The 112761-nt window shown below is 72.3% G+C and carries 105 protein-coding genes, 1 tRNA gene, 5 pseudogenes and 1 riboswitch; of the genes and pseudogenes, 52 read left to right on the top strand and 59 right to left on the bottom strand.

The genetic code is table 11. From position 1 onward, the window contains the following. The first annotated feature begins 27 nt into the window (after positions 1–27). Positions 28–252, top strand: a complete 225-nt coding sequence (locus tag JL475_RS15440; RefSeq protein WP_109383225.1) for a hypothetical protein — start codon at positions 28–30, stop codon at positions 250–252. A gap of 45 nt (positions 253–297) precedes the next feature. On the opposite strand, the gene moaA is transcribed toward JL475_RS15440, so the two are convergent. The 3 genes from moaA to JL475_RS15425 form a co-directional block, all read right to left on the bottom strand. Then, positions 298–1287 (bottom strand): GTP 3',8-cyclase MoaA, encoded by a 990-nt coding sequence (gene moaA / locus JL475_RS15435; protein WP_202278276.1) that lies wholly within the window; start codon positions 1285–1287, stop codon positions 298–300. 172 nt (positions 1288–1459) lie between these two features. After that, positions 1460–3088 (bottom strand): cation acetate symporter, encoded by a 1629-nt coding sequence (locus JL475_RS15430; protein ID WP_202278275.1) that lies wholly within the window; start codon positions 3086–3088, stop codon positions 1460–1462. After that, positions 3085–3441 carry a DUF485 domain-containing protein gene (locus tag JL475_RS15425; protein ID WP_202278274.1) on the bottom strand — a complete coding sequence of 119 codons (357 nt, stop codon included), beginning with the start codon at positions 3439–3441 and terminating at the stop codon, positions 3085–3087. The genes JL475_RS15430 and JL475_RS15425 overlap by 4 nt, the downstream gene beginning before the upstream one ends. 273 nt (positions 3442–3714) lie before the next feature. On the opposite strand from JL475_RS15425, the gene JL475_RS15420 reads away from it, so the two are divergent. The 8 genes from JL475_RS15420 (at position 3715) to JL475_RS15385 (ending at position 12974) form a co-directional block, all read left to right on the top strand. Then, a complete protein-coding gene (locus JL475_RS15420) occupies positions 3715–5250 on the top strand; it encodes a S8 family serine peptidase (RefSeq protein ID WP_202278273.1) in 1536 nt (511 codons plus the stop codon). A gap of 203 nt (positions 5251–5453) precedes the next feature. Continuing rightward, positions 5454–6917 carry a CoA transferase gene (locus tag JL475_RS15415; protein ID WP_202278272.1) on the top strand — a complete coding sequence of 488 codons (1464 nt, stop codon included), beginning with the start codon at positions 5454–5456 and terminating at the stop codon, positions 6915–6917. A gap of 129 nt (positions 6918–7046) precedes the next feature. Beyond that, positions 7047–8054, top strand: a complete 1008-nt coding sequence (locus JL475_RS15410; RefSeq protein ID WP_202278271.1) for a CopD family protein — start codon at positions 7047–7049, stop codon at positions 8052–8054. A gap of 71 nt (positions 8055–8125) precedes the next feature. After that, positions 8126–9112, top strand: coding sequence for a DEDDh family exonuclease (locus JL475_RS15405; RefSeq protein ID WP_202278270.1), 987 nt, complete (start codon positions 8126–8128; stop codon positions 9110–9112). 137 nt (positions 9113–9249) lie between these two features. Further along, complete coding sequence (locus JL475_RS15400; protein ID WP_109379926.1) at positions 9250–9483, top strand: hypothetical protein; 234 nt, start codon at positions 9250–9252, stop codon at positions 9481–9483. Positions 9484–9533: 50 nt separating this feature from the next. After that, entirely contained in the window at positions 9534–10334 is an 801-nt protein-coding gene (locus tag JL475_RS15395; RefSeq protein ID WP_202278269.1) for an SURF1 family protein, read from the top strand. A gap of 98 nt (positions 10335–10432) precedes the next feature. Continuing rightward, the gene (locus JL475_RS15390; RefSeq protein WP_202278268.1) at positions 10433–12214 is read left to right on the top strand and encodes a glycoside hydrolase family 15 protein; all 1782 of its coding nucleotides are present in this window, start codon (positions 10433–10435) and stop codon (positions 12212–12214) included. A 4-nt stretch (positions 12215–12218) separates the two neighbouring features. After that, on the top strand, positions 12219–12974 hold the full coding sequence (locus tag JL475_RS15385) for an SDR family oxidoreductase (RefSeq protein WP_202278267.1): 756 nt from the start codon (positions 12219–12221) through the stop codon (positions 12972–12974). 249 nt (positions 12975–13223) lie between these two features. Here the strand turns inward: JL475_RS15385 and amaP are convergent, their stop codons facing one another. From amaP to JL475_RS15360, 5 genes are all read right to left on the bottom strand, one after another. Continuing rightward, entirely contained in the window at positions 13224–13811 is a 588-nt protein-coding gene (gene amaP, locus JL475_RS15380) for an alkaline shock response membrane anchor protein AmaP (RefSeq protein ID WP_202278266.1), read from the bottom strand. Continuing rightward, a complete protein-coding gene (locus tag JL475_RS15375; protein WP_202278265.1) occupies positions 13808–14437 on the bottom strand; it encodes a DUF6286 domain-containing protein in 630 nt (209 codons plus the stop codon). Before JL475_RS15375 ends, amaP begins: the two co-directional genes overlap by 4 nt. Then, positions 14434–14811 carry a hypothetical protein gene (locus JL475_RS15370; protein ID WP_202278264.1) on the bottom strand — a complete coding sequence of 126 codons (378 nt, stop codon included), beginning with the start codon at positions 14809–14811 and terminating at the stop codon, positions 14434–14436. The genes JL475_RS15375 and JL475_RS15370 overlap by 4 nt, the downstream gene beginning before the upstream one ends. A 5-nt stretch (positions 14812–14816) precedes the next feature. Continuing rightward, a complete protein-coding gene (locus JL475_RS15365; protein ID WP_202278263.1) occupies positions 14817–15002 on the bottom strand; it encodes a hypothetical protein in 186 nt (61 codons plus the stop codon). A gap of 62 nt (positions 15003–15064) precedes the next feature. After that, positions 15065–15559 (bottom strand): Asp23/Gls24 family envelope stress response protein, encoded by a 495-nt coding sequence (locus JL475_RS15360; protein ID WP_202278306.1) that lies wholly within the window; start codon positions 15557–15559, stop codon positions 15065–15067. Between the two features lie 88 nt (positions 15560–15647). Here JL475_RS15360 and JL475_RS15355 point away from each other — a divergent pair, with 88 nt between their 5' ends. Then, the gene (locus JL475_RS15355) at positions 15648–16421 is read left to right on the top strand and encodes a nucleopolyhedrovirus P10 family protein (protein ID WP_202278262.1); all 774 of its coding nucleotides are present in this window, start codon (positions 15648–15650) and stop codon (positions 16419–16421) included. 59 nt (positions 16422–16480) lie between these two features. Here the strand turns inward: JL475_RS15355 and JL475_RS15350 are convergent, their stop codons facing one another. From JL475_RS15350 to abc-f, 3 genes are all read right to left on the bottom strand, one after another. After that, the gene (locus JL475_RS15350; protein WP_202278261.1) at positions 16481–17284 is read right to left on the bottom strand and encodes an enoyl-CoA hydratase/isomerase family protein; all 804 of its coding nucleotides are present in this window, start codon (positions 17282–17284) and stop codon (positions 16481–16483) included. Between the two features lie 150 nt (positions 17285–17434). Then, positions 17435–17656 carry a helix-turn-helix domain-containing protein gene (locus JL475_RS15345; RefSeq protein WP_029385158.1) on the bottom strand — a complete coding sequence of 74 codons (222 nt, stop codon included), beginning with the start codon at positions 17654–17656 and terminating at the stop codon, positions 17435–17437. Between the two features lie 398 nt (positions 17657–18054). Further along, a complete protein-coding gene (gene abc-f, locus JL475_RS15340; protein ID WP_202278260.1) occupies positions 18055–19653 on the bottom strand; it encodes a ribosomal protection-like ABC-F family protein in 1599 nt (532 codons plus the stop codon). 295 nt (positions 19654–19948) lie between these two features. Here abc-f and JL475_RS15335 point away from each other — a divergent pair, with 295 nt between their 5' ends. Then, positions 19949–20362: a VOC family protein gene (locus tag JL475_RS15335; protein ID WP_202278259.1), complete on the top strand. Its 414-nt coding sequence runs from the start codon at positions 19949–19951 to the stop codon at positions 20360–20362. Between the two features lie 53 nt (positions 20363–20415). On the opposite strand, the gene JL475_RS15330 is transcribed toward JL475_RS15335, so the two are convergent. The 3 genes from JL475_RS15330 to JL475_RS15320 form a co-directional block, all read right to left on the bottom strand. After that, complete coding sequence (locus JL475_RS15330) at positions 20416–21867, bottom strand: hypothetical protein (RefSeq protein ID WP_202278258.1); 1452 nt, start codon at positions 21865–21867, stop codon at positions 20416–20418. A 214-nt stretch (positions 21868–22081) separates the two neighbouring features. Then, the gene (locus JL475_RS15325) at positions 22082–23209 is read right to left on the bottom strand and encodes an alpha/beta hydrolase (RefSeq protein ID WP_202278257.1); all 1128 of its coding nucleotides are present in this window, start codon (positions 23207–23209) and stop codon (positions 22082–22084) included. Positions 23210–23270: 61 nt separating this feature from the next. Beyond that, positions 23271–23939 (bottom strand): class II aldolase/adducin family protein, encoded by a 669-nt coding sequence (locus JL475_RS15320; protein WP_202278256.1) that lies wholly within the window; start codon positions 23937–23939, stop codon positions 23271–23273. A gap of 242 nt (positions 23940–24181) precedes the next feature. On the opposite strand from JL475_RS15320, the gene JL475_RS15315 reads away from it, so the two are divergent. From JL475_RS15315 to cobC, 15 genes are all read left to right on the top strand, one after another. Continuing rightward, positions 24182–25444: an inorganic phosphate transporter gene (locus JL475_RS15315; RefSeq protein ID WP_202278255.1), complete on the top strand. Its 1263-nt coding sequence runs from the start codon at positions 24182–24184 to the stop codon at positions 25442–25444. A gap of 43 nt (positions 25445–25487) precedes the next feature. Further along, positions 25488–25709 carry a hypothetical protein gene (locus JL475_RS15310; RefSeq protein ID WP_202278254.1) on the top strand — a complete coding sequence of 74 codons (222 nt, stop codon included), beginning with the start codon at positions 25488–25490 and terminating at the stop codon, positions 25707–25709. 152 nt (positions 25710–25861) lie between these two features. Further along, a riboswitch (cobalamin riboswitch) is annotated at positions 25862–26002 on the top strand. 122 nt (positions 26003–26124) lie between these two features. After that, the gene (locus tag JL475_RS15305; protein ID WP_202278253.1) at positions 26125–27090 is read left to right on the top strand and encodes a cobalamin biosynthesis protein; all 966 of its coding nucleotides are present in this window, start codon (positions 26125–26127) and stop codon (positions 27088–27090) included. Continuing rightward, positions 27087–28622 carry a cobyric acid synthase gene (locus JL475_RS15300; RefSeq protein WP_202278252.1) on the top strand — a complete coding sequence of 512 codons (1536 nt, stop codon included), beginning with the start codon at positions 27087–27089 and terminating at the stop codon, positions 28620–28622. The genes JL475_RS15305 and JL475_RS15300 overlap by 4 nt, the downstream gene beginning before the upstream one ends. Beyond that, the gene (gene cobN / locus JL475_RS15295; RefSeq protein ID WP_202278251.1) at positions 28619–32275 is read left to right on the top strand and encodes a cobaltochelatase subunit CobN; all 3657 of its coding nucleotides are present in this window, start codon (positions 28619–28621) and stop codon (positions 32273–32275) included. The genes JL475_RS15300 and cobN overlap by 4 nt, the downstream gene beginning before the upstream one ends. Further along, a complete protein-coding gene (locus JL475_RS15290; protein ID WP_202278250.1) occupies positions 32272–34332 on the top strand; it encodes a putative cobaltochelatase in 2061 nt (686 codons plus the stop codon). The genes cobN and JL475_RS15290 overlap by 4 nt, the downstream gene beginning before the upstream one ends. Then, the gene (cobO, locus tag JL475_RS15285; protein WP_202278249.1) at positions 34332–34931 is read left to right on the top strand and encodes a cob(I)yrinic acid a,c-diamide adenosyltransferase; all 600 of its coding nucleotides are present in this window, start codon (positions 34332–34334) and stop codon (positions 34929–34931) included. The genes JL475_RS15290 and cobO overlap by 1 nt, the downstream gene beginning before the upstream one ends. Further along, positions 34925–36301, top strand: coding sequence for a cobyrinate a,c-diamide synthase (locus tag JL475_RS15280; RefSeq protein WP_202278248.1), 1377 nt, complete (start codon positions 34925–34927; stop codon positions 36299–36301). Before cobO ends, JL475_RS15280 begins: the two co-directional genes overlap by 7 nt. Next, entirely contained in the window at positions 36298–37029 is a 732-nt protein-coding gene (gene cobI, locus JL475_RS15275) for a precorrin-2 C(20)-methyltransferase (protein ID WP_202278247.1), read from the top strand. The genes JL475_RS15280 and cobI overlap by 4 nt, the downstream gene beginning before the upstream one ends. A 125-nt stretch (positions 37030–37154) precedes the next feature. Beyond that, positions 37155–37973: a precorrin-4 C(11)-methyltransferase gene (gene cobM, locus JL475_RS15270; RefSeq protein WP_202278246.1), complete on the top strand. Its 819-nt coding sequence runs from the start codon at positions 37155–37157 to the stop codon at positions 37971–37973. Beyond that, the gene (cbiE, locus tag JL475_RS15265; RefSeq protein WP_202278245.1) at positions 37970–39217 is read left to right on the top strand and encodes a precorrin-6y C5,15-methyltransferase (decarboxylating) subunit CbiE; all 1248 of its coding nucleotides are present in this window, start codon (positions 37970–37972) and stop codon (positions 39215–39217) included. Before cobM ends, cbiE begins: the two co-directional genes overlap by 4 nt. Beyond that, positions 39214–40905, top strand: coding sequence for a precorrin-3B C(17)-methyltransferase (cobJ, locus tag JL475_RS15260; protein WP_202278244.1), 1692 nt, complete (start codon positions 39214–39216; stop codon positions 40903–40905). Before cbiE ends, cobJ begins: the two co-directional genes overlap by 4 nt. Next, the gene (locus tag JL475_RS15255) at positions 40902–41489 is read left to right on the top strand and encodes a precorrin-8X methylmutase (protein ID WP_202278242.1); all 588 of its coding nucleotides are present in this window, start codon (positions 40902–40904) and stop codon (positions 41487–41489) included. The genes cobJ and JL475_RS15255 overlap by 4 nt, the downstream gene beginning before the upstream one ends. Beyond that, entirely contained in the window at positions 41486–42400 is a 915-nt protein-coding gene (locus JL475_RS15250; protein WP_202278241.1) for a sirohydrochlorin chelatase, read from the top strand. The genes JL475_RS15255 and JL475_RS15250 overlap by 4 nt, the downstream gene beginning before the upstream one ends. Then, on the top strand, positions 42390–43457 hold the full coding sequence (cobC, locus tag JL475_RS15245; protein WP_202278239.1) for an Rv2231c family pyridoxal phosphate-dependent protein CobC: 1068 nt from the start codon (positions 42390–42392) through the stop codon (positions 43455–43457). Before JL475_RS15250 ends, cobC begins: the two co-directional genes overlap by 11 nt. A 120-nt stretch (positions 43458–43577) precedes the next feature. Here the strand turns inward: cobC and JL475_RS15240 are convergent, their stop codons facing one another. Together JL475_RS15240 and JL475_RS15235 are read right to left on the bottom strand one after the other, a co-directional pair. Further along, positions 43578–44558: an SCO1860 family LAETG-anchored protein gene (locus tag JL475_RS15240; protein ID WP_202278237.1), complete on the bottom strand. Its 981-nt coding sequence runs from the start codon at positions 44556–44558 to the stop codon at positions 43578–43580. A gap of 196 nt (positions 44559–44754) precedes the next feature. Then, positions 44755–45852, bottom strand: a complete 1098-nt coding sequence (locus JL475_RS15235; RefSeq protein ID WP_202278235.1) for an amidohydrolase family protein — start codon at positions 45850–45852, stop codon at positions 44755–44757. A 174-nt stretch (positions 45853–46026) separates the two neighbouring features. On the opposite strand from JL475_RS15235, the gene JL475_RS15230 reads away from it, so the two are divergent. From JL475_RS15230 to thpD, 5 genes are all read left to right on the top strand, one after another. Beyond that, positions 46027–47130 (top strand): aminotransferase class V-fold PLP-dependent enzyme, encoded by a 1104-nt coding sequence (locus JL475_RS15230; RefSeq protein ID WP_307825059.1) that lies wholly within the window; start codon positions 46027–46029, stop codon positions 47128–47130. 442 nt (positions 47131–47572) lie between these two features. After that, on the top strand, positions 47573–48079 hold the full coding sequence (ectA, locus tag JL475_RS15225; RefSeq protein ID WP_202278232.1) for a diaminobutyrate acetyltransferase: 507 nt from the start codon (positions 47573–47575) through the stop codon (positions 48077–48079). Between the two features lie 87 nt (positions 48080–48166). Continuing rightward, positions 48167–49438, top strand: a complete 1272-nt coding sequence (gene ectB, locus JL475_RS15220; RefSeq protein ID WP_202278231.1) for a diaminobutyrate--2-oxoglutarate transaminase — start codon at positions 48167–48169, stop codon at positions 49436–49438. Positions 49439–49552: 114 nt separating this feature from the next. Further along, the gene (locus tag JL475_RS15215; protein ID WP_055591917.1) at positions 49553–49951 is read left to right on the top strand and encodes an ectoine synthase; all 399 of its coding nucleotides are present in this window, start codon (positions 49553–49555) and stop codon (positions 49949–49951) included. A 6-nt stretch (positions 49952–49957) separates the two neighbouring features. Further along, complete coding sequence (gene thpD, locus JL475_RS15210; protein WP_202278230.1) at positions 49958–50869, top strand: ectoine hydroxylase; 912 nt, start codon at positions 49958–49960, stop codon at positions 50867–50869. A gap of 192 nt (positions 50870–51061) precedes the next feature. On the opposite strand, the gene JL475_RS15205 is transcribed toward thpD, so the two are convergent. The 4 genes from JL475_RS15205 to JL475_RS15190 all read right to left on the bottom strand — a co-directional run bounded on the left by JL475_RS15205 (position 51062) and on the right by JL475_RS15190 (position 55056). Further along, entirely contained in the window at positions 51062–52114 is a 1053-nt protein-coding gene (locus JL475_RS15205) for an aminotransferase class V-fold PLP-dependent enzyme (protein WP_202278229.1), read from the bottom strand. A 61-nt stretch (positions 52115–52175) separates the two neighbouring features. After that, a complete protein-coding gene (locus JL475_RS15200; protein WP_202278228.1) occupies positions 52176–52886 on the bottom strand; it encodes a DsbA family oxidoreductase in 711 nt (236 codons plus the stop codon). Between the two features lie 75 nt (positions 52887–52961). Further along, positions 52962–53468, bottom strand: coding sequence for a GNAT family N-acetyltransferase (locus JL475_RS15195; protein WP_202278226.1), 507 nt, complete (start codon positions 53466–53468; stop codon positions 52962–52964). Between the two features lie 58 nt (positions 53469–53526). After that, entirely contained in the window at positions 53527–55056 is a 1530-nt protein-coding gene (locus JL475_RS15190) for an aldehyde dehydrogenase (NADP(+)) (RefSeq protein ID WP_202278224.1), read from the bottom strand. 150 nt (positions 55057–55206) lie between these two features. On the opposite strand from JL475_RS15190, the gene JL475_RS15185 reads away from it, so the two are divergent. From JL475_RS15185 to JL475_RS15165, 5 genes are all read left to right on the top strand, one after another. Beyond that, positions 55207–55980, top strand: a complete 774-nt coding sequence (locus JL475_RS15185) for an IclR family transcriptional regulator (protein ID WP_202278222.1) — start codon at positions 55207–55209, stop codon at positions 55978–55980. A 3-nt stretch (positions 55981–55983) separates the two neighbouring features. Next, positions 55984–56466 (top strand): GNAT family N-acetyltransferase, encoded by a 483-nt coding sequence (locus JL475_RS15180; protein ID WP_202278220.1) that lies wholly within the window; start codon positions 55984–55986, stop codon positions 56464–56466. Between the two features lie 81 nt (positions 56467–56547). After that, entirely contained in the window at positions 56548–57555 is a 1008-nt protein-coding gene (locus JL475_RS15175; RefSeq protein ID WP_202278218.1) for a hypothetical protein, read from the top strand. Continuing rightward, a complete protein-coding gene (locus JL475_RS15170) occupies positions 57552–58814 on the top strand; it encodes a sensor histidine kinase (RefSeq protein WP_202278216.1) in 1263 nt (420 codons plus the stop codon). Before JL475_RS15175 ends, JL475_RS15170 begins: the two co-directional genes overlap by 4 nt. A gap of 85 nt (positions 58815–58899) precedes the next feature. Beyond that, positions 58900–59562, top strand: coding sequence for a response regulator transcription factor (locus JL475_RS15165; protein WP_202278214.1), 663 nt, complete (start codon positions 58900–58902; stop codon positions 59560–59562). A gap of 73 nt (positions 59563–59635) precedes the next feature. Here the strand turns inward: JL475_RS15165 and JL475_RS15160 are convergent. The 13 genes and pseudogenes from JL475_RS15160 to JL475_RS15100 all read right to left on the bottom strand — a co-directional run. Beyond that, positions 59636–59776 (bottom strand): annotated as a pseudogene (locus tag JL475_RS15160) (hydrolase); the annotation flags it as partial. A 186-nt stretch (positions 59777–59962) separates the two neighbouring features. After that, positions 59963–61303 carry a polysaccharide lyase family 1 protein gene (locus JL475_RS15155; protein ID WP_202278212.1) on the bottom strand — a complete coding sequence of 447 codons (1341 nt, stop codon included), beginning with the start codon at positions 61301–61303 and terminating at the stop codon, positions 59963–59965. A gap of 53 nt (positions 61304–61356) precedes the next feature. After that, positions 61357–62163, bottom strand: coding sequence for a rhamnogalacturonan acetylesterase (locus JL475_RS15150; protein WP_202278210.1), 807 nt, complete (start codon positions 62161–62163; stop codon positions 61357–61359). 162 nt (positions 62164–62325) lie between these two features. Continuing rightward, positions 62326–63687 (bottom strand): sugar ABC transporter substrate-binding protein, encoded by a 1362-nt coding sequence (locus JL475_RS15145; protein WP_202278208.1) that lies wholly within the window; start codon positions 63685–63687, stop codon positions 62326–62328. A gap of 177 nt (positions 63688–63864) precedes the next feature. Further along, positions 63865–65427: a glycoside hydrolase 43 family protein gene (locus JL475_RS15140; protein ID WP_202278206.1), complete on the bottom strand. Its 1563-nt coding sequence runs from the start codon at positions 65425–65427 to the stop codon at positions 63865–63867. Continuing rightward, positions 65424–66269 carry a PmoA family protein gene (locus tag JL475_RS15135; protein ID WP_202278204.1) on the bottom strand — a complete coding sequence of 282 codons (846 nt, stop codon included), beginning with the start codon at positions 66267–66269 and terminating at the stop codon, positions 65424–65426. Before JL475_RS15135 ends, JL475_RS15140 begins: the two co-directional genes overlap by 4 nt. Beyond that, the gene (locus tag JL475_RS15130) at positions 66266–67468 is read right to left on the bottom strand and encodes a Gfo/Idh/MocA family protein (protein ID WP_202278202.1); all 1203 of its coding nucleotides are present in this window, start codon (positions 67466–67468) and stop codon (positions 66266–66268) included. The genes JL475_RS15135 and JL475_RS15130 overlap by 4 nt, the downstream gene beginning before the upstream one ends. Beyond that, positions 67465–68367: a carbohydrate ABC transporter permease gene (locus tag JL475_RS15125; RefSeq protein ID WP_202278200.1), complete on the bottom strand. Its 903-nt coding sequence runs from the start codon at positions 68365–68367 to the stop codon at positions 67465–67467. Before JL475_RS15125 ends, JL475_RS15130 begins: the two co-directional genes overlap by 4 nt. Next, positions 68364–69299: a carbohydrate ABC transporter permease gene (locus tag JL475_RS15120; protein WP_202278198.1), complete on the bottom strand. Its 936-nt coding sequence runs from the start codon at positions 69297–69299 to the stop codon at positions 68364–68366. Before JL475_RS15120 ends, JL475_RS15125 begins: the two co-directional genes overlap by 4 nt. A 135-nt stretch (positions 69300–69434) precedes the next feature. Beyond that, positions 69435–71180 carry an L-arabinonate dehydratase gene (gene araD, locus JL475_RS15115; RefSeq protein WP_202278305.1) on the bottom strand — a complete coding sequence of 582 codons (1746 nt, stop codon included), beginning with the start codon at positions 71178–71180 and terminating at the stop codon, positions 69435–69437. Positions 71181–71188: 8 nt separating this feature from the next. Next, positions 71189–72097, bottom strand: a complete 909-nt coding sequence (locus JL475_RS15110) for a dihydrodipicolinate synthase family protein (RefSeq protein ID WP_202278196.1) — start codon at positions 72095–72097, stop codon at positions 71189–71191. Further along, on the bottom strand, positions 72094–72807 hold the full coding sequence (locus JL475_RS15105; protein ID WP_202278194.1) for a GntR family transcriptional regulator: 714 nt from the start codon (positions 72805–72807) through the stop codon (positions 72094–72096). The genes JL475_RS15110 and JL475_RS15105 overlap by 4 nt, the downstream gene beginning before the upstream one ends. A gap of 289 nt (positions 72808–73096) precedes the next feature. After that, entirely contained in the window at positions 73097–73696 is a 600-nt protein-coding gene (locus JL475_RS15100; RefSeq protein ID WP_202278192.1) for a TIGR03086 family metal-binding protein, read from the bottom strand. 143 nt (positions 73697–73839) lie between these two features. Here JL475_RS15100 and JL475_RS15095 point away from each other — a divergent pair. After that, a pseudogene (locus tag JL475_RS15095) lies at positions 73840–75106 on the top strand (MFS transporter). Here the strand turns inward: JL475_RS15095 and JL475_RS15090 are convergent. Together JL475_RS15090 and JL475_RS15085 are read right to left on the bottom strand one after the other, a co-directional pair. After that, entirely contained in the window at positions 75043–76209 is a 1167-nt protein-coding gene (locus JL475_RS15090) for a hypothetical protein (RefSeq protein WP_202278190.1), read from the bottom strand. The pseudogene JL475_RS15095 and the gene JL475_RS15090 sit on opposite strands and share 64 nt — an antisense overlap. Beyond that, positions 76206–77147 carry a 5-dehydro-4-deoxyglucarate dehydratase gene (locus JL475_RS15085; protein WP_202278187.1) on the bottom strand — a complete coding sequence of 314 codons (942 nt, stop codon included), beginning with the start codon at positions 77145–77147 and terminating at the stop codon, positions 76206–76208. The genes JL475_RS15090 and JL475_RS15085 overlap by 4 nt, the downstream gene beginning before the upstream one ends. A gap of 233 nt (positions 77148–77380) precedes the next feature. Here JL475_RS15085 and JL475_RS15080 point away from each other — a divergent pair, with 233 nt between their 5' ends. From JL475_RS15080 to JL475_RS15045, 8 genes are all read left to right on the top strand, one after another. Next, the gene (locus JL475_RS15080; RefSeq protein WP_202278185.1) at positions 77381–78190 is read left to right on the top strand and encodes an NAD(P)-dependent oxidoreductase; all 810 of its coding nucleotides are present in this window, start codon (positions 77381–77383) and stop codon (positions 78188–78190) included. A 376-nt stretch (positions 78191–78566) separates the two neighbouring features. After that, a complete protein-coding gene (locus JL475_RS15075) occupies positions 78567–79337 on the top strand; it encodes a DeoR/GlpR family DNA-binding transcription regulator (protein ID WP_202278183.1) in 771 nt (256 codons plus the stop codon). A gap of 172 nt (positions 79338–79509) precedes the next feature. After that, the gene (locus JL475_RS15070) at positions 79510–80883 is read left to right on the top strand and encodes a sugar ABC transporter substrate-binding protein (RefSeq protein ID WP_202278181.1); all 1374 of its coding nucleotides are present in this window, start codon (positions 79510–79512) and stop codon (positions 80881–80883) included. Then, positions 80880–81821 (top strand): carbohydrate ABC transporter permease, encoded by a 942-nt coding sequence (locus JL475_RS15065; RefSeq protein ID WP_202278179.1) that lies wholly within the window; start codon positions 80880–80882, stop codon positions 81819–81821. Before JL475_RS15070 ends, JL475_RS15065 begins: the two co-directional genes overlap by 4 nt. Next, positions 81818–82669 (top strand): carbohydrate ABC transporter permease, encoded by an 852-nt coding sequence (locus JL475_RS15060; protein ID WP_202278177.1) that lies wholly within the window; start codon positions 81818–81820, stop codon positions 82667–82669. The genes JL475_RS15065 and JL475_RS15060 overlap by 4 nt, the downstream gene beginning before the upstream one ends. Next, the gene (locus JL475_RS15055; protein ID WP_202278175.1) at positions 82666–83655 is read left to right on the top strand and encodes a zinc-dependent alcohol dehydrogenase family protein; all 990 of its coding nucleotides are present in this window, start codon (positions 82666–82668) and stop codon (positions 83653–83655) included. Before JL475_RS15060 ends, JL475_RS15055 begins: the two co-directional genes overlap by 4 nt. Positions 83656–83843: 188 nt before the next feature. Next, positions 83844–84065, top strand: a complete 222-nt coding sequence (locus tag JL475_RS15050) for a hypothetical protein (protein WP_202278173.1) — start codon at positions 83844–83846, stop codon at positions 84063–84065. A gap of 73 nt (positions 84066–84138) precedes the next feature. Further along, entirely contained in the window at positions 84139–85371 is a 1233-nt protein-coding gene (locus tag JL475_RS15045) for a TerD family protein (protein ID WP_202278171.1), read from the top strand. 69 nt (positions 85372–85440) lie between these two features. On the opposite strand, the gene JL475_RS15040 is transcribed toward JL475_RS15045, so the two are convergent. The 6 genes from JL475_RS15040 to JL475_RS15015 all read right to left on the bottom strand — a co-directional run bounded on the left by JL475_RS15040 (position 85441) and on the right by JL475_RS15015 (position 92396). Continuing rightward, the gene (locus tag JL475_RS15040; RefSeq protein ID WP_202278169.1) at positions 85441–86457 is read right to left on the bottom strand and encodes a 1-aminocyclopropane-1-carboxylate deaminase; all 1017 of its coding nucleotides are present in this window, start codon (positions 86455–86457) and stop codon (positions 85441–85443) included. Between the two features lie 14 nt (positions 86458–86471). Beyond that, on the bottom strand, positions 86472–87128 hold the full coding sequence (locus JL475_RS15035) for a GntR family transcriptional regulator (RefSeq protein WP_202278167.1): 657 nt from the start codon (positions 87126–87128) through the stop codon (positions 86472–86474). Between the two features lie 67 nt (positions 87129–87195). After that, complete coding sequence (locus tag JL475_RS15030; protein WP_202278165.1) at positions 87196–88779, bottom strand: TROVE domain-containing protein; 1584 nt, start codon at positions 88777–88779, stop codon at positions 87196–87198. Positions 88780–89146: 367 nt separating this feature from the next. Continuing rightward, positions 89147–89225, bottom strand: a tRNA-Lys gene (locus JL475_RS15025). 55 nt (positions 89226–89280) lie between these two features. After that, positions 89281–90738, bottom strand: a complete 1458-nt coding sequence (locus tag JL475_RS15020; RefSeq protein ID WP_202278163.1) for an alkaline phosphatase PhoX — start codon at positions 90736–90738, stop codon at positions 89281–89283. A gap of 185 nt (positions 90739–90923) precedes the next feature. Then, positions 90924–92396: a hypothetical protein gene (locus JL475_RS15015; protein ID WP_202278161.1), complete on the bottom strand. Its 1473-nt coding sequence runs from the start codon at positions 92394–92396 to the stop codon at positions 90924–90926. A 291-nt stretch (positions 92397–92687) separates the two neighbouring features. On the opposite strand from JL475_RS15015, the gene JL475_RS15010 reads away from it, so the two are divergent. Beyond that, on the top strand, positions 92688–94523 hold the full coding sequence (locus JL475_RS15010; protein ID WP_202278304.1) for an endonuclease/exonuclease/phosphatase: 1836 nt from the start codon (positions 92688–92690) through the stop codon (positions 94521–94523). Positions 94524–94610: 87 nt separating this feature from the next. Here JL475_RS15010 and JL475_RS15005 read toward each other — a convergent pair whose 3' ends face one another. Further along, positions 94611–95009 (bottom strand): DUF3618 domain-containing protein, encoded by a 399-nt coding sequence (locus JL475_RS15005; RefSeq protein ID WP_202278160.1) that lies wholly within the window; start codon positions 95007–95009, stop codon positions 94611–94613. Further along, complete coding sequence (locus JL475_RS15000) at positions 95006–95425, bottom strand: phage holin family protein (protein WP_202278158.1); 420 nt, start codon at positions 95423–95425, stop codon at positions 95006–95008. Before JL475_RS15000 ends, JL475_RS15005 begins: the two co-directional genes overlap by 4 nt. 147 nt (positions 95426–95572) lie before the next feature. Here JL475_RS15000 and dapA point away from each other — a divergent pair, with 147 nt between their 5' ends. Then, entirely contained in the window at positions 95573–96472 is a 900-nt protein-coding gene (gene dapA, locus JL475_RS14995; RefSeq protein ID WP_202278156.1) for a 4-hydroxy-tetrahydrodipicolinate synthase, read from the top strand. A gap of 32 nt (positions 96473–96504) precedes the next feature. Here the strand turns inward: dapA and JL475_RS14990 are convergent, their stop codons facing one another. Then, positions 96505–97242 carry a cyclopropane-fatty-acyl-phospholipid synthase family protein gene (locus tag JL475_RS14990; RefSeq protein ID WP_202278154.1) on the bottom strand — a complete coding sequence of 246 codons (738 nt, stop codon included), beginning with the start codon at positions 97240–97242 and terminating at the stop codon, positions 96505–96507. 107 nt (positions 97243–97349) lie between these two features. Continuing rightward, positions 97350–97718: pseudogene (locus tag JL475_RS14985) on the bottom strand (TetR/AcrR family transcriptional regulator C-terminal domain-containing protein); the annotation flags it as partial. Between the two features lie 147 nt (positions 97719–97865). Here JL475_RS14985 and JL475_RS14980 point away from each other — a divergent pair. After that, positions 97866–98204: a YciI family protein gene (locus JL475_RS14980; RefSeq protein ID WP_202278152.1), complete on the top strand. Its 339-nt coding sequence runs from the start codon at positions 97866–97868 to the stop codon at positions 98202–98204. 28 nt (positions 98205–98232) lie between these two features. On the opposite strand, the pseudogene JL475_RS39990 reads toward JL475_RS14980, so the two are convergent. Next, positions 98233–98505, bottom strand: a pseudogene (locus JL475_RS39990) (hypothetical protein); the annotation flags it as partial. A gap of 122 nt (positions 98506–98627) precedes the next feature. Further along, positions 98628–99515, bottom strand: a complete 888-nt coding sequence (locus tag JL475_RS14975; RefSeq protein ID WP_202278150.1) for a septum formation family protein — start codon at positions 99513–99515, stop codon at positions 98628–98630. Between the two features lie 262 nt (positions 99516–99777). On the opposite strand from JL475_RS14975, the gene JL475_RS14970 reads away from it, so the two are divergent. Next, complete coding sequence (locus JL475_RS14970) at positions 99778–100137, top strand: hypothetical protein (RefSeq protein ID WP_202278148.1); 360 nt, start codon at positions 99778–99780, stop codon at positions 100135–100137. Between the two features lie 156 nt (positions 100138–100293). On the opposite strand, the gene dapD is transcribed toward JL475_RS14970, so the two are convergent. The 11 genes from dapD to JL475_RS14915 all read right to left on the bottom strand — a co-directional run bounded on the left by dapD (position 100294) and on the right by JL475_RS14915 (position 108970). Then, positions 100294–101283 (bottom strand): 2,3,4,5-tetrahydropyridine-2,6-dicarboxylate N-succinyltransferase, encoded by a 990-nt coding sequence (dapD, locus tag JL475_RS14965; RefSeq protein ID WP_202278146.1) that lies wholly within the window; start codon positions 101281–101283, stop codon positions 100294–100296. A gap of 53 nt (positions 101284–101336) precedes the next feature. After that, positions 101337–101879, bottom strand: a complete 543-nt coding sequence (locus JL475_RS14960; RefSeq protein ID WP_202278144.1) for a TetR/AcrR family transcriptional regulator — start codon at positions 101877–101879, stop codon at positions 101337–101339. Beyond that, positions 101879–102199: a multidrug efflux SMR transporter gene (locus tag JL475_RS14955; protein ID WP_202278142.1), complete on the bottom strand. Its 321-nt coding sequence runs from the start codon at positions 102197–102199 to the stop codon at positions 101879–101881. The genes JL475_RS14960 and JL475_RS14955 overlap by 1 nt, the downstream gene beginning before the upstream one ends. Before the next feature lie 133 nt (positions 102200–102332). Continuing rightward, positions 102333–102665: a metal-sulfur cluster assembly factor gene (locus JL475_RS14950; RefSeq protein ID WP_109380001.1), complete on the bottom strand. Its 333-nt coding sequence runs from the start codon at positions 102663–102665 to the stop codon at positions 102333–102335. Beyond that, entirely contained in the window at positions 102662–103126 is a 465-nt protein-coding gene (sufU, locus tag JL475_RS14945) for a Fe-S cluster assembly sulfur transfer protein SufU (RefSeq protein WP_202278140.1), read from the bottom strand. The genes JL475_RS14950 and sufU overlap by 4 nt, the downstream gene beginning before the upstream one ends. A 19-nt stretch (positions 103127–103145) precedes the next feature. Then, positions 103146–104402, bottom strand: coding sequence for a cysteine desulfurase (locus JL475_RS14940; protein WP_202278138.1), 1257 nt, complete (start codon positions 104400–104402; stop codon positions 103146–103148). Next, positions 104399–105163 carry a Fe-S cluster assembly ATPase SufC gene (gene sufC / locus JL475_RS14935; RefSeq protein ID WP_202278136.1) on the bottom strand — a complete coding sequence of 255 codons (765 nt, stop codon included), beginning with the start codon at positions 105161–105163 and terminating at the stop codon, positions 104399–104401. Before sufC ends, JL475_RS14940 begins: the two co-directional genes overlap by 4 nt. Positions 105164–105170: 7 nt before the next feature. After that, positions 105171–105488, bottom strand: coding sequence for a non-heme iron oxygenase ferredoxin subunit (locus JL475_RS14930; protein WP_202278134.1), 318 nt, complete (start codon positions 105486–105488; stop codon positions 105171–105173). Then, entirely contained in the window at positions 105485–106669 is a 1185-nt protein-coding gene (gene sufD, locus JL475_RS14925; protein ID WP_202278132.1) for a Fe-S cluster assembly protein SufD, read from the bottom strand. The genes JL475_RS14930 and sufD overlap by 4 nt, the downstream gene beginning before the upstream one ends. A 58-nt stretch (positions 106670–106727) precedes the next feature. Next, complete coding sequence (gene sufB, locus JL475_RS14920; protein WP_202278130.1) at positions 106728–108149, bottom strand: Fe-S cluster assembly protein SufB; 1422 nt, start codon at positions 108147–108149, stop codon at positions 106728–106730. Beyond that, complete coding sequence (locus JL475_RS14915; protein WP_202278128.1) at positions 108146–108970, bottom strand: metalloregulator ArsR/SmtB family transcription factor; 825 nt, start codon at positions 108968–108970, stop codon at positions 108146–108148. The genes sufB and JL475_RS14915 overlap by 4 nt, the downstream gene beginning before the upstream one ends. 217 nt (positions 108971–109187) lie before the next feature. On the opposite strand from JL475_RS14915, the gene JL475_RS14910 reads away from it, so the two are divergent. The 3 genes from JL475_RS14910 (at position 109188) to JL475_RS14900 (ending at position 112011) form a co-directional block, all read left to right on the top strand. After that, positions 109188–110111, top strand: a complete 924-nt coding sequence (locus JL475_RS14910) for an ABC transporter ATP-binding protein (protein ID WP_202278126.1) — start codon at positions 109188–109190, stop codon at positions 110109–110111. Between the two features lie 98 nt (positions 110112–110209). Beyond that, positions 110210–110926: an ABC transporter permease gene (locus JL475_RS14905; RefSeq protein ID WP_237407176.1), complete on the top strand. Its 717-nt coding sequence runs from the start codon at positions 110210–110212 to the stop codon at positions 110924–110926. Between the two features lie 89 nt (positions 110927–111015). Continuing rightward, positions 111016–112011: a heme A synthase gene (locus JL475_RS14900; RefSeq protein ID WP_202278302.1), complete on the top strand. Its 996-nt coding sequence runs from the start codon at positions 111016–111018 to the stop codon at positions 112009–112011. Positions 112012–112127: 116 nt separating this feature from the next. Here JL475_RS14900 and JL475_RS14895 read toward each other — a convergent pair. After that, positions 112128–112761, bottom strand: a pseudogene (locus JL475_RS14895) (amidohydrolase family protein); the annotation flags it as partial.

The raw sequence follows: 112761 nt of genomic DNA, 5'->3' as shown, positions 1-112761 counted from the left end.
GCCGGCCGGGTTAGGGTCGGCGGTGTGATGGACCCTGATCCCGAGACGCCGATCTGCTCCGCCAAGGGCTGCCGTGCCGCTGCCGTGTGGGTGCTCGCCTGGAACAACCCGAAGATCCACACGCCGGAGCGCCGTAAGACCTGGCTCGCGTGCGAGGAGCACCGGGAGCACCTGTCGCAGTTCCTCGGGGTGCGCGGGTTCCTGAAGGACGTGGTGCGCTTCGAGGAGTGGCGGGCGCCCGAAGAGGCGTAGTCCCGAGCCCTGCCCCGGCCTCCCAGCCCCGGCCCCTTCGGCGCCTCAGCCGCCGATGGCGGACATCGGGCGGTCGGGCTGCACGAACGTCGGGTCGTCGAGGCCGGCGCCCGCCTTCTTGCCCCACATGGCCAGCCGCCAGATCCGGGCGATCTCCTCGTCGGGCGCGTCGGAGCGCAGGGCCGCGCGCAGGTCCGTCTCCTCTGTGGCGAACAGGCAGGTGCGGATCTGTCCGTCGGCGGTGAGCCGGGTGCGGTCGCAGGCCGCGCAGAACGGGCGGGTGACGGAGGCGATGACGCCGACGCGGTGCGGGCCGCCGTCGACCAGCCAGCGCTCGGCCGGGGCGGAGCCGCGGGCCTCGGCGCCCTCGGGGGTCAGCTCGAAGCGGGTGCGCAGGGAGGCGAGGATGTCGCCGGCGGTGATCATGCCGTCGCGCTTCCAGCCGTGCTGGGCGTCCAGGGGCATCTGCTCGATGAAGCGCAGCTCGTAGCCGTGGTCCACGGCCCAGGCCAGCAGGTCGGGGGCCTCGTCGTCGTTGAGCCCCGGCATCAGGACCGAGTTGACCTTCACCGGGGTCAGGCCGGCCTCGCGGGCCGCGTACAGGCCGTCGATGACGTCCTGGTGGCGGTTGCGACGGGTGAGGGTCTTGAAGACGTCCGGGCGGAGCGTGTCGAGGGAGACGTTGACCCGGTCCAGGCCCGCCCCCTTCAGGGCCGCCGCGGTGCGCCCGAGGCCGATGCCGTTGGTGGTGAGGGAGGTCCGGGGGCGGGGTTCCAGGGCCGCGACCCGCTCGACGATGCCGACCAGGCCGGGGCGGAGCAGGGGTTCACCGCCGGTGAAGCGGACCTCCTCGATGCCGAGGGAGGTGACGGCGATGTCGATGAGGCGGACGATCTCGTCGTCCGTGAGCAGGTCGGGCTTGGCCAGCCACTGCAGGCCCTCCTCGGGCATGCAGTAGGTGCACCGCAGATTGCACCGGTCGGTCAGTGACACCCTCAGGTCGTTTGCCACTCGGCCGTACGTGTCGATGAGCACGTGGCCCCCTCCCTCGACTCGGATCACTCGGATCACGCGTACTCCGGCTCTCTGCGAGCCTACGTGACGGCACCGACAAGCACAGCGGCCCGGAGGCGACGGGATGTGCGACGGCCGCGTCGTGCGGGCCTCCGGAGAGGTCCGCACGACGCGGCCGGGCCGCCGGTGCGGGTCAGTGGGCGCCGGTGCCGGTCAGCGACCTGACCTCCAGCTCCGCGTACTTCTTGGCGTCCGGTTCCTCCTTGGACAGGACGGTACCGAGCCAGCCCATCAGGAAGCCGAACGGGATGGAGATGAGTCCCGGGTTCTTCAGCGGGAACCAGGAGAAGTCGACGTCGGGGAACATCGCGGTCGGGTCGCCGGAGACGACGGGCGAGAACAGCACCAGGCCGACGGCGACGATGAGACCGCCGTAGATCGACCACAGGGCGCCCTGGGTGGTGAACCGCTTCCAGAACAGGCTGTAGAGGATCGTCGGCAGGTTGGCGGACGCGGCGACCGCGAAGGCCAGCGCGACCAGACCGGCCACGTTCAGGTCGCGGGCGAGGGCGCCGAGCGCGATGGAGACGACGCCGATGAGGACGGTCGCCCAGCGGGCCGCCCTCATCTCCTCCTTCTCCGTGGCCTTCCCCTTGCGGATGACGTTGGCGTAGATGTCGTGCGCGAAGGAGGAGGACGAGGCGAGGGTGAGACCGGCGACCACGGCGAGGATCGTGGCGAAGGCGACCGCCGAGATGGTGGCGAGCAGGATCGCGCCCCAGGTCGAGTCGACGCCGCCCAGGTGCAGGGCGAGCAGCGGCGCGGCCGTGTTGCCGGACGGGTTGGAGGCGATGATCTCGTCCCGCGAGATCAGCGCGGCGGCGCCGAAGCCGAGGGCGATGGTCATCAGGTAGAAGCCGCCGATGATGCCGATGGCCCAGTTCACGGACTTACGGGCGGCCTTGGCGTTGGGCACCGTGTAGAAGCGGATCAGGATGTGCGGCAGACCGGCGGTGCCGAGCACCAGGGCGATGCCGAGGGAGATGAAGTCCAGCTTGGTGGTGCCGTTCGCGCCGTACTGCAGGCCGGGCTCCAGGAAGGCCGCGCCCGCGCCGCTGTTGTCGGCGGCCTTGCCCAGCAGGTCGGAGATGTTGAAGTTGAACTTCAGCAGCACCAGGAAGGTGATCAGGATGGTGCCGCCGATGAGCAGCACGGCCTTGATCATCTGCACCCAGGTGGTGCCCTTCATGCCGCCGATGGAGACGTAGACGATCATCAGGACGCCGACGAGGGCGACGATGAGGATCTTGCCGGCGTCGGAGGTGATGCCGAGCAGCAGCGAGACCAGGACGCCGGCGCCCGCCATCTGGGCCAGCAGGTAGAAGATCGACACCACGATGGTGGAGGTGCCGGCCGCGGTGCGCACGGGCCGCTGGCGCATGCGGTAGGCGAGGACGTCGCCCATCGTGTAGCGGCCTGAGTTCCGCAGCGGCTCGGCGACCAGGAGAAGGGCGACCAGCCAGGCGACCAGGAAGCCGATGGAGTAGAGGAAGCCGTCGTAGCCGAAGAGGGCGATGGCGCCCGCGATGCCGAGGAAGGACGCGGCCGACATGTAGTCGCCGGAGACCGCGAGTCCGTTCTGGAAGGCGCTGAACTGCCGTCCGCCCGCGTAGAAGTCGGCGGCGTCCTTGGTCTGCCGGCCCGCCCAGACGGTGATGCCGAGGGTCGCGACGACGAACAGCGCGAACAGCGTGATGATCAGTGCGCGGTGTTCGCTCGCCTCGTTCGCGGCGAGGGTGACGTGGGTGATCGCGGGGCTCATGCGCCGCCCTCCATACGGGTCTTGATGGCCTCGGCCTTGGGGTCGAGGTTGGTGGCGGCGTGCCGGGAGTACCACCACGCGATGAGGAACGTGGTGACGAACTGCAGGATCCCGAAGACGAGGGCGACGTTGATGTTGCCGAACAGCTCCGTGCCCATGAAGCCGCCCGCGTAGTTCGAGAGCAGCACGTACAGCAGGTACCAGAGGATGAAGCCGACGGTCAGGGGGAAGGCGAAGGAGCGGTGGGAGCGGCGCAGTTCACCGAACTCAGCGCTCTCCTGCACCGCGGTGAACTCCTCGGGCGTGGGGAGTTTGTGTTCCTCTGCTGAGGGGGATGGCGCTTCGGCGGCCACGGGGTCTCCTCGCGTTGCGGGTGCGGTTACGACGGAACGACGGGAACGGGGGCGAGTGTCCTCGTGCTCCCTGCACAACGTCACGGCGCCACGCGAGCACCGGTTCAACGGTCCGTGCTTTCTTTTCGGGGGACGTTTTCCGAAGTCGTTACGGCAAAACGTTGTTGCCCGGAGAGGGCGCGGGATAACTTCACCCTGCACCACCCGTCATGTCCCTGCCCGAGCACCACCTGTGCCTCGGGCGGTTTTGTTTCCGGATGATGTGGAGATCCCATGGCTCAGCTGCGTTCCAGACGCCGTCTCGCCCTCGCCGTTCCTGTCGTGCTGTCCCTGACCGCCTCGCTCGGCTTCCTGCCGGTGGCGGCGTCGGCGGCTCCGCAGGCGGCGCCGGCGGCGAAGCAGGCTACGGACGCGCCCGCCTTGGCGTATGTCGTCAACACCGAGGCGGACCACCGCACCATCGCGTCGGTGAAGAAGGCGATCGCCGCGGCCGGCGGGACCGTCGTGGTCACGTACGACAAGATCGGTGTGATCGTCGTCCACTCGGCGAACCCGGACTTCGGCAAGGAGATCCGCGCCGCGCGGGGAGTGCAGTCCGCCGGGGCCACCCGTACCGCGCCGCTGGCCCCGGCCGGGACGACCGACGTGGGCGCCGCCGACTACGTGACGGCCGCCGAGGCCGCGAGGACGAAGGCCGCCTCGGACAAGGTCCCCGGCAGCGAGCCCCTCGAGGCCGACCAGTGGGACCTGCGGGCGATCGGCGCCGACAAGGCCGCGCGGATCAACCCCGGCAGCCAGAAGGTGACCGTCGCCGTGATCGACACCGGCGTCGACGACACCCACGACGACCTCAAGGCGAACTTCTCCGCCGCCCAGTCGGCCAACTGCGTCGGCGGCAAGGCGGACACCAGCGAGGGCGCCTGGCGTCCGTACACGGACGACGACTACCACGGCACCCACGTGGCCGGTGAGATCGCCGCGGCCCGCAACGGCATCGGCGTCGCCGGTGTCGCGCCCGGCGTGAAGGTGTCCAGCATCAAGGTGAGCGACCCGGACAACGGTCTCTTCTACCCGGAGAACGTCGTCTGCGCCTTCGTGTTCGCCGCCGACCACGGCGTCGAGATCACGAACAACAGCTACTACGTGGACCCGTGGCTGTACAACTGCAAGGACGACCCCGACCAGAAGGCGATCGTCGACGCGGTCAACCGGGCCCAGCTGTACGCGCAGAAGAAGGGCACCCTGCACGTCGCCTCGGCCGGCAACTCCAACCACGACCTGGCCTCGGACGCGATCGACGACGCCTCCAGCCCGAACGACACCACTCCGGTCGAGCGCACCATCGACCCCTCCGAGTGCCTGGACCTGCCGACCCAGCTGCCGGGTGTGGTCACGGTCAGCGCGACCGGTGTGCACGACGCCAAGTCGTTCTACTCCACGTACGGCAACCGCGTGGTGGACGTCGCGGCACCGGGCGGCGACAGCCGCTACCAGCTGCCGGACACGCCGTCGAAGAACGGCCGCATCCTGTCCACCATGCCGAACAACCAGTACGCCTTCCTCCAGGGCACCTCGATGGCCGCGCCGCACGCCGCCGGTGTGGCCGCGCTGCTGAAGTCCAAGCACCCGTGGGCCTCCCCGGCCGCGCTGCAGGCGCTGCTGAAGGCGCAGGCGGACAACCCGGGCTGCCCGGCCTCCTACGACCAGGACGGCGACGGAGTGCAGGACGCGACCTGCGAGGGCGGCAAGCGGATCAACGGCTTCTACGGCTTCGGCATCGTCGACGCGCTGGACGCGGTGAAGCGGTAGGCGAAGCAGTAGCAGTGCAGTGGCAGTAGCAGTACCGCGCGGCCGTACCGCGTGATCTGTGAGAGGGAAGGGCCGGGCGATCCGCCCGGCCCTTCCGGTGTCCCGGGGTTCCCCCGGGTGGATCGTGGGCGGGGCGTCGGCGGGTGCCCGAGTGTGATGATCGGCTCATGCCGCATGGGCGGCCGGTGCGGCACAGTGCACCCATGACCGACACCGAATCCCGCATCGGCCTCGCGGCCGCGTGGTCCTCGCTGGGCGGCGATCCCGCCCTCCTCACCCGTGTGTCGACCGTCGAGCGGCCTGAAGTTCTTCCCGCGCGGCTTCCGGTACGGGAGCTGGCGCGCGCCTGTGTGGGCGCGTGCGCGCTGGCCGCGGCCGAACTGGGCGCGCGGCGGGCGGCGCGTACGCCTTCGGGGCGCGCCCGCACGGGACGTGTTCCCGCGGGGCGTCCCGGAGTCTTGGGGACGCCCGCGGTGCGGGTGGACGACGGAGCGGTGGCCGCGGCGTTCGTCAGCGAGCGGCACCTGCTGGTCGACGGGCGGGCCCCGGTGGCCTTCGCTCCGCTGTCGCGTTTCTGGCGCACCGCCGACGGATGGGTGCGCACGCACGCCAACTACCCCCACCACCGGGCCCGGCTGCTCGCCGCGCTGGGGACGCCCGAGGACACTCAGGCGGTGGCGGCGGCGCTCGCCGAGCGGTCGGCCGTCGAGGTCGAGGAGGCCGTGTACGCCTCCGGGGGGCTCGCCGTCGCGCTGCGGACGCCCGCGCAGTGGGCGGCGCACGAACAGGCCGCGGCGGTGGCGGAGCGTCCGCTGGTGGAGCGCGGGCGGCTGGACGCCGCACCCGCACGCGTGCTCACCCCCGTGGGCCGCGATCCGCTGCTGCCCGCGGCGGGGCTGCGGGTGCTGGACCTGACCCGGGTCATCGCGGGGCCGGTCGCCACCCGCACGCTGGCCCTGCTCGGCGCGGACGTGCTGCGCCTGGACTCCCCGCGGCTGCCCGAACTCCCCGACCAGCACACCGACACGGGGTTCGGGAAGCGCTCGGCCCTGCTGGACCTGACGGCCGACCGGGATGCCTTCGAGGAGCTGCTCGCGGCCGCGGACGTGGTGGTCACCGGGTACCGGCCGGGGTCCTTGGACCGCCTCGGGCTGAGCGCCGAGGCACTGGCCGAGCGCCGGCCCGGGGTGGTCGTGGCGCAGCTGTCGGCGTGGGGCGCGTACGGGCCGTGGGGCGACCGGCGCGGCTTCGACAGCCTGGTGCAGGTGGCCACGGGGATCGCGACGAGCGAGGGTTCACCGGAGCGGCCGGGGGCGCTCCCGGCGCAGGCCCTCGACCACGGCACGGGATATCTGCTGGCGGCGGCGGTGCTGCGGGCGCTGACCGAGCAGGCGGACGAGGGGGGCAGCCGGTTCGTGCGGCTGGCGCTGGCGCGGACGGCGGGCTGGCTGCTGGAAGGAGCCGCACACACGGGTGCGCCGGCCGAAGGGGCGGCAGCCGCTTCCGCCCCGGCCGCCGGCGGGTCCGCCGACGCCTGGCTCACGGAGGCGGACGGTGCGCAGGGCAGGCTGCGGTACGTCCGGCCCGCGGTGTCGTTCGCCGGCGGGCCCCGTGACTGGGCCCGCCCGCCCGGACCGTGGGGGGCGGACACCGCGCGGTGGGGATGACGGACCGCGGCCGGTGCCGGCAGGCCGCACGAGCACGGCCGGGGCGTCACATCCGACCTTGGCGCGAACTGTCCCCCACCTCCCCACTCCGTGCTTGCCCGTCCTGTGAGCGCTTGTGAAGATCCTGGGGTGACTCTGACAAATCCCAGGTCCGGGGCGGCCGGTGCGCACAGGGGCGCACCGCGTTCCGGCACCGGCCCGGCCGTCTCCGTACTCGTGCTGGTGGCGCTGGCCGCGCTGATACCCCTCCTCGGCCCGTCCCCCGCCCTGCACGGAACCGGTGAGGCGCCGGCGCCCGGCACCGGCGGCATAGCCCTGCTGCGGACGGTGCTGTTCGCGGCTCTGGCGATACCCGTCGGCGAACTGTTCGTGAACCGGCTCCTGCGTTCCGTGCCCGACGCGCCCCCGGCCGTGCCCCGCAGCTGGTCCACCGTCGCGAACACCGTCGGCTTCGCGGCCGCCATCGGACTCGCCTCCGTCGTGGCCACCGGCAACCTGGTTCCCGAAAGCCTCGCCGCCGTCGACGTGGGTGGCCTGTACGACTCCCGGGACGGCAAGCTGGCCCTCCTGGAGGTCAACGCGTTCCTCCTCGCGGCCCTGTGCGCCGCCTCCGGCCGTCCGGGCACGCAGGCCTGGCCGCTGGCCGCGATCACCGTCGCCGAGGCCCTGCGCGCGCACCCGAAGACCGAGTACACCCCGCTGATCGGCTCCGGCCTGACGCTGATTCACCTGACCTGCGCCTCACTCTGGGTGGGCGGCCTGCTGTACGCGCTGCGCACCATGCGGGCGTGGCGGGGCTCGGAAGCGGGTGGCGTGCTGCTGGGTCTGTACGCGCGCGTGGCGGCCGTTCTGCTGGCCGCCATCACCGCGACCGGGGTGTGCAGTTCACTGCGCCGGATGCCGCCGGGGACGATCCTGGAGCAGTTGACGGACACCGCGTACGGGCGTGCCCTGCTCGCGAAGGTGATCCTGATGGCCGGTGTCGCGGCCCTCGCCCTGTGGGCCCGGGCCCGGTTGGCCCGCGCGGCCGATCCGCTGAGCGCTCGCGGCCCCGCGTGGGCGGAGGCGTACCTGCTGGCCCTGGTGGTGGCGGTGTCGGGCCTCCTGACGGCGCTTCCGGTACCGATCCGCTGGTGAGGCCGGGCGGCGGGGCGCGCACGGCACCTGACGGGCAGGGCTGTCAGTCGCGGCCCGTATCCTCATGAACCATGCTCGAAGACCTCACGACCGCAGCGTCCTCCGCCACCGCCTGGCCGGCCTCGTATCCGCAGGGGTACGCGGTCGTCGACGTGGAGACCACGGGACTCGCCCGGGACGACCGCATCGTCTCCGCGGGCGTCTACCAGCTGGACGCGCGCGGTGAGGTCGAGGACCACTGGTACACGACGGTCAATCCGGAGCGGGACCCCGGTCCGGTGTGGATCCACGGTCTGACGAGCGAGGCGCTCGAAGGGGCGCCCCTCTTCGGTGACATCGCCGAAGAGTTCGCCACCCGGCTGGAGGGGCGGGTGCTCGTCGCGCACAACGCCGTCTTCGACTGGCAGATGATCGCCCGCGAGTACGCCCGCGCCGGCGCGCAGGCGCCGGTGAAGCAGCGGTTGTGCACGATAGTCCTCTCCAAGGAGCTCCGGCTGCCGCTGCCCAACCACAAGCTGGAGTCGCTCGCCGCGCACTTCGGTGTGGTGCAGCGGCGCGCGCACCACGCGCTGGACGACGCGCGGGTGCTGGCGGAGGCGTTCCGGCCCAGCCTGCGGGCCGCGGCGGTGGGCGGGATGCGGCTGCCGCTGCACGAGTGCCTGCCGCTGACGGAGTGGACCGACCGGCCCCGGGTCGCCCAGCAGGCCGGGCACGGCGGCGGCCATCGGTCCACCGGTTGGCGCCCCTCCCGCAAGCGGCCCGCGTGCCCCTACCCCAACCCGGGACGGTACGAACCGGGCAAGCCGCTCAAGCAGGGCATGCGGGTCGCGTTCTCCGGTGACACCTCCGTGGAGCGGGACCTGCTGGAGGACCGGGCGACCGGGGCCGGGCTGCACGTCGCCACCAGCCTGTCCCGGCTGACCAGCCTCCTCGTCACCAACGATCCGGACTCGGGCACGTCCAAGGTGGTCAAGGCCCGGCAGTACGGCACCCCGGTCGTGGACGAGGCGGCCTTCGGCCAGCTGCTCGGCGACGTCGCACCCGCGTCGGAGGGCTGACCGCGCCGACGGCGAGCGGGGCGCCGACGGCACGGTCAGCCCGTCGGGGGCCAAGGACCGTGCGGACGGGTGATTGCCGGGCGACTCGCCCGCCGCCCGCTCGCCCGCACCGGACCGATGGGCCCACCCTGTGGCGCATGGCGACATGCGAAGTGTGCGGCAACAGTTACGGAATGACCTTCGAGGTGCACGCGCAGGGCGCGGTGCACGTCTTCGACTGCTTCTCCTGTGCGATCCACCGGATGGCCCCGATCTGCGAGCACTGCCGGGTGCAGATCATCGGCCAGGGTGTGGAGGCCGAGGGCCACTGGTACTGCGGCGCCCACTGCGCCCGCGCGGAGGGAAGGACGGGGATCGTCGACCGGGTGTGAGGACGTACCCGCCTGAATGCACCCCACGGCCCTGGTTGTACGGTCGTGGGGTGTACCGCTTCCTGTTGTCCCGCCAGTGGGTGATCCTCACCCTCCTGGCACTCGTGCTCATCCCGACGATGATCGAGCTGGGCTTCTGGCAGTTGCACCGTCACGAGCGCCGGGTCGCCCTGAACCAGGTGATCGCCAACTCCCTGGCGGCCGAGCCGGTGCCCGCCGGGTCCCTGACCTCGCCCGGAGCGAAGGTCGAGCACGAGCACCTGTACCGCAGGGTGACGGCGAAGGGGAGCTTCGACACCGCCGACGAGGTCGTCGTGCGCCGCCGCACCAACGCGGACGACGAGGTCGGCTACCACGTGCTGACCCCGTTCGTCCTCGAGGACGGCAGGATCCTGCTGGTCAACCGGGGCTGGGTGCCCGCGGACGGTCCGAGCCAGAGCGCGTTCCCCGAGATCCCGGCGCCGCCCGGGGGCGAGCTCACCATCACCGGGCGGCTGATGCAGGACCAGACGACCGAGGACAGCGGCATCAAGAACCTCGAGGGCCTGCCCGACCGGCAGATCATGCTGATCAACAGCGAGCTGGAGGCCGAGCGGCTCGGCAAGGAGGTCCTCGGCGGCTACGTCGACCTGACGGAGCCCGAGCCGAGCGGTGGCAGCCCGGAGCTGATCGCCGAGCCCGTGCACGACGAGATCGGCCCGCACATGGCGTACGCCGTCCAGTGGTGGCTGTTCACCGCGGGCGTCCCCATCGGCTGGGTGGTCCTGGTCCGCCGCGAGGCACGGGAGCGGGCGGAGCAGGCGGCTGCCGGGGCGGCGGGCGCGGAGGAGACCGAACCCGCGGCGGTCTAGGACCTGCGCGGTGACGGCCGTCACTCCTCGTCGTCGTCCTCTCACTCCCCCGGCGCCGCCCCTGATTGCCGCCCCCGGCGGCCGGGCATCCGCACCTCGTGCACCGTATCGAGGACTACGCGCTCATCGGCGACGAACAGACCGCCGCCCTGGTCGGCGCGGACGGGTCCGTCGACTGGCTCTGCCTGCCCCGCTTCGACTCCGGCGCCTGCTTCGCCCGCCTGCTCGGCGGTGAGGACAACGGTCACTGGCGCATCGCGCCGCTGGGCGCCGAGCGGTACACGCGCCGCTCCTACCGCCGGGACACCCTCGTCCTGGACACCGAGTGGGAGACCGACGAGGGCGCGGTGCGCGTCACCGACCTGATGCCGCAGCGCGACCGCGCCCCCGACCTGGTGCGCATCGTCGAGGGCGTACGCGGCGAGGTGACCGTCCGCAGCACGCTGCGGCTGCGTTTCGACTACGGCTCGGTGGTGCCCTGGGTGCGCAAGAGCGACGGCCACCGGGTGGCGATCGCGGGGCCGGACTCGGCGTGGCTGCGCAGTGTGCCGGAGGTGCCCACCTGGGGTGAGGACCGCGGCACGCACTCCGAGTTCACGGTCGGGCCGGGCGAGCGGGTCGCGTTCGTCCTCACCTGGCACCCCTCCCACGAGCCGCGCCCGCCGCTGGTCGACCCGTACTCCTCTCTGCGGCACAGCATCGCCGACTGGCGCGCGTGGGCGTCCCGGTGCCGTTACACCGGCCCGCACCGGGACGCGGTGGTGCGGTCCCTGATCACGCTCAAGGCGCTCACCTACTCCCCCACCGGCGGTATCGTCGCCGCGCCCACCACCTCGCTGCCGGAGGATCCGGGCGGGGTGCGCAACTGGGACTACCGCTTCTGCTGGCTGCGCGACTCCACGCTGACCCTGAACGCGCTGCTGGCGGCCGGGTACCAGGAGGAGGCGGAGGCCTGGCGCAACTGGCTGCTGCGCGCGGTCGCGGGCGATCCGGCGGATCTGCAGATCATGTACGGGCTGGCGGGCGAGCGGCGGCTGCCCGAGTCCGAGCTGCCGTGGCTGTCCGGCTTCGGCGGCGCCACCCCGGTACGGGTCGGCAACGACGCCGTCAACCAGCTCCAGCTGGACGTGTACGGCGAGGTCGTGGACTCGCTGACGCTGGCCCGGCGTTCGGGCCTGTCCCCGCACCCGGACGTGTGGGCCCTGCAGACCGTCCTGCTGGACTTCCTGCGCACGGCCTGGCGGCAGCCGGACGAGGGGCTGTGGGAGGTGCGTGGCGGCCGCCGCCACTTCGTGCACTCCAAGGTGATGGTGTGGGTGGCCGCGGACCGTGCGGTGCGCCTCCTGGAGGAGAGCCCGGACCTCGAGGGCGACCTCGACGGCTGGCGCGCGTTGCGCGACGAGGTGCACCGGGACGTGTGCGAGAAGGGCTACGACGAGGAGCGCAACACGTTCACGCAGTCCTACGGCTCGCGCGAACTGGACGCCGCGCTGCTGCTGATCCCCCGGGTGGGTTTTCTGCCGGCCGACGATCCCCGGGTGCTCGGCACGATCGACGCGATCCGCTCGGAGCTGGGCCAGGACGGGTTCGTACGCCGCTACACCCCGGACGCCGCACCCGTCGACGGGCTGCCCGGTGAGGAGGGCACGTTCCTGGTGTGCTCGTTCTGGCTCGCGGACGCCCTGCACATGGCGGGCCGGACGGATCAGGCGCGCGAGCTGTTCGAGCGGCTGTTGGGACTGGCCAACGACGTGGGTCTGCTGGCGGAGGAGTACGACACGAAGGGCGAGCGGATGCTGGGCAACTTCCCGCAGGCGTTCAGCCATATCGGCCTGGTGAACACCGCCCTCGCCCTGTTCGGGGGCGAGGAGGCAGGATAGGGCCATGGATCTTGGACTGAAGGACCGGGTGTACGTCGTCACCGGGGCGACCCGCGGACTGGGCAACGCCACCGCGCGCGAGCTGGTCGCGGACGGTGCGAAGGTGGTCGTCACGGGCCGGGAGGAGAAGAGCGTCGCCGAGACGGTCGCCGGCCTCGGGCCGAACGCGGTCGGCGTGGCGGTCGACAACGCCGACCCCCGGGCGCCGGAACGGCTGATCGCGACCGCGCGTGAGCGGTTCCACCGTTTCGACGGCCTCCTCGTCAGCGTGGGCGGACCACCGCCCGGGTTCGTCGCCGACACCACCGACGAGCAGTGGCAGTCGGCGTTCGAGTCGGTGTTCCTGGGCGCGGTACGACTGGCCCGTGCCGCCGCCGCGGAGCTGGGCGAGGGCGGGGTCATCGGCTTCGTGCTGTCCGGCTCGGTGTACGAGCCGCTCCCCGGCCTGACCATCTCCAACGGTCTGCGTCCCGGGCTCGCCGGCTTCGCCAAGTCCCTCGCGGACGAGCTGGGCCCGCGCGGCATCCGTGTCGTGGGTGTGCTCCCCGGGCGGATCGACACGGACCGGGTCCGTGAACTCGACACCCTCTCCGCCGACCCGGAGGCCACCCGTCAGGCGGCCCAGTCGCGCATCCCCCTGCGCCGCTACGGCACCCCGGCCGAGTTCGGCCGCGCCGCCGCCTTCCTCCTCTCCCCGGCCGCCTCCTACGTCACCGGCGTCATGGTCCCGGTGGACGGCGGGGTACGGCACGGGTTCTAGGGCCCGTCCAGCGGATCAAGTCGCAGGAAAGCGACGGCGCCCTCATCAGCTCCGGTGAGCGGGGGCTGGTGCGTGCAGCTGCAAGGCGGAGGAGGGAGTCGACGCGGAGCGTCGGCGAGTGACGACAACGCGGCTGGGGGTCCCCCCTGCTCGAAGAGCTTGGGGGAGTGCGTGCCAGCCCCCGCGTCTGCGGCATGAGCCGCCGGACGGGTTCTAGGGCCCGTCCGGTTCCGGGGCGGGGGGCCGTGCTCAGCTGACGCGTTCCGCGCGGTGTTTGACCGCTCGTAGACGGACCTCGGCCGGGAGGGTGGTCAGGCCCGCCGCCTCGCGGGCATGGGTGAGGGCTCCGGTGGTGAGGGTGTTCAGCGCGGTGCCGGGGTCGACGTGGGGCTCCAGGCGGAGGCTGACGTGGGTCCGCGGGGCACCGCGGCGGTCGGTCAGCCGGACGTGGGCCTGGTCGACGCCGTCCAACCGGCCTGCCTCCTCGGTGAGTACGGCCTCCAGGGCCCGGCCGCGCAGGCTCGCTCCGTCGCCGTCGCCGGTGTCGACGAACACCTCGGCCGGTCGGCGCCGGCGCATGACCGCGACCAGCCACCAGAGCAGGAGCAGGACGAGGACCGCGAGTGCGGCGATCACGACGGGCCACCACCAGCCCGCGTCCCGCCACCGGGTCCGCTCGGCGTCGCTCAGCAGTACGTCGTGCCGTCCCTGGTGCAGCCACCAGGAAGGCGCCGGCGCCCCCAGCCCGATGGCCAGCACGGACCCGCCGAGGGCCACCAGGAGCAGGCCCGTGATCCCGAGCAGTACACGGTTGACGACCCTGATCACCGGCCTCACTCCTTCCTGCCGGGACGTCGTACCCGTACCGCCAGGGCGGGCGGCCGGGACAGCCCCAGGCCCTCGACGGCGTCGGCGAGCGCCGCGTCCAGGTCGGCCCGCACGTCGTCCAGTTCACGGAAGTGCGACACCGCGCGGACGTCGGCCCGCTTGCGGGCCACCCGTACCCGCACCGTCTGCACTCCGGCGATCTCCATGGCCCGGTCCCGCAGCACCATCGCCGCCGCGTCCCGGTCGAGTCCGGCGCGTACGTCGGGGTGGGCGCGGCGCATCGGGAGCAGGGCCCGCAGCCCGGGGGTGAGGGCCAGCAGGAGCAGCCAGAGTCCGAGGGCGGCGGCGATCCCGGCGCCCAGCAGCACCCAGACGTCGTCCAGCGGACGTTCGGCCAGTTGGCGGGCCAGTTCCCGGCGCCAGCTCATCGCGGGCCGGCCGGCGCGCACCGCGGCGATGTCGTACAGGAACGCCACCGCGATCACCAGGAGCAGCAGTGCGAGCAGGCCCGCGGGGACCTTGCGCGCCGACCAGAAGCGCCGTGGGCCCGGGGCCGCGGCGCCGTCCGGCGCGGGCGGCGGTGTCTTCTCCAGGACGGTGCCCGCGGGCTGCTCGACGGCTCCGGGTCCGCTCATCGGGTCCTCCCCCGTGCCCCTCCCGGCGCCGCCGCCAGGTGCAGCCGTTCCACCTGGACGACGACCTCCGGCACCTGCATGCCCGCCAGCAGGGACACCCGTTCGACCACCTGGCGGCGTACCCGCCCGCACCGGCCGCCGATGTCGCTGGGGTAGCCGAGTTCGACGTGGACGCGGACCCGCGCGGTGTCGTCGCGGTGGACGACGACCGTGGCGTGCGGCGGCTCGGCGTCCGGGGGCAGCGGCCCGAGCGCCTCACGGGCCGCCTGGGAGGCGATCTTCGCGACCACCCGGTCGGCGATCCTGGTCGCACCGCGCTCGCGCGGCGGCACGACGACGCGGGCGCCCTCGGCCCCGCCTTCCCCCGTGCTCACCGGTTTCACCTCCGACGATCGTCACGGGGACGGAAGAAGTCACCGAGCTCCAGGTCCCCCTGGAGGAACCGCCCGGCGACGAAACCGATGGCACCCAGCGCGGCCACCAGCACGAAAGCCCCGAATCCGCCGAAGTATCCGGCGAAGCCCAGCGCCATGCCGGCGATCATGCCGACCACGGCCATGTTCATGGTGCGCTCCTCAACTCCTCAGCTCCTCGGCTCCTCGGCTCCTCGGCTCCTCGAGGGTTGCCTCACTGGAGACGGGTCTCCGACTCCTCTTCCTCCTCCTCCGGCAGTTTCACGTCGCTCACCGCGATGTTGACCTCGACCACCTCGAGGCCGGTCATCCGCTCGACCGCCGCGATGACGTTCTCCCGCACGTCCCTGGCGACATCGCTGATGGACACGCCGTATTCGACGACGATCTCCAGATCCAGCGCGGTCTGTACCTCGCCGACCTCGGCCTTCACTCCACGCGTCACGGCTTTCGACCCGCCCGGCACCCGGTCGCGCACGGCTCCGAAGGTCCGGGACAGGCCGCTGCCCATGGTGTGCACGCCGAGCACGTCCCGCGCGGCGAGACCGGCGATCTTCTCCACGACGCCGTCGGCGATCGTGGTGCGGCCACGGGTGGCGGGTTCGCCTCCGCCGCGCCGGGTGCCCGGCCCCTTGCGCGCGGAGGTGTCCGGCACGGTCTTCTCGATGTCGGTGGCCCTCGTCGAGCCGCCCTCCGTCATGTCGGTCATCGGCGCACGTCCCTTCCGGTCGTCGTCCACGTGCCCACCGTATGCGCGGTTGCGTGATAGCGCGCCGTGGATGCGGCAGGCTGGAGGAATGACGGCGGACCGGTGGACTCGGACAGTGCGACAGCAGTTGGGGCTGGGCAGACTTCTGCCTCTGGGTGGACCGCGGGACGGTGCGTGGATCTCCGAAGCGGCCGCCGGGGAGGCCCTGCGGCGCGCGGTGGAGCGGGACGAACCGGGCGTGCGCGTGGACGGACTGCGGATCGCGCTCGCCGACCCTCAGGACGCCGGTGAACCGGTGGTGCCGCCCCCGCCGAGCGCCCTGCCGCCGGGCGCGCTGCGGGTGACGGCCCGGTTCGCGGCCACGGCGGCGGAGCCGCTGCCGGTGACGGCGGACCGTCTGCGGTCGGTGCTGTCGCGGGCCGCGGCGGAGCGGATCGGGCTGGTGGTGGCGGAGGTGGACCTGCGGGTGACCGAACTGCTGGACCCGCAGGCCGGGCCGCCTCCGGGCCCGGCGTCAGGCGCGGGGGCGGCGGACGGTCCCATGGAGGGGGCGGACGGGTCGGCCGACGCCTCGCCGTTCGGCGCGCCGGAGCCCGGTGACTCCGACGGGAGCCGGGTGGCCGCCGCGGCGCTCGCCGTCCCGGGGGTGGCCCGGCTGACGGGCACCCTGGGCCGCCCGGTGCACCTGACGGCTCACCAGCAGCCCGGCGGGGCCTCCCTGGCCCGCCGCCACGCGCGCGTGGACCTCGCCGTCCTGGCGGACCACCGGGCGGTGGACGTGGCCCGGGCGGTCCGCTCGACGGTGTCGGCCGCCCTGCCGGATCATCCGACGGTGGCGGTACTGGTCACGGCACTCGACTGACACTCCCCCCGCGCCTCACCCGCGCCTCCCGGTTCCTCATCGGTGAGGCGCAGGTCCCCTCACTCGCCGAGACCGGCCAGATCCCGCAGCCTGCGGCCCTGGGCCGCGCGCTCGGCGACCCGCTGCTCCTCGTACGTACGCTCCCGGGCGCCGCCCAGGAGCGCCTTCGTCTCGATCACGGCGTCGCGGGGCGCGGCCAGCAGCGCGGCCGCGAGGTCGCGCACCGCCGAGTCCAGTTCGTCGCCCGGCACGGCGAGGTTGGCCAGCCCGGTGCTCACGGCCTCCTCGGCCGTGACGAACCGCCCGGTCACGCAGATCTCCAGCGCGCGGGCGTACCCGACGAGCCCGACCAGCGGATGCGTGCCGGTCAGGTCCGGTACCAGTCCCAGGCTGGTCTCGCGCATGGCGAACTGGGCGTCGTCCGCGACGATCCGCAGGTCACAGGCGAGGGCCAGCTGGAAACCGGCTCCGATGGCGTGTCCCTGCACGGCCGCGACGGACACGAGGTCGCTGCGCCGCCACCAGGTGAACGCCTCCTGGTACTCGGCGATGGTCGCGTCGAGCTCGGCCTCCCCGCTGCGCGCGAGGTCGACGAACGAGGACTCACCCTCGATTCCCTCGGGCGTGAGCATCTGCCGGTCGAGGCCGGCGGAGAAGGACTTGCCCTCACCCCGGAGCACCACGACCCGGACGGAGCCCGGCAGCAGCCGACCCGCCTCGGTCAGCGCGCGCCACAGAGCGGGGCTCTGCGCGTTGCGCTTGGCCGGGTTGGTCAGCGTCACCGTGGCGATCGCGTCGTCGACGGTGAGCCGTACGCCGTCCTTGTCGAGTACCGGACCGAGGTCCTGGGCGGACGAAGCCATGGGGCGCCTCCGATGGGTGCGGTCGTCTTCCGCGCCGCACGACGGCGTCGAGCCGTCCTGCGGCACAGCCAAGTGACTGCACAGTAACCACCCGGCCGGCCGGTCGGCCGACCGGGTGGCCACCATCGGGTCGAAAGGCGGCGCCCGGAATCAGGCCGAAGGGGCCTTCTTGCCTCGCGTCGCCCCGCCACGCCCTCGGAGCGTGACGCCCGACTCGCTGAGCATGCGGTGCACAAAGCCATACGAGCGGCCGGTTTCCTCGGCCAACGCCCGGATGCTCGCACCGGCGTCGTACTTCTTCTTCAGGTCTGCCGCGAGCTTGTCGCGCGCGGCGCCGGTCACCCGGCTGCCCTTCTTCAGAGTCTCGGCCACCCGTGCCTCCTCATGGGAAGTGCGCTCTGGTCTCCTCATGATCACCCCTCTCGGGCGCGATGGCCACCCATTCGGCAAGGTCCGTGCGACAAGGTTGTGACGACAGGAGTTCATCCCCACAAACGGAGCAATGGATTCCACCGGATGCCGACGGCGCCACCGAACGGGTTGTCCCGCGAATTCCCAGGTCAGAAAGGCGTCGCGGCCGAGCTCCGGTGGATCAGGGGCTCGGCCGCGAAACGCGTGGCGGACACACCTCGGTACGAGGAGATCTCACACGAATGATGGATCACCGATGGGCCGAATGATCCATACGCGGTGGATCACGCCGTCGATCATGTCAGCAGTCACTCCCGCGGTCGCACCTGCCGGCACGCGCGCGGGCGGCCCGCGGCCGCTCAGGCGAGGGCGACGAGGTCCGCGTAGTCGGCGCCCCACAGGTCCTCGACGCCGTCCGGCAGCAGGATGATCCGCTCCGGCTGGAGCGCCTCGACGGCTCCCTCGTCGTGGGTGACCAGGACGACCGCGCCCTTGTAGGTGCGCAGCGCGCCGAGGATCTCCTCGCGGCTGGCCGGGTCGAGGTTGTTGGTGGGCTCGTCGAGGAGGAGCACGTTCGCCGAGGAGACCACGAGGGTCGCGAGCGCGAGACGGGTCTTCTCGCCGCCGGAGAGGACACCGGCGGGCTTGTCGACGTCGTCGCCGGAGAACAGGAACGAGCCGAGCACCTTGCGGACCTCGACGAGGTCCATGTCGGGCGCGGCGGAGCGCATGTTCTCCAGCACCGTGCGGTCCTGGTCGAGGGTCTCGTGCTCCTGCGCGTAGTAGCCGACCTTGAGCCCGTGGCCGGGCACGACCATGCCGGTGTCGGGCTGTTCCACTCCGGCGAGGAGGCGCAGCAAGGTGGTCTTGCCCGCACCGTTGAGGCCGAGGATGACGACCCGGGAGCCCTTGTCGATGGCCAGGCCGACGTCGGTGAAGATCTCGAGGGAGCCGTACGACTTCGACAGGCCCTCGGCGGTCAGCGGGGTCTTGCCGCAGGGTGCCGGGGCGGGGAAGCGCAGCTTGGCGACCTTGTCCGACTGGCGGACGTCCTCGAGGCCGGACAGCAGGCGCTCCGCGCGGCGGGCCATGTTCTGCGCGGCGACCGTCTTGGTGGCCTTGGCACGCATCTTGTCGGCCTGGGCGTTGAGGGCCGCGGCCTTCTTCTCGGCGTTCTGCCGCTCGCGCCTGCGGCGCTTCTCGTCGGCCTCGCGCTGCTGCTGGTAGAGCTTCCAGCCCATGTTGTAGATGTCGATGGTGGAACGGTTGGCGTCCAGGTAGAACACCTTGTTGACGACCGTCTCGACCAGGTCGACGTCGTGGGAGATGACGATGAAGCCGCCGCGGTAGGTCTTGAGGTAGTCGCGCAGCCAGACGATCGAGTCGGCGTCGAGATGGTTGGTCGGCTCGTCGAGCAGCAGGGTGTCCGCGTCGGAGAACAGGATGCGGGCCAGTTCGACACGGCGGCGCTGACCGCCGGAGAGCGTGTGCAGCGGCTGGCCCAGGACCCGGTCGGGCAGGTTCAGCGCGGCGGCGATGGTGGCGGCCTCGGCCTCGGCGGCGTACCCGCCCTTGGTGAGGAACTCCGTCTCCTGGCGCTCGTACTGCCTGAGTGCCTTCTCGCGGGTGGCGCCCTGTCCGTTCGCGATGCGCTGCTCGTTCTCGCGCATCTTGCGGATCAGGACGTCCAGGCCGCGGGCGGAGAGGATGCGGTCGCGGGCGAGCACGTCGAGGTCGCCGGTGCGGGGGTCCTGGGGGAGGTAACCGACCTCGCCGGAACGGGTGACGTTGCCCGCGGCGGGGATGCCCTGGCCGGCGAGGACTTTGGTGAGCGTGGTCTTGCCGGCGCCGTTGCGGCCGACCAGGCCGATCCGGTCGCCCTTGGTGACGCGGAAGGTGGCGCTTTCGATGAGGACACGGGCACCGGCGCGCAGCTCGATGCCGGAAGCGGAGATCACGGGTCAGACTCCAGGCGTTGGGGTCCCCTGCTCGAACGGAGCCCGGGGAAGTCGGCGGTGGGCGGCTGAGGGCGTTCCCGCCGTCTAATGCACAAGGAGAATGGCCATGCGAGCCATTCTAACGGGGCCGCGCAACCACTTTTCCGGTGCGCAGGTGTGCGGTGCCCCGCGCCCGGCCGGGTCACGGGGCGTTGTCAGTGGTCGGTGTCACACTGGCGGAAAGTCGAGTTTCCGATGGTTTTCCCGTCACGGAGCATCCGGCTGCGGGAGGTGACGGGAGGTGAGGAGTGGGGCCGTGGCAGGTGCGGGCGGCGGGCGTCCGAGCATCTTTCCGACGCTGCTGTACGCGGACGCGAAGGCGGCGATCCGGCAGCTCACGGAAGCCTTCGGCTTCACGGAGCTGTCGGTGTACGAGGCCGAGGACGGCGCGGTGATGCACGCCGAGCTGGTGCAGGGCAACGGCGCGGTGATGCTGGGGTCCCAGGGCCGCGGCGGCGTGTTCGACACGGCGATGAAGGGTGCGGGGCCGAGCGGGGTGTACGTCGTCGTGGACGACGTCGACGCACACCACCGGCGGGCGGTGGAACAGGGCGCGGAGATCCTGATGCCCCCGACGGACCAGGACTACGGCTCGCGGGACTACACGGCCCGGGACCTCGAGGGCAACATCTGGAGCTTCGGTACGTACGCGCCCGGGACCGGGGCTTGAGCCCGGTCCCGGGCCGGTGGGACCTCGCGGGACTCTGCTGGACGGCGGCGGTGTCAGCCTCCGGTGTGCACCTGGAAGGCCGCCCGCCGGACGGCTTTGGCCAGGGCCGGGTCGGGGTGCGCGGCGGCGAGCGCGACCAGTACCTGCACGGTGCGCGGGTGTCCGACCGCGCGCACCTCGTTCAGCAGCGCGGGGACGGTCGGCTGGACCGCGGACTCCAGGTGTCGTACCAGCAGCGGGGCCTCACCGTGGTCGGCGACCGCGGCAGCGGTGTCCACCCACAGCCAGGTGGCCTCGTCCCGGGTGAGGACCTGGTGGGCGTCCTCGGGGTCGGCGCCCTCGTGCTCGGCCAGCCACAGCAGGGCGTAGGGCCGCAGCGTCGGCTCGTCGTGCACGGCGCGGACCTCGGGTTCGGCGGGGGCGCCGACCACGCGCAGCGCCTCGAAGGCCAGGCCGCGCAGCAGGGCGTCCTCGCCCCGGGCGGCGTCGAGCAGTTCGGTGACGGCGCCGGCGACCGGGCGGGCGGCGAGCCAGGCGCGGTACTCGGCGCGGGCCGCGTTGGGGCGCAGCTGGGCGCAGCCGCGGAGCATGTCCTCGGCGCTCTGCTCGATGTTCCCGGCGGGGCTCTGCGCGGCGACGCAGATCTGCTCCAGCTTGACCCAGACCGCCCAGCTGCCGAGCGGGGTGAGCGTGGCCTGTCCCTCGCCGTAGGTGAGGGCGCCCACCGCGGCGAGGGCGCGCAGGGCCCATTCGAGGAGCGGGGCGAGCGGGGCGTCGGCGGCGCCCGGCTCGACAGGCGCGGGCCGGGCGGAGCGGACGACGGGGCCGGGAGTGGACCCGGGGTGGGCGGTGTCGGCGGAGTGGGGCGCGTAGTCGACCTCGCAGCGCTCCGTGCGCAGTTCGGTGACCCGTTGCTGCAGGAGGTCGAGGAGCTGGGGCACGGGGACGGGCCCGGCCGAGAGCTGGAGGAAGGAGAGCACCTGCGGCATGGCCGAGACGACCTCGCCGACGGTGGCGGGTTCGTGGTCCTCGGGTTCCGGGTGGGCCAGCGACCAGGCGTCGAAGAGGGCGACCCAGCCCCGCAGCACGGCGCTGTCGTCGCGGTCCCAGGCGCGCAGCCGCCAGCCGGGACGGGCCGTGCCGCCGTGCACCTCGACCAGACCGGCGAGCCGGGCCGTGTCCCAGTCGGCCCGGACCTGAGCCGGGGTCAGGCCCAGGTCGTCGGCCGCCCAGTCGGCGGTCGCGTCGGAGAGGACGGCCTTGCCGGCGGCGGTGGCGCTGCTCCGGCCGGGGCCGAGGGCGGCGTCGGCCCAGCGGGCGACGCGGGCCGCGCCGGCCAGACCGGAGCGTGCCATCCTGGCCAGCTCCGCGGGGGCCGGTGTGCCTTCCGGAGGGCGCGGCGCAGGACGGCGCGAGCGCTGCTGGTTCATCGCCCTGGGGGCGGCGGCCAGGGGGCGCGGGCGGACAAGTCGAAGCCTGGAGTCGCGCGGGATACGGGACGTCACGGGTGCAGTCTTGCGGTTGACGGTCCGAAAACCCAAACGGAATGTCACGGGCGGCGACGGAGAGGGCCAACGCACCGGGTCGCGCGGGCGGTCGAAGGGCGGGAACAAGCCGGTGCCGCGGCCCGAGCGGAATCCCCGACGAGGACCCGCTCCGCCGGCCGCCCGGCGGAGCGGACGAGGCGGGCGCGGAGGGCACGTGCGGAAGGCGCGGAGGTCACACGAGGGGGGTGAGGAAACGGCGCAGGGCCTCTTCGTAGGCGTCCTGGTCGGCGTTCCACATGGCGCCGTGCGGAGCGTCCTCGACCGTGAGCAGGGTGACCATGTTGGGCTGGGCGGCGGCCAGGCGGCGGGAGAGCTGCCAGGGGGCCACCACGTCGCCGGGGCCGTGGACGATCAGGGTGGGGATGTCGACGCGTTCCGCCCCCGCGGTGCCGGGGCGGCGGTCGCCGTGGCGGCCGGTGCGGCCCTGGGCGGCGCGGACCGCCAGCGGCAGCAGCACGCCCGGGGTGTGGCGGGCGGCGGCGAGGGCGCGCAGGGTCGATTCCCAGCTGAGCACCGGGGAGTCGAGGACGAGCCCGGCGATGCGGTCGCGCAGGGTGGAACGGGCTGCGGCACGCAGCGCCATGGTCGCGCCGGTGGACCAGCCGAGCAGGACGACCTGCCGGGCACCGGCGTCCAGCGCGTGGCGGATCGCCGCGTCGAGGTCGCGCCACTCGGTCTCGCCGAAGTGGTTGAGGCCGTCGAGTGAGCGCGGCGCGCCCGGATCACCCCGATATGAGGGGGCGAGTATCGGGAAGTAGCGGCGGTGCAGGAACTCCATGACGTTCATGGGGTGTTCCCGGGTGGTGCCGAGGCCGTGCACCGCGAGCACCCAGGTGTCCCGGGCGCCCGGCAGGAACCAGGCGGGAAGGGGGCCGAGTTCGCCGAGGACGTCGACGTCGGTGTGCTCCAGGCCCAGCGCGGTGCCCGGGTCCCCCACGTACAGGTTCGGGGTGAACCACGCCCGGTCGCCGGGCTTCAGGTTGCCCCGCACGACGCGTTCGAGACGGCGCACGACGGTGTCGGCGGAGTCCGACAGGCCTTCCAGCACGGGGCCGACGACCGCGTGGGAATCGTCACCGGCGAGGCCGTAGCGGCCGGGGCGCAGCGCGGCGAGGTCCCGGGTGAGGCTGATCTGGCCGGCGGCGGTGGCGTGCACGGTGAGGCGGGGCTCAGTGGGCAGCGGTCTGCCCGGCGGCGCCTTGAGGGCCGCGTCGCTGGCGAGCCGGCCGGCCGCCACCGCGGCGGCTCCGGCACCTATCACGGCGGTGACGGCAGCGGCCGTCGCTCTGACAGTGCGCACGGAACCCAGTGTCCCGGCGGAGCAGCCACCCGGCCAGTGGACGTCCCGCCCGGGGTGAGACTCAGTCGCGCTGCCCGTAGCCCCGCAGGCGGTCCGCGACCTCCGCCAGCTGGTCGGCCGACAGGAGGGCCGGGGAGCGGCCCGGGACGGACGAGGCGGCCAGCCAGAGCCTGCACATCCACTCCAGCTGGGCGGTGCGGTCGTAGGCCTGGTCGAGGGTGGTGCCGTGGGTGAGGGTGCCGTGGTTCCTCAGGAGGCAGCCGGTGCGGCCGTCGAGGGCGCGCAGCATGTGCTCGGCCAACTCGTCGGTCCCGTACGTCGCGTACGGGGCGACCCGGACGGGCCCGCCGAGCGCGGCGGCCATGTAGTGGACGAGGGGGAGTTCGTCGACGAGCGTGGAGACCGCCGTCGCGTGCACGGCGTGCGTGTGCACCACGGCGCGGGCTCCGGTCGTGCGGTACACCGCGAGGTGCATGGGCAGCTCGCTGGTCGGGACCAGGGTGCCGAGGACCTGCCGGCCGGTGAGGTCGACACCGGTCACGTCGTGCGGGGTCAGCCGGTCGTAGGGCACCCCCGACGGTGTGACCAGCACGGTCAGGCCGACCCGCACCGAGACGTTTCCGGAGGTGCCGACGACCAGCCCGTCGGAGACGGTCCGGCGGGCGGCCTCGACGAGGCCGGTCCAGGCGCGCGTCTCCTCGTCACTCACGTCCCGTCGCTGCTCGGTCATGCCGTGATCCTGCCGGGTGACGAAGGTCTCTTCAACGGCTCCGCGGCCGGCCGCGGACGCCCGTCGACGGAGTCACAGCCCTTCAGCCGCACCGCCGCGGGCGGGCCAAGGTGGACATACCGCCGTCCGGCGGAGCTGTCGCACCCATCACGGTCATCCAGACGCCCGTTCCAGTTCATCTTCTGTTCACTCAGGTTACCTACGTTCAACGCGCCAATGACTTCGAACGATTGCCTGGGTAAATGGAAAGCTTCTCGCTGATCCTCGCGATTGTGGTGGTAACCGCACTCGCGTTCGATTTCACGAACGGTTTCCACGACACCGCGAACGCGATGGCGACAACCATTTCGACCGGTGCTCTCAAGCCCAAGGTCGCGGTGGCCATGTCCGCCGTGCTGAACCTGGTGGGCGCCTTCCTCTCCGTGGAGGTCGCCAACACGATCTCCAAAGGCCTCGTCGACGAGGCCGGCATCCGTCCCGAGGTCATCTTCGCCGCACTGGTCGGCGCGATCCTCTGGAACCTCCTGACCTGGCTGGTCGGTCTGCCGTCCAGTTCCTCGCACGCCCTGATGGGCGGCCTGATCGGCGCCACCGTCGCCTCGGCGGGCTTCGGCGCGGTGCACGGTGACGTCCTGGTCACCAAGGTGCTGATCCCCGCGATCGCCGCGCCGCTGGTCGCCGGCCTCGCCGCGATGTTCGCGACGCGGCTGACCTACCGTCTGGGCAAGAAGGCCGACGGCAAGGCGTCCGAGAAGGGCTACCGGGCGGGTCAGATCGCCTCCGCCGGCCTCGTCTCGCTGGCCCACGGCACCAACGACGCGCAGAAGACGATGGGCATCATCACCCTGGCCCTGGTCGCCGGCGGCACCCTCGCCCCGGACTCCGACCCGCCCCTGTGGGTCATCGTGTCCGCGGGCGTCGCCATCGCGCTCGGCACCTACCTCGGCGGCTGGCGCATCATCCGCACGATGGGCAAGGGTCTGACGGACCTCCAGCCGCAGCAGGGCTTCGCCGCCCAGACCAGCGCCGCGACGGTCATCCTGGCCTCCTCCCACCTCGGTTTCTCCCTCTCCACCACGCACTCGGTCTCCGGTGCCGTGATGGGTGCGGGCCTGGGCCGCAAGGGCGGTGTCGTCCGCTGGTCGACGGCCACCCGGATGTTCGTCGCCTGGGGCCTGACGCTGCCGGCGGCGGCCCTGGTCGGGGCCATCGCCGAACTGGTCTGCCGAGCCGGCAGCTGGGGCACCGCCGTCGTCGCCGTCTTCCTGGTCGCCTCCAGCGCGGCGATCTGGAAGATCTCCCGGCGGGAGATCGTCGACCACACCAACGTCAACGACCACGATGCCGCCGACGGTTCGGCCGCCACCGCCGAGGAGCCGGCCGGCGTGGTGACCGCCGCCATGGCCGCGGTGACCCCGCCCCCGGCCGGCAGCCCGGCCGAGGAGCTCTCGGCCACCATCCCGGCCCCGGCCCCCACCGACCCGGCCGCCAAGACCACCGTCTGACCGCGCCTCGGCACGAAGGAAGACACGAAGGAAGAAGAGCACCATGAAGATCGACTGGGCGGCCCTCGGTTCCGTCTTCGGCGTCAGCCTCGTGGTCACCGTGGCCCTGGTGGCCCTGTTCACCCTCGGCATCGTCGGCCTGTCCCGCCATGAGCGGGCCGTGGCCCAGGGCCGGTCCGCGGCCCTGGCGGTCGCCGGCGCCTACGCCTGCTTCGCGGCCTGCACGGCGGCGGTGGCGTACGGGATCTATCTGATCATGGCCTGATCATGGCTTGATCACGGCCTGATCAGGGTCGTCTCCGTCCGACGGGCGGTGCGGGGCTTCGCGCCCCGCACCGCCCGTTCGCGTTCCCCCACCGGAACCCCTCTGTGGGCCTCAGCACACTTCAGCCTCGCAGGTCAAAGGCAGGTTGACGGTTCTTCCGGACCGTGGTGGACTGCCGAATGCCAATGCGGCGGCAGGAGAGGAAGCCGGTGGAAGTCCGGCGCGGTCCCGCCACTGTCACCGGGGTGAACACCCCGGGAGCCAGGAACTCTCACCGCCGGTCTCGTCGAACCAGGGCGTGGACACCCTGAGTGAGGACATATCACCATGCCCGGCTGCCCGTCGAGGTCGACCAGCGACGCCCCACCCCGGCTCGGGGCGGACATCTCCACCGGATCCCCCACCGGCTGAACCCGTGGGTGCCGATCGCGAGTTCGCGTACGGCGCCGCCGCCGGCCTCCTCGGCGACCTGCTTCTCGGCGATCCCCGCCGGGGGCATCCGGTCGCCGCTTTCGGGCGGGCCGCGGCTGCCGTGGAACGGATGCTGTGGCGGGACGACCGCGGCCGGGGCGCGTTGCACACCGCCGTCTGCGTCGGTGGGGCCGTCGCTCTGGGGAGCCTTGCCACCCGGTGCGTACGCTCCTCCCCCGCCGCCTCGGTCGCCCTGACCGGCGCCGCCACCTGGGCCGTCGTCGGCGGGACGTCGCTGGCGGTCGAGGCCCGCACCATCGGGCGGGCCCTTCAGGCCGGGACCGCCGAGGGCATCGAGGCGGCGCGGGCACGGCTGCCGCACCTGTGCGGGCGGGATCCGCAGGCGCTGGACGCCGACGGGATCGCCCGCGCGGTGGTGGAGTCCGTCGCCGAGAACACCTCCGACGCCGTGGTGGGCGCCCTGGTGTGGGGCGCCGTCGCCGGGGTGCCGGGACTGCTCGGGTTCCGGGCCGTCAACACCCTGGACGCCATGGTCGGCCACAAGTCGCCCCGGTACCGGCGCTACGGCTGGGCCTCCGCCCGCCTCGACGACGTCGCCGGGTGGCCCGGGGCGCGGCTGACCGCCGTACTCGCCGCGGTCGCCGGGCCGGACCCGCGGGGCGCCCTCCGGGCGTGGCGCGCGGATGCCGCGAAGCACCCCAGCCCCAACGCCGGCCCCGTGGAGGCGTCCTTCGCGGGCGCGCTCGGCGTGCGGCTCGGCGGAACGCTGTCCTACGCCGGGCGGGTCGAACACCGGCCCGTCCTCAACGGCGCCGGCCGTCCCGTGGCCGTGGCGGACATCGACCGGGCGGTACGGCTCTCGCGGCGCGTCGGCTGGCTGGCGCTCGGCGTCGGTGCCGCAGCGCGGATCGTCGGTACGCGGATCGCCGGGAAGGGGCACAGGTCATGAGCGGTGGGGGTCTGCTGGTCGCCGGTACCACCTCGGACGCCGGCAAGAGCGTCGTGACCGCCGGGATCTGCCGGTGGCTGGTACGGCAGGGTGTCAAGGTCGCGCCGTTCAAGGCGCAGAACATGTCGCTGAACTCGTTCGTGACGCGCGAGGGCGCCGAGATCGGGCGGGCCCAGGCCATGCAGGCCCAGGCCTGCCGGGTCGAGCCGACCGCACTGATGAACCCCGTGCTGCTCAAGCCGGGCGGCGAGCGGAGCAGCCAGGTGGTGCTGCTGGGCAGGCCGGTCGGCGAACTGAGCGCGCGCGGCTACCACGGCGGACGGCAACAACAGTTGCTGGGCACGGTGCTGGACTGCCTCGCACAGTTGCGGGGCACGTATGACGCGGTGATCTGTGAGGGGGCCGGCAGCCCGGCCGAGATCAACCTGCGGCGCACCGACATCGTGAACATGGGGATCGCCAGGAACGCCGGGCTCCCCGTCCTCGTCGTCGGCGACATCGACCGCGGCGGGGTCTTCGCCTCCTTCTTCGGCACCGTCGCCCTGCTCTCCCCCGAGGACCAGGCGCTGGTCGCCGGGTTCCTGGTGAACAAGTTCCGGGGCGACGTGACGCTGCTGGAGCCGGGCCTCGACATGCTGCACGGTCTGACCGGGCGGCACACGTACGGCGTGCTGCCCTTCCGGCACGGGCTCGGCATCGACGAGGAGGACGGGCTGGCCGTGTCGTTGCGCGGTGCCGTGCGGGAGTCGGCCGTCGCCCCGCCGGTCGGCGAGGACGTGCTGCGGGTCGCCGTGTGCGCGGTGCCGCTGATGTCCAACTTCACGGACGTGGACGCGCTGGCCGCCGAACCGGGCGTCGTCGTGCGGTTCGTGGACCGGCCCGAGGAACTGGCCGACGCCGACCTCGTCGTCCTGCCGGGGACCCGCGGAACCGTGCGGGCCCTTCAGTGGCTGCGCGAGCGGGGGCTGGCGGACGCCCTGCGGCGGCGGGCGGCCGAGGGGCGGCCCGTGCTGGGGATCTGCGGGGGCTACCAGATCCTCGGCGAGCACATCGAGGACGAGGTCGAAAGCCGCGCCGGGCACGTCGACGGGCTCGGACTGCTGCCCGTGCGGGTGCGGTTCGCGCGGGAGAAGACGCTGACCCGCCCCGTCGGGGAAGCCCTCGGGGAGCCCGTCGAGGGGTACGAGATCCACCACGGAGTCGCCGACGTGCGGGGAGGCGCAGCGTTCATCTCCGATGACAGTGGACACAGCCTGGACGGCTGCCGGGTCGGGCAGACCTGGGGCACGCACTGGCACGGCTCGCTGGAGTCGGACGGTTTCCGGCGGGCCTTCCTGCGGGAGGTGGCCGCCGCCGCGGGGCGCCGTTTCGTGCCGGCCCCCGACACCTCGTTCGCCGCGCTGCGCGAGGAGCAGCTCGACCGGCTCGGCGACCTGATCGAACAGCACGCGGACACGGACGCGCTCTGGCGGCTCATCGAGTCGGGCGCGCCGCAAGGACTGCCTTTCATTCCACCGGGAGCGCCCGCATGAGCACAGTGTTGTTGTTGTCGACCGCCGACACGGACCTGCTGGCGGCCCGCGCCGCCACCGGCGTCTCCTACCGGATCGGCAACCCGACCCGCGTGGACGTGGCGGCCGAACTGCCCGCGCTGCTCGACGGCGCGGACCTCGCCGTCGTACGGCTGCTGGGCGGCAAACGCGCCTGGGAGGACGGGCTCGCGGCGCTCCGGGCGTCCGGGATCCCGACGGTGCTGCTCGGCGGCGAGGCGGTGCCGGACGCGGAGCTGATGGCCGAGTCGTCGGTGCCCGCGGGCGTCGTGGCGGAGGCACTGAAGTATCTGGTGGAGGGCGGCCCGGACAACCTGGCCGAGCTGGCCCGGTTCCTGTCCGACACCGTGCTGCTCACCGGCGAGGGCTTCGAGGAGCCGCGCCGGATGCCGGAGTACGGGGTGCACGGCTCCCGTACCGTGTCGCCGGACCGTCCGACCGTCGGCGTGCTCTTCTACCGCGCCCACGAACTGAGCGGCAACACCGCCTTCGTGGACACGCTCTGCGAGGCGATCGAGGCACACGGCGCCAACGCCCTGCCGGTGTACTGCGGTTCGCTGCGCGGCGCCGACCCCGGGCTGTACGAGATCCTCGGGCGGACGGACACCCTGGTCGCCACCGTGCTCGCGGCCGGCGGCACGCACGCCTCGCAGGCGTCGGCGGGCGGCGAGGACGAGGCCTGGGACATCGGGGCGCTCGCCGACCTGGACGTCCCGGTGCTGCAGGGGCTGTGCCTGACCTCGTCACGCGCCGCCTGGGAGGAGTCGGACGCCGCCCTCTCCCCCATGGACGCGGCGATGCAGGTCGCCATCCCGGAGTTCGACGGACGGCTGATCACGGTCCCGTTCTCCTTCAAGGAGCAGGGCCCCGACGAGGTCCCGGTCTACGTCGCCGACCCCGGGCGGGCCGCGCGCGTCGCCGGGATCGCCGTACGGCACGCCCGGCTGAAGCACCTGGACAACGCGGAGAAGAAGCTCGCGCTGGTCTTCACCGCCTACCCGACCAAGCACTCCCGCGTCGGCAACGCGGTGGGGCTCGACACCCCCGCCTCGGCGGTACGGGTGCTGGACGCGCTGCGGGACGCGGGGTACGGGGTGCACGGGTACCCGGACAACGGCGACGAGTTGATCCACCGGCTCATCGAGGCGGGCGGCCACGACGTGGAGTGGCTGACGGAGGACCAGCTGGCCGCCGCGCCCGCACGGGTGCCGCTCGCGGACTACCGGGCCTGGTTCGAGAAGCTGGACCCGGCGCTGCGGGACGCGATGACCGAGGCGTGGGGCGAGCCGCCGGGCTCGCTGTACGTCGACGGCGACGACATCGTGCTGGCCTCCCTCCAGTTCGGGAACGTCGTGGTCATGATCCAGCCGCCGCGCGGCTTCGGCGAGAACCCCATCGCCATCTACCACGACCCCGACATGCCGCCGTCGCACCACTACATGGCCGCCTACCGGTGGCTGGAGAACAGTTTCGGCGCCGACGCGATCGTGCACATGGGCAAGCACGGCACCATGGAGTGGCTGCCGGGCAAGGGCCTCGGGCTGAGCGCGGGCTGCGCTCCGGACGCCGTCCTCGGCGACCTCCCGCTGATCTACCCGTTCATCGTCAACGACCCCGGCGAGGGCACCCAGGCCAAGCGGCGCGGACACGCGACGGTGGTCGACCACCTCGTCCCGCCGATGGCCCGCGCCGACACCTACGGCGACCTGGCGAAGCTGGAGCAGCTCCTCGACGAGTACGCCCTGGTCTCCGACCTGGACCCGGACAAGGCCCCGGCGGTACGGGCGCAGATCTGGACCTTGGTCACCGCCGCGCAGCTGCACCACGACCTGCACGTCGACGAGCAGCCGGACGACGACGACTTCGACTCGTTCGTCATGCACATCGACGGCTACTTGTGCGAGATCAAGGACGTGCAGATCCGCGACGGACTGCACATCCTGGGCGGCGGCCCGGTCGGCGAGCCGCGCGTCAACCTGGTGCTCGCGGTGCTGCGCGCCTCGCAGGTGTGGGGCGGACAGGCGAACGCGCTGCCTGGCCTGCGGGCCTCGCTGGCCGAGCACTTCGGCCTGGTGGAGAAGGAACTGCTGGCCGAGCCGGGCGCCCCGCTGAAGGTGCCGGCCGAGCTGACGGACCTGGTGGACGGTCCGGCGCGGTCGGCCTCCGACGCGATCGACCTGCTGGAGCAGCTGTGCCGGCGGATCGCGGAGGGCATGGAGGAGCGCGGCTGGGCGGTCGAGCAGAGCGCGCCGCTGGTGCGCGAGGTGCTGGGCGCCGAACTCCCGGACGCGGTGGCCGTGGTGGAGTTCGCCTGCACCGAGGTCGTCCCCCGGCTCGCCCGGACCACGGACGAGATCGGGCACATCCTGCGGGCGCTGAACGGCGGTTACGTCCCGGCGGGCCCGTCGGGTTCACCGACGCGCGGACTGGTCAACGTCCTGCCGACCGGCCGGAACTTCTACTCCGTCGACCCCAAGGCGATTCCGTCCCGGCTGAGTTGGGAGGTCGGGCAGTCGCTGGCGGACTCCCTGGTGCAGCGGTACCTGCAGGACACGGGTGAGTATCCGAAGTCCGTCGGCCTGACGGTGTGGGGCACGTCCGCGATGCGCACCCAGGGCGACGACATCGCCGAGATCCTGGCACTGCTGGGCTGCCGTCCGGTGTGGGACGACGCCTCGCGCCGGGTGACCGGCTTCGAGGTGGTCGGGCTGGAGGAGCTGGGCCGGCCGCGCATCGACGTCACGGTCCGCATCTCCGGCTTCTTCCGGGACGCGTTCCCGCACGTCGTGGGACTGATCGACGACGCGGTACGGGCGGTGGCGGAGCTGGACGAACCCGCCGAGCAGAACTACGTCCGCGCCCACGCCGACGAGGACACCGCCGAGCACGGCGACCGGCGCCGGGCCACGGCCCGCATCTTCGGCTCCAAGCCGGGCGCGTACGGCGCCGGTCTGCTGCCGCTGATCGACGCGCGGAACTGGCGCAGCGACGCGGACCTCGCCGAGGTGTACGCGGTCTGGGGCGGCTATGCCTACGGGCGCGGGCTCGACGGGCGGGCGGCGCGCGGCGACATGGAGACGGCGTTCCGGCGGATCGCGGTGGCCGCGAAAAATGTCGACACGCGTGAGCACGACCTCGTCGACGCGGACGACTACTTCCAGTACCACGGCGGCATGGTCGCGATGGTGCGGCACCTGACGGGTGCGAGCCCGGAGGCGTACGTCGGGGACTCGGCGACACCGGACCAGGTGAAGACGCGCACGCTGGGCGAGGAGACGCACCGCGTTTTCCGGGCGCGAGTGGTCAACCCCCGCTGGATGAGCGCCATGAGAAGGCACGGCTACAAGGGTGCTTTCGAGATGGCGGCCACTGTGGACTACCTCTTCGGGTACGACGCCACGGCCGGGGTCGTGGACGACTGGATGTACGAGAAGCTCAGCGCCGAGTACGTCTTCGACGCCGAGAACCAGGACTTCATGCGGAAGTCCAATCCCTGGGCCCTGCGCGGCATCACGGAGAGGTTGCTGGAGGCGGCGGACCGCGGCCTGTGGGCGGAGCCGGACGCGGACACGCTCGAGCGGCTGCGTGCCACCTATCTGGAGCTCGAAGGCGACTTGGAGGGCGACGACAAGTGACCACCCCGTTCCCGTTCGCGGCCGTTGTCGGTCAGGACGACCTACGGCTCGCGCTGCTGCTCAACGCGGTGTCACCGCAGGTCGGTGGCGTACTGGTCCGCGGGGAGAAAGGCACCGCCAAGTCCACTGCCGTGCGCGCCCTTTCGGCGCTCCTGCCGACGGTGGACGTCGTCTCCGGATGCCGTTTCTCCTGCGACCCCGGCTCCCCCGACCCCGCATGCCCGGACGGGCCGCACGAGCCGGGGGCGTTCGAGTCGCGGTCGGCGCGGATGGTCGAGCTGCCCGTCGGTGCCTCCGAGGACCGGCTGGTGGGTGCGCTCGATATCGAGCGGGCGCTCTCCGAGGGCGTCAAGGCGTTCGAACCGGGCCTGCTGGCCGACGCGCACCGCGGGATCCTGTACGTCGACGAGGTCAACCTCCTCCATGACCATCTGGTCGACCTGTTGTTGGACGCGGCGGCGATGGGTGCCTCGTACGTCGAGCGCGAGGGTGTCTCCGTACGGCACGCCGCGCGCTTCCTGCTCGTCGGGACCATGAATCCGGAGGAAGGCGAGCTGCGGCCCCAGCTCCTCGACCGGTTCGGGCTGACCGTCGAGGTCGCCGCCTCGCGGGAGCCCGACCAGCGGGTGGAGGTCGTCCGGCGGCGGCTGGCGTACGACGACGACCCGACCGGCTTCGCCGCCCGCTGGGCTGACGAGGAGGCTGCCGTACGGGCGCGGATCGTGGCGGCGCGGGAGCTGCTGCCGTCGGTGCGCCTCGGCGACGCGGCCCTGCGGCAGATCGCGGCGACCTGTGCCGCTTTCGAGGTGGACGGCATGCGCGCCGACATCGTGATGGCGCGGACCGCGACCGCGCTGGCGGCCTGGGCCGGGCGCACCGACGTGCTCGCCGAGGACGTGCGGCAGGCCGCGCTGCTGGCGCTGCCGCACCGCAGGCGTCGTTCGCCGTTCGACGCGCCCGGACTCGACGAGGACAAGCTCGACGAGACGCTGGAGGAGTTCGGCGGACCTGGTGAGGACGGGGGCGACGACGATCCCGACCCGGGACCCGGCGGTGGCCCGGGCGGGCAGCCGGCGCCCGATGAGGGCCCTCAGGGCGATGGTGACACCGCTGCCCGGCCCGAGGCCGGTGAGGGCGGGGAGCCGCAGGCGGGACCCGGTGCCGGGGAGCAGTCCGCCGTACGGGCCGGGGAGCCGTTCCGGACGAAGGTGCTGAACGTCCCGGGCATCGGCCAGGGCGCCGCCGGGCGGCGTTCCCGTGCCCGGACCGAGCAGGGGCGGACCACCGGGGCCCGGCGGCCGCAGGGAGCGCTGACCAAGTTGCACCTCTCGGCGACCGTGCGGGCGGCGGCCCCGCATCAGCGGGCCCGGGGCCGGTCGGGGCCCGGGCTGGTGGTGCGGCGGGACGATCTGCGGCAGGCGACGCGGGAGGGGCGCGAGTCCAATCTCGTCCTTTTCGTCGTCGACGCCTCCGGGTCGATGGCCGCGCGGCAGCGGATGAGCGCCGTGAAGGGCGCCGTGCTGTCGTTGCTCCTGGACGCCTATCAGCGGCGGGACAAGGTGGGGCTGGTCACCTTCCGGGGGTCGGCGGCCGATGTCGCCCTGCCGCCCACGTCGTCGGTGGACGCGGCGGCGGCCCGGCTGGAGTCGCTGCCGACGGGTGGGCGTACGCCGCTGGCGGCCGGGCTGCTCAAGGCGCACGACGTGCTGCGGGTGGAGCGGTTGCGGGACCCGGCGCGGCGGGCGCTGGTGGTCGTGGTGACGGACGGGCGGGCCACAGACGGAGGGGCGGCGCGAAGCGCCTCCGGCCGGGGTGGTGGTCGGGCGACGGGTGGGACCGAGCCGGTCGCCCTCGCCGGGCGGGCGGCGCGGCTGTTCGCCGCCGACGGAACCGCGTCCGTGGTCGTGGACTGCGAGTCGGGGCCGGTGCGGCTGGGGCTCGCCGGACAGCTCGCGGGTGAGCTGGGCGGTACGGCGGTGACGCTGGACGAACTGCGGGCGGACTCCATCGCCGGGCTGGTCAGGGACGTACAGGGGACTTCGAGGAGGGCCGCGTAATGCCGAAGGGGCAGCCGAGTGTCGTACCGGACGACGGGCTGACGACGCGTCAGCGGCGCAACCGGCCGCTGGTCGTGGTGCACACGGGTATCGGCAAGGGCAAGTCGACCGCCGCGTTCGGGCTGGCGCTGCGGGCCTGGAACCAGAGGTGGCCGATCGGGGTGTTCCAGTTCGTCAAGTCGGCGAAGTGGAAGGTCGGCGAGGAGAACGCGCTGCGGGTGCTCGGCGCCTCCGGTGAGGGTGGCAGCGTCGACTGGCACAAGATGGGCGAGGGCTGGTCCTGGGTCCAGCGGGACGCGCAGATGGACAACGAGGAGAAGGCCCGCGAGGGCTGGGAACAGGTCAAGCGCGACCTGGCCGCCGAGACGTACAAGCTGTACGTGCTGGACGAGTTCGCGTACCCGATGCACTGGGGGTGGATCGACACCGACGAGGTCGTGTCGGTGCTGCGGGACCGGCCGGGGACGCAGCATGTGGTGATCACCGGGCGGAACGCGCCCGACGAGCTCGTGGAGTTCGCCGACCTGGTGACCGACATGTCCAAGGTCAAGCACCCCATGGACGCCGGGCAGAAGGGGCAGAGGGGCATCGAGTGGTGACCTCCGTACCCCGGTTGGTGATTGCCGCGCCCTCTTCGGGCAGCGGCAAGACCACCGTCGCCACGGGGTTGATGGCCGCGCTCACCGCGCGGGGGCTCGCGGTGTCCCCGCACAAGGTCGGGCCGGACTACATCGACCCCGGGTACCACGCGCTCGCCACGGGACGGGTGGGACGCAACCTCGACGCGTACCTGTGCGGTCCGGAGCTGGTCGGTCCGCTGTTCCTGCACGGGGCTCGCGGGTGCGACATCGCCGTCGTCGAGGGCGTGATGGGGCTGTACGACGGGGCTTCGGGGGAAGGCGAGTTGGCGTCCACGGCCCATGTGGCGAAGCTGCTGCGGGCACCGGTGGTGCTGGTCGTGGACGCGTCGTCGCAGTCGCGGTCGGTGGCGGCGTTGGTGCACGGGTTCGTGACGTGGGATCCGGAGGTGCGGGTCGGGGGCGTGATCCTGAACAAGGTCGCGTCGGCCCGGCACGAGGCGTTGCTGCGGGAGGCGCTGGACTCCGTCGGCGTGCCCGTGCTGGGTGTGCTGCGGCGGGCCGCCCAGGTCGAGACGCCGTCGCGGCATCTGGGGCTGGTGCCGGTCGCCGAGCGGGGGGCCGCGGCGGTCGGGGCGGTTGCGGCCATGGCCGCGCAGGTGGAGGCGGGGTGCGATCTGGAGGGGTTGGTCGCGCTGGCGCGGGGTGCGGGTGCGTTGTCGTGTGCTGCGTGGGAGGCGGCTGAGGTCTTGGGTTCCTCGCCCCAGGGGGCTGCGCCTGCGGACCCGCTGATTCGGGTCGCCGTCGCCGGTGGGGCCGCGTTCACGTTTTCCTACGCCGAGCACTCCGAGTTGCTCGCCGCCGCCGGAGCCGAGGTCGTCGTCTTCGATCCGCTACGGGACGAGGAACTGCCGGACGGGACCGGTGGGTTGGTGATCGGTGGCGGGTTTCCCGAGGTGTACGCCTCCGAGCTGTCCGCCAACGAGGCGTTGCGTAAGGCCGTTGCCGAACTGGCTTTGAGCGGTGCGCCGGTCGCCGCCGAGTGTGCGGGGCTGCTGTATCTGTGCCGGGAGTTGGACGGGCTGCCCATGTGCGGGGTGCTGGACGCCTCAGCGCGGATGAGCGAGCGGCTGACCCTGGGCTACCGGGACGCCGTCGCCGTGACCGACAGCGCGCTGGCCGCCGCCGGGACGCGGATCCGGGGGCACGAGTTCCACCGGACGGTCGTGGAGCCGGGGGCGGGGGCTGCCCCCGCGTGGGGGGTGCGTGCGCCCGAGCGGCGCGTCGAGGGTTTTGTACAGCGCGGTGTGCACGCGAGCTTCCTGCACACGCACTGGGCGTCCGAGCCCGGTGTCGCCCGTCGGTTCGTGGAGAGGTGCCGGACGTCATGAGCAGCAGGCTGATCGGAGTCGGGGTGGGCCCCGGGGACCCCGAGCTGGTGACCGTCAAGGGCGTCAACGCCCTGCGCGCCGCCGATGTCGTCGTCGTCCCCGTGATGGACAGCGGTGAGCGGGGGCGGGCCGAGGCGACCGTGCTGCACTACGTGTCCGAGGAGAAGGTCGTCCGGGTGGTGTTCGCGTTGAACGAGCGCACCGACCGGGCGCGGCGCGAGGCTGCCTGGGACGCGGCCGGTGAGCGGGTGGCCGGGTTGCTGCGGGAGCGGGGCCATGTCGCGTTCGCGACCATCGGCGACCCCAACGTGTACTCGACGTTCACGTATCTCGCCCAGACCGTCGCGGAGTCGGTGCCGGGGACGGTGGTCGAGACCGTGCCGGGGATCACCGCGATGCAGGATCTGGCGGCGCGTTCCGGGGCCGTACTCACCGAGGGGACCGAACCGCTCACCCTGGTGCCGGTGACCGCCGGGGCCGCCGTGCTCAAGGAGGCGCTGGCCGGGCCCGGCACGGTCGTCGCCTACAAGTTCGGGCGGCGGGCGGGCGAGGTGGCCGAGGCGCTGCGGGAGAGCGGGCGGCTCGGCGACGCCGTGTGGGGTTCGGCCCTCGGGCTGCCGGAGGAGTTCGTCCGGCCGGCCGCCGAGCTGGACGGGTCGCCCCTGCCCTATCTGTCGACGCTCATCGCGCCGCCCCGGCGTGACGGCGGGCGGGGCGGCAAGCTGTGAGCGGGCAGCCGGGCGGGGGCGGCCGGCCGCCCGGCCCCTTCGCAGGCGTCACACGAACCCCAGGAACCACAGAGCCCACAGAGCCCACAGAGCCAGCAGAACCCGTAGGAGAGGATCGTTTCCCCATGGCCGATGCCCCCACCGGCAAGGTGACCTTCGTCGGTGCCGGCCCCGGCGCCGCCGATCTGCTGACGTTGCGCGCCGCGCGCGCGATCGCCGAGGCCGACATCGTGATCTGGGCCGCCAGCCTGGTCCAGGCGGAGGTCCTCGAGCACGCTCGGGAGGGCGCCGAGATCCTCGACTCGGCGACGATGTCGCTGGAGGACGTCGTGGCCGTGTACGAGCGGGCCCGCGCTCAGGGGCTGAGGGTGGCCAGGATCCATTCCGGGGACCCTGCGCTCTGGGGCGGCACGCAGGAGCAGCTCGACCGGTGCGTGGAGCTCGGCATCGCGACCGAGATCGTGCCGGGTGTGTCGTCCTTCTCCGCCGTCGCGGCGCTGGCACAGCGGGAGTTGACCATTCCCGAGGTGGCGCAGTCCGTGGTGCTGACCCGGCTCGGCGGCGGCAAGACGCCGATGCCGCCCGGCGAGGAGGTCCGCGAGTTCGCGCGGCACGGCACCACCATGGCGATCTTCCTGTCGGCCGCGCGCAGCGGGCAGCTGGTGCGGGAGCTGCTGGAGGGCGGCTATCCGACGAGCACGCCGGTGGTGGTCGCGTACCAGGCGACCTGGCCGGAGGAACTGCTCGTGAAGTGCACGATCGGCACGCTGGAGGAGACGGTCAAGGAGCACAGGCTCTGGAAGCACACGCTGTTCCTGGTCGGCCCCGCCCTCGACGCGCACGGCACCCGCTCGCACCTGTACCACCCCGGTCACTTCCACGGCTACCGCAAGGCCGACCCTCAGGCCCGCAGGGCACTGCGCACCCGGGGTGCGAGCACGTGATCACGGTCGTCGGCACGGGGACCGGTGCGCCGGTCGAGGAGGCCGTGCTCGCCGGGGCGGAGCTCGTCGTGGGCGGGCGGCGGCACCTGGACGCCGTTCGGCTGCCCGAGGGAGCCGAACGGGTCGTCCTCGGGGCGCTGGCTCCCGCACTGGACACCGTCGGGAAGTACGTCGCCGAGGAGCGTCCGGTCGTCGTGCTGGCCTCCGGTGACCCGGGGTTCTTCGGGATCGTACGGGCGCTGGCCGAGCGGTTCGGGTCCGAGCGGCTGGACGTGCGGCCGGGTGTCTCCTCCGTCGCCACCGCCTTCGCGCGGGTCGGGTTGCCCTGGGACGACGCCGTGGTGGTCAGCGCGCACGGCCGGGATCCGCGGACGGCCGTCAACCTGTGCCGGGCCCACCCGAAGGTCGCCGTGCTGACGGGGCCGGGGGCCGGTCCGGCGGAGCTGGGGGCGGCGCTGGCCCGGCACTCCCCCGGCCGGGTCCTGGTCGTGGCCTCCGCGCTGGGCGATCCCGAGCGGGAGCGGGTGGAGCGGGTCACGCCCGCCGTCGCGGCGGCGCGGGACTGGGGTCCGGCGGTCAGCGTCGTGCTGTGCCTGGACGAGTCACGGGGTCTCGGCCCCGTACGGACCGTCGCGGGCTCCTGCGCGCCGCCCGCCGGTTGGGCGCTGGACGAGGCCGGGTTCGCCCACCGGGACTCGATGATCACCAAGTTCGAGGTGCGGGCGCTGGCCCTGGCCCGGCTCGGGCCGCGCCCCGGCGAACTGGTGTGGGACATCGGCGCGGGTTCGGGGTCCGTGGCCGTGGAGTGCGCCCGGCTGGGCGCCGCCGTGACCGCGGTGGAGAAGACCGCGGACGGGGTGGGACGGATCCGCGCCAACGCCCTCGCGCACGGGGTGGACGTACGCGTGGTGCACGGGGCGGCGCCGACCGTGCTGTCCGATCTCGACGACCCCGACGCCGTGTTCGTCGGCGGGGGCGGGCGGGAGCTGCCCGCCGTCGTCACCGCGTGCGCGCGGCGGGCGCGGCGCACGGTCGTCGTCGCCCTGGCCGCCCTGGACCGGGTGCCGGCCGCGCGCGAGGCGCTGGCCGGTGCCGGCTTCACCTGCGACGGGGTGCTGTTGCAGTCGTCGCGGCTGGCGCCGCTGCCCGGGGACGTGACCCGGCTGGCGGCGACCAATCCCGTTTTCCTGCTGTGGGGTTCCAGATCCCCGGCACGTACCGACACCGAAGGAGCCGCCCTGTGATCGGCCTCATCTCCGCCACCGCGGCGGGAGCCGCCGCGCGGGACCGACTGGCCGCCGCGTGGCCGGACCGTACGCGGGTGTACGAGGGTCCCGTCGGGGACGCCGTACGGGCCGCGTTCGCGCAGTGCGAGCAGCTCGTGTGCTTTCTGGCCACGGGTGCCGTGGTGCGGCTGGTGGCACCGCTGCTGGACGACAAGGCGAGCGACCCGGGCGTGGTCTGTGTCGACGAGGGCGGCCGGTTCGCGGTCTCCCTGGTGGGCGGGCACGGCGGCGGGGCGAACGAGCTCGCACGTGAGGTCGCCGAGGTGCTGGGCGCCGAACCGGTGGTGACCACGGCGACCGATGCGGCGGGGCTGCCCGGTCTGGACACGCTGGGCTTCCCGGTGGAGGGTGACGTGGCCGCCGTGTCGCGCGCCCTGCTGGACGGTGAGCCGGTGGCGCTGCGCACCGACGTGGCCTGGCCGCTGCCCCCGCTGCCGGTCGCGGACGAGGGTGCGTACACGATCCGTCTCACGGACCGGCTGGCCGAGGCGGGGCGGCGGGAGGCGATCCTCCGGCCGCCCACCCTGGTGGCCGGGGTGGGTGCCTCGAAGGGCGCCCCCGTCGAGGAGGTCCTCGCGCTGGTCGAGGGCACCCTGCGGGAGGCCGGTCTGTCGGCCGCGTCGCTCGCCGAACTGGCCACCGTGGACGCGAAGTCGGAGGAGCCCGGCATCGTGGAGGCGGCCCGGCGGCTGGGTGTGCCGCTGGTGGCGTACGCCGCCGGGGAGCTGGCGCGCGTCGAGGTGCCGAACCCCTCCGACGCGCCGCTCGCCGCCGTGGGGACCCCGTCGGTCGCGGAGGCCGCGGCGCTGGTGCGCGGCGGTGAACTCCTCGTGCCCAAGCGGAAGTCGGAACGTGCGGACGGGCAGCCGGCGATGGCGACCTGTGCCGTCGTACGGCGGCCGGGGCGCGGGCGGCTCGCGGTGGTCGGGCTCGGGCCGGGCGCCCGGGACCTGCTCACCCCGCGGGCGAAGGCGGAACTGCGGCGCGCCTCCGTGCTGGTGGGGCTCGACCAGTACGTCGACCAGATCCGCGATCTGCTGCGGCCCGGCACCCGGATCCTGGAGTCCGGGCTCGGTGCGGAGGAGGAGCGGGCGCGCACGGCCGTCGAGGAGGCCCGTCGGGGGCAGGCGGTCGCGCTGATCGGAAGCGGGGACGCGGGCGTGTACGCCATGGCCTCCCCGGCGCTCGCCGAGGCGTCCGACGACATCGACGTGGTCGGGGTGCCCGGGGTGACGGCGGCGCTGGCGGCCGGGGCGATCCTGGGCGCGCCGCTGGGCCACGACCACGTGTCGATCAGTCTGTCCGACCTGCACACGCCGTGGGAGGTCATCGAGCGGCGGGTGCGGGCGGCGGCCGAGGCGGACATCGTGGTGACGTTCTACAACCCGCGCAGCCGGGGCCGTGACTGGCAGCTGCCGAAGGCGCTGGCGATCCTCGCCGAGCACCGGGAGCCGACGACGCCGGTGGGTGTCGTGCGGAACGCGTCCCGTGCCGACGAGTCCAGTCGCCTGAGCACGCTCGCCGCGCTCGACCCGGCGACGGTCGACATGATGACGGTCGTGACCGTGGGCAACACGGCGACCCGTGAGATCGCGGGGCGCATGGTCACCCCGCGCGGCTACCGCTGGCAGGAGGAGTCCCGGTGAAGCGTGTGGTCCATCCCATCGAGCAGGAGTCCTTCCGCCGGTTGCGCGCCCGTCTGGACACCGGGCACTTCCCGCCGCTGACCCGGGCGGTCGTGGAGCGGGTCATCCACTCCTCGGCCGATCTGGCGTACGCGGACGATCTCGTCATGGACGAGGGCGAGCTGGCGAAGGCGCACGCGGTGCTGCACGCCGGGGCGCCCGTCGTGGTGGACGTGGAGATGGTCGCGGCCGGGATCACCCGGCGCGGGACCGTCTGCCGTCTCAAGGATGCCGAGGCCGGGCCCGAGCTCACGCGTTCGGCGCACGCGATGCGCCTGGCGTACGAGGAGGTCGGCCCCGGGGCCCTGTGGGTGATCGGCTGCGCGCCGACCGCCCTGGAGGAGCTGCTGACCCTGGACGCCTCCCCCGCGCTCGTCATCGGGCTGCCCGTCGGTTTCGTCGGAGCGGCCGAGTCCAAGGCCGCGTTGCGCGAGAGCGGGTTGCCCGCGGTGAGCAACGTGTCCGAGAAGGGCGGTTCGGCGGTCGCCGCGGCCGCGCTCAACGCCCTGCTCTACCACCCCACTTCGCTTGAGGAGACCTTGTGACCACCCCGCCCGCCCTGATCGTCGCCGGACACGGCACCCGGGACGACGCCGGAGCGCAGGCGTTCCGCGACTTCGTAGGGGAGTTGGGGCGCCGTCACCCCGAACTGCCCGTCGCGGGCGGCTTCATCGAGCTGTCCCCGCCGCCGCTGGGCGAGGCCGTCGCCGAGCTGGTCGGCCGGGGGGTGCGGCGGTTCGCCGCCGTGCCGCTGATGCTGGTGTCCGCCGGGCACGCCAAGGGCGACATCCCGGCGGCGCTGGCCCGTGAGAAGGAGCGCCACCCCGGGATCTCGTACACCTACGGCCGTCCGCTGGGCCCGCACCCCGCCCTGCTGAGCGTGCTGGAGCGGCGGCTCCGGCAGGCGGTGGATCCGTCCTGGGACCCCGCCGAGGTGACGGTGCTGCTGGTGGGGCGCGGTTCGACGGACCCGGACGCCAACGCCGAGGTGTGCAAGGCGGCGCGGCTGCTGTGGGAGGGGCGCGGCTACGGGGCCGTGGAGACGGCGTTCGTGTCGCTGGCGGCGCCGGACGTGCCGAGCGGGCTCGACCGGTGCGCGCGGCTCGGCGCCCGGCGGATCGTCGTCCTGCCGTACTTCCTGTTCACCGGCATCCTGCCGGACCGGGTACGGCACCAGACCGAGCAGTGGGCGGCGGCGCACCCGGAGACGGAGGTGCGGTCGGCGGACGTCATCGGGCCGGAGCCGGAACTGCTGGACCTGGTGATGGAGCGGTACGCGGAGGCCGTACAGGGCGATCTGCGGATGAACTGCGACAGCTGCGTGTACCGGATCGCGCTGCCGGGCTTCGAGGACAAGGTCGGGGCGCCGCAGCAGCCGCACTTCCACCCGGACGACGACGGCCACCACCATCACGGCCACCACGGGCACGGTCACGCGCCTTCCCATGCCCACTGATCCGGAGGCCTGCGCGCACGACCTGCGGCACCACGGGGACGCCGAGGTCCGTGACGACGGCGCCGCTCTGGTCGACCTCGCCGTGAACGTCCGCGCGGACACGCCCCCGGCGTGGCTGCGGGAGCACATCGCCGCGTCGCTCACCGGCCTCGCCGCCTACCCGGACGGGCGGGCGGCGCGGGCGGCGGTGGCGGCGCGGCACGGGCTGCCGGTGGAGCGGGTGCTGCTGACGGCGGGGGCGGCGGAGGCGTTCGTGCTGCTGGCGCGGGCGTTGCCGGTGCGCCGGCCGGTGGTGGTGCATCCGCAGTTCACGGAGCCGGAGGCGGCGCTGCGGGACGCGGGGCACACCGTCGAGCGGGTGCTGCTCCGCGCGGAGGACGGTTTCCGGCTGGATCCGGCGGCGGTCCCCGAGGACGCGGACCTGGTGGTGATCGGCAACCCGACGAACCCGACGTCGGTGCTGCACCCGGCCGCGGCGATCGCCCGACTCGCCCGCCCCGGGCGGACGGTGGTCGTGGACGAGGCGTTCCTGGACGCGGTGCCGGAGGAGCGCGAGGCGCTGGCCGGCCGGACGGACGTACCGGGCCTGGTGGTCCTGCGCAGCCTCACCAAGACGTGGGGGCTGGCGGGGCTGCGCATCGGATACGTCCTGGCCGCGCCGGAGACCGTCACGGCGCTGGAGCGGGCGCAGCCCCTGTGGCCGGTGTCCACACCCGCGCTGGCGGCGGCCGAGGCGTGCGTGGGGGCCGGGGCGCTGGCGGAGGCGGCCGGGGCGGCCCACCGCATCGCCGCGGACCGGTCCCATCTGCTCGCGGGGCTGGAGAAGTTCGCCGCGCGCGGTCTGAGTGTCGTGCGTCCCGCCGAGGCCCCGTTCGTGCTGCTCCGGCTGGAGCACGCGACCGCCGTACGCCACCGGCTCCGCGACCTCGGCTTCGCGGTGCGCCGCGGAGACACCTTCCCGGGGCTGGACGAGCGGTGGCTGCGCCTCGCGGTACGCGACCGGCAGACGACGGACGCGTTCCTGGGGGCTCTGGAGCGGGCGCTGGACGCGGACTGACCTGCCCTCCCCGCGGCCCGCGGGGAGGGACCGGCCGTCGGGGTCCCGGTGGCTACGGCGGGGGCCGGCGGTGGGAACGCCGGCCCCCGTCGGTGTACTCGGCGTACTCGGTGTACAGCGTCAGTTGCGGCGGCCCCGGCGGGAGAGGGCGACTCCCGCGCCGCCCGCCGCGAGGAGCGCAACGGCGGCGCCCGCGATGTACGGGGTCGTCGAGTCGCCGCCCGTCTCGGCCAGGTCCGCCCCGGCCGGCTGCTCGGCGGGGGCCGCCTGCTCGGCCCGCGCGCCCTGGGGCTGCACGTCGGCGGTCCTGGACTCCTCGGACTCCGCCGGGGCCGCCTGCTCCTCGGCCGGGGCGGCCGGGGCGGGCTGCTCGACCGGGGCGGCGGGGGCCTCGCACTTCGCTTCGGCCAGGGTGACGGTGCCGTTGACCTCGGTGACGTTCAGCTTCGCCGGGTCGACGGCGACCTCGAGCCGGAGCGCGGTGGCGGCGGCGGTGCGGGAGGTGGTCTCCGTCCTGGACAGGTCCAGGCGGACCTCGCCGACGCCCGGCACCGTGACCTCGGTGGTGCCGTCGGAGGTCAGCGTGACGCGTTTGCCGAGCACGGTCACCGAGCCGGGCAGGGTGGCCGAGGCGAGCGGGGTCCGGCCGGTCTCGCAGACGGCCTTGGAGGTGACCTTCTCGAGCTCGATCAGCGACAGCAGCGGCAGTCCGGGCACATGGACCCGGGCCTTGGCGAGGGTGGTGGAGGACTCGGCCCGCTTCCCCTCCACCGTCGCCTTCGCGTCGGCCACCTCCGCGCGCAGCACGCTGAAGGGTCGGCCCTTGTCGACGCCCTCCAGGTCCGCGGTGAGGAGGGTCTTCCGCGCGCTCTGCGGCGCGTGGACCTCGTTGAGGGTGACGGTGAGCGGGACGTTCGCGCTCTTGTCGAGCAGGGCCACGTCGAGCCCGGTGCGCAGGACGGCCGCGCTCGCGCTGCCGTGTTCCCCGGTGGCCTGCGCGGGGCCCGCTCCGGCCAGCGCCGCGGGACCTGCGGCGAGGACGGTGGCCGCGGCGACGGCGAACCAACGGCGTGCGGGCATGCGGAAGTTGGTGCTGTTCAAGGTGGTGGGACCCCCATGAGACGTGGGTGGGACCCGGAAAGAATGACCGTCCCGGGAGACGACCGTCAGCGATCCGAGGACACTTCACTCCTTCGTGGCAGGCCCGCCGACACATTCGAATCCCGGGGCACGACTGTTCCCCACCCCCGCCCACGCGTCACCCGGTGGACGGGTTTCGCCCGCCGAGCAGCGGGTCCTAGCCGACCACGCGCCCGTTCAGTACCACCCGGCGCGGGTCGGTGAGCACCCGTACGTCCGCACGCGGGTCGGACGCGTAGACCACGAGGTCGGCCGGGGCGCCCTCCTCCAGGCCCGGGCGGCCGAGCCAGGCGCGGGCGGCCCAGGTGCCGGCCGCCAGGGCGTCGACGGGCGGGATGCCGGCGGTGACCAGTTCGGCGACCTCGGCCGCCGCCAGACCGTGCGGGAGGGTGCCGCCCGCGTCCGTGCCGACGAAGACGGGGATGCCGGCGTCGTGGGCGGAGCGCACGGTGTCGTAGCGGCGTTCGTGGAGCCGGCGCATATGGGCCGACCAGCGCGGGAACCTGGACTCGCCGCCGTCGGCCAGTTCGGGGAAGGTGGCGATGTTGACGAGGGTCGGGACGATCGCCACGCCCCGTTCGGCGAACAGCGGGATGGTGTCGTCGGTCAGGCCCGTCGCGTGCTCGACGCAGTCGATGCCGGCCTCGACCAGATCCCGCAGGGAGTCCTCGGCGAAGCAGTGCGCGGTGACGCGGGCGCCCAGCCGGTGCGCCTCGGCGATCGCCGCCTCGACGGCGCCGCGCGGCCAGCAGGCCGACAGGTCGCCCAGGTCTCGGTCGATCCAGTCGCCGACGAGTTTGACCCAGCCGTCGCCCTGCCGGGCCTCCTGGGCGACGTAGGCGACGAGGTCGTCGGGTTCGACCTCCCAGGCGTAGTTGCGGATGTAGCGGCGGGTGCGGGCGATGTGCCGGCCGGCCCGGATGATCTTCGGGAGGTCGTCGCGGTCGTCGATCCAGCGGGTGTCGGAGGGCGAGCCCGCGTCCCGCAGCAGCAGGGCGCCGGCGTCGCGGTCGGTGAGCGCCTGCTTCTCCGCGACCTCGGCGGGGACCGCGCCGTGACGGTCGAGGCCCACGTGGCAGTGGGCGTCGACCAGGCCGGGCAGCACCCAGCCCTCGACGGTCCGGACGTCGCGGGCGGTGCCGGGGCGGTCGTAGGAGATCCGCCCGTCGACCACCCACAGCTCGTCGCGGACCTGGTCCTCGTCCGGTCCGACGAGGATCCGGCCCTTCACGTGCAGCACCGCGCGTTCGCTCATACACCGCACCCTAGTGAGCCGCCACCCGGACGGGCCCACCCGGTCCGGGTTCTCCGCCTCCCCGTCCGACCTGGGAATCCGGCGTCGGACGGGCTCCCGTACGCTCGCACTCGTACCCCCACGACCTCGTGCGGGCACGACCTCGTGAAGCCGCGATCTGGAGAGAGCACCGCCGTGAGCACCCACCCCTTCCTCGGTCTGGCCCCGCTGAGCGCCGCGCACTTCGCCTCGATCGAGGACCGCGTGGCACGGCTGCTGCGCACCACGCAGGACGTCGTGATCATGCAGGGTGAGGCGCTGCTGCCGCTGGAGGGCGCGATCCGCGCGGCCGCGGGTCCCGGCACGACCGCCCTGAACGTCGTCACGGGCCCCTACGGGCAGACCTTCGGGGACTGGCTGCGGGACTGCGGCGCCACGGTGATCGACCTGGCGGTGCCGTTCCACACGGCGGTGACGGCCGGGCAGATCCGCGAGGCCTTCGCCGGACATCCGGAGATCGACTTCGTCTCCCTGGTGCACGCGGAGGCGGCCACCGGGAACACCAACCCGGTCGCGGAGATCGGCGAGGCGGTGCGGGAGCACGGAGCGCTGTTCTATCTGGACGCGGTGGCGTCGATCGGGGCGGAGCCGGTGCTGCCGGACGCGTGGGGCGTGGACCTGTGCGTGATCGGGGCGCAGAAGGCGATGGGCGGTCCGGCGGGCGTGTCGGCGGTGTCGGTGAGCGAGCGGGCGTGGGCCCGGATGGCGGCGAACCCGCGGGCGCCGCGCCGCTCGTACCTGTCGCTGCTGGACTGGAAGGAGCGCTGGATCGACGGGGGCCGTACGGCGCTGCCGCACGCGCCGGCGCAGTTGGAGATGCTGGCGCTTCAGGCGTGCGTGGAGCGTATCGAGGCGGTGGGCCTGGACACGGTGACGGCGCGGCACGCGGCCGCCGCCGCGGCGACGCGGGCGGGGGCGCTCGCGCTGGGCGGCGGCCTGGCGCCGTACGTCCACGAGGCGTCCGAGGCGGCTCCGGTCGCCACGACCCTGCGGGCCCCGTCGGGCACGGTGGCCGCGGAGCTGGTGGCCCACGCCCTGGCCGTGGACCCGGCGCTCCCGCTGGCCGCGGGCGGCGGGGCACTGGCCAAGGAGATGATCCGCGTCAACCACTACGGCTCCGACGCGACCCGGGGCGCGGTACGGGCGAGCCTGACGGCCCTGGGCACCGCGCTGGCGGAGCAGGGCCTGACGGTGGACGTGCGGGGCGCCCTGAGCGCGGCCGACGGCGCCTGGCGGTAAGCCCCGCGCGGGACGCCCCGGAGCGGGAGGGCGTCGACGGCACGACGGGGACATGAGCGACCGGCCGGCCACGGGTGACCGAATCGTGAATTCCATAGGATTACCGGAAGCAATCGAGGGCATTCCCACCCGGCATTCTCCCGCTTATTTCAATACAACCTTCCAGAGCAGCTTCCCATCTCCTCCTGCCCGCTTTTCTCGGACCTAAACACAGCGATTCAGCGGGGCGGGAAGCGGCCCATCCGGGACCCCCTCAAGGGAGTTACACACTTGTGACCGGTCCCACAGTGCGACCGATTTGCGCCTTGTATCCACTGCAAAATGGGGCATCTCGCCGAGCTTCCGCTTGCGGCTTCACGCCCGCGCGATAACATAGTTCAAGCCACCAGGTAACCCCGGCAGCCGATGCATTTTCGAATTTACCTGGGTAAGTTGAATTCACATGACTGCCGCTCAAGCAGACCCGCAAATCGACCGCCCCGCCCTGGCGGACGGAGCCGCGTTGTGGCGGATAGCGAGGGACTCGAAAACCCTCGACCTGAACTCGTCGTACAGCTATCTCCTGTGGTGCCGGGACTTCGCCGCCACATCGGCCGTCGCACGCGACGCCGGCGGGGAGGCGATCGGCTTCGTCACCGGCTACCTGCGGCCGAGCAGCCCGCACACCCTGCTCGTCTGGCAGGTCGCGGTGGACGAGGCGCACCGCGGCCGCGGCCTGGCCGCCGCTCTGCTCGACGGTCTGGTCGCACGGACCACCGCGGAACACGGAGTGAACACCGTGGAGACCACCATCACCCCGGGGAACACCGCCTCCGAGCGCCTGTTCACCGCGTTCGCCGAACGCCACGGCGCCCGGCTGGAGCGCGAGGTGCTGTTCGAGGCCGACCAGTTCCCCGACGGACCGCACGACCCCGAGGTCCTGTACCGCATCGGTCCCCTCGCCCCCTGACCTTCGGCCCCCGCGCACGAAGAAGTGCGTCACTCCGCCGATCCCCGTCTCCCTCCGACCTCCCACGCCAACGAGGAGCGATTCGTCGTGACCATCACCCAGCCCGATCTGAGCGTCTTCGAGACCCTTGAGTCCGAGGTGCGCAGCTACTGCCGTGGCTGGCCCACCGTCTTCGACCGCGCGCACGGCAGCCGTATGTACGACGAGGACGGCCACGAGTACCTCGACTTCTTCGCCGGAGCCGGTTCACTCAACTACGGCCACAACAACCCCGTACTGAAACGGGCGCTGATCGACTATCTGGAGCGGGACGGCGTCACCCACGGGCTCGACATGTCGACGACGGCCAAACGCGCGTTCCTGGAGTCCTTCCAGAACTGGATCCTGCGCCCGCGCGACCTGCCGTACAAGGTCATGTTCCCGGGCCCGACGGGCACCAACGCCGTCGAGTCGGCGCTGAAGCTGGCACGGAAGGTGAAGGGGCGCGAGTCGATCGTGTCGTTCACCAACGCCTTCCACGGCATGTCCCTGGGCTCGCTCGCCGTGACTGGCAACGCCTTCAAGCGGGCCGGGGCCGGCATCCCGCTGGTGCACGGCACGCCCATGCCGTTCGACAACTACTTCGACGGCACGGTCGAGGACTTCCTGTGGTTCGAGCGGCTGCTGGAGGACCAGGGCTCCGGCCTCAACAAGCCGGCCGCCGTGATCGTCGAGACCGTGCAGGGCGAGGGCGGCATCAACGTCGCCCGGCCCCAGTGGCTGCGCGCCCTGTCCGAGCTGTGCGCACGCCAGGACATGCTGCTCATCGTCGACGACATCCAGATGGGCTGCGGCCGTACCGGCGCCTTCTTCTCCTTCGAGGAGGCGGGCATCACGCCGGACATCGTCACCGTGTCCAAGTCGATCAGCGGCTACGGCCTGCCCATGGCATTGACCCTGTTCAAGCCCGAGCTGGACGTCTGGGAGCCGGGTGAGCACAACGGCACCTTCCGCGGCAACAACCCGGCCTTCGTCACGGCGACCGCCGCCCTGGAGGCCTACTGGGCCGACGGGTCGGCGATGGAGAAGCAGACCCGTTCGCGCGGCGAGCAGGTCGAGCAGTCGCTGATCGCCATCGCCGAGGAGAACCTCGCCGACGTGAAGGAGTACCGCGGTCGCGGGCTGGTGTGGGGAATGGAGTTCCACGACAAGGAGCGCGCGGGGCGGATCGCCCAACGCGCCTTCCAGCTCGGGCTGCTGATCGAGACCTCCGGCCCCGAGAGCGAGGTCGTCAAACTCCTCCCGGCCCTGACCATCACCCCGGACGAGCTGGACGAGGGGCTGAGGACGCTGGCCCGCGCCGTCCGCGAGACCGCCTGAACCACCTGAACCACCTGAACCACCTGCTGAACCGTCCGGGACCCGGCCTCGGCCCGGGGCCCGGACGGCCCGCAGGCACCATCACCACCATCACCAAGGAGGCATCGCAGCACCGTGATTGTCCGTTCCTTCAAGGAGCTCGAGGGCACCGACCGGCATGTGAAGTCCGCGTCGGGCACCTGGGAGAGCAAGCGCATCGTCCTCGCCAAGGAGAACGTCGGATTCTCCTTGCACGAGACCATCCTGTACACCGGTACGGAGACGTCGATGTGGTACGCCAACCACATCGAGGCCGTCGTCTGCGTGGAGGGAGAGGCAGAGCTCACCGACCACGACTCCGGGCTGACGCACACGATCACGCCCGGGACCATGTACCTCCTCGACGGGCACGAGAAGCACACGCTGCGGGTGAAGAAGGACTTCCGCTGCATCTGCGTCTTCAACCCGCCCGTGACCGGACGGGAGGACCACGACGAGAACGGTGTGTACCCGCTGCTCACCGAGGAGGTGTGAGGTTCCATGACCACCGTGACCCCCAGCACCGAGACGCACGTCCCCGACCTCTATCCCACCCGCGGCTCCGCCGAGGTCATCACCCCGCGGCAGGACCCGGTCGTCTGGGGCGCCCCGGACGCGCCCGGCCCGATCACGCCGGCCGACCTCGGGGCGTTCGAGCGTGACGGCTTCCTCGCCGTCGACCAGCTGATCACCGAGGACGAGGTCGCCGTCTACCGGGACGAACTGAACCGGCTGGTCGCCGACCCGGCGATCCGGGCCGACGAGCGGTCGATCGTCGAACCGCGGTCCAAGGAGATCCGCTCGGTCTTCGAGGTCCACCGGATCAGCGAGGTGTTCGCACGGCTGGTGCGCGACGAGCGGGTGGTCGGCCGGGCCCGGCAGATCCTCGGCTCGGACGTGTACGTCCACCAGTCCCGGATCAACGTCAAGCCGGGCTTCGGGGCCAGTGGCTTCTACTGGCACTCGGACTTCGAGACCTGGCACGCCGAGGACGGTCTGCCGCGGATGCGGACGGTGTCCGTGTCGATCGCGCTGACCGAGAACTTCGACACCAACGGCGGACTCATGATCATGCCGGGGTCGCACAAGACGTTCCTCGGGTGTGCGGGGGCCACACCGAAGGACAACTACAAGAAGTCGCTGCAGATGCAGGACGCGGGCACGCCCTCCGACGAGGGGCTGACCGCGCTGGCGTCGGAGTACGGCATCAAGCTGTTCACCGGCGCGGCCGGCTCGGCGACGTGGTTCGACTGCAACGCCATGCACGGCTCCGGGGACAACATCACGCCGTTCCCGCGCAGCAACGTGTTCATCGTGTTCAACAGCGTCGACAACACGGCCGTCGAGCCGTTCGCGGCGCCGGTCCGGCGTCCCGAGTACATCGGGGCCCGGGACTTCACGCCGGTGACGTGAGCGCGATCCCCGGAACGGGTGTCGCGAACAGGTGTCGCGAACGCGTGACGTGCGCGCGTGACGTGCGCGCGTGACGTGCGCGCGTGACGTGCGCGCGTGACGGTGACTGCGGGCCGGTGCCTCCTCGTGTGGGACGGGAGGCACCGGCCCGCTGCCGTGCCCGCGACCGGGCCGGTGCGGGGCCCGGCCTCCTCAGCCGGACAGGGCGTCCAGCAGCCGGTCCACTTCGGCCGGCGTGTTGTAGAGGTGGAAGGACGCCCGCAGATGGCCGGCCCGGCTGGACAACGCGAGGCCGGCCCTGTCCAACTCAAGCTCGAGACGGCCCAGTTCCGGCACGGAGACGATGGCCGAGCCGGGGGCGGGCACGGGCTCGTGACCCAGCGCGGCAAGCCCCGCCCGGAAGCGGTCGGCGAGGGCGAGGTCATGGGCGTGGATCGCCTCCACACCGATCTCCTCGACGAGTTCGAGGGAGGCACGCAGTCCCGCGTAGGTGAACAGGGCCGGACTCACGTCGAACCGGCGGGCCGAGCGGGCGAGTTCGGTGACCGGTCCGTAGCAGCTGTCCCAGGGCCTCTCCGCCGCGACCCACCCCGCCTGGACCGGGGCCAGCCCACCGAAGTCCTCCGGCACGACGAGGAAGGCCGCCCCGTGCGGGCCGAGCAGCCACTTGTGGACGATGGCGACGGAGTAGTCGTGGGTGTCGGCGTCGACCGGCAGCCAGCCGGCCGCCTGGGAGAAGTCGACATAGGTGCGCGCGCCGTGCTCCCCGGCCGCCTCCCGCAGCGCGGGCAGATCGGCGATCCGGCCGTCGGCGGACTGCACGGCGCTCACCGCGACCAGGGCGGTGTCCGGCCGGACGGACTCGGCGAGCCGCTCCAGGGGCACGGCCCGCACCTTGAGGTCGCCGCGTACGTGGAACGGGTTGAGCACCGAGGTGAAGTCGCCCTCGACGGTGAGGACTTCGGCGCCCGGCGGCAGTGAGGCCGCGAGCAGACCGGTGCAGAGAGCGGCGGTGGCGCCGGCCGCCACGCGCTCGACGGGGACGCCGGCCAGCCGGGCGTAGGCGGCCCGGCAGGCCTCGACGTCGTCGAACAGCGGATCGAGCGGGCCGCCCTCGGCCCTCAGCCGTACGGCCTCCTCGAGGGCGGTCACCGTACGCGCGGGCAGCAGGCCACTGCTCGCGGTGTTGAGGAAGGTGTTCTTCGGGGTGAACTCGGCACGGACGAGGTTCGCGAAGGTCTCCATGGGGCCACTCTGCGGTCCCGGGCCCTCCCCGTCCACCGGCTTTCAGGCCCGTCCGGCGCAGTCAGCTCTGCGGGACCGCGCAGCCGTCGGGGCCGCAGGCCTCCGCGTCGCCGTCGACGATCTTCAGCGGCGACCGCTCGCCCCACGCCTGGGTCAGCGCCCGGGTGAACACCTCGGCGGGCTGGGCGCCGGAGACGCCGTACTTGCGGTCGAGGACGAAGAAGGGCACGCCCCGCGCGCCGAGTTCCGCGGCTTCCCGCTGGTCCTCGCGCACCTCGGCGGCGTACGCGTCCGGGTCGGCGAGGACCGCGCGGGCGGCGTCGGTGTCGAGGCCGGCCGCGGTGGCGAGTTCGAGGAGGCGTTCGTCGTCGCCGAAGACGGACCGCTCCTCGGCGAAGTTCGCCCGGTAGAGGAGGTCGAGCAGTTCCACCTGGCGGCCCTGGGCGCGGGCGAAGTGCAGCAGGCGGTGCATGTCGAAGGTGGCACCGTGGTCGCGGCCCCGGGTGCGGTACGGCAGTCCCTCGGCCGCGGCCTGGGCGCCGAGGTTGTCCTCACCGGCCTCGGCCTGTGCCTGGCTCATGCCGTACTTCTTGGTCAGCATCGTGAGCACGGGCTGGATGTCGTCCTTGGCCCGGCCGGGGTCCAGCTCGAAGGAGCGGTGCACCACCTCGACGTCGTCACGGTGCGGGAACTCGCCGAGCGCCTTCTCGAACCGCGCTTTGCCGACATAACACCAGGGACACGCGATGTCCGACCAGATTTCGACACGCATCGTTCAGGCACTCTCCCGGTCGTGGGGGCACGGAGACTCCCTCCGCTGCGTGCGTGAACGTTCAACCAGTGAGGTTCATTCCCCCGGCACGGCGAAGCACAGGTGGAGGTGGTGGTCGTCCTCGGCGGGCGGGTGCTCCGGGTCCGGGATCCAGCCCTGGCGGGCGTAGAAGGCCTGGGCCCGCCGGTTGCCGGCGTGCACCTCGAGCACGGCGGTCCGCCGGCCGTTCGCCCGCCACTCCTCGACGCAGGCGGTGTGCAGGGCCGTGCCGATGCCGGCGCGCCAGCGCCCCGGGTCGACGTGGAACTGGAACAGCTTGACCGTGTCGGCGGGGGCGTCCGGCGGGGTGCGGAACGAGGCGATGCCGGCCAGGTGGCCGTCCCGCACCGCGCACAGCACCTGCCCGTCGGGGCGCTCGACGGCCTCCTGCCAGCGCGCCCGCCAGCCGGTGCCGTCGTCGGGGAGACCGTCCGGGTAGTACGTGGACCGGGCGTGCAGGTGCAGTGCGGCGATGTCCGCGGCCTCGGCCTCCAGGGCGGTCCTGATCAACAGGAAGTCCCTGGTCCGGTGCGGTTCGATCATGCACTGCAGGACGTTCCCCGGCGGGCGGTGGTTCCCGGTGTGCCGGCCTCCGTCGCGTTCAGCGCTCCAGGCTGCCGTTGAAGCGGCGGGGCAGTTTCTGCGGGTTGTCGTCGCGCAGTTCCGGCGGCAGGAGGGCGGCCGGGCTGTTCTGGTAGGCGACGGGACGCAGCCAGCGCTCGATGGCGGTGCCGCCGACCGAGGTGGAGGTGGAGGTCGTCGCCGGGTACGGGCCGCCGTGGTGCTGGGCCGGGGCGACCGCGACACCGGTCGGCCAGGCGTTGACGAGCACCCGGCCGGCGAGCGGGGTCAGTTCGGCGAGGATCTCCGCGCCCCGGCCCCGGCCGGCGCCCTCCTCCTCGGACAGGTGGACGGTGGCGGTGAGGTTGCCGGGGAGGCGGGAGAAGACGGAGCGGACCTCGGTGTCGTCCTCGTAGCGGACCACGACGGTGACCGGGCCGAAGCACTCCTCCAGCAGCAGGTCGTGCTCGCCGTCCGTGGTGAGTCTGCTCGCCGGGACGGTGAGGAAGCCGGCGCTGACGGTGTGCTCGCCGCCCGGGCCCGGGGTCACCGGGGCTTCCACATCGGGCAGTTGGGCGCGCTCGGCGACCCCGGCGACGAAGGTGTCGCGCATGCGGTGGTCGAGCAGGACACCGGCGTCGGTGTCGCTGACGGCGTCGGTCAGGGACTTGACGATGCGGTCGCCGGCCGCGCCCGCCGGGGCGAGGACGAGGCCCGGCTTCACACAGAACTGGCCGACGCCCAGCGTCATCGAACCGGCGAGACCTGCGCCGATCGCCTCGGCGCGCTCGGCGGCGGCGGCCTCGGTGACGAGGACCGGGTTCAGGGAACCCAGCTCGCCGTGGAACGGGATCGGGACCGGGCGGGCGGCCGCCGCGTCGAAGAGGGCGCGTCCGCCGCGCACCGAGCCGGTGAAGCCGGCCGCCGCGACCAGCGGGTGCCGGACCAGTTCGACGCCGGCCTCGAAGCCGTGCACCAGCCCGAGCACGCCCTCGGGGATGTCGTGCCGGGCCGCCGCGCGGCGCAGCACCCTGGCGACCAGCTCGGACAGGCCCGGGTGGTCGGGGTGGGCCTTGACGACCACCGGGCAGCCGGCCGCCCACGCGCTCGCGGTGTCGCCGCCGGGGACGGAGAAGGCGAAGGGGAAGTTGGAGGCCGAGTAGACGGCGACGACCCCCAGCGGGACCTTGTAGCGGCGCAGGTCCGGGACGGGCGGGGTGGCGGTGTCGTCGGGGTGGTCGATGACGACGTCGAGGAAGGCGCCCTCGTCGACGATGTCGGCGAAGGCCCGCAGCTGGTAGCAGGTGCGGGCGAGTTCGCCGGTCAGCCGGACCGGTCCGAGGGCGGTCTCGGCGTCGGCGGCCTCGACGAGCCGGCCTTGGGCCGCCTCGAGTTCGTCGGCGGCGAAACGCAGGAAGGCCGCACGGACGGTGCGGTCGGCCAGGGCGCTCCGCGCGTCGTGCGCGGCCCGGACGGCGGCGTCCACCTCCTGGGCCGTGGCCTCCACCGCAACCTGTTCCCGCTGCTTCCCGGTTCGGGGATCGACGCTCCAGACTGGTGCTGCTGCCACCGTGAGTCCCTCCACTTGACTGCCGCCCTCAATGCCGCAGTATGTACGTCACCCATCGGCGGCGTTCGATATACTGAACACTGTCTCTGATGATGAATATGCTGCTGGAGACTATAACTTCAGCTTCTCGTCGAACGAAGGGTCAAGGGCATGTCGGCTGGCGAGACGGGCGGCGGCGCGCAGGTCAAGTCCGCGGTGCGGACCGTTGAACTGCTCGAGTACTTCGCCGGGCGCCCCGGTATGCACTCCCTGGCGGCGGTCCAGGAGGCCGTCGGCTACCCCAAGTCCAGTCTCTACATGCTGCTGCGCACCCTTGTCGACCTCGGCTGGGTGGAGACGGACGCGACGGGCACGCGGTACGGCATCGGCGTGCGGGCGCTGCTCGTGGGCACGTCCTACATCGACGGCGACGAGGTGGTGGCGGCGGCCCGCCCCACCCTGGACCGGCTCTCGGACGACACCACGGAGACCATCCACCTCGCCCGGCTCGACGGCACCAACGTCGTCTACCTGGCCACCCGGCAGTCGCAGCACTACCTGCGCCCCTTCACCCGGGTCGGCCGCCGGCTGCCCGCGCACTCGACGTCGCTCGGCAAGGCGCTGCTGAGCACGTACACGGACGAGCAGGTGCGCAAGATGCTCCCGCAGACGCTGCCCGCCCTCACCGAGAACACCATCACGGACCGGGAGAAGCTCATCGAGGAGCTGCACCAGGTGCGCGAGCAGGGCTTCGCCGTGGACCGCGAGGAGAACACGCTCGGGCTGCGCTGCTTCGGGGTGGCGATCCCCTACCGCACGCCCGCGCGGGACGCGATCAGCTGCTCGGTGCCGGTCGCCCGGCTCACCCCCGCGCACGAGCAGATGGTCAAGGACGCCCTGTTCGACGCGCGCGACCGGCTGACCCTGGCCACCCGGAGGCTCTGAGCGGTGGACACGGGGGACATCGCCCTGCGCGCCGTGCACGACAGCGACCTGCCGGTCTTCTACCGGCAGTCGAACGACCCGGAGTCCCTGCGCATGGCGGCCTTCACCGCCGAGGACCCGGCCGACCGGGACGCCTTCGAGGCCCACTGGGCCCGTATCCGCACCTCGCCGGACGTCGTGGTACGCACGGTGCTGTGCGACGGCGACGTGGTGGGCAACGCGGCGGTGTACGGGAAGCCCGGCGAGCGTGAGGTGACGTACTGGATCGACCGCGCGTACTGGGGCAGGGGCATCGCGACGGCGGCTCTACGGGAGTTGCTGGCCGAGGTGACTGAGCGCCCGCTGTACGCGCGCGCGGCCGCCGACAACGCGGGGTCGCTGCGGGTGCTGGAGAAGTGCGGTTTCCGGGTCTTCGCGCGGGACAGGGGATACGCGCCCGCGCGCGGTGCGGAGATCGACGAACTCCTCCTCACGTCGACCGGCTGACCGCTGCCTCCCCCACGTGGGGGAGGCGGATCGTCACCGAGCAGGACGCGTCCGTGGGCGGCCTCGCGGAAGCCTGAGGACATGTCACAGACACTCTCCCTCACCACCGGCGGCCCCGCGCTCCCCCACTCACGCAGGCTGCTGCGCGCCGTCGCCGTCCTGGCCTGCCTGCCGTATCTCGCTCTGAAGACAGCCTGGGTGGCCGGGAGTCACGTCGGTGTTCCGGCGGGCAGTCCGCTGCTGGACCACCCCACCGGGATGGTCGTCGCGAACGTCCTGACGATCCTCATGGACTGCGCCGTGATCGTGCTCGTCCTGCTCCTGACCCGACCGTGGGGCCTCAGGGTGCCGGCGTGGGTGCTTACGCCGCCGATGTGGGTCGCGACGGGACTGCTCGCACCGATCATGACCGGCTACCCACTGCAGTTGCTGGTGCGCGCGCTCGGCGGGAGCACCGCGGGCACGGCGGGCGGCGAGGACGAGCCCTTCCTGCACGAGTGGGTGTTCGCCCTCGTCTACACCGGGTTCATCGTCCAGGGCCTCGCTCTGGGCATGCTGTTCGTGCTGTACGCCCGCGACCGCTGGGGCCGTCTGTGGCGCGGCCGAATGGGGGATCTGCCCGTCGGGCTCCCGGGGACGGCGCAGCGGGTCACCGCGGTCGTGGCGGCCGTACTCGCCCTGTTCCCGCTGACGCTCCGGCTCGTCTGGGCCGCCGGCGGCACGACCGGGCTGAGTGCGGGCCTCGTCGCGGAGCGGGGCAGCGACTTCCACGTCCTGGAGTCCCTGTACGTGGTCTTCCTCCTCACCGCGGTCACCGGTGGCGCCCTGTTGGCCTTCGGGCGCGGCCTGGTGCTCCCGGTGCGGGTGCCGCTGGCCCTCGCCGGGATCGGCTCCGGCGCCGTGGCCTGCTGGGGCGGCTGGATGACGATGGCCGCGCTGGTCACCGGGGGAGAGTCCGCCGACCGCCCGACCCTCCTGATGCTCCTGGCCTACGCTGGCCAGATGATCGTCGGCCTGCTCGTCGCCACCGTCGGCGCCCGTTTCCTCGCGGCGCGGTCCGCCGGGGCAGTGAAACCTCCGGTGACGTGAGGGCGTTCACGCGGCCGCTGTTCGGCCGGCGGGCGCGCCTGCGCTGGATCCATCTGATCCTGGGCGGCGCGCTCGCCATGCCGTACGTGCTCGTCGGCTCGGTCGTCATCGGTCCCGTGACGGGCGCCACCGCCGTCTTCTCGTCGCTCCCCCTTCAGCTCACCTCGTTCGCCGTCGGCCTGCCGCTCGCCGCGGTCACCTCCCTGTTTCCGCTGACCCGGCCGTTGGAGACCACCGCCGTGCGCTGGCTGTGCGGCGTCGACGGGGACCGGCTCGCCGACGGGCCCGCCCGCACCCGGGGCGCGAAGGGCCGTACGGCGGCCTGGTACACGCTGCACCTGGGGCTGGGTGCGATCGTCGCCGGGATGTCGCTGGCGGTGCCGCCGTTCGCCGCCGTACTGATCGTGCTGCCGCTCTTCGCGGGGCTGCGGGACAGTCCGCTCGGGTTGCCCGAAGTCCTCGACCGTGCCTGGGCGTTGGCGCTCTCGCCGGTCGCGGGTGTGGCCTCGCTCCTCGCGCTGGCGGGCTGTGCGGCCGGCTGCGGCGCGCTGCTGGCCCACTGGGCTCCGGCGCTGCTCGGCCCCGCCCCCGAGGACCGGCTCGCCGCCGCCGAGGCGCGCGCCGCCGACCTCGCCGTACGCAACCGGCTGGCGCGCGAGCTGCACGACTCGGTCGGGCACGCGCTGAGCGCGGTCACCCTCCAGGCCGGCGCGGCGCGCCGGCTCCTGGACACCGACCCGGAATTCGTCCGTGAGGCCCTCGCCGCCATCGAGGACACCACGCGCCGCACCGTGGGCGAACTCGACACCGTACTGGGCGTGTTGCGCGACGGAAAGGCCAACGACACCGTGCCGGCGCCCACCCTGGCCGCCGGCCTCGACGATCTGCTGCGGGCCACCCGGGCGAGCGGGCTGAAGGTGGCGGCCGCGATCGGGACACCGCCGGACGCGCTGCCTGCCGTCCTCTCCCGCGAGGCGTACCGCATCGTGCAGGAGGGGCTGAGCAACGCCCTCAAGCACACCGGTGAGAGGGGCATCGTGACCCTGTGCGTCGAGGTGCGGGACGGCCATCTGGAGATCACGGTCGAGAACCCCGTCGAGAACCCCCTAGACGCCTCCCCCACCGCCCGCCCCGGGGGCGGTCACGGCCTGCGCGGTGTGCGGGACCGGGCCCGGCTGCTGGGCGGCACCGTCCGGGCGGGCCCGGCGGATGGCACCTGGCGGCTGCGCGTACGGCTGCCGATGCGGGCCGCGACCTGAACGACCTGAACCCCCGGCACGCGAACAGTCCGCCCGGGCTCGACGCCCGGGCGGAGCCGCTGCTCACAGAATCCGGACACCACCCGTGACGAGCCCCACCCCGATCCGTGTCGTCCTCGCCGACGACGAGCGCATGGTACGCACCGCCCTGCGAGCCATCCTCTCCGCCGAGCCGGACCTCGAGGTGGTCGGCGAGGCGGCCACCGGCGCCCAGGCCGTGTCGGTCGTGCGGGAGCAAGGACCCGACGTGGTCCTCATGGACGTACGGATGCCGGAGATCGACGGCATCCGCGCCACCGAGCAGATCCTCACCGGCCTCGACCGGCCGCCGCGCATCGTCGTCGTCACCACCTTCGAGAACGACTCCTACGTGTACGAAGCGCTGCGCGTCGGAGCCGCAGGGTTCCTGCTCAAACGGGCGGAGGCCGACGCGCTGGTGGGTGCGGTCCGGCTGGTGGCGCGCAGCGACACGCTGCTGTTCCCGGCGGCGGTGCGCGCACTCGCCACCGAGCACGCGCGCACGGCCCGCACTCCTCCGGCGTGGGCGGCGAGGCTGACCGGGCGCGAGAGCGAGGTGCTGCAGCACATGGCGACCGGGCTGACCAACGCGGAGATCGCCCGGCTGATGGAGGTCGGCCCCGCCACGGTGAAGACCCATGTGGCGCAGGTGTTGGCGAAGACCGGGAGCCGGGACCGCACCCAGGCCGTCATCGCCGCCTACGAGGCGGGCTTTCTGCGCGGTTCCTGAGCCCGGCGGGCTCCGGCCCCTCCGCACGGGTTCCATGAGCACCTGATGGTGGCCGGGGCTGTCTCCCCCGCACGCTCGCCGCCGCGATGTGGTCGCTGAGCGCGGCCACCTGCCAGGCCCGGTCGCCGCCCGCGGAGAAGCCGAGGGCGGCGACCCGGCGCGCGTCCACCCGGCCGAGACCGGCCAGGAAGGCGGCGGACCGCTGGTCCTCGCGGGTGGCCGCCAGGGCGAGCGCGGTGGCGGCCGAGGCACCCGCCGGCAGCAGACCCCTTCTGGACACGGGCAGCGAGGAGGGCATGCGGTGCTCCTTCGGGACGGGGAGGACCGGGGCGGGCGCGCGCCGCAGTGGGGGTGGAGCGCGCCCGCCCCGGCGAACGGGGGTGCGGGGTGTCAGGGGATGTCAGCGGATGCGGCCCGCTCCCGCGCCGAGCTCGACCAGCGCCGGGACCGCCTGCGCCGGGTGGACGGCGGTGCGCAGGGTGGGGGTCCAGCCGGCGCCGGAGCGGAGGGCCCCCTCGGGGTTCTCCGCGTTGTGCACGGCGATCAGGTCGACCCGCTTGCCGTTGACGCGGTTGTCCCGGGCGGTGAGCGGCGAGTCGTTCCACCGCTTGAGGATCTTCGCCGGGCTGACGCCCTCGGCCAGTGTGAACGCGTTGTGCTCGGCGACGAGCCGGGACTCCTTGCCGACGCCGAAGCTGTAGCCGTAGCCCTGGCCGGCCACGAAGTGGTTGTTGTAGACGTCGACCTGTCCGAAGCGGACGCGCGGCGCGCGCTCGACCAGCTTCGAGAACAGGTTGTGGTGGAAGGTCACCTTCAGCTTGCCCCGGTCGCCGACGGCCGTGGACTCGCCGTCGCTGTTGCCGATCAGGATCGTCTTGTCGTGCTCGGTGAAGACGTTCCAGGAGGCGGTGACGTGGTCGGCGCCCCGGACGATGTCCAGCTCGCCGTCGTGCTGCTGGTACAGCATCCCGAAGTGGGTGGGGGCCTCGCTGTCGGGGTGGTCGCCGTCGGTGAAGGTGTTGTGGTCCAGCCAGACATGGGTGGAGCCGTACACGACGGCGGTGTCGTACTCGGAGTTCCAGTTGCCCCGGTCGCCGTCGGTCGGGTCCCACTGCGGGAAGCAGTCCATCGGGCTCTCGAGGGTGAGGTTGCGGACGATGACGTTGTCCACGCCCTTGATCTGCAGGCTGGCGCCCTTGAACCCGGCGTCGCGGCCGACACCGATGATCGTGGTGTTGGCGGGGATGTTCGCCTTGACGGCGGTGTCCTGGTTGGCGGCCGAGGCCCTGCGCAGGCCCTCGGGGCTGTCGTCGGGCTCGCCGGTCAGGTCCTGTTCCAGGCCCCAGGTCTCGGGCGCGTACTTCTCGAGGTAGTCGTCGAAGTCGTAGCCGGGGGCGGCGAGCGCGTCGCAGCCCCCGGAGACCGCGTCGATCGTCCCCCGCACCTTGATGATCTTCGGGGCGCTGCCGCCGTCCGCCAGGGCCGCCTTGAATCCGGCCCAGTCGCTGACGGTGTGGACGTGCTCGGCGGTGGCGTCGGCACCTCCGGTGGTGCCGGTTCCGTGGGACGCCCAGCCGTCGTTCGCACCGAGCGTCTGCCGGGCGGCGTCCCGGGGGTGGCCGGGGTGATGGCCGGAGTGTGCCTGGGCGCCGGTGCCGGTCAGGGCCAGCACGAGGGCGGTGCAGCCGGCCAGCGAGGCGGCTCTCACTATGGCATGCCCCTGCCATATCGGTCTGTTCATGGTGCGGCTCTCCCTTGTTTCTCGCTTGTTTCTCGTGTTCCTCGTCCGGTCGGTCAGACAGTGGTGACGGCGTCCGGCCAGGTGATCCAGGACTCGGGGATCACCTCGTCCAGCCGGCGCACGTCCCGCGGCGCGAGCACCCGGGTGCGCAGCAGCTCCCGGGCGACCAGCCGGGCCACGGCGATCGCGCCGGGCGGGTCGAAGTGCGTGTTGTCCTGCTCGGTCGCCGTCCAGTTGAAGTACTTCTCGGTCTCCTCGACGCCCAGCTCCTGCCACAGCGCCAGCGACAGGGCCTGGATGTCGAGCAGCGCGACCCGCTCCTCGTCGGCCGGCGCCCGCATCGCCGCCGGGTACGCGCCGTGGCTCGGCACGGCGTCGCCGGCCGGGTCGAACCTCCGGCGCTCCACGGCGGTGGCCGGCACGGGCCGCGCCCCGCGGGCCCTGGCCCCGGCGACGTACAGCCGCAGGTGCTCCCGGTACGTCGTCCAGGGCTCGGTGTAGCGGCTCGGGTCGGTGGCCTTCTCGTCGTTGTGCGCGAACTGGATCAGCAGGAGGTCACCGGGCCGGATGGCGTCGAGGACGGCGTCGAGCCGTCCCTCGTCGACGAAGTTCTTCGAACTCCGTCCGTTCACGGCGTGGTGGGCGACCACGAGGTCATGGCGGAGCAGGAAGGGGAGCGCCATGCCCCACCCGGTCTCCGGCGCGGCGTCGGCGTACTTCTGGGCGGCGGTGGAGTCCCCGGCGATGCAGAGGGTGCGGGGCCGGGGCCGCCGGGGCGCGGCCCGGGCGGTGCCGGTCACCGTGAGGGCGAGGGGGAGGCCGAGTCCGGCGGCGGAAACCTGTCTGCGAGTGAGCGACACAAGCCTGTGCCTTTCAGCAAGGGTCCAAAAGAGCGCCTCTCGGGGCGCGGGACTGTACCTGTGTGCGGGTGGCCGCGCCGCGGGGGCGCGGCCGGGCGCGGGGACGGCCGTGGCCCGGAGCGAACGGGCCGGCGGCCGCCCCGCGGTGACACCGGGAACCGCTCAGGCCATCTGCTCCTGCCACTCGGCCTGGGCCTCGTTGAGCTGCTCGGCCAGGTTGTCGAGGAAGTCCTTCGCGCTCATGTCCCCGAGCAGCACCTTCTGGAAGTTCGGCTCGTTGTCGGCCTTGGAGACGGTGTTCCAGTCCGGCAGGTAGTACGGCAGCTGGACGATGGTCGTCGACCCGTCGCTCAGCGCGTCCGCGGCCAGCTTGGTCGGCTCCGCCTCGGCGATCCAGTCGTCCTTGGCGGCGTCCAGGTTCGAAGGCACCTGCCCGGCGGACTCGTTGAACTTCGAGTTCGCCTCGGCCGAGACGGCGTACTCGATGAACTTCCAGGCGGCGTCCTTGTTCTTGGAGCTCTGGAACACGCCGAGGCCGTCGACCGGGTTGGAGACCTGGACCCGGCCGCCGTCGGGGCCGGTGGGCTGCGGGATGCCCCGGAACTTGTCGGCGCCGAGCGCCTTCACGTGGTCCTGGTACGACCCGAGGTTGTGGTTGAGCATGCCGATCGTGCCGGAGTCCCACTGCGCGACCATCTTGGTGAAGTCGTTGTTCAGGTCGGCGGCAGGGGTGACCTTCTTGAACAGGCCCGCGTACTTCTCGAGGGCCTTGACGTTCTTCGGGTCGTTGACCGTGGTCTTCTCACCGGTGGAGTCCCAGAACGTGGTGATGCCGGACTGGCCGTACATCGCGTCCAGGGCCTGGGCGATGGAGCCGGCGCCACCGCGGATGGTGTAGCCGAACTCGTTCTTGCCCTTGTCGCTGAGCTTCTCCGCGGCCTCGAAGAAGCGCTCCCAGCTGGTCGGTTCCTCGAGGCCCGCCTTCTCGAACAGGTCGGTGCGGTAGTAGAGGACGCCGTTGTTCGCGGAGGTCGGGACCGAGTACAGCTGGTCGTCACCGCCGCCGGCGGCACGCAGCGACTCGATCATGTCCTTGTTGAGCTTGCCGTCGAGGGGCGACTTGCCCAGCCGGTCGTCCAGCGGGGCGAGCGCCTTCTGGGCGGAGAAGCCCGCGAGCATCGACGCGCCGATCCCGCCGACGTCCGGCAGGCCGCCGCCCTGGATGGCGGTGTCGACCTTGGACTGGTACTCGGTTGCGGCGATCCCGACGTACTCGACGTCGATCTCCGGGTTGGCCTTCTCGAAGTCGGCGATGATCTCCTTCCAGATCGCGGTGCGGACACCGCCGTTGTTGTCCCAGAAGGTGATCTTGCCCGTTCCGCTGCCCTCGGCACCCTTGTCGCCGCCGGCTCCGCTGCCGTCGTCGCCGCAGGCGGTGACGGTCAGCGCGAGCACGGCGCCCAGGGCAACGACGGCCGACGTCCGGCGCCTGCCTGTGCTGCTTCTGCGATTGCTGATCTTCATTGGTCGGCTCTCTTCTTCTGGTTCTCTTCCGGTTCTCTTCTGGTTCCGACGGGATGTGCGGGTGTGGGGGCGTCTCGCGGTCGTCCGGTGGTGCTCGGCCACGTGGGGGCGGCGTCGGCAAGCGCTTGCCGAGGAGGCGCGTCGTTGCGGCTCCCGGCAGGCTCACGGAGAGGGGGGTTACGCGGCGCTGATCCTGAACTGCGTGAAGGTCGCCGTCCCGGCGTGCCCCCGGCCCGTCGGGGCGAGGGCGACCAGGCCGAGCAGGGCGCCGACCCAGCGCCACGGAGTGGCGGCGAAGACCTGCCCGGAGGAGCGGAAGCCGTCCCCGGTGTCGTACGAGAAGCGGCAGCGGGCTCCGGCACCGGCCTCGATCCGCAGCCTCGCCCGGCCCTCGGGGGCGAACCGCGGGTGGTCGGCGTCCCGTTCCCTCTCGGCTGTCGTCTCGGCGAACCGGTGCACCAGATGCGCGGTGCCGTCCGGTCCCCGCTGGAGTCCGATCCAGCGGTAGGCGTCGCCGAGGACCGCGAGTCCGGCCCGTGCCCCGGGCTCCCGGCTGTCGAGCCGCAGTTCCACGTCGACGGTGCACGGGGTGCCGGGCAGCCGCTGGGTGAGCACGTTCGCCAGCCTGCGCAGGTCGTGCGCGTCGGCGGTGCGCACGCAGGTCAGCCGCAGCCCGTCCGCAAAGTGCTGGGTGGCCCAGCCCTCGTGGGGGTCCCCCCTGCTCGAGCAAAGCCGAGAGCTTGGGGGAGGATTGGCGGTCCACTGCCACTGACGGCCGTGGCGGCCGCCGGGGAAGTCGTCGTCGGTGGCGGGCGCCGCGGCCGGCTGCGCGGGCAGGTCCGGTCGGCGGTGCCCGGCGACCGGCGCGCCGGCGTCCCCCAGCACCGGCCAGCCTCCCTCGGCCTCCCAGCGCATCGGCTGGAGGTGCACGACCCTGCCGTACGCCCCGCGCTGCTGGAAGTGCAGGAACCAGTCCTCACCGGTCGGGGTGCGCACCCAGCCGCCCTGGTGAGGACCGTTGACGTCGGTGTCCCGCTGTTCCAGGACGACCTTCTCCTCGTACGGCCCGAAGAACTCACGCGACCGGAAGGCGCCCTGCCAGCCGGTCTCCACTCCCCCGGCGGGCGCCAGGATCCAGAACCAGCCGTCGTGCCGGTGGAGCTTGGGGCCCTCCAGGGTGAACCAGCCGGGTATGCGGTCGGCGTCGACGATCACCTTGCCCTCGTCGAGGAGTTCGGTGCCGTGGGGGTGCATGCGGTGGCCGGTGAGCCGGTTGTTGACGCCGCTGCGGGACTTGGCCCAGGCGTGCACGAGGTACGCCTCGCCGCTCTCCTCGTCCCACAGCGGGCACGGGTCGATCAGGCCCTTGCCGGCCTTCACCAGGTGGGGTCGGGTCCAGGACCCCCGGATCTGCGGGGCGTTGACCTGGAAGACGCCCTGGTCGGGGTCGCCCCAGAAGATCCAGAACCGGTCGTCGTGGTGGCGCAGGGGCGGCGCCCAGACCCCGCGGTCGTGCCGGGGGACCGCGAACTCACTCTCGGGTTCCAGCCGTTCGAGGGCATGGCCGACGAGCGTCCAGTTGACCAGGTCGCGGGAGTGCGGCAGCGGCAGTCCGGGGACGCGGCCGAAGCTGGAGGCGGTCAGGTAGAAGTCGTCGCCGACGCGGATCACGTCGGGATCGGACCAGTCGGCGTCCAGGACCGGGTTCCGGTAGGTGGTGTCCGCCGGCGCGGCGCTCATGGGCTCACCGCCTTGCGGACCAGGGCGGCGGTGGCGTCCCGGCCGAGCCGGCCGTCGGCGACGACGGTGACGACACGGCGGACCACCGTCTCCCCGGGCGGGACCGGCAGCCGTTCGTCGTGGGCGAGGGAGGAGCCGACGCCGGGGTACTCGGCGGTGCGCACGAACCAGGGGTCGCGGCGGGTCGGTCCGGTGGCCCCGGCGAAGACCAGCGTCCAGCGGGCACCGGCCAGGGCGAGCCAGTCGGCCCGCCGGCCGTGCACCGCGGCCTCGCCCTCGGCCGAGGCGGTGAAGGCGTCCGGTGCCGTCGCCTCCTTGCGGGCCCGCCAGAAGAAGCCGCCGTAGGCCGCGCCGGGGCGGCCGTTGGTGGCCGGGCTGCCGATGGAGAGCGGGAGCCCGGTGGCGTTGGTGAGGGAGAAGGTGAAGTCCAGCGCCCAGGCGGTGTCGGTGAGTTCGGTGGCGGTGACCGTACGGCGCTCACGCAGCAGCTCGCCCGGTGCGGCGATCCAGCGCAGTTCCTCCACGAAGCCGTCGGGGTTCCGCAGCTGGAAGGAGGTGTGCCGCTGGGAGCCGTGGTCGTCCAGTTCGGTCGGGCCCCGGTCGCGGACGTAGGTGCGTCCGCCCCAGAAGTTGTGCCCCTCGACGTCGGGAACGGCGACACCGACGCCGAGGTGGTGGGTGTGGTCCGCGGGGGACAGTTCGGTGACCGCCGTGCCGGCCAGGGTGGTGACGGGGTGCAGATAGGGGCGCGGGGAGAGCCTGCGGGGCAGCTCGGGCCGGGATACGTACCGGCCGACCGGCCGCCCGGCGACGCGCAGGATCGTGGAGTCGTCGCTGGTCATCGGGTGTTCACCTCTTTCGGCGGGTGCTGTGCGGAACGCTGGGCGGGCGGCGCCCAGGGGGCGCCGAGTTCGGAGTAGAGGGACAGGGTGTCGGCGGCGGCCTCGACGAGCCGGTCGATGCCGGGTACGACACGGCGGTTCTCGCCGGGAACGCGGTGCCAGGCTCCGTCGGGCAGCGGGGCGGGGTCGGGGGCCTGCCGGATCGCCTCGACGACCTTCATGAAGGCGCCGGTCGCGTCCGGGGGGACCAGCAGGGGGGCGCCGGTGGTGAGGTGCGCGACGAGGTTCTCCAGCAGGTCGGTCCGGCCGAAGTGGAGTTCCTCGGGACCGTGGCCCGCGCGCTGGACCAGGACGCGGTCCTGCTTGTACCAGAAGGTGATCCGGCCGCTGGCGCCGTGCACCATGACGTACGGCTCGTCGGCCCGCTCCGCGCACAGGGTCGCGGCGACGGTGACCGGCCGACCCTGGGCGGTGGTGACCCGGACGCAGGAGGTGTCGTCGGACTCGATGTCGTTGGCGCGCAGCAGTTCGGTCTCGATGCCGGTGACGTCCTCGGCGCGGGTGCTGCCGCCCAGCGCCAGCGCGGTGGCGACGGCGTGGGCGAGCGGGTTGGTCAGCGCACCGTCGACCACGTCGACGCCGTTCAGCCGGCGCCGGCCCGCCCAGGGGGCCCGCCGGAAGTAGTCCTCGGCGCGCACCCAGGCCCCGGCGCCGCCGATCCCGGTGACCCGGCCGATCGCACCCCCGGCGACCAGTTCGCGGATCGCGGGCACGGCGTGCGAGCCCAGTGACTGAAAGCCGATCTGGCAGGCGACACCGGCCGCGTCGACCCCGTCGGCCATCCGGCGGAACTCGGCGTAGGACGGCGCGGGCGGCTTCTCCAGCAGGATGTGCGCGCCCCGTTCGGCGGCGGCGAGGGCGAGGTCGGTGTGGGTGGGGATCGGGGTGCAGACGATGGCGATCCCGGCTCCGGTGGACTCCAGCAGGGCGGCGAAGTCGGCGGACTGCTCGGGAAGTCCGTCCCCGGACTCGCCCTCGAGCTCGTCCTCGGTGAGCGGGGTGAGCTCGCAGACGCCGGCCAGCCGGACGAGTCCCGCCTCCTGGAGCCGGCGGATGTTCGCCAGGTGCCAGCGGCCGTGGCCGCGGGCACCGGCGAGTACGACGGGGAGGGGCCGAAGCGCGGACCGGGGCGCGGTCATCCCTTCACCGCCCCCGCGCTGAAGCCGGTGATCAGCCACTTCTGGATGAAGGCGAACACGATCACGACGGGCACGGCCGCGATGATGCCGCCCGCGGCGAGGGCGCCGAGGTCGACGCTGTCCGCGCTCATCAGGGTGTTGAGGCCGACCGGGATGGTCTGCTTCTCCTGGTTGTTGAGGAACATCAGGGCGAACAGGAAGTGGTTCCAGGAGTGGACGAAGGCGAACGAGCCGACGGCGATCAGACCGGGCCGCAGCAGCGGCAGGACGACCACCCGGAACGCCCGCATCCTGCTGCACCCGTCGACCCAGGCGGCCTCCTCCAGGGAGTACGGCACGTTCTTGATGAAGTTGCTGATGAGGATGATCGACAGCGGCAGCTGGAAGACCGTCTCGGCGATGATGACGCTGCCCAGCGAGTTGATCATCTGCAGCCCGGCGAAGATCTCGAACAGCGGGACCAGGAGCAGCGCACCGGGCACGAACTGGGAGCACAGCAGGGCGAGCATGAAGACCCGCTTGACGCGGAAGTCGAACCGGGCGAGCGCGTAGCCGCCGGCCAGCGCCACGAGCGTCGTCGCGAGCAGGGTGGCGACGCCCACGAGCACGCTGTTCTGGAAGAAGGTGCCGAAGGCGCGGTCCGTCCAGACCTTCTCGAAGTGGACCGTGGTCATCGGCCAGGGCACCAGCGAGGTCGAGCCGGCCGGGCGCAGGGCGAAGAGCAGGATCCAGTAGAAGGGGATGAGCGTGAACAGCAGGTAGACGCCCAGCGGGAGGTAGATGTGCCGGCGGGGCACCTCGTCCCAGGCGCGGTGCTTCTTCCGCGCGGGGCGGCTCGGCGGCTCGGCGGCGGAGCGCGCGGGGGCGGGGGCGGCCGGGGTCGCCGCTTCGGTGATCACTTGCTTTCGCCTCCGAACCTGCTCAGCCGCAGGTAGACGATCGAGCAGAAGAGCAGAATCACGAACGCGACCGTGGTGAGCGCCGAGGCGTAACCGAAGTCGTGGGCGTCGACGCTGGTGTTGGCGATGTAGAGCGGGAGCGTCGTGGTCACGCCGGCCGGTCCGCCGCCGGTCAGGGTGTAGAGCAGGTCGACGTTGTTGAACTCCCACACCGCGCGCAGCAGCGTGGACAGGATGATGGCGTCCTTGAGGTGGGGCAGGGTGATGTGCGTGAACTGCTGGAAGCGGCTGGCCCCGTCGACCTCGGCGGCCTCGTACAGGTCCTTGGAGACGGACTGGAGGTCGGCCAGGATGAGGATGGCGAAGAAGGGGACACCGCGCCACAGGTCGGCGACGACCACCGCCGAGAAGACGGTGGAGGTGTCCGACAGCCAGCTGGTGCCGTAGTCGCCGATGCCCATGTCGGCGAGGTAACGGGTGATGCCGGTCTGGGAGTTGTAGAGGAGCACCCAGATCGCCGAGGTCAGTACGCCGGAGACGGCCCACGGGGAGAAGACCAGGGCGCGGCCGATGCCCCGGCCGACGAAGGTCTGGTTGACGATGAGCGCCAGCGCGAGCCCGAACATCAGCTGCAGGCCGACCTCGACGAAGACCCACTTGGCGCTGAAGACCAGCGTGTCCCAGAACAGCGGGTCCTCGGTGAAGAGGTGGACGAAGTTGTCGAAGCCCGCGAACCCGTTCCGCCACGGCTTGGTCGGGTTGTAGTGCTGCAGGCTGTAGTAGAAGACGCTGATGACGGGGTAGGCGATGAAGCCCAGCATGAGCAGCCCCGCCGGGGCGATCAGCAGGTACGGCAGTCCGCGTGGTGTGGCGGAGGCACGGCGCCGCCTCGGTGGCGTGGGCGGTTTCGCCACGGCTGCGGCTTGGGCCATGACTGTTCTCCGTTTCTCGGTACGTCGTGCTGTGCGGTGCGTTCCCGGGGCGGTGCGTTCCCGGTGCGGTGCGCTCTCACTGCGGGGTGAAGCGCTTTCTACATGGGTGTGCGGACAGGCCCGCGGCCCGGCGGATCAGCCCGCGTAGGGGTCCTGCACCGCGCCCGGCCGGGCGAGGAACTCGAAGTCGCAGCCGGTGTCGGCCTGGGTGATCTGCTCGTTGTAGAGCGCGCCGTAACCGCGCTCGTAGCGCACCGGCGGCGGCGTCCAATCGGCCCTGCGGCGCGCCAACTCCTCTTCGTCCACGTTGAGTTGAAGTTTCCGCTGCTCGACGTCGAGGGTGATCGAGTCACCGGTGCGTACCAGTGCCAGCGGCCCGCCGACGTACGACTCGGGAGCGATGTGCAGCACGCAGGTGCCGTAACTCGTGCCGCTCATCCGGGCGTCGGAGATCCGCACCATGTCCCGCACCCCCTGCTTGAGCAGGTGGTCGGGGAGGGGCAGCATCCCGTACTCGGGCATCCCGGGCCCGCCCTTGGGTCCGGAGTTGCGCAGCACCAGCACATGGTCGGCGGTGATGTTCAGCGCCGGGTCGTTGATGGTGCGCTGCATGGTGCGGTAGTCGTCGAAGACGACCGCGGGCCCGGTGTGCCGCAGCAGGTGCGGCTCGGCGGCGATGTGCTTGATGACGGCGCCGTCCGGGCAGAGGTTGCCGCGCAGCACGGCGAGCCCGCCCTCGTCGGCGACCGGCTTGTCCCGGGGCCGGATGACGTCGTCGTGGTGCACCCGCGCGCCGGCGATCTGTTCGCGCAGGGTGTCGTGACAGACGGTGGGCCGGTCCAGGTGGAGCAGGTCCGGTATCCGGGAGAGGAAGCCGGGCAGACCGCCCGCGAAGTGGAAGTCCTCCATCAGGTACGTCTGTCCGCCGGGCCGTACGTTGGCCAGCACCGGGACGGTGCGGGCGATGCGGTCGAAGTCGTCGAGGGTGAGGGCGACGCCCGCGCGGCCGGCCATCGCGATCAGATGGATCACGGCGTTGGTGGAGCCGCCCAGGCCCAGGACGGTCGTCACCGCGTCCTCGAAGGCCTCCGCGGTGAGGATGTCGCTCAGTTTCCGGTCCCGGTGGACCAGTTCGACGACGCGCAGACCGGCCGCGGCGGCCATCCTGTCGTGCCCGGAGTCGACGGCGGGGATGCTGGAGGCGCCCGGAACCGTGACGCCGAGGGCCTCGGCGGCGGCGGTCAGCGTGGAGGCCGTCCCCATGGTCATGCAGTGACCGGGCGAGCGGGCCAGGCCGCTCTCGATCTCCTGCATCTCGCAGTCGCCGATGACGCCGGCCCGCTTGTCGTCCCAGTACTTCCACATGTCGGTGCCGGAACCGAGCACCTCGCCCCGCCAGTGGCCCGGCAGCATGGGCCCGGCCGGGACGAAGACCGTCGGCAGGTCGGCGCTGGCCGCGCCCATGAGCAGGGCGGGCGTGGACTTGTCGCAGCCGCCCATCAGCACGGCGCCGTCGACCGGGTAGGACCGCAGCAGTTCCTCGGTCTCCAGGGCGAGGAGGTTGCGGTAGAGCATCGGGGTCGGCTTCTGGAAGGTCTCGCTGAGCGTGGAGACCGGGAACTCGAGCGGGAAGCCGCCGGCCTGCCAGACACCTCTCTTGACCGCCTGCGCGCGGTCGCGCAGGTGGCTGTGGCAGGGGTTGATGTCGGACCAGGTGTTGAGCACGGCGATGACGGGCTTGCCCAGGTGCTCCTCGGGCAGGTAGCCGAGTTGGCGGGTGCGGGCGCGGTGGCTGAAGGAGCGCAGCCCGTCCGTGCCGTACCACTGGTGGCTGCGCAGTTCCTCGGGCCGCTTCCTCAGGGCGTCCGTCGGGATATTCATCGGGGTGCTCATACGGACCACCCCGCGGCTATCGCGGCGACCTCGGCCCGCTCGTGCTCGGCCAGTTGCCTGCTCGGCGGGCGGACCTCGCGCCGGCACAGGCCGAGGGAGGCGAGGGCCTCCTTGACGACGGTGACGTTGTCGGCGGAACCGTTGGCACCGCGCAGTTCCTCGAAACGGCGGATCTGCTCCCAGACCTTCATGGCGGTCGCGTAGTCACCCGACCGGAGCGCCCCGAGCATGTTCAGCGACACCGACGGGGCGACGTTGACCAGGCCGGAGGTGAAGCCGGTGGCGCCCGCCGAGAAGTAGGAGGGGGCGTACGGCTCGGCCAGCCCGGCGACCCACACGAACCGCTCGATGCCGGCGTCCCGCGCGAAGGCGGCGAACTTCGCCGCGTCCGGTACGGAGTACTTCACGCCGATGACGTTGGGGCAGATGTCGGCGAGTTCGGCGAGGCGGGAGCCGGCGAGCCGGGCGTTGCGGATGTAGGGGACGACGCCCAGTTCCGGCACGGCCTCGGCGACCGCGCGGTGGTAGTCGACCCAGCCGCTCTGGGAGACGTAGGGGTGGACGGGCTGGTGCACCATCACCATCCGCGCGCCGAGGTCACGGGCGTGCCGTGCGGAGGCGACCGCGGTCGGTACGTCGTGGCCCACGCCGACCAGGACGGACGAGCCGTCACCGGTCTCCTGCATGGTCAGCTCGGCGACGGTGCGCCGCTCCTCGGGCGTCAGGGCGTAGAACTCGCCGGTGTTGCCGTTGGGGGTCAGGGTGGTGATGCCGGCGTCGAGGAGGCGGCGCAGCAGGGCCCGGTAGCCGGCCGGGTCGACGGAGCCGTCCTCGGCGAACGGGGTCACCGGGATCGCCACCACGTCGGCCAGGGCCGCCCGCTGGGTCTCTAACGTCGTCGTCATGCCTGGCCGTCCTCGCTTTTCTGGTTCTGGGCTTCCGGTGCTTCCTGTACTTCCTGGGGCGCCTGGGTGTCGAGGTCCGCGTCGGGAAAGGCCCGGCGCACGAAGGACGCGATGTGCGCGTGCAGGGCTCGTGCCGCGCCGTCCGCGTCCTTGTCGAGGGCGAGCCGCAGGATCTCGCGGTGCTCGCTCGCCTCCCGCTCCCAGGAGGGGTCGGCGGCCCAGGCCACGGCGGAGACGAGCGCCGCCTGGTCACGGACCTCGTCGAGCATCCGGCCGAGCAGCGGGTTGCCGCACGGCATGTACAGCGCGCGGTGGAACTCGCGGTTGCTCAGGGAGCGTTCGGCGGTGTCGGTGGCCTCGTCGGCCCGGGCCAGCGCGTCGCGCGCGGCGTCCAGGGAGGCACCGCGCCGGACGGTGCGCCGGAGCGCCTCGGGTTCGAGGAGGAGCCGCACGTCCTGGACCTCGCGCGCCATGTCCGCGTCGACCATGCGCACCGTGACGCCCTTGTACTGGCTCATCACGACCAGTCCGGTACCGGCCAGGGTCTTGAGGGCCTCGCGCACCGGGGTCTTGGACACCCCGAACTGCGCGGCGAGGTCGGCCTCGACCAGGGCCTGGCCCGGTGTCAGCCGGCCGCTGAGGATGCGTCGTTTGATCTCCTCCAGCACGTACTGCGTGCGGGAGGGGATCGGCGTGGGCACAGAGGTCATGCGCGCCTCTCGGATCTCACATATCGCGTCTCATATATGACGTACGAAGTACGACGCGACGAAACTAGAAGCGGCCCGGGGTTTCGTCAATGCCTCTGACAAAGGAAGTTCCGGTGGCCGTTCCCGCCCTCCGGGAGGGGCTGTCCACGCCGCTCCCGGCCGCCCCCTGGCCGGATTCGCGGCCGGGCCCGTGTGCTTCCGCAATCCCGCGAACGCGGCGCGGCCGGGTGCCCGTCACCCGGAGGTGACGGGCACCCGGCCGCTCGAAGGGTCCCTGGGGCTTCCCTGATCAGGCCTTCCGCGTCCACCCCGGATCGCGGCCGCTCAGCCCCACGGTCCGGTCCAGCAGCGGGGCGTCGGACGGCACCGGCACCACGGGGCCGAAGATGCCCTCGCCGCCGTCCCGGCCGGGTTCCGCCGCGGCGGCGAGGAGGAAGGCGTGCGCGGCGTCGAGGGCGGCGGGGTCGGGCCCGTAGTCCTGGCCGGTGGCGCGGGCGAGGTCCCAGCCGTGGATCACCAGTTCGTCGGCGGCCACGGCTCCGGCCACCTCGCCCGGCAGGTCCACTCCCCCGGCCCTGGTCATGCCGGTCCAGGCCCCGGGGTCCCGCCAGGCGTCGGCGAGTTCGCCGAGCACCCGGGGCAGTTCCTCGCGCCAGCCGGGCCCCAGGTGCGGCACGGCGGCGTCCGGGCTGGTGTCGGTGGTGACGCCGAGGTCCTTGCGCCCGGCGTCGCGGAAGGCGACGGACAGGCCCACGAGGTGGCCCAGGATGTCGCGCACCGCGTACCGCGGGCAGGGCGTCCCGTCCGCGAGCTGCACGTCGGCGACCCCCTCGGCGAGTCGCGCCACGACCCGCGCCTGCGGTCCGAGGTCGAGAATCGGGTCGGTCATGAGCTGCTCCTCCGTGGCCGTGCGTGGTGGTGCTTCCTGGGAGACAGACCTATGCCGCACCCGGAACTCATCGCTACCCCCTCCCCTCCCTACGGCGTCCGCCCGATCCCCCCGTCCGGTCCTTAGCCCCACGATGACCGGGTATGACGACGAACAGGACGACGGGCAAGACGACGAACGGCACGACGTGGGCACTGGTGCGCGTGCTCCGGGACCCCGATGCCGGGCTCCTCCTCTCCGGGGTCGTGGTCTCCGGCTTCGGCACCTCCGCGCTGTGGCTCGCCTCCGGGGTCTGGGTCAAGGACCTCACCGGCTCGGACGGCCTCGCCGCCCTGTGCCTGCTGGCCATGTGGGCGCCCACCCTGGCCGGCCCGCTGCTGGGCACACTCGCCGACCGGGTCCGCCGCAAGCCCCTGCTGATCGGCACAAGTCTGCTGATGGCCGCGCTCCTGCTCACCCTCGTCACCGTCGACTCGCCGCAGGCCCTGTGGCTCCTCTTCGCCGTCCTGTTCGTGTACGGCGCGGCGGGCGTCGTGAACGACGCGGCCGAGTCGGCGCTGGCCGCCACCGCCGTGGACCGGTCGCTGCTCGGTGACCTGGGCGGGCTGCGCACGACCGCCACCGAGGGCATGAAACTGCTGGCCCCACTGGCGGGCGCGGGCCTCTACACGGCCCACGGCGGACCGGCGGTCGCCTTTCTGGACGCGGTCACGTTCGCCGTCGCGGCGGTGCTGTACCTGTTTCTGAACGTCCGCGAGCAGCGTCCCGCGCCGCCGGTCGGCGGCCGACGTGGACGGACCGCCGAGGGCGTCCGCTTCCTCCGCTCGCACCCGGTCCTGCGGCCCCTGGTCCTGGCGGGTGGCGCCACGATGCTGTGCGCGGGGCTGAACGGTGCGCTGGTCTACGCCGTCGTCGACGGCCTCGGCCACTCCCCCGCGTACTCCGGGTGTGCTGTACGCCGTCCAGGGCGCCGGGTCGGTCGCGCTCGGCCTGTGCGCGGGGCCCGCCCTGCGCCGCCTGGGCGAGCGGCGGTTCGCGGCGTACGGGATCGTCCTGCTGGCCGGTGGGGTGGCGCTGCGGGCGGTGCCGTCCGATCCGGTGGCGTGGGCGTGCAGCGCGGCGATCGGTGCGGGGCTGCCCGCCCTGCTGATCGCCGCGCTGACCGCCGTGCAGCGCGAGACCCCGGGCCCGCTGCTGGGCCGGGTCACCGCCACCGCCAACACGTTGGTGTTCACCCCGAACGTGATCGGGCTGGCGGCCGGCGCGGCGCTGGTGGAGCTGATCGACCACCGGCCCGTACTGGCCGTCCTCGGACTCGCCCTGCTGGTGCCGGCGGCGGGGCTGTTTCAGAGCGCGGCGAGCGCCGCGCGTACCGCCTCCAGGTCGCCGTCCGACGCCAACCCGGCGTGATAGAGCCGTAGTTCCGTCGCGCCGAGGCGGCGGGCCCCGGCCGCGTCCGTGGTGAGGGTGCCGGGGCTGCCGCCCATGCCGGAGACCACGGTGAAGTTGGCGGCGAGGACGCTGCCCGGGTGGTTCTCCTGTGCGAACGGCGTCAGCGGGCCGGGGCCCCCGGTGCAGGGGACGACCACACCGTCGGCGACGGAGAGGATGTGCGCGGGGTCGACGCCGGCGTTGGCGCCGCAGTGGTACGGCACCGGGTCCGCGTGCAGCAGGACCTGGAAGCCCTCGGGCGCCGCGTCGCGTACCGCCCGGACCGCCGCCTCCTGGAGCGTGCGGGCCGTCTCCTCGCGCCACGTGCGCGTGGCGGCCGCCGTCTTCGCACCGAGGAGCTTCTCGACGCCCGTCCAGCCTCCCCCGCCGGAGGCCGTCCCCCGCCACACCGGCTCCAGCGCGGTCCGCACGGACACGGCCAGTTCACCGGCGTCCAGGCCCCGGACCCCGTAGCCCTCGCGGCAGGACGGGCAGAAGCACAGGGACATCAGGTACTGCCCCGCGTCCCCGAGACCGACCCCGGCGGTCTTGTCGTGGGCGTGCAGATGCGCCAGCCCGTACCAGCCGAGGGACTCCAGTTCGGTGCCGCGCGCTCCGGGCCGCACCGCCGCCTCGGCGGCCAGGTCGGTCAGGTACGCCCGCGTGGCGGGCTGCGCGATGCACGGTGCCCAGGGGTAGCGGTCGCCGTAGGCGTTGACGACCGAGGTCTCGGGGTGTTCGGCACCGAGCCGCGAGTTGTGCGCGAGCACGACCCAGGTGTGCACCTCCAGGCCCGCGTCCGTGAGCGCCGTCGCGGCCTCGCCGAAGGCGTCGCCGGGGGCCCAGTCCCCGGCCGGGTGGGGGCGCGGGGTGCGGCCCGACCAGTGGGCGCCGGCCGGATAGAGCACGGCCGCGTGCTCGGCGGTGACGACGCGGTGGCGCGGGTGGCGGGGGGTCAGCGCGCGGGTGGAGTGGTAGGCGGAGGCGAGCGTCACCTGCGCCACGCCGAGCGCGGCGATCCGCGCGGGGGCCTCCGGGTCCCCGTTGACGTCCCAGGGGTAGACGAACGCCGATGCCTTCACTTGGCCTCCTCGAGCAGCGCGAGCCCTCGCTCGATCAGCCGAGCGAGTTGTTCGACATGATCCCCGGACGGCTCGTTCAGCGGCGGCCGTACCTCGCCCACGTCGAGCCCGCGCAGCCGCACCCCGGCCTTGACCAGGGAGACGGCGTACCCGGGGCCCTGGTCGCGCAGTTCGACGAAGGGCCGGTAGAAGCCGTCCAGCAGGCGGTCCACGGTGGCCCGGTCGCCGGTGCGCAGGGCCTGGTGGCAGGCGAGGGCGACCTCGGGCAGGAAACAGAACACCGCGGACGAGTAGAGGGTGACGCCGATGCCCCGGTAGGCGAGTTGGGTCAGTTCGGCGGTGGGCAGTCCGTTGAAGTAGAGGAAGTCGCCGGGAGCCTCGGTGCGTACGGCGCTGACGGTCCGCTGCAGGAGGTCGAGGTCGCCGTGGCCGTCCTTGAGGCCGATGATCCCGTCGGTGCGGGCCAGTTCGACGACGCTCGCGGGAGTGAACACGGCGTTGTCGCGCTGGTAGACGATGACCGGCAGGGAGCTCGCCGCGGCGAGCTCCCGGTAGTGCCGCAGCAGTCCCTCCTGACCGGCCCGCACCAGGTAGGGCGGCATGGCGAGCAGCCCGTCCGCCCCGGCACGTCGGGCGAGCTCGGCCCAGTGCACCGCGAGTTTGGTGCCGTAGCCGACGCCCGCGACGACCGGGACACGCCCCTCGGCCGCTTCGACGGCGGCCCGCACACAGGCCTCGAACTCCTCGGGCGGCAAGGCGTGGAACTCCCCGGTCCCACAGCAGGCGAAGACGGCGGCGGCCCCGGCCTCGACCCCGCGCCGTACATGGAGCCGGTAGGTGTCGAGGTCGATGGTGCCGTCGGTTCCGTAGGCGGTGACCGGGAAGAACAGCGGTCCGCTGGGGTTGCCGAGTCGGGCGGCGAGAGGGGCTGGCGTCACAAGCTCTCCCTGGTCCATATTCATGATTGGCGTCTACATCCCTGAACGGTGTCACGCTAAGGCCCCCCGAGGACACCGGTCAAGCAGGCCCACCCGGCAGGCAGCGCCCGATTCCCCCCGATCGCGGGAAGACGCGGGATACTTGACGGGCCACAGCCCGCCTCCTTAGCGTGTCCACGAATATGAATGCCGTGCGCACACATGCACGGCCGGTGATGCAAGGAGATCCCTGGATGCCCGCTCCCCGCACCGTTCTGCTCACCGGCGCCGCCGGCGGTCTCGGCACCCTGATGCGGGGCCTGCTCCCGGACTACGGCTACCGGCTGCGCCTGCTCGACCTGCACCCGGTCGAGGGCGAGCCGGACGCGATCGTCGCGGACCTGGCCGACAAGGAGGCGGTGCGCGAGGCGGTCCGCGGTGTCGACGCGATCATCCACCTCGCGGGCATCTCCCTCGAGGCCTCCTTCGAGAAGATCCTCGCGGCGAACATCGAGGGCACCCACCACCTGTACGAGGCCGCACGCGAGGAAGGCGTCGGGCGCATCGTCTTCGCCTCCTCCAACCACGCCGTCGGCTACACCCCCCGCCCTTTGGCCGGCGACCCGCTCGTCCCCGTCGACACCCCGCACCGCCCGGACACCTTCTACGGTCTGTCCAAGTGCTTCGGCGAGGACCTCGCCCAGCTCTACTGGGACAAGCACGGCCTGGAGACCGTCTCCGTACGCATCGGGTCCTGTTTCCCCGAGCCGACCAGTGTGCGGATGCTCTCGATCTGGATGAGCCCCGCCGACTGCGCCCGCCTCCTGCACGCGGCCCTGACCGCCGAGCACGTCGGACACACGGTCGTCCACGGCTCGTCCGCCAACACACGCCTGTGGTGGGACCTCACCTCCGCGCGTGCGCTCGGTTACGACCCGCAGGACGACTCCGAGCCGTTCGCCGCGAAGCTCGTCGCCGAGCAGGGCGAGCTGGACCCGGACGACGAGGCGCACGCGCGCATCGGCGGCCACTTCGTGACCGACCCGCCGATCTGGCCGTACTGAGACCACGGGCCCGACGCGCCACCGAAGCCGCGGGCCCGGCTCCAGCGCCGGCGTCGGCACCGGCACCGGCACCGGCACCGGCACATCGACGGCACGCGCGTGCGTGGCCGCGGCAGAAATCCGACGCTCCCACCGGCGGGCGGGCACCGAACGGGCCCGCCCGCCGCCGCATTCGGGCACGCACGACGCCCGCTTCCGTGCCGCGGTCCGCCCCCGTGCAGGTCCGGGCCGGGCACGGCCGGAGGCGAACGGGCGGAAACGGGCGATACCGGTTCCACAACAGACCTGGTCAGCCGCGCGGACCACCTGTACAACTGCCTGCAAGGACCCCACAGGGCCCGAACGGGCAGCGAGATCAGGAAGCAGGTGTTCGGCCATGCGCGACAGAACGGCCGAAGAGCGCCAGCGGGAGATCGTGCGGGTGGCGCGCGCCACCGGCTCGGTCGACGTCACGGCGCTCGCCACCGATCTGGGCGTGGCCAAGGAGACCGTGCGACGGGACCTGCGCGCTCTGGAGGACCACGGCCTGGTGCGCCGCACCCATGGCGGCGCCTATCCCGTGGAGAGCGCCGCCTTCGAGACCACGCTCGCCTTCCGCGCCACCAGCCATGTGGCCGAGAAGCGCAGGGTCGCGAACGCCGCGGCCGAGTTGCTCGGCGACGCAGAGACGGTCTTCGTCGACGAGGGCTTCACCCCGCAGCTCATCGCCGAGGCACTGCCCCGGGACCGGCCGCTCACCGTGGTCACCGCCTCCCTGCCGGTCGCGGGCGCGCTCGCCGAGACCGGCACCGTGTCCGTGCTACTGCTCGGCGGCCGGGTCCGCTCCGGCACCCTCGCCACCGTCGACCACTGGACGACGAAGATGCTCTCCGGCTTCGTCGTCGACCTGGCGTTCATCGGCGCCAACGGCATCTCCCACGAACACGGTCTGACCACGCCCGACCCGGCCGTCAGCGAGGTCAAGACGCAGGCGGTCCGGGCCGCGCGCCGGGTGGTGTTCGCGGGCGTCCACACCAAGTTCGGGGCGGTCAGCTTCTGCCGGTTCGCCGAGGTCGGCGCGTTGGAGGCGATCGTCACGAGCACACTGCTCCCGGCGGCCGAGGCCCATCGCTACTCCCTGCTGGGACCCCAGGTCATCCGGGTCTGAGCCGACGCAACCCGCGCCACGGCGCACCCCGCACCCTCGCACCACGGCACCCCACGGCGCGCGACACACCGCGCCGTTTCCACCACGCACAGTTCCACTTCCCCGCGGGCCGAGCCGTCCAGGCGACGTCTGATACCTCCCCATACCTCCCTTATACGTGCAGGAGCGATCCATGCGAACCCAGAGCCGACGGAGGCCTCCGCGAGCCGCACTCGCCGCGGCCGCCGCAGGGACGCTGCTCGCCCCACTGCTCTCCGGCTGCTGGGTCGGAGCGGGCGGGGCCGGATCCGGCGGTGACGCCGTCAACGTCCTGATGGTCAACAACCCGCAGATGGTGGAGTTGCAGAAGCTGACCGCCGCGCACTTCACCAAGGACACCGGCATCAAGGTGAACTTCACCGTGCTGCCGGAGAACGACGTCCGCGACAAGATCAGCCAGGACTTCGCCAACCAGGCCGGCCAGTACGACGTCGCCACCCTGTCCAACTACGAGATCCCGATCTACGCCCGTAACGGCTGGCTCCGGGAGATGGACTCCTACGTCGACGAGGACACCGCCTACGACGAGCAGGACATCCTGGGGCCGATGCGCCGGTCCCTCAGCGGGGACGACGGCAAGCTCTACGGCCAGCCCTTCTACGGCGAGTCCTCGTTCCTGATGTACCGCAAGGACATCCTCGAGCGGGAGGGCCTGACGATGCCGGCCGACCCCACCTGGGAGCAGGTGGCCGACATCGCCGCGAAGCTCGACGGGGCCGAGCCCGGCATGAAGGGCATCTGCCTGCGCGGTCTGCCCGGCTGGGGCGAGGTCATGGCCCCGCTGACGACCGTGGTGAACACCTTCGGCGGCACCTGGTTCGACGAGGACTGGAACGCCCGCCTGGACTCCCCCGAGTGGCAGCGGGCGACGAAGTTCTACGTCGACCTGGTCCGCGAACACGGCCAGGCCGGCGCCGCCCAGTCCGGCTTCGCCGAGTGCCTGAACAACACCACCCAGGGCAAGACCGCCATGTGGTACGACGCCACCTCCGCGGCCGGTTCACTGGAGTCCGCCGGCTCTCCCGTCAAGGGCAAGATGGGCTACGCCCCCGCCCCCGTCGAGCGGACGGAGTCGGCCGGCTGGCTCTACACCTGGGCCTGGGGCATCCAGAACGCCTCCCGGAACCCGGACAACGCCTGGAAGTTCGTCTCGTGGGCCTCCAGCAAGGAGTACGAGCGGCTGGTCGGCGACGAGATCGGCTGGTCGAACGTCCCGGCCGGCAAGCGCGCCTCCACCTACGAGAACCCGGACTACCGCGCACAGGCCGCGGCCTTCCAGGAGATGACCAGGAAGGCCATCGAGCAGGCCCGCCCGGACGACCCGGGTGTGCAGCCGCGGCCCGCGCCTGGCATCCAGTTCGTCGGCATCCCCGAGTTCACGGACCTCGGCACCCAGGTCTCCCAGGAGATCAGCGCGGCCATCGCCGGACGCCAGTCCGTCGAGTCGGCCCTGAAGAAGTCCCAGCGGCTCGCCGAAGAGATCTCCGAGGAGTACGAGGGACGATGACCGCCACGACAACGGCCCCCGTGGCCGCCCCGGACGTCCGCCCGAGCGGTGGCCGGCGCTCCGACCGGCTGCGCGGCTGGGCCACCAGGGCCCCGCTGCTGCCCGCCCTGGTCTTCATGGTCGCGGTCACCCAGCTGCCCTTCGTGGCCACGCTGGTGATCTCCTTCTTCGACTGGAACTCCCTCTACCCCGACGCCCGGCGGTTCGCCGGCTTCGAGAACTACGGAGTGGTCCTCGGCGACCCCGACCTTCGCCGGTCGGTCTGGACGACGATCCTGCTGACGGTGGCGGTCGTCCTCACCAGCCTGGTCCTCGGACTGCTGCTCGCCCTGCTGCTCGACCGGAGGTTCCGCGGCCGGGGCATCGTCCGCACCCTGCTCATCGCCCCGTTCCTGGTGGTGCCGGTGGCGGCGGCCCTGTTGTGGAAGCACGTCCTCTACAACCCCGAGTACGGGCTGCTCAGCGGCCTGCTGCACCACGTCGGCGGGCCGCAGCCGGACTGGATCTCGGGCGCCCCGCTCCTGGCGGTCCAGGCCGCGCTGGTGTGGCAGTGGACGCCGTTCATGATGCTGATCCTGCTCGCCGGGCTGCAGAGCCGGGACCAGGAGCAGATCGAGGCGGCCCGCGTCGACGGCGCGGGCGACTGGCAGATCTTCCGCCACCTCACGCTGCCCCACCTGCGCCGCTACCTCGAACTGGGCGCCCTGCTCGGCTCGATCTACATCGTGCAGAACTTCGACGCGGTCTTCACGATCACGTCCGGCGGCCTGGGCACCGCCAACCTCCCTTACACCGTCTACCAGACCTTCTACCAGGCCCATGAGAACGGCCTGGCCTCGGCCGCCGGCGTCCTGGTCGTCATCGGCTCGATCGTCATCGCGACCTTCGCCCTGCGCGTCGTGTCGTCCCTGTTCCGCGAGGAGGTGTCCCGCGCATGAGCACCGTCGCCGTACGCACCCGCGGCCGGATCCGCAAGGGAGCGGGTCTCGGCCTGGTGGCCTGGCTGGCCGGGATCGTCTTCTTCCTGCCCATCGCCTGGATGGCGCTGACGTCCCTCCACTCCGAGCAGGACGCGGCCACCAACCCGCCGTCCTTCACCGCCGCCCTCACCCTGGACGGCTACCGCGAGTTCTTCGGCGCGGGCGGCGGCGCGAGCCCCTGGCCGTCCCTGATCAACTCGACGGTGGCGTCCGTGGCCTCGGTGGTCCTGGTCCTGCTGCTCGCACTCCCGGCGGCGTACGCCCTGTCCATCCGTCCGGTGAAGCGGTGGACGGACGTCCTGTTCTTCTTCCTCTCCACCAAGATGCTGCCGGTCGTGGCCGGCCTGCTGCCGATCTACCTGTTCGCCAAGAACGCCGGGATGCTCGACAACGTCTGGCTGCTGGTCCTGCTCTACACCTCCATGAACCTGCCGATCGCCGTGTGGATGATGCACTCCTTCCTCTCGGAGATCCCGGTCGCGGTGATCGAGGCCGCCCGAATCGACGGAGCCCGGCTGCCGACGGTGCTGGCGCGCGTGGTCGCCCCGATGGCGCTGCCCGGCATCGCGGCGACGGCCCTGATCTGCTTCATCTTCAGCTGGAACGAACTGCTGTTCGCCCGGGTGCTGACGGGCGTGGTCGCCGAGACCGCCCCCGTCTTCCTGACCGGCTTCATCACCAGCCAGGGCCTCTTCCTGGCCAAGGTGTGCGCCGCGTCGCTCGTCATCTCCCTGCCGGTGCTCGCCGCGGGGTTCGCCGCTCAGGACAAACTCGTCCAGGGCCTGTCGTTGGGAGCCGTGAAATGAAGGCCGCCGTCATCGAGTCCGTGGGCCGCGCAGTCGTCACCGAGGTCCCGGATCCGACGCCAGGGCCCCGCGAGGTCGTCGTCGAGGTCGCGGCCTGCGGGCTGTGCGGCACGGACCTGCACATCCTCCAGGGCGAGTTCGCGCCGAAGCTGCCCATCGTCCCCGGTCACGAGTTCGCCGGGGAGGTCGTCGGCGTCGGCAGCGCGGTGACCGAACTCTCCGTCGGCGACCGGGTCGCCGTGGACCCCTCCCTGTACTGCTACGAGTGCCGCCACTGCCGCACCGGCCACAACAACCTGTGCGAACGCTGGGCCGCGATCGGCGTCACCACGGCGGGCGGGGCCGCCCAGTACGCGGTGGCCCCGGTGGCGAACTGCGTCAAGCTGCCCGAGCACGTCCGCACCCAGGACGCGGCCCTGATCGAGCCGCTCTCCTGTGCGGTGCGCGGCTACGACGTCCTGCAGTCCCGCCTCGGCGCGCACGTCCTGATCTACGGCTCGGGGACGATGGGCCTGATGATGCTGGAGCTGGCCAAGCGGACCGGCGCGGCGAGCGTGGACGTCGTCGACGTCAACGCCGACCGCCTCGCCACGGCCCGGCAGCTCGGCGTCTCCGCCTCGGCGACCGACGCGGACGAGCTGGACCGGCCGCAGGGCTGGGACCTCGTCGTCGACGCCACGGGCAACGCGGCCGCCATCCAGGACGGCCTGGACCGCGTGGCCAAGGCCGGCACCTTCCTGCAGTTCGGCGTCGCCGACTACGCGACCCGTGTGACGATCGACCCGTACCGCATCTACAACCAGGAGATCACCATCACCGGCTCCATGGCCGTCCTGCACAGCTACGAGCGGGCGGCCGAACTCTTCGCCACGGGTGTCCTGGACCCGGACGTCTTCATCAGCGACCGCATCCCGCTCGACCGCTACCCGGAGGCGCTGGAGCAGTTCGCGCGGGGGGTGGGGAGGAAGACCGTGGTGGTGCCGTAGGGAGAGCGGCCCCTCTTTCTCGCCCTCGGGACGGGCGGAACGTCCTGGCCGGCCCCCTCTCGGCCGACCGAGTCGGGTGGCGGGTGGGCAAAGGCCGGGGTTCCAGGGGCGGAGCGCCCGGAGTCGGGAAGGGGCGGCGGGGCGAAATCCCCTGGGCCGCCCCACCTCCGCCGCCGTACCATCCGCACATGCCCAAGCCCCACGGCTTCACCCACGAGGCCCGCCCCGACGGCACCGTGCACATCACCCACCACAACCGCCCCGCGACCACCCTGAACGGTGACCGTGCCGCCCGTTTCCTCACCGAGGTCACCAGCAGCGACCCCCAGCTCGTCATGGCCCGCTGGACCGGGAACTACAAGCGCGGCAACGAGCGCACCGCCCGCGACCACCCCCGCAACCGGCGCTGAGAGTCAATGCCCATTCGGGCCGCAGGTAAGGGAACAGTAAATCGTCCCCGCTCGTTCACCCGGCATGACAGCTATGACCCCCGGCTCGAACATCCCCCTCCCCACCGCCCGAGTGACGGTGGACGTCGCCGCACCCGTGCGCCTCGACGTTTCGGGCCTGCTGCTCACCGCCGACGGCAAGGTGCGCTCCGACGACGACTTCATCTTCTACAACCAGCCCGCGGGCCCCGGTGTGACCTACCGTTCCGGCGGCGGCACGGCCCCCGACGCCATCACCATCGACACCGCGGCCGTCCCGCCCGGCATCGAGAAGATCGTCGTCACCGCGAGCCCCGACGCCCAGGGCCAGACGTTCCAGGGCATCGAACCGACGGCCACCGTCCGGAGCGCCGACGACAACGCGGTCCTGGCCACCTTCACGCCCCCGCGCCTCGGCACCGAGACCGCCCTGGTGGTCGTCGAGATCTACCTGCGCAACGGCGCCTGGAAGGTCCGCGCGGTCGGCCAGGGGTACGCCAACGGCCTGGCCGGCATCGCCACCGACTTCGGAGTCATGGTCGAGGAACCGGCCGCTCCCACCCAGCCGGTCGCCCCCGCCCAGCCGGCCACTCCGCCCCCGCCCGCCGTGCAGCCGCCGGTGACCCCGCCGGCCCCGCCGATGTCCGCCCCGCAGGCCCCGCCGGCGCCCACCGCTCCCCCGGCGCCGCCCGCCGCCGCACCCGGCACCGGGAAGATCAACCTGGACAAGGGCCGGGTCAGCCTCCAGAAGAACCAGACCGTCTCCCTGATGAAGGGCGGCCGACCGCTGCTCTCGCAGGTCCGGATGGGCCTAGGCTGGGAGCCCGCTTACCGGGGCAAGGACATCGACCTCGACGCCTCGGTCATCGCCTACGGCCCGCAGCGCAACCACGTCGACAGCTGCTACTTCGGCAAGCTCCAGATCGTGGGCGGCGCGATCCAGCACTCCGGCGACAACCTCACGGGCGAGGGCGGCGGGGACGACGAGACGATCACGGTGGACCTCGGCCGCCTCCCGCAGGACGTCACCGGTCTGGTCTTCACGGTCAACTCGTTCTCCGGCCAGAAGTTCACCCAGGTGGCCAAGGCGTACTGCCGTCTCCTGGACGCCACCACCGGTGAGGAACTGGTCCGCTTCGACCTCACCTCCGCCGAGCCGCAGACGGGCGTGATGATGGCGAAGCTGATCCGCCAGTTCTCCGGCGAGTGGGAGATGACCGCGATGGGCGAGTTCGTGAAGTCCCGCACGGTACGGGGCATGGTCAAGCCCGCCGCCCAGTCGCTGTAGCCACGCCTACGAGCCCGCGGGCGCCCCGGCCATGGGGCGCCCGCTCAGAACCGGCTGCTCACCGGCCACTCAGAACAGCGCGCTGTACGCGTTCAGCGCGGGCTGCCCGCCCAGGTGGGCGTAGAGCACGGTGGACTCGCGGCCGATCTCGCCGCGGGACACCAGGTCGATCAGCCCGGCCATCGACTTGCCCTCGTACACGGGGTCGGTGACCATCCCCTCCGTGCGGGCCGCGAGCCGCATCGCGTCCAGCGTGGTGTCGTCGGGGATCCCGTAGGTGCCCGCGTGGTACCGCTCGTCCAGTTCGACGTCGTCCTCGGTCAACTCGGCCTTGACCCCGATGAGCCGACCGGTGTTCTGCGCGATCCGCGCGATCTGTTCGCGGGTGCGGACGGGTGCCGCCGACGCGTCGATCCCGATCACCCGCCGGGGGCGCCCGCCCGCCTCCTCCAGGGCGCGGAAACCGGCGACCATGCCGGCCTGGGTGGACCCGGTGACCGAGCACACGATCACGGTGTCGAAGAAGACGCCCAGCTCCCGCTCCTGCTCGGCGACCTCCTGCGCCCAGTTGGCGAAGCCGAGCCCGCCGAGCGGATGGTCGGAGGCGCCGGCCGGGACGGCGTAGGGCTTGCCGCCGGCTTCCTCGACCTCCCTGAGCGCCTGCTCCCAGCTCTCCTTGAAGCCGATCCCGAAACCGGCCCGCACCAGGCGCACATCGGCTCCGGCGAGCCGGCTGATCAGGATGTTGCCGACCTTGTCGTACACGGCGTCCGGCCACTCCACCCAGCTCTCCTGCACCAGTACGCACCCCAGTCCGGCGCGGGCGGCGACGGCGGCGACCTGGCGGGTGTGGTTGGACTGCACCCCACCGATGGAGACCAGGGTGTCGCAGCCCTGGGCGAGCGCGTCGGCGACCAGGTACTCGAGCTTGCGGGTCTTGTTCCCGCCGTAGGCCACACCGGAGTTGCAGTCCTCACGCTTGGCCCACAGGGTGGCGCCGCCGAGGTGCGCGGTCAGCCGCTCCAGCGGATGCACGGGCGAGGGTCCGAAGAGCAGGGGGTAACGCTCGTAGGCAGACAGGGACATGGGCGATCCTTCCGTCAGGGAGCCTCGGGAACGTCGGCGAGCTCTTCCAGGCCCCGCCAGATCTCCGCCGTGACCCGGACCGCTTCGTCCGGATCTCCGGCCGCGCAGGCCTCGATCAGCCGTTCGTGCAGCCCGGCGGAACGGCAGGTGCCGCCCTCGCCGAAGCGCTGCCGTTCCAGCCGACGGATGAGGGGGGTGTAGCGGGCGGCGGTCGCGGCGGCGGCGCGGTTGCCGCTCGCCCGTACGAGTACGTCGTGCAGTTCGTCGTCGGCGCGCAGCGCGCCGTCCACGTCGCCGGCCCGTACGGCGGCGGCGAACCGCTCGTTGGCGGCACGCATGAGGTCCACGTCGGCCTCGCGCAGCCGCGGTACGGCGACGCGGGTGACCAGTTCGTGCATGGCGCCGACGACGGCCGCCGCGTCCCGGACGTCACCGGCGACCAGGGGGGTCACGCGGGTGTAGCTCTGCGGCTTGCTCTCCAGCAGCCCCTCGTCGACCAGTCGCGAGAACGCCTCGCGCACCGGTGCGCGGGACAGCCCGAGCCGCTCGGCGAGCTCGGCGTCCCGCACCACCGCCCCGGGTTCGATCTCCCCGGCCACGATGGCGTCCCGAATCGCTTCGTAGGCACGCTCCCTGAGCAGGGTGCGCCGTACGGGTCGCATGGCCTCCATAACTGAAATGTTAGATGTCAGTGGGTGCGCCGACAAGACCGTGAGCCGGGCCTCCCCGGGGACCGGCTCAGACGACCCACGGCCAGTCGGCGTCCCGCCCGGCCTCGAGCAGCGGGACCATCCGGAAGGAGGCGTCCGAAAGCCCCCCGAAGGTGTGCCGGTCCGCTGTGCCCGAAGGGCCGTGGCCCGCCCGGTGGCCGGCGAGGTTCCAGGTGTAGACCGGGACTCCGGCCGGGACCTGCTCGGTCGGGTCGCCGTGGTGGCTGTGGGTGTACTGCTCGTCGGTGACGATCAGCACCCGGTCGTGCTTCCGGTAGTGCCGGCGCACCGCCGCGGTGGTGTCGGTGCCGCCCAGGTCCCCGAAACGGCCGAGCACCTTCAGCACCGACTCGCCCTCGCGGAACCGCACCCGCTTGCTGATCGAGCCGAACTCGACGAGGTCCGCGTCGGCCGCCCGCAGGGCGAGTGCCGTGCCGAAGACCGCCGCCGCGTCCGCGCGGGTGAGCTCCGAACGGTCGGACAGCCGCGAGTGGAACATGGAGCCCGACCGGTCGACGAGCACCAGGGTGCGGCCGGGCAGCGCGGGCACCTGGGCCAGCGAGTGACCGAGTGCCCGCTCCAGCGGGTACGACCAGCGCAGCGACGGAGCATGCCGGTGGGCGGCGAGGTACCGGAAGGGGAACTGCCGCGACCGCGCGACCTCTGCCGGATCGGCGATCCGGGCGGCGACCCGCTCCGCGACCTCGTCCGAGACCCCGGCCGTGTCGAAGTTGCGCAGGTTGCGCACGAGGGCCATGACCCCCATGGACGGAATGACGGCCTCCCAGGCCGCCCGGTCCATCGGCCCCTGCAGCCAACCGGCCAGCGCCTCCCAGGTCATGCCCGCCGCTGCCAGCCGCTCGGCCCCGTCGGGCGCGGTGACGACCGCGCGCCGCGCCTCGACGGGCAGCGCCATCAGCGCGCGGTGCGCGGTGAGGAGACGGTCCGAGACGGGCGGCACCGCGGAGTCCGGGTGGTGCCGGCGGTCGAGGGCGTACCGGAACAGCTCGCCCTGCCACGGCTTGTCCGGGTCGGGGGCGGCGTGCACCAGGTTGAGGATGTCGCCGAAGCGATAGCCCTTGGACGCGGTGTCGTACTTCAGCAGCGCCTTGCCGCTGTAGAGACGGCGCACCGCGTCGGCGATGCCCCGCTTCACAGGCTTGGGGATGCTGCGGCCGTACCGGGCGGTCCAGTAGGCGAGCAGTTCGCCGGGCTCGTCCGGCCGCCGCAGTACGGAGTCCACGACCTGCCGGTTCGACGGGCCGTCGGTCGCGCCGGCCGCCAGGCGGGCCTTGACGTACTCGGCGGCGCCCACGACGGAGGCGGTCCGCAGGTTGCCCTCGCCACGCAGCCAGCCGAGCAGGCCGGCCGTCCAGGCAGGGTCGGTGACCGCGAGCTCGCGCACGAGCTTCGCGAAGCGGTCGTCGCGGTCGGCACCGCTCTCGTAGAAGGTCTGCTGCGTGACGAAGTGGGAAACCGCGAGCAGGTAGAGCTCGGAACGCGGGTCGCGCTCGCGGCCGCGGCCGCCCTCGTGGGTACGCAGTACACGGCCGGTGGAGGTCACCCGCGACGTGGGCTGCGCCCTGGCCGCACGGATGTTGAATCGCGCCATGCCGAATTCCCCCGAATTCATTTTCTGTTTCCAGTTCCGGAGGGAGGCACGACAAATGGAGGATGCCCGAGAAACAGATCGGCTACGGGACAGTCAGGCGCGTCTTCCCTTTCCGCCACACCGGCCCGGAGCCGATGACGGGATTCGAACCCGCATATGTCCCTGATCCCGAAGTACCCGCTGCCTGCGCACCGGGCACCCACCAAATGCCGTAGCCTCCCGAGATCCAGGTCGGCGGCGGCCTGGATTCGATCTCGACGAAGGAGCCGTCGCCTGCGCACCGGGAGGTGCGATGAAGTTGTGGTGTCCAGAGATCGAGGTCGGCGGAACCGACGTGGCGCTCTTGCCCCTGAGCTACACCGGCGTGTGGTGCCGATGGCGGGACTCGAACCCGCGGCCGCCCCATTAAGAGTGGAAGTAGGTCCTGCCTTCGCACCTGGACAGGCATGACTTTAGAAGGAAGACCGCGGGCCGGGCCAATCAATTAATTCCGCAGAGGGTTCAGCTGCGCTTCTGGCGCTTCCAGGGGCCGGTGACGGCGAGCATGATGCCCGGTTCCTGGATGTTGGCATACAGGGTCTTACCGTCGGGCGAGAAGGTGACGCCGGTGAACTCGCTGAACTCCGGCTCCTGTTCGGTGCCGATGTTCAGCTCGTTGCGGGCGATGGGGTAGGTGCGTCCGCTGTCGGTGGCGCCGAACAGGTGCTGCACGCCGTCACCGTCCTCGGCGATGACCAGCCCGCCGTACGGGGAGACGGTGATGTTGTCGGGGCCGTCGAAGGCGCCGTCCTTGTCGGGGTCGGGGTTCACGCCGAGCAGGACCTTGAGGGTCATGGTGCGGCGCCGGGGGTCGTAGAACCACACCTGGCCGTCGTGCTGAACGGGGCTCTCCTCACGGGCGTACGAGGAGACGAAGTACGCCCCGCCGTCGCCCCACCACATGCCCTCCAGCTTGCGGCCCCGGGTGATCTCGCCGGGCCCGAACTGCTCGCGCACGGAGACGGTCCGCGCGTCGCGGTCCGGTACGTCGACCCAGTCGACGCCGTACACCGTGCCGGTCCTCGTGGCGCGGGAGAGGTCGTCGACGAACCGGCCGCCGGAGTCGTAGCACTTGGGCGCCTGGAGGACGCCCGCGTCGTCGGCGAGGGTGCGGAACCTGCCGGGGCCGTGGCGGAAGTCCCCGGGCGGGGTCCAGCGGAAGAACAGGCCGTTGGGCTCGTCGGCGTCCTCGGTGAGGTAGGCGTGGCCGCGCTTGGGGTCGATGACGACAGCCTCGTGGTCGTAACGGCCGAAGAACTTCAGCGGCTTGGGGTCGCGGTTGGCGCGCCGGTCGGCCGGGTCGACCTCGAAGACGTAGCCGTGGTCCTTGGTCATGCCGTTCTCTCCGGCCCGGTCGGAGTTCTCCTCGCAGGTGAGCCAGGTGCCCCAGGGGGTGCTGCCGCCCGCGCAGTTGTCGGCGGTGCCGGCGATGCCCACCCACTCGGCGACGCTGCCGTCGGGACGCACCTCGACGACCGTGCAGCCACCGGGGGCACCCGGGTCGTAGACGAGGCCCTCGGCGAGCGGGACCGGGTGCTCCGCCTCGTCGCGCGGGCCGTCGATCTCGTGGTTGTTGACCAGGAGGGTGGTGCCGCGGGGACCCTCGAAAGCGGCGGTGCCGTCGTGGTCGGACGGGGTGAACTCGCCGGACTCCAGCCGGGTCCTGCCCGTGTACGTGAGGATGCGGTACGAGAAGCCGGCGGGCAGGGCGAGGATGCCGTCGGGGTCGGGGACCAGGGGGCCGTAGCCGACCACGGGGTGGTGCCGCCGGGCCTGCTCCCGCTCCTCCCCCACGCTCTCGGCGTCGTGGGACGCGAGGGCGTTGGGTGCGGAGGCGAGGGCGCCGACGCTGCCCACCAGTGCGACACCGGCACCGGCGACCGCGGATGTCCTGGCGAAGTCCCTGCGGGTGAGTGACATGGAGTCTCCTGTGGCGGTGGGTTGCCGTGGGGGGCCGACCTCTTACGCCGCCACGCTTCCGCCCGCGCCTGAACGCCGGTTGAACTCCGCGGGGCACCCCGGCGGCCGCTTCGGTGAACCGCACGGGGCCACCCGGCCCCGTGCGCGCTGCACGGCCTGCCCCGAGCGGGAGGGCCCGGAGAGCATCAACCCCCGTGCTGCGACCGGGCCTTGAAGGCCGCCTTGCGGGCCTCCTTGGCGATCTTCTTGTCCGGGTGCAGTCGGCCCATCGCCTCCAGCACCTCCGCCGTGGCCGGGTGCTCCACCCGCCAGGCCGTGGCGAAGAAGCCGCTGTGCTGGCGGGCCAGTCCCTCCACCAGGGCCCGCAGTTCCTCGGAGTTGCCCTCGGCGGCGAGCTGCGCGGCGACCGTGTCGACGGTCAGCCAGAAGATCATCGTCTCGGAGGGCGGTGGGACGTCGGTGGCCCCGTGCTCGGTCAGCCACACCCGGGCCAGCCCGCCGAGTTCCGCGTCGTCGAGCACCTCCCGCAGGGCGGGCTCGGCCGAGAGGCCGACCAGCGACAGCGCCTGCTGGCACTGCAGCCGCCGCAGCGGGGCGCTCTTGCCGCTCCCGCGCGCCGCGGCCAGCAACTCCCGTGCCGCGGCGAGGGGTTCACGCCGGGCGAGCCACTGTTCGGTCTCCGCGTGGGCCGCCGCCGGCGGGAACACGGCCGTGCCGTCGAGCAGCGCGTCGGCGCCCTTGTCCGCGAGGTCCCCGACCGCCGGTGCCTCGAACCCGGCCTCCAGCAGCCGGGCGCGCAGCCCGTACAGCCCGAGCGGGGTCAGCCGCACCACGCCGTAGCGGGAGACGTCGGTGTCGTCCTGCGACTCCGCGGGCCCCTCGGGTTCCGCAGGCTCCGCAGACTCTGCGGGCTCTTCATCGGGTTCGACCAGCAGTGCTTCGTCGACCGGCTGGTACTCCACGAGTCCGACCGGCTCCAGCATGCGGAACTGGTCGTCCAGCCGCATCATCGCGTCGGACACCTGGTGCAGGACATCGTCGGTGGGCTCCGGCATGTCCTCGGGGACGAGCACGGACGCGGCCAGCGCGGGCAGCGGCACCGACGCCCCGGCAGGGCCTTCCTCTCCGGCGGTCAGCAGGTAGAGGTTGCGGAGCACCCCGTCCAGGAACTCCGCCTCGGCCTCGGGGTCCCAGTCGAGCGAGGAGAGGTCGAGTTCGCCGGATCCGTCCCCGGCTGCGATGGCGTCGACGAGCCCGTCCAGGTCGGGCACGCTCGCGTCGGCGAGCACCGTCTCCAGGGCGGCGAGCCAGACCGTGAGGACGTCCTGCGGCGAGCCCCCGGTGAGCAGCGCGAGGTCGGCACCCGCGGTGACGGTGCCCTCCTCCTCGTCGACCACGTCGACGAGCCCGGCGTCCACGGCGACGCGCCATGCCTCACTGGCGTCGGCGGCGGCCTCCTCCCCGCTCAGCCCGAGCGTCTCGGCCGCCGCGGGCAGCTGCTCGTCGACGAGCCCACCACCGGCGTCGACCCGGGTCGCGGGTCCGGCCCAGCGGGCGAGCCGGGCCGCCCGGGACAGCAACGGCGTGGACAGTGCTTCACGCGCCAGCTCCGCGTCGGGGTGCAGCCGCGCCGGCGGCAGGGTGGAGCTGTCTGACATCGGCTGTTTCTCCTAGGTGCTGTCCTCGGCGCCTCTTGTGACTCAACCGCTCAGCCTAGACGGATTTCCACTCAAGCCGCCCGCTTCACCTCTCCTTCAACCTCCGTACAGGGCTGAAACCTTGACAAGTGGCCTGGCCAGGCTGGAGATTGACGCGCGTAGAAAACGGCGGACGGTGGTTCACCGGACCCGTACGGGCCCACCCCGTCCCGCATGTCCCGCATGCACGCCCCGCACGTCGCACCTGCCACTCTCGCCCCGGCACTCATCACGTTTCCCGGAGGGAATCCGTTGCCGAGCAAGTCGTCCGCGCGCCTCGCCGCGCTCACCGTCGCCGCCGTCTGCGCGGCGACCGCCGCCCAGTGGGCCGTCCTCACCTCCCCGGCGCACGCGGAGTCCGTGCGCATCCACGACATCCAGGGCGACACCCGGATATCGCCGTACGCCGGACAGCAGGTCACCGACGTGACCGGAATCGTCACCGGTGTCCGCACCTACGGCTCGTCCCGCGGCTTCTGGATCCAGGACCCGAACCCGGACGCCGACCCGGCCACCAGTGAGGGCGTCTTCGTCTTCACCGGTTCGACCCCCCAGGGGGTCGCCGTCGGCGACGCCGTCACGGTGTCCGGCACGGTCACGGAGTTCGTCCCCGGCGGCACGGCCTCCGGCAACCAGTCGCTGACGGAGATCACCCGCCCCACGGTCACCGTCGTCTCCCGCGGCAACCCGGTCCCGGCCGCCACCGGGATCGACGCGCGGTCCGTCCCCGCCGCCTACGCCCCGGCCGGCGACCCCGCCGCGAACGGCTCGGTCAACGCGCTCCCGCTGCGCCCCGAGCGGTACGCCCTGGACCTCTACGAGTCCCTGGAGGGCATGAACGTCCGGGTCTCCGACGCCCGGGTGGTCGGCGCCACCGACCCGTACACCGAACTCTGGGTCACCGTGAAGCCGTGGGAGAACCGCAACCTCCGCGGCGGCACGGTCTACGGCTCCTACGACGACCGGAACACCGGCCGTCTGCAGATCCAGTCCCTGGGCCGGGCCGCGGACTTCCCCGACGCGAACGTCGGCGACACCCTCGCCGGCACCACCGCGGGCCCGCTGGACTTCAACCAGTTCGGCGGCTACACGCTCGTGGCGGGCGAACTCGGCACGCTGAAGGGAAAGGACCAGCGGCGCGAGTCCACCCGTCGGCAGCACACCGGTGAGCTGGCGATCGCCACCTACAACGTGGAGAACCTCGACCCGTCCGACGACACCTTCGCCGCGCACGCCGACGCGATCGTGCGCAATCTGAAGTCGCCCGACATCGTGTCCCTGGAGGAGATCCAGGACAACAACGGTTCCACCGACGACGGCACGGTCGCCGCCGACGAGACGATGGCCGAGCTGATCGACGCGATCGAGGCGGCCGGCGGCCCGCGCTACGACTGGCGCTCCGTCGACCCGGCGGACAAGGCCGACGGCGGCGAACCGGGCGGCAACATCCGTCAGGTGTTCCTCTTCGCCCCAGAGCGGGTCTCCTTCACCGACCGCGCGGGCGGCGACGCCACCACGCCCGTCGACGTCACCGAGGTGCGCGGCAAGGCGGCCCTGACGCACTCCCCCGGCCGGATCGACCCCACGTCCAAGGCCTTCGAGAACAGCCGCAAGCCGCTGGCCGGCGAGTTCGTCTTCCGGGGCCGCACGGTCATCGTGATCGCCAACCACTTCGCCTCCAAGGGCGGCGACCAGAGTCTGACCTCGCAGTACCAGCCGCCGTCGCGCGGCTCCGAGACCCAGCGCCACCTCCAGGCGAAGGCGGTCCACGACTTCACCGCGAAGATCCTCAAGACGCAGAAGAACGCGCACGTCGTCTCCCTGGGCGACATCAACGACTTCGAGTTCTCCCGGACCACGAAGATCCTCGAGGGCGACGGCACTCTCTGGTCGGCCGTCAAGTCCCTGCCGAAGAGCGAGCGTTACTCTTACGTCTACCAGGGCAACAGTCAGGTCCTGGACCAGATCCTGATCAGCCCGTCGATCCGCCGCGGCGGCGCGTTCTCGTACGACAGCGTGCACATCAACGCCGAGTTCCACGACCAGATCAGCGACCACGACCCGCAGATCCTGCGCTTCCGCCCGTAGGGCGTGCACCGCCGCAGCGAGGGCCGGCCGAACATCCCCTGTTCGGCCGGCCCTCGGCCGTACCCACCCGGCCCGCTCGGTCGGCCCTCAGTGCGCCCCGCGCCGCCGCAGCACCTCCATCCCGGCTGTCGCCGCCAGCCCGGCCACCGTCCCGCCGGCGATCATCACCGGCCACGGCTTCCGCGTCCCCGCCCGGCGGGCCTGCGTGGCACTGCTCCGCAGCTGTACGGTCATCGCCCCGGCCCGGTCGCGCAGCTCCTCCACCCGGGCCATCGCCTGCCCCTTGACGTCCATCTTTCCGGCCAACTGCTCCACCGTGTCACCGAGTTCGTGACGGGTCCGTTCGATCTCCTGCCGCAGCTCGTCCGGCCCCTTGGCTCCGCGGGCGGCATCCTGACGGCTCCCGGGCTCGATGTGGGACCCGGAACCGGTTCCGTGACCCTCCGCCTGCGCGGGCCTGCCCGCACCCTTCACCTCCCGCGTCATCGGTGTGCCCTTCCCTTGATCTCCTCCACGTCGGCCTTCACGCTGCCCAGCGTCCGCTCCGGCGTCGCGGGTGTGGCCTTCCGCAGCTGTCCCCGGCCGAGCACGGCCAGCACGCCGGCGATCACGAACAGCACGGCCGTGATGATCAGCGCCGCCGCCCACACCGGCAGGACCAGCGCGAGCGCTGCCGCACCGGTGGCGGCCGCCCCGAGCAGTCCCGCGTACGCGAAGGCGCCCGCGGCGCCCAGCATGCCGCCGCCGCGCCCGGCACGGCGGCCCTTCTCGGCCAGCTCGATCTTGGCCAGGGCCACTTCCTGCCGTACCAGCCGGGAGACCTGCTCGGTGGCCTGTCCGACGAGCTCACCCACACTGTGGTCCTCGTCGCGGACCGGCCGTCGCTCGATGGTTGCGGTCACGGTGCTCCGCCTCCTCTCGGTCGGGAACACCCAAGTACCCACCCCGCGCGCCGGCTATCAAGCCCGCCCATCCATCACCGATGCTTACTGATAATCGACAGCAATTTTAAGTAGTGCTACACGATCGCTCGGGCGGACACTACCGCCATGACCCCACCGACACCCCCGCTCCCCTTCGGCCGCGCCCTCTGCGCCATGGTCACCCCCTTCACCCCCACGGGCGCCCTGGACCTGGACGGCGCCGGACGCCTGGCCGACCACCTGGTGACCCGCGGCTGCGACGGCCTGGTGCTCTCCGGTACGACGGGCGAGTCCCCGACCACCACGGACGCGGAGAAGTCGGCCCTCATCGCGGCGGTACGGGAGGCCGTGGGCAGCCGCGCCTCGATCGTCGCCGGCGTAGGCACCGCCGACACCGCGCACACCGCCGCCCTCGCCCGCGAGGCCGAGAAGGCCGGCGCGGACGGCCTCCTGGTCGTCGCCCCGTACTACAGCCGCCCTCCGCAGGACGCGGTCGAGGCGCACTTCCGCACGATCGCGGACGCCACGGACCTCCCTATCGCCCTGTACGACATCCCGGCCCGAACCGGCACCCGCATCGAACCCGACACCCTGCTCCGGCTCGCCGAGCACCCCGGGATCGTGGCGGTCAAGGACTGCTCGTACGACTTCCTGGCCGCCCAGAAGATCCTCGCCCGCACCGACCTCGCCTACTACGCGGGCTGCGAGGAACACATCCTGGCGTTGTACGCGGTCGGCGGCTCGGGCTACATCAGTACGGTCGCGAACGCGGTCCCGGACCACCTGCGCGCCGTCCTCGACGCGTTCGACGCGGGCGACACGGCCCTCGCGGCCGACCTCCAGCAGCGGGCCACCCCCCTCATCGAGGCGATGATGGCGAACGGCCTCCCCGGCACCGTCACCGCCAAGGCCCTCCTCACCACCCTGAACCTCCCCGCAGGCCCGGTCCGCCCACCCCTACGCCCCGCGTCCCCCGAGACGACCGCCACCCTCAGGTCCCTCCACGAGACCCTGACCACACCCTGACCGCCGCCACCGGCGCAGCTCCCGCCCAGAGTTCAGTCCCGCGTCGGACGCAGGATGAGGCAGACGAAGCCCAGCACGTCCCGGTAGCCACGCAACCACTGGTCGCGGTGAGTGGTGGCTGCCTCGAGCGCCTGGGCGCTGTCCGGATCGCCGGGATGGTCCAGGGCCCATGAGGCCAGCGACCCCGTCCAGGCCCACTCGTAGTCGTCGAGCTCCTGACGGGTGCTGATATGCCCCTGGACAGGCGTCCACCCGTCCGCGACGACCCGATCCAGCGTGGTCGGCAGGTCGGCGAGGTCCCCGAGCAGCTCGACAGCCTCGGAAGAGGGCTCCTGGTCCCAGAATCCCTCACCGACCAGAACGCACCCCCCAGGGGCCAGGTGCTCACGCGCCGCCGCAAGAGTGGGGAGCAGGCCGCCGAAAGCGTGCGTGGCTCCCACACAGAGCACCAGGTCGAAGGCGCGGGAGGCGACGAAACGCGCAGCGTCCTGATGGTGGAGGACCATGCGGTCCTCCACGCCGAGCCGACGCGCGGCCTGACGCGCGTGTGCCAACGAGCTCTTGGAGATGTCGACGCCCTCGGCCCGCAGCTGCGACTGCATGGTCAGGGCACGCAGGAGCCACTCCCCGCCGCCGCAGCCGAGGTCGAGTACGCGCTCGCCACCGCGCGAGAGACCGCGTTCCAGCAGTCGGCGCACCGAGTCGTCGTCGAGCGGGGCTGCGATCGGATGGTCCGCATGAGCACGCCTGGAGATCTGTTCCCGGTCCACGGGCGGAGCCTGACATGCCCGGTGATTCACACGCACCTGATTTCCGCCCGGCCCCCGGGCCGGAAACCGGATTCGACCATTCTCACGGTCGAGGCAGGCGGCCGGGATCAGTCCGTGGTGAGGCCGTCGACAAGGCGGTTGAGGAATCGGGTGAAGGTGGCTTCGGGGGCGAGCGGGCGTCCGGGGGCGGAGAGGGCTTCGGCGAGTTCCGGGTGGCGGCCGTCCGCGGCGACGGCGGCGAGGTAGCGGGCTTCGGCTGCCGCTCGGTCGGGCGACCGCGCGGCCGCGGCCTGCGCGATCTCGTGAGCGGCGTGCCCGGCCACGAATGCCGTGAGCTGGGCGAAGATCTCCAGCTTCGCCGCACCGTCCAGCCCGGTGGGCCGCAGGGCGGTGAGCGCGCGCTCCAGGAAGGCCAGGGTGCGGGGACCGGGGGTGCGGTGGGTGGACAGGGCGGCGGGCAGGCAGGGGTGCCGCAGCTACGACGGCTCCACGCGGCGCCCCGACATGCCACAGCGGGCGCTGGAGCCTGTTGCGGAAGCCGGGGAGAATGTCGGCTCTGGAGGGAGGCGTTCGTCGTAGGGTGAGAGGCGTCCGAAGGAGGCCACCGGCCGAGGGAGCCATGGATGGCGCGGTACCTGATCTCGTTCGATGACGGCGCGATGACCTTCCCCGAGGAGGAGTTGCCCGAGGTGGCCGAGGCCTCGCACGAGGTGGTGCGTAAGGCTCGAGACGCCGGTGTGTGGGTCTTCGGCGGTGGACTGGAAAGGCAGCAGGCGAGCGTCGTGGCCACCGACGGGACCGTCACCGACGGCCCGTACCCGGAGACCAAGGCGGTGCTCGGCGGGTTCTCGATCATCGATGTGCCCTCACGCGAGGACGCGCTGGAGTGGGCTGCCAAGATCGCCGCCGCGTGCCGCTGCGCGCAGGAGGTCCGGGAGATCATGCCCGACCCGACCGTCTGATCGAAGACGCCCCGCCGCGGCTGAGGCCTGCCGCGCGCAAGAAGCCGATCTCGCCGGCGCTCAGAACCATTGCTCCGCCGGCACAGGCCACGTGCTCGCTTCGCCGCGGCGCCGACCGAAGCACACCGTCCGTTCCGACCACGAAGGTGAACGGTTCGGCCGGTTCCACTGCCGATCGCTCAGCGCCCCAGCTTCCCAAGTCAGCCGCCGAGTTGATCCGGCATCCGCCGCTGCCGGGCAGGACCGCGGCCTTCAGCTCGACCGGTCCGACATATCGGTGACTCCGCCCCCGCGCACTCACATGAGCCGACCTGGTGGGCCGAGTCGGAGATTCGCCGTCCACTGTCGGCGAATCTCCGACTCAAATCACCAGGAAGCGGGGCCGGTCCTTGACGGGCACGGCCCCGCTCATCCGACGGAGCATCAGCCCGCCCAGACGTCGGCCTCGTCGGCCGGGACGGTGGTGGCCAGGCCCAGTTCCTTGCGGGCGGCGACCGACTCGTTCGGGTCGATGTCGGTGAACGCCGGGTCGTAGGCGGTGTAGAACGCGTCGACGTCGGCGGCGTTCGCGGCCTTCTTCCAGTTCCCGGCCGCCTTCGTCAGCGTCGCGTGGAGCTTGCCGACCTCGGTGCCCTCGATGCCTTCCAGGCCCTTGAGGTGTGCGTCGAGGGCGGCCGCGACGGCCTTGGCCTGCGCCTTGTAGCCGGCCAGGTCGTCCTCGACGGTGTCCTTCTCGGGCTGGTTCGCCCACAGGGCCTCGTAGACCGCGTTCGAACCCTTGAGGTACGTGGCCTGCTCGGGCTTGAGGGACTTCACGGTGTCCAGCGAGCCCTTGAACGTGCCCTTCTCCGCGGTGTAGGTGCAGCTCACCGCGCGGTCACCCGTCGCCCAGCTCTCCTTGGTGGGGGTGTAGTAGTAGAGGTCGACACCCTTGGGGAGCGCCCAGGTGTCCGGGGCGTACTTCTGCGCCTCGACCGGGCAGCGTTCGTCCGCGATCGTCGCGACCTCGTCGTCGCCGGGGTACTCCTTGCCCTCGTCGATCGCGAACTCGCCGACGACCTGGCCCTCGTGCGCCTCGTCGCAGGGCACGATCTCGACGGCGTACGCCTCCCCCTCGGCCTTGCCGTTCGGGTTGTAGCAGTCGCCGAGGTCCAGCGAGAACACCGAGCGCTGGCGAGCCACCTTCTTCGCGCCGTTCTTGGCACTGTCGACGGCGTCGGAGACGTCCGAGCATCCCACCGCACCGATCGCGAGCAGGGCGACAACGGCGGATATGCCGCGAAGGGAACGGTACGAGGCACGAATTGCCATGAGGTGTACATCCTATTATTTGATCTTCACGAGATGAACACGCATCGTATGCCATCCCTGTGGCCCGGCCGCACGAAGGTCCTCACCTCATCGCAACGTCTCTGACCCGCGACGGACCGCAAGGGTTGTATCCGGGCTGCTCGCAGATGGGAGCCGAGAGGGCCATGTGACACTTCTGTGGAGCCGGACACCGTTGAACCTGGGGTCGGTTGAGCCGGCGGCGACCGAACTTCGGCACCTGGGAGTGGGCATGGAGGACAGCGTGGCAACGGAAGTGCGCCAGGAGCGTGCGTGTGCCGAGCGGCTGACCGAAGGACTGACCGTCGCCGTGGCGTCTGTCCTCTCGTTCGGTCTGCTGGCCTACCCGGCGGTCGTTCTCGGCGCAGCCGCCCGGCACCTGGTCACCGACACCGGCACCACCGTGTTCAGCCGGCTCTCGGCGCTGCTGGTCTTCCTCGCCCTCGTGGCGCTGCCGCTCGCCCTGGCCCACATGGTGTTCCGTTCGGTCCGGCGCAAGGGCGGGGAGCGGCTGACGGCGGCGGTCCCGGCGGTGCTGACGCTGCTCGGCTCGTCCGCCGTGTCGTTCGCGGCTCTGGGCCTGATCGTCGTGTACGCGAGCTGACCTCCGGCTCCCGCACCGGCGGGACGACGAATGCCGGCACGAGCGATGCCGGGGCCCCTGTTCACGCACGAGCGCCCTCCCGGGCCGTTCTGGGGCCGTGGGAGGGCGCTCGGTGCTGACCGGTACGACAGGTCAGGTGGGGCTGGCTGCCGGTGGTCAGTTGTGGTTGTGCAGGACGTCGTTGAGGCCGCCCCAGACCGCGTTGTTCGGGCGGGCCTCGACCGTGCCGGTGAGCGAGTTGCGGCGGAAGAGGATGTTGGAGGCGCCGGACAGCGCGCGGGCCTTGACGACCTCGCCGTCGGGCATGGTCACCCGGGTGCCCGCGGTGACGTACAGGCCGGCCTCGACCACGCACTCGTCGCCGAGCGGGATGCCCACACCCGCCTCGGCGCCGATCAGGCAGCGCTCTCCGATGGAGATGATCACGTTGCCGCCGCCGGACAGCGTGCCCATGGTGGAGGCGCCGCCGCCGATGTCCGAGCCGTCGCCGATGACGACGCCCGCGGAGATGCGACCCTCGATCATCGAGGTGCCGAGGGTGCCCGCGTTGAAGTTGACGAAGCCCTCGTGCATGACCGTGGTGCCCTCGGCGAGGTGGGCGCCCAGGCGGACCCGGTCCGCGTCGGCGATGCGGACGCCCTTGGGAGTGACGTAGTCCGTCATCCGGGGGAACTTGTCGATGGACGTCACGGCCAGGTGCAGGCCCTCGGCGCGGGCGTTCAGCCGCACCTTCTCGATGTCGTCGACGGCGACCGGACCGAGCGAGGTCCAGGCGACGTTGGCGAGGAAGCCGAAGATGCCCTCCAGGTTCTGGCCGTGCGGCTTCACCAGGCGGTGCGAGAGCAGGTGGAGGCGCAGGTAGGCGTCGTGGGCGTCGACCGGCTTCGCGTCGAGCGAGGAGATGACCGTGCGGACCGCGACCACCTCGACGCCCCGGCGGGCGTCCGGCCCGATCGCCGCGGTCGCGCCGCCGCCGAGCAGCTCGGCGGCGCGCTCGGCGGAGAGCCGCTCGGTGCCGGACGGGCCGGGCGCGGCGGAGAGTTCCGGGGCGGGGAACCAGGTGTCGAGGACGGTGCCGTCGGCGGCGAGGGTGGCGAGGCCGGCGGCCACCGCGCCGGTGGTGCTCTGAGCAGTCGTGTCGGTCATGAGGGCAACCTAACCGGCCAGGGCCCGGCGATGCGAACCGGTGTCGCGCCGTCTCAGGTACCGGAAATGACCCGGTCCAGCATCTCCCGCGCGTACGCCTCGTCGTACGGCGTGCCGGTCAGCAGTACCTGGAGGCAGATGCCGTCCATCAGGGCGACCAGGGCGCGGGCCGTGACCGGGTCCGTGCGGCGGGACAGCAGCACGGTGACGTCCTCGCACCACTCGGCCGCCACGGGGCGCAGCGCGGGCCGGCGCAGGGCGGCCAGATACAGTTCGTACTCCAGCTCGACGCCGGTGCGCTCGCCGGCGAGCCATTCGCCGAGCAGCCCGGCGAGTTCGGTCGCCAGGTCGGTGCGCGTGTCCTCCAGGCCGCCGCGTGAGGCGATGGCCTTGGCGAAGCCCTCGTTCGCCTGGCGCAGCGCGGCGACCATCAGCTCGTCGAGGGTCTTGAAGTGGTACGTCGTGGAGCCGAGCGGCACATCGGCCTCGGCTGCGACGCTGCGGTGGCTGAGCCCCGCGATACCGCTCCTGCCGACCACCCGGATCGCCGCGTCGATGATCCGCCGGCGCCGCTCGGGGTCGTACCGCCGGGCCATCAGTGCGCGCCGCCGAGGTTGAGCACGACCACGCCCACGATGATCAGCGCGATGCCGAGGGCCTTGACCGCGGTGAGCCCCTCCCCCATGAACAGGACGCCGATCGCGGCGATGGCGGCGGTGCCCACCCCGGCCCAGATGGCGTACGCCGTGCCGATGGAGAGGGTGCGCAGTGTCTGGGCGAGCAGGCTGAAGGAGACCACGTAGCCGAGCAGGGTCAGCAGCGAGGGCCAGAGTCTGCTGAAGCCGTCGCTGTACTTCATGGCGGTGGTGGCGCCCACCTCCGCGACGATCGCTCCGGCGAGCAGCAGGTATCCCATATGTACGAGCGTACACAACGAACGCCCGCACCAGCACGGAGAAGGGAAAAGAGGAACGGCGGGTGCCCCCCACAAGGGGTCACCCGCCGTTCCTCCGACGTGCGTGCGGCCGACCGGTCGGCCGTGCGTCGGCTCAGACGTTGAAGCCGAGCGCCCTCAGCTGCTCACGACCGTCGTCCGTGATCTTGTCGGGGCCCCACGGGGGCATCCAGACCCAGTTGATGCGCAGCTCGTTGACCAGGCCGTCCGTCGCGGACTTGGCCTGGTCCTCGATGACGTCCGTCAGCGGGCAGGCCGCGGACGTGAGGGTCATGTCGACGGTCGCCACATTGCCGTCGTCGACGTGGACGCCGTAGATCAGGCCGAGGTTGACGACGTCGATGCCCAGTTCGGGGTCGACGACGTCCATCAGGGCCTCGCGGACCTCCTCCTCGGAGGCCGGTTTCATCTCCACGGTCTCGCTCATGCCGTTGTCCTTTCGGCGTCGGTGCCCAGTGCCTGGGCCGTCGCGTCCTTCCACGCCATCCAGCTGAGGAGGGCGCACTTGACCCGGGCCGGGTACTTGGAGACCCCGGCGAACGCGACCGCGTCCTCCAGGATCTCCTCCATCGCGTCGTCGGGTTCGATCTTCCCCTTGGACTGCATCAGTTCCAGGAAGGTCTCCTGGATCGTCTGCGCCCTGGCGAGCTCTTCTCCGACCAGCAGCTCGTTCAGCACGGAGGCGGAGGCCTGGCTGATGGAGCAGCCCTGCCCCTCGTAGGAGACGTCGCTGATCGTCGTGCCGTCGTACTTCACGCGCAGCGTGATCTCGTCGCCGCACGTCGGGTTGACGTGGTGCACCTCGGCGTCGCCATCCCGCAAGCCCCGCCCGTGCGGGTTCTTGTAGTGGTCCAGGATGACTTCCTGGTACATCGAATCCAGCTTCATCCGATCGCTCGCCAATCCCTCAGCCGAAGAAGTTCCGTACGTGCTCCAGTCCGTCGACCAGAGCGTCGATCTCGGCCGGCGTGGAGTACAGATAGAACGACGCTCGCGTGGTCGCGGGAATTCCGTACCGGAGGCAGACCGGCCGCGCGCAGTGGTGGCCGACCCGGACCGCGATGCCCTGCTCGTCGAGGACCTGGCCCACGTCGTGCGGGTGGATGTCCCCCAGCACGAAGGAGATCGCGGCGCCGCGCTCCTCGGCCGTGGCGGGGCCGATGATGCGCAGGTCCGGGACCTCGGACAGGCGCTTGACGGCGTACTCGGTGATGGCGTGCTCGTGGGCGAGGATCTTGTCCATGCCGATGGCGCTCAGGTAGTCGATCGCCGCGCCCATGCCGACCGCCTGCGCGACCGGCGGGGTGCCCGCCTCGAACTTGTGCGGGGCCGGGGCGTACGTCGACGAGCTCATCGACACGGTCTCGATCATCTCGCCGCCGCCGAGGAACGGAGGCAGGTCCTCAAGCAGCTCCTGGCGGCCCCACAGGACGCCGATGCCGGTCGGAGCGCACATCTTGTGGCCGGTGAAGGCCACGAAGTCGGCCTGGAGGGCCTGTACGTCCAGCGGCATGTGCGGCGCCGCCTGGGAGGCGTCGATGCACACCAGGGCGCCGACCTCCTGGGCGCGGCGCACGATCGCCTCGACCGGGTTGACGGTGCCCAGGATGTTGGACACCAGCACGAAGGAGACGACCTTCGTCTTCTCGGTGATGATCTCGTCGATGTTGGACAGGTCGAGGCGGCCGTCGTCGGTGAGGCCGAACCACTTCAGCTTGGCGCCGGTGCGCTGCGCGAGCAGCTGCCACGGCACGATGTTGGAGTGGTGCTCCATCTCCGTGATGACGATCTCGGTCTCGTGGTCCACCCGGTAGGGCTCGTCGGCCCAGCCGAGCATGTTCGCCACGAGGTTGAGCGACTCGGAGGCGTTCTTGGTGAAGATCACCTCGTCGCGGCTGGGCGCGTTGATGAACGCGGCGACCTTGTCGCGTGCGCCCTCGTACAGCGCCGTGGCCTCCTCGGCGAGGACGTGTACGCCACGGTGGACGTTGGCGTTGTGGCGCTCGTAGTACTCGCTGAGCGCGTCCAGTACCTGACGGGGTTTCTGGCTGGTCGCCGCGTTGTCCAGGTAGACCAGTTTCCGCCCGTCGTGGAGCTGGCGGTCCAGGATCGGGAAGTCCTTGCGGATCGCCTCGGTGTCGAGGAGGCCCGGCAGCTGTGTCACTCGGATGCGCCACCCTTCACGTAAGCCTCGTAGCCCTCGTTCTCCAGCTTGTCCGCGAGCTCGGCGCCGCCGGACTCGGCGATCCGGCCGTCGGCGAACACGTGGACGTAGTCGGGCTTGATGTAGCGCAGGATGCGCGTGTAGTGCGTGATCAGCAGGGTGCCGACCTCGCCGGACTCGCGGACCCGGTTGACGCCCTCGGAGACGATGCGCAGCGCGTCGACGTCCAGGCCGGAGTCGGTCTCGTCGAGGATCGCGACCTTGGGCTTGAGCAGCTCCAGCTGGAGGATCTCGTGGCGCTTCTTCTCACCGCCGGAGAAGCCCTCGTTGACGTTGCGCTCGGCGAAGGCGGGGTCCATGTGGAGGCGCTCCATGGTCTCCTTGACCTCCTTCACCCAGTGGCGCAGCTTGGGCGCCTCACCGCGGATGGCGGTGGCGGAGGTGCGCAGGAAGTTGGAGACGGAGACGCCGGGGACCTCGACCGGGTACTGCATGGCGAGGAACAGGCCGGCGCGGGCGCGCTCGTCGACGGTCATCTCCAGGACGTCCTCGCCGTCGAGGGTGACGCTGCCGCCGGACACGGTGTACTTGGGGTGACCGGCCAGGGCGTAGGCGAGGGTCGACTTGCCGGAGCCGTTGGGGCCCATGATGGCGTGCGTCTCGCCCTGCTTCACGGTGAGGTCGACGCCCTTGAGGATCTCCTTCGTGGCGTTGTCGGCCTCGACGGTGACGTGCAGGTCTCGGATTTCAAGCGTTGCCATGGGTGCCTCAGGACTCCTGGGTGAGGGAGACGAACACGTCGTCCCCTTCGATCTTTACGGGGTATACGGGGACGGGGCGCGTGGCCGGAAGACTGTCGGGCTTGCCCGAGCGGAGGTCGAAGCGCGAGCCGTGCAGCCAGCACTCGATGTGGCAGTCGTCGACCTCGCCCTCCGAGAGGGAGACGTTGGCGTGCGAGCAGATGTCGTTGATCGCGAACACCTCGCCCTCGGTGTGCACGATGGAGACCGGCGTGCCGTCGAGTTCCACCCTTTTCGGGGTGTCCTCCTCCAGCTCGCTCAGCCCGCAGGCGCGTTGGAAGGTCATGCGACCGCGGCCTCCAGCTCCTCCTCGATCTTGGCGATCAGGCGCTCCTCGATGTCCGGGACGCCGATCTGCTGGACGAGTTCGGCGAAGAAGCCGCGGACCACCAGACGGCGGGCGTCCTTCTCGTGGATGCCGCGGGCCATCAGGTAGAAGAGCTGCTCGTCGTCGAAGCGGCCGGTCGCGGAGGCGTGGCCGGCGCCGACGATCTCACCGGTCTCGATCTCCAGGTTGGGCACGGAGTCGACGCGGGCGCCGTCGGTCAGCACCAGGTTGCGGTTCATCTCGTAGGTGTCGGTGCCCTCGGCCTTGGCCTCGATGAGCACGTCACCGATCCACACGGCGTGCGCGTCGTCGCCCTGGAGCGCGCCCTTGTAGGCGACGTTCGACTTGCAGTGCGGAACGTTGTGGTCGACCAGGAGGCGGTGCTCCTGGTGCTGGCCGGCGTCGGTGAAGTACAGGCCGAGCAGCTCGGCCTCACCGCCGGTGCCCGCGTAGACCACCCGGGGGTGCAGCCGGACCACGTCGCCGCCGAAGGTGACGACGACCGACTTGAAGGAGGCGTCGCGGCCGACGAGGGCGTTGTGCTGGGCGACGTGCACGGCCTTGTCGTCCCAGTCCTGGATGGAGACGACGGTGAGCTTGGCGCCGTCGCCGAGGACGTACTCGACGTTCGCGGCGAGCACCGCGTCACCGGTGTGGTCGATGACCACGACCGCCTCGGCGAAGGCGCCGAGCTCGATCACCTGGTGCCCGTAGGCGGCGCCGCCCTCGCCGTGCACCGCGATGCGGATCGGCTCGGTGAGGACGGCCTCCTTCGGCACGGTCACGACCGAGGCCTGCTCGAAGGCGGAGTACGCCTGGGCGGCGACGCGGTCGACCGGCTTGCCCGCCCGGCCGAGCCGCGCGTCGTCGCGGCCGACGGTCTCGACGCGGACGCCCTCGGGCACGTCGACGGCGACCTTGACGCCTTCGCCGGTGGCGACGGCGGTGCCGTCGTGCAGGCCGCGCAGCCGCTCCAGCGGGGTGAACCGCCATTCCTCCTCACGGCCGTGGGGGACGGGGAAGTCCGCCACGTCGAAGGACGGGGGCGCGCTCATGCGGGTGGCGACGGTCGACTCGGCGGCGACCGCGATCGAGCCCGCGGTGGTGGAACCCACGGGGATGTTCTGAGCCTCAGCCATGGCTGTCGTAGTGCTCGCTTTCCTTTGCGTAAGGGGCTTGACGGAACGGCGTGGTGTGTTAGCCGACCGCGCCTTCCATCTGCAGCTCGATCAGCCGGTTGAGCTCGAGCGCGTACTCCATGGGGAGTTCCTTGGCGATCGGCTCGACGAAGCCGCGCACGATCATCGCCATCGCCTCGAACTCGGACAGACCGCGGCTCATCAGGTAGAAGAGCTGGTCCTCGGAGACCTTGGAGACGGTCGCCTCGTGGCCCATGGACACGTCGTCCTCACGGACGTCGACGTAGGGGTAGGTGTCGGAGCGGGAGATGGTGTCCACGAGCAGCGCGTCGCACAGCACGTTGGACTTGGCGCCGGGAGCGCCCTCGCCGATCTCGATCAGACCGCGGTAGGAGGTACGGCCGCCGCCGCGCGCCACCGACTTGGAGACGATGTTCGACGAGGTGTTCGGGGCCATGTGGACCATCTTGGCGCCGGCGTCCTGGTGCTGGCCCTCGCCGGCGAAGGCGATGGACAGGGTCTCGCCCTTGGCGTGCTCGCCCATGAGGTAGACGGCCGGGTACTTCATCGTCACCTTGGAGCCGATGTTGCCGTCGACCCACTCCATGGTCGCGCCCTCGTAGGCCACGGCGCGCTTGGTGACCAGGTTGTAGACGTTGTTCGACCAGTTCTGGATCGTCGTGTAGCGGCAGCGGCCGCCCTTCTTGACGATGATCTCGACGACGGCGCTGTGCAGCGAGTCCGAGGTGTAGATCGGGGCGGTGCAGCCCTCGACGTAGTGGACGTAGGCCTCCTCGTCGACGATGATCAGCGTCCGCTCGAACTGGCCCATGTTCTCCGTGTTGATACGGAAGTAGGCCTGCAGCGGGATGTCCACGTGGACGCCCTTGGGGACGTAGATGAACGACCCGCCGGACCACACGGCCGAGTTCAGCGACGCGAACTTGTTGTCGCCGACCGGGATGACGGTGCCGAAGTACTCCTGGAAGAGCTCCGGGTGCTCCTTCAGCGCGGTGTCGGTGTCGAGGAAGATGACGCCCTGCTCCTCCAGGTCCTCGCGGATCTGGTGGTAGACGACCTCGGACTCGTACTGCGCGGCGACACCGGCGACCAGGCGCTGCTTCTCCGCCTCGGGGATGCCGAGCCGGTCGTAGGTGTTCTTGATGTCCTCGGGCAGGTCCTCCCAGGAGGCGGCCTGCTGCTCGGTGGAGCGCACGAAGTACTTGATGTTGTCGAAGTCGATGCCCGACAGGTCCGAGCCCCAGTTCGGCATGGGCTTCTTGTCGAACAGCCGCAGACCCTTCAGCCGAAGCTTCAGCATCCACTCCGGCTCGTTCTTCTTCGCGGAGATGTCGCGGACGACGTCCTCGTTCAGACCGCGCTTGGCCGCGGCGCCTGCCTCGTCGGAGTCGGCCCAGCCGAATTCGTACGTACCCAGGCCCTCGAGTTCGGGGTGGGCAGTCTCCGTGGGGAGAGTCATGCGGGGTTCCTCCCGGCCGTGTTTGCAGATGCGTTGTGGGTGTGCGGCGAAGTCTTCTTCGCAGAAGTCTTCGAAGTCTGTGAGGTGCGCGCGGTCCCGGCGGACCGCGGCGCGGGCTGCGGTGCGGACGTCGCCGCCTGCGAACCCTTCGGGATGAAGGTGGTGCAGACACCGTCGCCGTGCGCGATGGTGGCCAGCCGCTGCACATGAGTACCGAGCAGCTCGGCGAAAAATTCCGTCTCCGCCTCGCACAGCTGCGGGAACCGCTCGGCCGCGTGGGCGACCGGGCAGTGGTGCTGACACAGCTGCTCGCCCTGCTGCGGGTCGGGGGCGCTGCGCGCCATGGCAGCGTACCCGTCCGCGCTGAGCGCCTTGGCCAGCGCCCGGGTCCGCTCCTCGGGGGCCGCGGCCTCGACCGCCTCGCGGTACGCGCCCGCCTGGGCGGCGATCCGGGCGCGGGCGAACGCCGCGATCGCCTCGTCGCCGCCCCCCTGCTCGCCGATCCAGTGCAGGGCGTCCACGGCCAGCTTGTCGTACGACTGGTCGAAGGCGTCCCGCCCGCAGTCCGTGAGGGCGAAGACCTTGGCCGGGCGCCCGCGGGTGCGTGCTCCGTAGACCCGTCGTTCGCGCGCTTCCACGATTCCGTCGGTGGCCAGGGCGTCGAGGTGGCGGCGGACGGCCGCCTGGGTCAGCCCGAGCCGCTCGGCGAGTTCGGAGACGGTCGACGGGCCGTGGTCCAGCACGGACCGAGCGACCCGGTTGCGGGTGGACCGCTCACCGGTCGCAAGTTCCTCCTGGGGAGCCTCGCCAACCTTTTTCACAACGCCATTGTTGCGTAATTCATCAGGGCCGGGCAAGCCGCGCCCGATCACCCTCCGGGTGCGCTGCATCACTTAGGTAAACCTAATCCGACCTGCGAAAACGATCTTTGATCGATCGGATCAGTGACGTCCGGTGCCGCTTCCGGCGCCCTCCCGGGCATGCCCGCACCCTCCCCCGGCGTCCGGGGGCCCCGGCGCGTCCCTAGACTCGTGACCCATGCGAAGTGAGCCCGTGGTCCAGGTGCAGGCCCTGGTGAAGCGGTACGGCACGAAGACCGCGGTGGACGGCCTCGACCTGGTGGCACGGCAGGGCGTGACGGCCGTGCTCGGACCCAACGGGGCGGGCAAGACGACCACGGTCGAGACCTGCGAGGGGTACCGGCGGCCGGACTCCGGCACGGTGCGCGTCCTGGGCCTGGACCCGGTCCGGCAGTCGGCCGCGCTCCGGCCCCGGGTCGGCGTGATGCTCCAGTCCGGCGGCGTCTACTCGGGCGCGCGGGCCGACGAGATGCTCCGCCACATGGCGAAACTGCACGCCCACCCCCTGGACGTGGACGCGCTGATCGAACGCCTCGGGCTCGGCTCCTGCGGCCGTACGACGTACCGGCGGCTCTCCGGTGGCCAGCAGCAGCGGCTCGCGCTGGCGATGGCCGTGGTCGGGCGCCCGGAGCTGGTGTTCCTGGACGAGCCGACCGCCGGACTCGACCCGCAGGCCCGCCGCGCCACCTGGGACCTCGTACGGGATCTGCGCGCCGACGGGGTCTCCGTCATCCTCACCACGCACCACATGGACGAGGCCGAGCAGCTCGCCGACGACGTCGCGATCATCGACGCCGGCCGGGTGGTGGTCCAGGGCAGCCCCGAGGAGCTGTGCCGGGGCGGCGCCGAGAACACCCTGCGCTTCTCGGGCCGGCCGGGGCTGGACGTGGCCTCCCTGCTCAAGGCCCTGCCGCCCGACTCCCAGGCCGCCGAGCTGACCCCCGGTTCGTACCGGGTCGTCGGCGAGGTGGACCCGCAGCTGCTCGCCACGGTCACCTCCTGGTGCGCACAGCACGGCGTGCTGCCGGACCGGATCTCGGTCGAACGACACACCCTCGAGGACGTCTTCCTGGAGCTGACGGGCAAGGAGCTGCGTTCGTGAATCCGGTGAATCAGGTGGATCAGGTGAACCAGGTGACTCCGGCACCCCCGGGGACCGGCGCCCACGCGCCGCGGCCGGGCGCGGCCCCGCTCCCTCGCATGATCGCGGCGCAGGCCCTGCTCGAGACGAAGATGCTGCTGCGCAACGGCGAGCAGCTGCTGCTCACCGTGGTCATCCCCACACTGCTGCTGGTGCTGTTCAGCACCGTGGACATCGTGGACACCGGCGAGGGCGAGGCCGTGGACTTCCTCGCCCCCGGGGTCCTCGCCCTGGCGGTGATGTCGACGGCGTTCACCGGACAGGCCATCGCCACCGGCTTCGAGCGCCGGTACGGGGTGCTGAAGCGGCTGGCGGCCTCACCGCTGCCGCGCTGGGCGCTGATGACCGCGAAGACACTGTCGGTGCTGGTCACCGAGGCGCTCCAGATCGTCCTGCTCACGGTGATCGCGTTCGCGCTGGGCTGGTCGCCGCAGGGCAACCCGCTCGCCGTGCTTCTGCTGCTGGTGCTGGGCACGGCCGCCTTCTCGGGGCTCGGTCTGCTGATGGCGGGCACCCTGAAGGCCGAGGCGACGCTGGCCGCCGCCAACCTGGTGTTCCTGCTGCTGCTCGTCGGCGGCGGGGTCGTCGTGCCGCTGGACACCTTCCCGGAGGCCGCACGGGACCTCCTCGGCCTGCTGCCCATCGCGGCGCTGTCGGAGGGCCTGCGGGACGTGCTCCAGCACGGGGCGGGGCTGCCCTGGGGCGACCTCGGGGTCCTCGCCGTGTGGGCGGTGGCGGGGCTCGCCGCGGCGGGCCGCTTCTTCCGCTGGGAGTGAGGAGGCTCCCCGGTCCCACCGACCTGGCGACCGGGACCCTCGTGAAAGCGTGCACAAGCGGGCGCCCTACGATGGGACGCGTGCCAAACGTGACCCGCGCCGACGCCCAGGCGGTCCTGCGCAACCCGCTCGCCTTCATCGCCGCACGCTGGACCCCGGACCCCCGGACGGTCCGGCGGGCGGCCCTCGCCGCGCTCGTCATGGCGGTGGTCATCGTGGTCACCGGTGGAGCCGTGCGGCTCACCGGCTCCGGCCTGGGCTGTCCCACCTGGCCCAAGTGCACCGACGACTCGCTCGTCTCCACCCGGGAGATGGGCCTGCACGGGGTCATCGAGTTCGGCAACCGCCTGCTGACGTACGTGCTGTGCGCCGCCGTCGGCTGGGCGATCGTCGCCGCGCGCTCCCGGAAGCCGTACCGGCGCAGCCTGACCCGGCTGGGCTGGGCGCAGTTCTGGATCGTGATGGGCAACGCGATCCTCGGCGGCATCGTGGTCCTCGTCGGCCTCAACCCGTACACGGTCGCGGCGCACTTCCTGCTCTCCTCGGCGCTGATCGCGGTGGCCACGGTGATGTGGCAGCGCGTCCGCGAGGGCGACGGGGAGCCCCGGCCGCTGGTCGGCGCAGCCGTGCGGCAGCTGGTGTGGTTCCTGGTGGTGGCGTCCGTCCTGGTCATCACGGTCGGCACGGTGGTGACCGGCTCGGGGCCGCACGCGGGTGACTCCAGCGAGGTCGCGCGGATGCCGCTGGACTCGGCGATGGTCAGCAAGGTGCACGCCGTGCTGGCGTGGATCGTGGCGACGCTGACGTTCGCCCTGTGGTTCGTGCTCAAGGCGGTCGACGCCCCCGAGGGCCCGCTGCACCGCACCCGCGAACTGTTCCTGATCATTCTCGCGCAGGGAGCGGTGGGTTACATCCAATACTTCACCGACCTCCCCGAGGTCCTGGTCGGTCTGCACATGTTCGGTTCCTGCGTCATGTGGATCTGGGTCGTCCGGGTACTGCTGTCGCTGCGTGAACGCCCGATCGGGAATCCGTCCCTCCCGGCTCCGGACCCCACTGACCGGCTCGAGTCCGTTTCCGGCTGACCACGGCGTGCGCCGCACGGGGTGGGGAATGAAACTCGCCCATGGCGTGATCGGGTACGTCCACGGACCATCCCCACAGGCGGCGCACGCCGCCTGTGCAACGAGCCGCCCGTGCCTCAGTCACCCGGCCCGTACACCCGGCCCGCGTTCCCCGACGCGATCATTCCGGCCACCCGCTGCGCGTCCTCCGGGGACCAGGCACCCTCGGTCGCCCAGGCGCCCAGCACCCGGCCGAGCGCCTCACGGAACAGCCGGGCGCCCACGACATGCAGTTCGGGCAGCCCCTGGGCGCCGCTGGAGAAGAGGATCTTGCCGAAGGGGGCGAGTTTTCCAGAACCTCCTCGAGGACGGTCGCCGCGCGGGCGCCGGTGCGGGCCGGGCGGCGCCGGAGTCGACGTAGACGTGCGGGTGGGCGCCGCCCAGATGGGCGGCGCGGCGGTGGTCCGGGTAGCCGTGCAGCAGGACGAGGTCGGTGCCGAGCCCGGCGGTGGCCCGGACGAACCCGTCGAGGAACCCCTGGTCGGTGCCCTGCGCCCGGGAGCTGCCGGGCGCGCCGAGGCCCGCGTGCAGTTGCAGGGGCCGCGGCCCGAGGCGACGGCGGTCCACAGCAGGTGCCGCAGCAGCACCGGGTCGCTCGGCTCGTCCCCGACCCGGCGGGCGGCCGGCCACCTCGCGGCCGCGCCGGGCACCTGGCCGATCACGGCGGCCTGGATACGGCGCTCCACCCCGAGCTTGGCCAGCAGCCGGGAG

Source organism: Streptomyces sp. M2CJ-2, from assembly GCF_016757295.1.
Lineage (GTDB): Bacteria > Actinomycetota > Actinomycetes > Streptomycetales > Streptomycetaceae > Streptomyces.
The sequence above is the reverse complement of the archived record's forward strand: the minus strand, read 5'-3'. Positions and strand labels throughout refer to the sequence as shown.

Excerpts from the sequence above, each read along its gene's own strand:
- JL475_RS15440 (WP_109383225.1), top strand. The coding sequence starts at position 28 with ATGGACCCTGATCCCGAGACGCCGATCTGCTCCGCCAAGGGCTGCCGT.
- JL475_RS15430 (WP_202278275.1), bottom strand. The coding sequence starts at position 3,088 with ATGAGCCCCGCGATCACCCACGTCACCCTCGCCGCGAACGAGGCGAGC.
- JL475_RS15420 (WP_202278273.1), top strand. The coding sequence starts at position 3,715 with ATGGCTCAGCTGCGTTCCAGACGCCGTCTCGCCCTCGCCGTTCCTGTC.
- JL475_RS15415 (WP_202278272.1), top strand. The coding sequence starts at position 5,454 with ATGACCGACACCGAATCCCGCATCGGCCTCGCGGCCGCGTGGTCCTCG.
- JL475_RS15405 (WP_202278270.1), top strand. The coding sequence starts at position 8,126 with ATGCTCGAAGACCTCACGACCGCAGCGTCCTCCGCCACCGCCTGGCCG.
- JL475_RS15400 (WP_109379926.1), top strand. The coding sequence starts at position 9,250 with ATGGCGACATGCGAAGTGTGCGGCAACAGTTACGGAATGACCTTCGAG.
- JL475_RS15385 (WP_202278267.1), top strand. The coding sequence starts at position 12,219 with ATGGATCTTGGACTGAAGGACCGGGTGTACGTCGTCACCGGGGCGACC.
- JL475_RS15375 (WP_202278265.1), bottom strand. The coding sequence starts at position 14,437 with ATGAGCGGACCCGGAGCCGTCGAGCAGCCCGCGGGCACCGTCCTGGAG.
- JL475_RS15365 (WP_202278263.1), bottom strand. The coding sequence starts at position 15,002 with ATGAACATGGCCGTGGTCGGCATGATCGCCGGCATGGCGCTGGGCTTC.
- JL475_RS15360 (WP_202278306.1), bottom strand. The coding sequence starts at position 15,559 with ATGACCGACATGACGGAGGGCGGCTCGACGAGGGCCACCGACATCGAG.
- JL475_RS15355 (WP_202278262.1), top strand. The coding sequence starts at position 15,648 with ATGACGGCGGACCGGTGGACTCGGACAGTGCGACAGCAGTTGGGGCTG.
- JL475_RS15350 (WP_202278261.1), bottom strand. The coding sequence starts at position 17,284 with ATGGCTTCGTCCGCCCAGGACCTCGGTCCGGTACTCGACAAGGACGGC.
- JL475_RS15320 (WP_202278256.1), bottom strand. The coding sequence starts at position 23,939 with ATGACCGAGCAGCGACGGGACGTGAGTGACGAGGAGACGCGCGCCTGG.
- JL475_RS15315 (WP_202278255.1), top strand. The coding sequence starts at position 24,182 with ATGGAAAGCTTCTCGCTGATCCTCGCGATTGTGGTGGTAACCGCACTC.
- JL475_RS15310 (WP_202278254.1), top strand. The coding sequence starts at position 25,488 with ATGAAGATCGACTGGGCGGCCCTCGGTTCCGTCTTCGGCGTCAGCCTC.
- JL475_RS15300 (WP_202278252.1), top strand. The coding sequence starts at position 27,087 with ATGAGCGGTGGGGGTCTGCTGGTCGCCGGTACCACCTCGGACGCCGGC.
- cobN (WP_202278251.1), top strand. The coding sequence starts at position 28,619 with ATGAGCACAGTGTTGTTGTTGTCGACCGCCGACACGGACCTGCTGGCG.
- cobO (WP_202278249.1), top strand. The coding sequence starts at position 34,332 with ATGCCGAAGGGGCAGCCGAGTGTCGTACCGGACGACGGGCTGACGACG.
- cobI (WP_202278247.1), top strand. The coding sequence starts at position 36,298 with ATGAGCAGCAGGCTGATCGGAGTCGGGGTGGGCCCCGGGGACCCCGAG.
- cobM (WP_202278246.1), top strand. The coding sequence starts at position 37,155 with ATGGCCGATGCCCCCACCGGCAAGGTGACCTTCGTCGGTGCCGGCCCC.
- cobC (WP_202278239.1), top strand. The coding sequence starts at position 42,390 with ATGCCCACTGATCCGGAGGCCTGCGCGCACGACCTGCGGCACCACGGG.
- JL475_RS15235 (WP_202278235.1), bottom strand. The coding sequence starts at position 45,852 with ATGAGCGAACGCGCGGTGCTGCACGTGAAGGGCCGGATCCTCGTCGGA.
- ectA (WP_202278232.1), top strand. The coding sequence starts at position 47,573 with ATGACTGCCGCTCAAGCAGACCCGCAAATCGACCGCCCCGCCCTGGCG.
- thpD (WP_202278230.1), top strand. The coding sequence starts at position 49,958 with ATGACCACCGTGACCCCCAGCACCGAGACGCACGTCCCCGACCTCTAT.
- JL475_RS15205 (WP_202278229.1), bottom strand. The coding sequence starts at position 52,114 with ATGGAGACCTTCGCGAACCTCGTCCGTGCCGAGTTCACCCCGAAGAAC.
- JL475_RS15200 (WP_202278228.1), bottom strand. The coding sequence starts at position 52,886 with ATGCGTGTCGAAATCTGGTCGGACATCGCGTGTCCCTGGTGTTATGTC.
- JL475_RS15195 (WP_202278226.1), bottom strand. The coding sequence starts at position 53,468 with ATGATCGAACCGCACCGGACCAGGGACTTCCTGTTGATCAGGACCGCC.
- JL475_RS15185 (WP_202278222.1), top strand. The coding sequence starts at position 55,207 with ATGTCGGCTGGCGAGACGGGCGGCGGCGCGCAGGTCAAGTCCGCGGTG.
- JL475_RS15175 (WP_202278218.1), top strand. The coding sequence starts at position 56,548 with ATGTCACAGACACTCTCCCTCACCACCGGCGGCCCCGCGCTCCCCCAC.
- JL475_RS15155 (WP_202278212.1), bottom strand. The coding sequence starts at position 61,303 with ATGAACAGACCGATATGGCAGGGGCATGCCATAGTGAGAGCCGCCTCG.
- JL475_RS15145 (WP_202278208.1), bottom strand. The coding sequence starts at position 63,687 with ATGAAGATCAGCAATCGCAGAAGCAGCACAGGCAGGCGCCGGACGTCG.
- JL475_RS15140 (WP_202278206.1), bottom strand. The coding sequence starts at position 65,427 with ATGAGCGCCGCGCCGGCGGACACCACCTACCGGAACCCGGTCCTGGAC.
- JL475_RS15135 (WP_202278204.1), bottom strand. The coding sequence starts at position 66,269 with ATGACCAGCGACGACTCCACGATCCTGCGCGTCGCCGGGCGGCCGGTC.
- JL475_RS15130 (WP_202278202.1), bottom strand. The coding sequence starts at position 67,468 with ATGACCGCGCCCCGGTCCGCGCTTCGGCCCCTCCCCGTCGTACTCGCC.
- JL475_RS15120 (WP_202278198.1), bottom strand. The coding sequence starts at position 69,299 with ATGGCCCAAGCCGCAGCCGTGGCGAAACCGCCCACGCCACCGAGGCGG.
- araD (WP_202278305.1), bottom strand. The coding sequence starts at position 71,180 with ATGAATATCCCGACGGACGCCCTGAGGAAGCGGCCCGAGGAACTGCGC.
- JL475_RS15110 (WP_202278196.1), bottom strand. The coding sequence starts at position 72,097 with ATGACGACGACGTTAGAGACCCAGCGGGCGGCCCTGGCCGACGTGGTG.
- JL475_RS15105 (WP_202278194.1), bottom strand. The coding sequence starts at position 72,807 with ATGACCTCTGTGCCCACGCCGATCCCCTCCCGCACGCAGTACGTGCTG.
- JL475_RS15100 (WP_202278192.1), bottom strand. The coding sequence starts at position 73,696 with ATGACCGACCCGATTCTCGACCTCGGACCGCAGGCGCGGGTCGTGGCG.
- JL475_RS15080 (WP_202278185.1), top strand. The coding sequence starts at position 77,381 with ATGCCCGCTCCCCGCACCGTTCTGCTCACCGGCGCCGCCGGCGGTCTC.
- JL475_RS15075 (WP_202278183.1), top strand. The coding sequence starts at position 78,567 with ATGCGCGACAGAACGGCCGAAGAGCGCCAGCGGGAGATCGTGCGGGTG.
- JL475_RS15070 (WP_202278181.1), top strand. The coding sequence starts at position 79,510 with ATGCGAACCCAGAGCCGACGGAGGCCTCCGCGAGCCGCACTCGCCGCG.
- JL475_RS15065 (WP_202278179.1), top strand. The coding sequence starts at position 80,880 with ATGACCGCCACGACAACGGCCCCCGTGGCCGCCCCGGACGTCCGCCCG.
- JL475_RS15060 (WP_202278177.1), top strand. The coding sequence starts at position 81,818 with ATGAGCACCGTCGCCGTACGCACCCGCGGCCGGATCCGCAAGGGAGCG.
- JL475_RS15055 (WP_202278175.1), top strand. The coding sequence starts at position 82,666 with ATGAAGGCCGCCGTCATCGAGTCCGTGGGCCGCGCAGTCGTCACCGAG.
- JL475_RS15050 (WP_202278173.1), top strand. The coding sequence starts at position 83,844 with ATGCCCAAGCCCCACGGCTTCACCCACGAGGCCCGCCCCGACGGCACC.
- JL475_RS15045 (WP_202278171.1), top strand. The coding sequence starts at position 84,139 with ATGACCCCCGGCTCGAACATCCCCCTCCCCACCGCCCGAGTGACGGTG.
- JL475_RS15040 (WP_202278169.1), bottom strand. The coding sequence starts at position 86,457 with ATGTCCCTGTCTGCCTACGAGCGTTACCCCCTGCTCTTCGGACCCTCG.
- JL475_RS15035 (WP_202278167.1), bottom strand. The coding sequence starts at position 87,128 with ATGGAGGCCATGCGACCCGTACGGCGCACCCTGCTCAGGGAGCGTGCC.
- JL475_RS15030 (WP_202278165.1), bottom strand. The coding sequence starts at position 88,779 with ATGGCGCGATTCAACATCCGTGCGGCCAGGGCGCAGCCCACGTCGCGG.
- JL475_RS15020 (WP_202278163.1), bottom strand. The coding sequence starts at position 90,738 with ATGTCACTCACCCGCAGGGACTTCGCCAGGACATCCGCGGTCGCCGGT.
- JL475_RS15015 (WP_202278161.1), bottom strand. The coding sequence starts at position 92,396 with ATGTCAGACAGCTCCACCCTGCCGCCGGCGCGGCTGCACCCCGACGCG.
- JL475_RS15005 (WP_202278160.1), bottom strand. The coding sequence starts at position 95,009 with ATGACGCGGGAGGTGAAGGGTGCGGGCAGGCCCGCGCAGGCGGAGGGT.
- dapA (WP_202278156.1), top strand. The coding sequence starts at position 95,573 with ATGACCCCACCGACACCCCCGCTCCCCTTCGGCCGCGCCCTCTGCGCC.
- JL475_RS14980 (WP_202278152.1), top strand. The coding sequence starts at position 97,866 with ATGGCGCGGTACCTGATCTCGTTCGATGACGGCGCGATGACCTTCCCC.
- JL475_RS14975 (WP_202278150.1), bottom strand. The coding sequence starts at position 99,515 with ATGGCAATTCGTGCCTCGTACCGTTCCCTTCGCGGCATATCCGCCGTT.
- dapD (WP_202278146.1), bottom strand. The coding sequence starts at position 101,283 with ATGACCGACACGACTGCTCAGAGCACCACCGGCGCGGTGGCCGCCGGC.
- JL475_RS14960 (WP_202278144.1), bottom strand. The coding sequence starts at position 101,879 with ATGGCCCGGCGGTACGACCCCGAGCGGCGCCGGCGGATCATCGACGCG.
- JL475_RS14955 (WP_202278142.1), bottom strand. The coding sequence starts at position 102,199 with ATGGGATACCTGCTGCTCGCCGGAGCGATCGTCGCGGAGGTGGGCGCC.
- JL475_RS14950 (WP_109380001.1), bottom strand. The coding sequence starts at position 102,665 with ATGAGCGAGACCGTGGAGATGAAACCGGCCTCCGAGGAGGAGGTCCGC.
- sufU (WP_202278140.1), bottom strand. The coding sequence starts at position 103,126 with ATGAAGCTGGATTCGATGTACCAGGAAGTCATCCTGGACCACTACAAG.
- sufC (WP_202278136.1), bottom strand. The coding sequence starts at position 105,163 with ATGGCAACGCTTGAAATCCGAGACCTGCACGTCACCGTCGAGGCCGAC.
- JL475_RS14930 (WP_202278134.1), bottom strand. The coding sequence starts at position 105,488 with ATGACCTTCCAACGCGCCTGCGGGCTGAGCGAGCTGGAGGAGGACACC.
- sufD (WP_202278132.1), bottom strand. The coding sequence starts at position 106,669 with ATGGCTGAGGCTCAGAACATCCCCGTGGGTTCCACCACCGCGGGCTCG.
- sufB (WP_202278130.1), bottom strand. The coding sequence starts at position 108,149 with ATGACTCTCCCCACGGAGACTGCCCACCCCGAACTCGAGGGCCTGGGT.
- JL475_RS14910 (WP_202278126.1), top strand. The coding sequence starts at position 109,188 with ATGCGAAGTGAGCCCGTGGTCCAGGTGCAGGCCCTGGTGAAGCGGTAC.
- JL475_RS14905 (WP_237407176.1), top strand. The coding sequence starts at position 110,210 with ATGATCGCGGCGCAGGCCCTGCTCGAGACGAAGATGCTGCTGCGCAAC.